This window comes from Paenibacillus naphthalenovorans (assembly GCF_900099895.1).
Taxonomy (GTDB): domain Bacteria; phylum Bacillota; class Bacilli; order Paenibacillales; family NBRC-103111; genus Paenibacillus_G; species Paenibacillus_G naphthalenovorans.
The window spans coordinates 400,997-501,793 of the sequence record NZ_FNDY01000001.1 but is presented as its reverse complement, the minus strand read 5'-3'; the positions used below and the strand labels follow the sequence as shown (position 1 = coordinate 501,793).

Below are 100,797 nucleotides of genomic sequence, written 5' to 3'. Positions count from 1 at the left end.
AGTGGATCATTCATGGTTCCTTTAAAATTCACCATCGGAGATGCGATTTCCTTTCTTTTTCTTCTTTTTCACAGAAGAACTATCACGGATTCAGGAGTATAGAAAATGAGCCGGACAATGTCATCGGTAATTAATGGCCGGTATTTTTGTCCCGGTATGACAGAGATGCGGGCCTGGTACGATAACAAAAAAAGCCTTCCCCTTCCAGGGGAGGCAAGTGAGAAAAAGGTTATGAGGAAAAGTCTATTATGGGAAATAGAATTGCGCAACAATTCTGATTTCCACAATTCAAGTATAACCCACCATATTTTGTGATGCAATGTAAAATAAAACCTATATATAGTACTTTTGGTTTCAGACGATCTTTTTGGGCTTATCATCAACTCCACATAATTTTTGTAAAAGCTGATCCTTTGACATAAACAAATAGGTCGGCACATGCTTTTTCAAGTTTTTAAACGGCTGCGATACCGATAGCAAGCAAATAGGCATCAAACTCATCCATTTTAAACATCTATATGCTGTGGAGGATATCGGGAATGCTTCAAATCCTAATTTCTCACAGCCCCGATTTAACATCGTAATGCCGGGATTTAGGATGGTTTTTAACATACAGGGCAAGATCGGGCAACGAACTATCAATAAACCTGTACAGAAATCTTGCCTTTTTGATTTCATTTCTTAAGGGAAGCATGTCTCTTAATAGAACGACATTATGTAAATGAATTTTTAGTAAGATATCCCCTTTTGAATCATCGTTCCGTCGGATAAAGTTAAACCCGTTTTATTTCCTGTATATTTCGCCGCAGCGAAAATCGGCCGGCAAATCCGCGTATGCCATAATGGCCCCAAATGCAATTGACACATTTATTAGGTTGTTTCGGTTTAAAAATCATACTGTACTCCTCTTTATATCTCATTGTACTGACTGGTTAATTATTCCACTTTAACCCGCTTCTTTTTGTTTTACAAAATTGAAAAAGGGGTATCCCCGTCACCTCGGTGAATTTTGGGACAGCCCCGTTTAACCTTACGACTTTTTAATACAACCACATATTCGCGGCTGCCCCGACCAGACCCAAGCCTATGGCCCACCATCCCAAATTGTTGGCTTGACTAAAGACGGTGATCAAACCAAGAATTATCGCAGCACAACCAAACAGAACCGGTGAAAAGAAAAAAGCGATAATTCCTGCGATAATCCCAATCCATCCCATCCATAAAGCCGATGAATCCGTGTTATCTCTTTCCTTTTCCTTGGCCACCATTTATTCCACCTCCTCTGTTTAGTATTTCTATGATGCATTAAAATTATTTACTTGCCGATCCCTTGGACCGCTCAAGCCAAAAATGATGCAATTTATCATGCAAATCTTCACACCGCAAAGCTAATGACAAAGTAGCTTTTATATATCCCCATTTGTCCCCGATATCATGGCGGTCTCCCTCCAGAAGACGCGCATGCATGCCCTGCTTGAGGCAGAGAATCTTGAGAGCGTCCGTCAACTGGATTTCACCGCCTCGTCCCGGCCCTGTTTCCTCCAAAATATCGAAAATCTCCGGTTGAATGATATACCTTCCGACGATGGCCAAATTCGATGGCGCTTTATCCGTATCGGGCTTTTCGACCAAATCCTCCAATTCATAGATATGGTTATCGATCGGCATGCCCGCAATCACGCCATACTTGGACACTTCTTCAGGCAAAACGGGCTGTACGCCCACCACCGTCTTCCCATGGGTCTCAAACTGTTCCATCATCTGCCGAAGCGCCGGTTTCGTAGGGTTATCGATAATATCGTCACCCAGAAGAATGGCGAATGGCTCATTTCCGACAAAATTGCGGGAGCATAAGACCGCATGCCCGAGTCCGCGCTGCTCTTTTTGCCGTATGAAATGGATATCCGCCATTTTCGCGATCTCCAGCACTTCTTCATATTGAGACCATTTCCCCTGTTCTTTAAGGAAATACTCCAACTCCACATTGTGGTCGAAGTGGTCTTCAATGGCGCGTTTGTTTCGTCCTGTCACAATCAGAATATCCTGAATCCCAGAAGCAATGGCCTCTTCCACGATATATTGAATTGCAGGCTTGTTAATCAAAGGCAGCATTTCTTTGGGCTGGGATTTGGTTGCGGGTAAAAATCGGGTGCCGAAGCCTGCAGCCGGAATAATCGCTTTACGTATTTTATACATGTGGAAACTCCCTCCAACCGATCATGATGACAAGCGTACAGATTACTGCGGCCGTCCGGCGTAAAGCTGCGGCTTGCCTTCTTCATCCGCCGACGACCGCCCCATTCTTATACCTTGGCACTACAACGTCACAACCACATGGTGGACTTGCCCATCGTCACATAATTCAACGTAGTAACCGTCTTTTGCATCGTGCTCCTTAAGGGACATTTCTTGACCGTCCATCTGTAAAGCAGTCACACCGCCGGATTTATGCAGCGGATTATTGACGGTAATGAGAAAGCGCGTCCTGCCGAACCGGTAATGAACGGAATACTCCGGCCATTCACTGGGAATGCACGGGCTGATGTACAGCCGCGTCCCCCGTCGGCGAAGTCCGAGAATCCATTCAATTCCCGCCTGATACATCCACCCCGCGGCGCCGGTGTACCAAGTCCAGCCTGCATGTCCTTTGTGCGGATTCGCCGTATAAACGTCTGCCGACATCACGTAGGGTTCACCGGCGTACCTCCGCACTTCGTTTGACGTGCGCGTGTGGTTTAGCGGATTTAACAGGTGAAACAGCTCAAACGCCTTGTCCCCTTTCCCAAGCTGGCACCAGGCGATAATGCTCCAAATGACACCATGCGTATACTGCGCCCCGTTCTCGCGAATTCCCGGCGGATAGCCCTGAATGTAACCGGGACTAGGCTGCGTACGGTCAAAAGGCGGTGTCAGGAGACGGGCGACGGAAAGCTCCCGATCCACAAGCTCACGATCGAATGACTGCATCGCTTGCAGAGCCTTGTTCCTTGGCGCGGCTCCTGAAATGACCGACCATGACTGGGCAATCGCATCGATTCGGCATTCCTGATTGTGGATAGAACCGAGCCATTGCCCGGCATCGGTGAAGGCGCGGCGATACCATTGTCCATCCCAGGCATGCTCGTCGAGTGAAGGAATGAGCCGATCCCTTACATCCCGGTAACGTTGCGACCGTTCTGCGTCACCTCGCTCCCTGCAAAGATCCGTGAACCGGCCGAGAATGTCATAGAGAAACCAACCGAGCCATACACTCTCGCCGCGGCCTTCCGCCCCAACAAAATTCATCCCGTCATTCCAATCTCCGATTCCGATCAGCGGAAGCCCATGTTCGCCAAAGCGCTGCAAGGCCCTGTCGATGGCCCGCAAGCAGTGATCGAACAGGGTTCCGCTTTGTTCTGAAACGCGTGTCGGCTCGTATCGTTCATGTTCCCCTTCCCGCAAAAGCTCACTGTGAAGAAACGGAACTGCCTCTTCAAACAGGCTGTCATCCCCCGTATGCTCCACGTATCGCGAAGCCGCATACGGCAGCCATAGTAAATCGTCGGAGAATAACGTACGGATGCCGCGCTCCGTTTCTTCATGCCACCAGTGCTGCACATCGCCCTCCTCATATTGATGCGCAGCGTGCAGCAAAATTTGTGCACGCGTAAGGTCGGGACGGGTGTGCAGAAGCGCCAATGAATCCTGCAGCTGATCGCGAAAGCCGTATGCGCCTCCCGCTTGATAAAAGGCGGATCTGGCCCACATTCTGCAGCCGAGCGTCTGATAAAGCAGCCATCCGTTCAGCAGGACATCCATCTCGGGGGATGGCGTAGATACCGAAATCTGGTCCAGCACATCATCCCAGAATTCCCCTACAAGCGCTAATGACTGCTCGCTGACACGCGCTTGACGGTAGGTTTGCGCCAATTTCATGGCGGCATCGCGCGACTGATCGCAACCGAGAAGTATGTAAACTGTCCGTTCGGCATCAGGCTCCAGCGTAAGCTTGGTCTGCACCGCGCCGCAGGTATCATAAAGAGCTCCCGTTGTCTTGGACAAGCGCTCGCGGCTGAGTGAAGCGGGATTTTCGTATGTGCCGTTGCGCCCGAGAAATTCATTGCGGTCTGCCGTCCAGGACAGATCAGCCGGTTCGACTGGAGCAGACTGCTGAACCTCTGATGCTGTATCCGGGGACTCCTCCGACGCTTCAGGCAGCAGATACATACCCAAAAAGGCCGTAGCATCGCGAAATGATTCCTGATATGCATTGCGAGCCAGGAGCATTTGGGCCGATTCGTCCCATTCCGAAACGATGAAGGAGGCGTTCGCCTGACGTTGTACACCCAGCACCCATTCAGCGTAATAGGTGACGGAAAGGCATCTTTTTTCGGAAGTTTTGTTTTGCAACCGCAATTTGATGATTTTGACAGGATCATGAAGCGGAACAAAAACGGTCATTTCCTGCATGATACCGTATCTCTCGTGATGAAACCGCGTGAATCCCCGACCGTGCGAAACCGTATAGGATTGGTCCGGATTTGCGGCAGACGAAGGAACAGACCATATTTCACCGCTTTCTTCATCCCGCAAATAACAAACTTCACCAGGCGGGTCGAGCACAGGATCATTGAACCACGGGGTCAATTTGCACTCCCGGCTATTTCTCCACCAGGTGTAACCCGTGCCAAGCTCCGAAACAAGGCAGCCGAAGCGAGGATTGGCGATGACATTGATCCATGGCGCCGGCAAATGATTACCGTTCTTGATCACGATCCGATACTCCCGCCCATCGGGTGAAAACCCGCCCCAGCCATTAAAGAACATCAAATCGCGCACGTCTTCCGTCGGCGGGCTGCCGAACCGGTTTAACGGCACTGTCGCTGCGAACGGGGCCGGCCAGGCTTTATCCTGACGCGGCAGCTTGATTTGCGCCTTCAGACTCGGACCGCCCGCACGCAGGATAAGACGGGCTGCGGCCAGCAGCAGCGTCCTGTCCACATCCGGCAGCTGGTCGGCATTAATAATGAACACTCCCCCATTCCCTGCGTTATACCGGTCCATCCCGTGTTCTACCGCACTGCGCAGCGCTTTCTGCAAATCCTGCTGGTATCCGCCTGCCGATTCATTCAGAATGACCAGGTCAAAAAATAACCCCAAGCGGCGCAAATACTCGTGTCCGATCAGAAGTTTGGCAATAAATTTCATATTGGCCCGATTCTCGATCCGTACAAGGATCATCGGACGGTCCCCGGACACGCCATGCGCCCAGAGGCCGGACTGCCCTTTGGCATTCGCCATGATTCTGTCCTTCCGTTCCTTCCTTAGCGGAGAAGTATACAGCACCTGTCCGGCAAAGGTTTGGAAGGCCGCCGCCTCGGCGGCCGTAATGTGCAGATGCCTAAGCTCGATTTGACTGCGATTCCACGCGAGCAGAAATGTTCGTTCCACCGCCTGGTTCTCCAGGAACCGGCGGACGATGCCGACCGCTTCCTCCTTGGAATCGGCAATCCCGGTAACAGCGAACAATTGAACCTGTTCACCGGGCTCGATGCTTACCTGACGCCGCATGATAAAGGCAGGGTCCGCCACAGAGCCCACCGTACCGCGAAGGCGGGAACGGATCCCCTGCGGCTGGGAGATGGAATGTCCGCGGCCGATAAAGCTGGCCCGGTCTGTCTCATATTCCGCCGGTCCGAGCGTTCGTCCTTCCGCCATGAGGGAATGCGCCGCCCATACAGCCTTCTCACTTTCCTGTCGGGGTCTTCTTCGGGCGAGAAGGCACTCGGAATCGCCCGCATATTCTGTTTCTATAAATAATTTGCTGAAAGCGGGATGCGCATCATCAGCTATAGGGGGGGCCAAGGCCAGCTCCGTAAACGTTGTGACCTCTATGATCTTGGCCTCATTCCCCGTGTTGGTCAGCGTCAATCGGCGAATTTCCGCATTCCATTCGGGCGATACGCAGACTTCAAGACGGGTCTGCACGTCTCCGTCTGTACGCATGAAGGTGGCCCGGTCAAGCGAGAATTGTATGCGTTGTTCGGATGACGGAACACGGCACGGTTGAAATGCCGGAGACCACACCGCATCACGGGCGACGTCACGGATATAGATATAGCTCCCCCAATCGTCCAATACCGGATCCTCCCGCCACCGCGAGACGGCCAGACCTTCATATCGGCTGAACCCGCCGCCACTGCCCGTCACGACGGTCATATAGGTTCCGTTGGACAGAACACACACCTCCGGCGTACGCGTATCTGCCGAGAGGTATTCCCGCTGCGCATCATTCTGCACCGGCCTTGTTTCAGGCATATATTCACGTGCCATTGCAGGGTGTCTAATGATTTTGGGATGCGCGGGTATCCGCTCCTGCAGCAGCAGCTCCGCCGCCTGCACGCGCTTGTCGCGGTGAAACCGCTCGTACATTTTTACCGGCAGCAGTATGTTCGCAAGGGCAAGCAAACTCATCCCTTGATGATGGGCCATAAAGCTGCGGATGACCATGCATGTCTCATTATTCGGCATCCGTTCGGACGTGAAATCGATCGCCTCATAATAGCCATATTTGCCGCGCGCGCCAAGCTCCTCCATTTTACGCAAATCTTTAAGCCCTTGACGTTTCGCAAAAGGCAGCGCCAGAATGGCGGCATACGGCGCCACGACCAAATCCTGTTCCAGGCCCCGCTTGAAGCCGAGACCGGGAACGCCGAACGCCCTGTATTGATAGTTCATCTGGTAATCAAAAGCGTAATAGCCGGATTCGGAAATGCCGAAGGGGACACCCCTTTCGTGCGCATAATCGATTTGCCGCTCCACGACGGCGCGGTAGGTGCTATCCCAGATGGTGTTCCGATAGGTGCGCATCATCAGCCAGGGCATCAAATATTCGAACATGGTTCCGGACCAGGAGAGCAGCGCGGTGCGCTTCCCGACTTTGGTCATGGTCCGTCCGAGCGCGCGCCAATGAGCTACAGACACCTGACCGAGGGCAATGGCAATAAAGCTGGCCTGTCTTGCCTCTGATGCCATCAGGTCATACAGAATCTTATCGCGTTCTTGGAGCGCGGCATGATACCCCAATGTCAATAGTTTGGTCTTGTGATCGTAAAGCGGACGAAAGTCTGTCTTCTCAATCAACAGCGCCATGCGTGAGATCAGATGTTGTCCGCGTGCCGGCCAATCCTCTGCCGATGCTTTGCGTCCGGAACCGTCTTTATTCCCCCCGACTCCCGCGTCTGCCGTTTCCGTGGTCTTGTCCGTCAGTTTACCCTGCAGTGAAGGCACCAAATCCTCGGCGAATGCCACATGGAACGCTTCTTCCGCTTGACCTTGACCCTTGGTATTCGACTCCGGCCTTTCGTTGAATGTAAAGTCATTTTTGAGCCACTCGGCCAACCCCTCTTTGACTGTCATTAAATAGCCGGCGAAGTTACCGGAATCCACCGTCGATACGTACAGAGGAGGCAGTGGTTCTAGAGTAGTCGTGTCGTACCAGTTATAAAGATGGCCGTTCCATTTATTCATGCGCTCCACCGTATCGATCGTACGCTCCAACCGCTCAATCAGCCCGGGCGTATCGATAAATCCGAAATCCCGTGCGGCGAGCGTGCAGGCAAGATAAAGCCCGATATTGGTGGGCGAAGTTCGATGTGCAATGCCATTGGGCGGCTCCAACTGCACGTTATCAGGCGGCAGCCAATGGTCCTTTGCGGTAACGTAGTCCTCGAAGAAGGTCCAAATCTGTTTGGCCAACGCCTTCAGTTCTTCCTCTTCTCCCGGTTCGAGCGTCAGCTCGGCCTGTTGGACGGGACGGTCCAACCAGTGGACGACAAGAGGAGCGAATAACCATACAGCACAGAGCGTCAAGCCTGTCCACCGTACCGCTGGAGCGCCGCTCGCCGCCGCTGCCAACGCAAAGACAAGCACCAATGCATATCCCGGGTACATCCCTAAAAGCACAATATGCCGCTTTCCGCGGTTGCGGCGTTCAATTTCCGCAGAGCTGACCCATTCAAGCAAACGACGCTTTGAAACGAATAGCCGGAACAAAGTTCTGCCGATCGCGTCTAGCAGCAGAACGCTTTGAAACGGCAGAGTCAACAGGGTAACCAAAACTTGCAAAGCCGTGGCAAGCAGGCTCCGGGGACGCCGAATAGTATGCCGCATTGCCACGAGTTGGCGGATCAGCGGCAAAAACAATGTAGCAAACCCAAAAACAAACCAGCGTTCCGGTGATCCGGGAAGGACGCCCGTACCTAACAGCAGAAGAGCGAACAGCGCCGGCGGAAATAGACTGCGTCGCAGGTTATCGATCATATGCCAGCGGGTAAGAGCGGATAGATCGACCGGCAAGCTCTTTCCCCGCCGGTCGGACGTGCGGGGAAAGAGCCATAAAAGCAATTGCCAATCCCCTCGCACCCATCGGTGCAGTCTTCTTTGATACGCGCTGAACGCGGCAGGCTGGTCATCGATCAATTCAATGTCCGACAGCAAGCCTGCCCGCAAAAAGCCGCCCTCCAACAAATCATGGCTAAGGACCCGGTTTTCAGGAATACGTTCGCATAGCACCTGCGCAAATGCACTGACATCGAATATCCCTTTACCCGTGAAAATCCCCTGCCCTAATCCGTCCTGATACGGATCGGAAACCGCAAACGCATAAGGATCGATTCCCGGATCGCCTGACCATAAATAAGCCAAGCGCGAACGCAAGGACGATTCGTGACTAATGCCGATTCGCGGCTGCAGTACGCCGTATCCCTCGACCACCCGTGTCCGCGAACGGTTCAGCCGCGGCTGGTTATATGGCAGATGCAGGGTACCGATCATCCGGTGGGCGCTGCCGATCGGAAGCTGTGTATCCGCGTCGAGTGTAATGATATAACGGATGCCCGGAAGAACCGAGGCATCCCCGACTACGAAGTCGTAGGTCGTATCTGTTCGCCCTTTTAGCAGTTCGACGAACTCTACCAGTTTGCCCCGCTTGCGCTCCCAGCCCATCCATACGCCCTCAGACGGGTTCCACAATCTGCGACGTTGAAAAAGGTGAAACGTACTGCTTTCTTCCGTTTGGGAGTACGTGCGGTTCAAACTCTCAATACTTGCGCGGGCAGCTTCAAGAATGGCGGAATCCTGCGGAAGACTCTCGGCGTCGGCATCGGCAAAATCACCCAGAAGGGCGAAATGAAGATTTGGATCGCGGTTCGCCAGATAATGAAGCTCCAGCCGATCCGCCATTTCCCGCACTTGTTCGACGTTTGACCAGATCACCGGAATGACAACCATTGTAGTCGCCTCACTCGGAATTTCATGCGAGAAATCATAGCGAAGCAGCGGCCGCGGCTGCCTTGCGCACTCAATCATCCAGTGTGTTGCCGTTACGGCCCACTCACTCACGGGTATTGACAGCAAAAGCAAAACCGCCGCCCACCCGGTCAGCGTCAAGCTGAAGCCTCCTGCAATCCACAAAGCGAATCCGAGAAGTGCAACCAGGAACAGCCCTGTAAGAACGGTGAAATAAACGCCGGTAGCCCGTTGCAGCAGCCCTATATGCGACAAACGCCGGGGACTGCTGCATTGTTTCAGCGCGCGCTGGAGCTCTTTGACGCCGCTCGGTTCGAGCAGGTAATAAGCGATATACGCCGGACGAGGCATCACATCCGGACGAACCGCACTACCCGCGGCACTCTCCTTCTCCGCTATATGGGTGTTGGCTTGTTCTCGTTCCGCGCACGCCAGGTTATACTCTTGTGCCGCCAGCTCCACAGCCTGCTTGGCGATCAGATTCTCCGGCACATTAAAGCGGCGGGCCAGCCGCTCAACGCGTCCCCGCAGTACGCTGCGGCTTGAATCATCCAGCAATACATAGTCACCGGAGTTTTCTTGCCTCATGGTTTGTTCCACAAGGCAAATTTGCTCGAATGGTTCGTGCCAGTCGCAGCGTTCGATTTTTCTCAGACTGCTGATGGCATTGCCTATCGTCACTTGATATGCCGCCTGAAGCTGATACTCATAGGAGACGATACGATCCAGGCTGTCAGGACCGTTTTCCAAGTTGCACAACAGCCATTCACGTACGTGTGCCGAATCGTCCGTCCATTCACGCAGATGACTGACCAAATGGACGATCATCGGACCGGAGAGCGGCATCTCTTGGCCTGCTTGTTCAAGCGCAGCCTTAAGCGCATCGGGACTTACCTTCGACGGCTCCATTCGCTCCAGCAGCCTTTCGACGAGTGAACACACCTCATGCCGTTCGCGAATGAATTCCATCACTTCGGCCAATCGCCGGATCAAGGCAATTCTTGCGATAAGCGGGATCGCCCACGTTTCAGCAATGGTCAAAACGGATACTTCCTGATAAGAATTGATATAGGAAACAAAAGTGTCCATGTCCAGGTTTCCGTCCACGTGTTTCAGATAATCGGCACAGATCGAAAGAATCCGTGGCTCGCCGGTCTTGCGTAGATGCGGCAAACGCCGCAAAAAGCTTCCGGTGAGCTGGCTTTTAATGACTAACCCCTGTTCCTCAATGAACTCCGCGTGATCAAGGAACCATTCTTCCGCCGGCTGCGAACAACTTGCGCGACGTCCATGCATGGAGCGTATGAACGCAGTCAAATTTTCCATATCCGTAGTAAAATTCCGCCATATGCGCATCGCTAGGCGCCGCGTGATGTATGGTTCATGGGTTAGCGCAAGTTCATGAGCTTTTTGTCGGAGTTGTTCCGTATGTAGATTCATACATCCTCCCAAAGAAAGTCAGAAATTAATGTTAAAGAAGTCATGTCTATAAGATCTGTTGACTCCGTAACGGTTAAGTTATAACAGTTAAAACATTCCCATTTATGCTGCAAATTATAAATTTCGCTTCGGAAGGATGTATATTTGGTATGTGTTGCCCTCTTCAATCCGGTCAATAATAAAACCTCCGGCACCATTATTTAAAAGTGGTTCCGGAGGTTCTTCATTCATTTCGGGGACAGCGTTTTACGCAAGCTTACCCTCATCATCACAGGAATCTGTCCTGCGTATCGGATGCGGGAAAATCGCGCATATTAAGTTGGAAAACGAGTTGTGCATATTCGAAGGAATCGAGGAGTAGTATCCCATGTCTAAACATATAGCTGATCATCTGTATGTTTCAAACATTCGGCAGCATGCCTTATATTGCCGTATCTGGATACCTGTTAACGCTAAAGCACTTATTATTTTTCTGCATGGGGCGGGACAGCACTCGGGACATTACTCCTGTATCGGCACGGAGTGTTTAAACCGGCGGGTCGCTCTCGCCGCGCCAGACCTGCGGGGTTTCGGACGTTCGGGGGGAAGACGGGGGCACATTCTTCGATTCCAGGAATATTTGGATGATCTGGAAGAACTGGTCTCCCGCTTGCAGAAGCAGTATTCGGGATTGCCGATCTATCTGTTCGGCCATAGTATGGGTGGTCTCATCGCCATACGTTATGTTCAACGGTTTCCCGGCAACATAGCCGGCGTTCTGTTGTCTTCCCCGGCCCTGGGAATTTATCCGCCTCCGTTCATCATCAGAAAATGCATTGAATTTTTTTCGGTCGTCGCTCCAACCCTGCCTCTTGACCTGATCAGGTGGAACGAAATCTTAAGAAGACTCAAATGCTTCCGGGCGAGTTTGCCCGATTGGACCTCCGATGCCATAAAAGAAGAACAGCTGCCGACCATCTGTTATACTCCGCGCTGGTGTACGGAAATGATGCATCACGGTAAAATGGCTATAACGGAAATCCAGAATTTTCATTTCCCGGCATTATGTCTGTACGATGTATACGATCCGGTAGTCAACGTCAAGCTTATTGAACATTTTTTTGAAATCATGCCCTCAAAAGATAAGACAAGTATCGTCTACCAGGACGGCGAGCATCAGCCTCTGCAAGGCAGCCGACAAAAAGAAGCGCTGGAGCAAATTTTTCAATGGTTAACTCCCCGTCTATAACCTCATAACATGGTTTGAATCGACTTGAATAATAAAGCCGACGCACTTAATGTCATCATGATCAGCACGGAATAACGAAACACTTGATCGGAGATTTTCTTTTGCAATGCAAAGGCTGCCGCAAGCGCCAACAGGGCCGGGACGATCGCCCCTATCGAATAATAAATGACCGGGCCATGGTAAAGCCCCAGTTTATAAACGGTCATAAGCTGTATAACATCAATCGTCACAAAAAAACTGTTGATCATAAACAAAAATTCGTCCCGGCTCATCTTCATCTGCAGCATATACATGCTGATGATCGGACCGCTGGCACCGGCGGCGCCCTGGGCGGTCCCAGCGATGAACCCTACCGTCGCATCCAGCCGTCTCCTCTGCTTGATCGCGGGAAAAACGGCGAAAAAAGAGGTGCCGACAAAAAGAAGAATGATGACACCCAGAACTGCCGACAGAATGGACGGATGGATGCGAACCAACGCATAGGAACCGACTGCGATGCCGCACATTCCAAACATCATCAAGGAAGCGGCGTTTTTGATCAAGCCCCAATTTTTCGGTGTTCTGATCAACATGATTATATCCGTTAGAAGTGTAGGCACGATGGTAATCGCAATGGCGGTTTGCAGATCAAACAAGAGCGTCAAAACCGGCGTGGCCACAACAGGAAGTCCCATGCCGCTGATGCCTTTGGCGAATCCTGCAACCAGCAGGGCCAACACCGCGATAAAAATTGCAATCGCTGATATCGTCAAAAAAATCACCCGGTTTTAGGCCGTATTTTTTCATTGCAGCTCAGGTGCTTCATGATATAACACTATATTCCACAGATAGGTCTCATGCTTGCGCTGGCGGCAGTCCCCGGATTCCTCCGCTCCTCCGATGCCGCTAACCGGTTATCGTGAATGGCTCCCGGCTTATCACGCAAAAATTGAGGAGAGCGCCGGTTTCTGACGGCCAATAATTCCGCCGCTATGCTGACCGCGACTTCTTCTGCCGTTTCTGCACCTAAATCCAAACCGATAGGACTGTATATGACATCACGTAAGGATTCTAATCGTGTTGAATCGATCTTTACGATTTCATGCAGGATGCGTTCGGTTCTGCTTTTGGGTCCAAGAAACCCGATGTAGGATACCTGTTGAGAACAATACAGGCGAGCCATTATTTCATTAAATCCGGAAGCCACATATATAATTGCGGGATATAACTGATAATCGCCAAAGACAATAAATACCAGACCCAGAACGGCTTCAAGCTGGCAACCACTTCGGCCATAGACTTTTTGAACACGCCCTGACTGACGAATAAATTCAAGCCGAACGGCGGAGTGAACATGCCAATGGCAAGATTGACGGTCATAATCAGCCCCATTTGAATCAGATCAATCCCCAAAGCATTACAGATGGGTACCAATAATGGGGTAATGACCAGAACAGCCGAGGTCGGATCAAAAAACATCCCGACAAGCAGCAAAAATAAATTGATAATTAATATAAACACAACCGGTGACAAATCCGACGTCAAAGCCGTCAGTTTTTGCGGCACTTGAGCAAAGGTCAGGGCTTGCGAAAACACGGTGCTTGAGGCGATGATAATAAAAATTTGTGTATTCAGCATCATTGCATCTTTTATCGCGCCGAAAAATGTACGCAGACCCATTTCCCTGTAGATAAAAATGGCTACAACCGTGGCATAAACAGCGGCTACGGACGCGGCTTCTGTCGGCGTGAACAGTCCCCCGTAGATACCGCCCAAAATCACTGCGGGCAAAATAAGGATCCAAAAAGCATTTTTGGTTCTCAGCATAAATTCTTTAAAAGAAAACCGCTCTGCCGTCTCCACCTTGTTCGAGCGCCAGATAATATAAAACGAAATCAGGCCTCCGATCAGTAAAGCCGGGACGATCCCCGTCAAGAAGAGGGCTCCTGTCGATATGGAAGCTGTGGCGCCATACAAAATCATCGTAATACTTGGCGGCATAACGACCGCGAGAGCCCCGCAGGAAGTCAAGAGTCCGAGTGCAAAGGATTCTCCTGACGCTTTTGAGATTTCCGGATACAGAATTTTACCGACCGTTGCTGTTGATGCAGCGGACGAGCCGGATATCGTAGCGAAAAATTCACTTGCCAATACCCCTGTTAACGGCGCACCGCCACGATACCTGCTGACCAGGTAGAATAACCAATTGACCATGCGCTTGGCCATGGAGCTGGTCTCCATTAATGCGCCCGCCAACAGGAAAAAAGGTACGGCCGCCAGCGTAAATTTAAACACACTATCGAATAAAACCAATACAATGGAAGACATGTCCATGTTCATTTCAAACACAAGGATATAGATCCCTGTGGTCAGCAAAGAAATATAAATCGGGAATCCCAGCGCCAAAAACACAATAAAAAGAATCGCACTAATGATCATGGGGGCCACCGTCTTCATCCGACATAAAGAGCTGTACAAGTTTGGTCAATGTTGTTAAAGCAAATCCGACAAATATAATCCCGAATAGTAAATATAAAGGAATGCCTAAAGATGCCGTTTTATTGCCTACATCCATGTTTCTTTGCACGACTTCCCAAGAAGCCGCCGTGAGGCAAATCGATACGGCCAATATTAAGAGATGATGCGATTTCCGGATCCAAAACTTAACTTTCTTCGGGAATAAGTCGAAAACAACGGACACATTCAACTGCTTGTTGGTCCATTCCACATAGGCTAACGGCAAAAAAACGAGGAGCACCAGCAGAATGCTGTCCATCTCTTCCGTGCCGATCCAAGGTTTATTCAATGCTTTACGCATGACCACATTGACAAAGGTGAGAAAAGTCCCTATTAAAAAGCATACGGCAATTACGGTTAGAACGACCTTCCAAGCTTGCTCCGTCACACTCTTCAGCCCACTATTTTTCAAGGATAACTCCCCCGATACTTAACGATTAGTTCGTTTTGAATTGTGCCTGGATTTTGGAGATAATTTCTTTCGATCCCGGAACTCTGGCTTCAAACTTAGAGATGATCGGCTTGGAAGCTTCCACCAATTGCTGATGGAATTCGGCGCCGGGCTCGATCACTGTCACGCCCTCTTTTTTCATTTCCTCGATCGACTGGAGATCTCTCTCTTTGGCATATTGATGGGCCTCATCCGTAATTTCCACGGCAGCCTCTTTAACCGCCTTCTGCAAATGCTCAGGCAGGGAGTTTAACCAATTCGTGTTGGCCATAAATATGGAGATCTCCGCGCCTTTAGGCTCCATCAATAAATATTTAGCGCTTTCATAATATTTTCCAGAATGAAAAAAGCTTGCGGCGCTTTCCAAACCGTCAATAGTCCCCTGCTGCAGCGCCGTGAACAGCTCGGGCACGCCCATGGCTACTCCTGCGCCGCCCCAGGCGTTAATCTGATCTACCAATACAGGCGCACCCATAACGCGAATCTTTTTGCCTTTCAGGTCTTCCATTTTTTCGACCTTGTCTTTAAGCAGAATCGTACGAGGGCCGTATTCGTAATAACGCAGAGCCGTGATGCCTTGCTTATCCAAGCTTGCTTCAAACAGCTTTCCGCCTTCCCCATTCAGAAATTCCGTCGCTTTCTGTACATCTGGCCATAAATAAGGAATGTCAACGATCGTCATCAGCTCATTAAACCCGCCTAAGAACGCCGTAGGCTGCACCATACCTTGTATGGAGCCCTGCGTAAGCATTTGAAGCATCTGGTCGTTGCTTCCCAACTGGCTGGCCGGATAGAGCTCCACTTTCAATTGACCGTTGCTTTTCGCTTCGGCAGCTTTTTTAAACAGTTCCATTTCATGAGTTTGCGGATCGTTCGTTGTAGCCGTGGCAAATCTCATCGTGTAGGTTTTGCCGTCCGTCTTGGATACGTCGGACCCTTGCTTGGCTGCCGGTTCTCCATCGCTGCCGACTGACGCTGCAGGCGCAGAAGATCCGCAGGCGCTAACGAGCATCACAGACATCAACCATAACAGGACCAGACCGTGCTTTACTTTCATTTTCACTGGAAACACCCCTTATAAATATGTATTTAGCTTTGCCGATACCTCAGCGGCCGGCATGACGTCCGCATACTTCATATCCAGATCCAGCAAAGTGGCCTTATGCGAAACCGATATTCGGTCTTTTACGCATTCTTCAGGAATAATCACATGGTAATTATATGAAGCGGCATCAACGACGGTGGCCCGCACACAGCCTGCGGTAACGAATCCCGTAACAATTAAGGTATCGATGCCCAATGAACGGAGAATCGTCTCGAACGGAGTAGCAAAGAAAACGCTTGCATATAACTTGTCAATGACGATTTCATGATCCAAAGGCTTCAGCGGTGCTACGATTTCGTTTCCGCTTTCATTCCGGTGAAGGCGCTGCGTTCCTTCCTTCTTCATCTTCCTTCTGAAGGAATCATATACGGCGTCTTTTTCCGCTGTAATCCACCGGGAATGGATCACCGGAATCCCCTTCTGTCTGGCCAGCTTCAGCAAGACTTCTGTCTTGTCCACCGCATCCCATGCTTCCTCGCCGATACTGGAAGGATACTTGGCAATGGATTGCTCAATGGGAAGACGTTCACCGACAAAATGAACCTGCGCATCGATAATTACCAAAGCCGGAGTCTTGCCAAAACCGCGCCTTCCTCCAAAAATGCTGTTCTTTACAACCCAGGCGTCTCTCTCGTTTAAAATATCATCCCATGATGACATACGGCTTCCCCTCCCCACAATGATTAACTCATAACCAACGCAACGGCCTTATTCTAAAAGTCTTTCCTTTTTAATCCCAGGCACAAGGCCCTTTTCCCGCATGACGGAATCCAACCAGGCAGGAAGAGCCTGCCCCCTTGCAATCTCCTCCTTCCGTTTGATCTCCCGCTGTTCTGATTGTTTCATCTTGTCAAGCACCGAAGACAGCCCTTCTCTCTGAATGATGACCACTCCATCGTCGTCCCCGACGACGAGATCCCCCGGGCGAACGACAACACCGCCGCAAGTCATCTCTCCATTAACAAAGCCTGGACCGTTTTTCTCTACGCTGACCGGAGCTGTGCCCCGGCAAAAAACGGGGAAATCGAGCCGCCGGATGGCGGCGCCGTCGCGAACGATCCCGTCTACGACCAGACCACCCAATGCCAGAGCCATCGCCGTATGCGTCATCAGCTCGCCCCAGACGGCCCTGCGCTGCCCGCCATTGGTATTGACGACCAGCACGTCTCCCGGCCGCGCCAGCTGCAGCGCTTTGTAGAGCATCAGATTGTCATTTGCAGGAAGATCGACCGTAACGGCACTGCCCCACACCCGTTTTCCGGAGCCGAGCGGCTTGATCCCAGGGTCCATAGCCCCTGTCCGATTTTGCGAATCCGTTACGTCCGTTGAGCTTGCATGCTGCAGTTGTTGGATTAAAGCGGCATCCGCCCTATCGAATGTTTCGATAAAGCCGAAACCGATCCCGCCAATGATGCTTGGTTCTTTCATTTAATGGGCTCCTTCCATTCTGTCCGCCTGAATCATCTGCGAGGCCGCCTGGATGGCTTGAATGATCTGCCCGTAGCTGGCACATCGGCATATATTTCCGGACATAAACTCTTTAATCTCATCCTCGGACGGATCGGGGTTTTCCTCCAGCAATTTTTTGGCCATCAGAATCATGCCGGGCGTACAATAACCGCATTGGAATGCCGTATGCTCCATAAAAGCTTCCTGCACCGGATGAAGCGCGTCCTCTGTTTCCAAGCCTTCAATCGTCACGATCTCTTCCCCGTCTGCGGCTGGCGCCATATAGAGGCAGCTGCTGACCGGATTTCCGGAAACGATGACGGTGCATACGCCGCACAGTCCGAGCGCGCAGGTTTCGCGGGCACCCCCCAAGTGAAACCGGCTGCGCAGAACATCAAGCAGGCTCTCACCCGGAGAAACTGACGCGGAAACCTGTCTTCCGTTTAACTTAAAGCTGATTTGCTTGTTCAAGTTGATCGCTCCTTACGTTTAGATTTGCTGCTGTAATTCCGAGGTTCTTTGTTGTTGAACTTCCCTGATGGCCCGCAAGACTTTCTCCGGAGTCAACGGCATACTTTTGACCCTGGCTCCTGTCGCCTGATAAAGAGCATTGGCGATCGCGGGCTGGACGCCGAAGGATGCCGTCTCGCCCACTCCCTTGGCACCGAACGGCCCCTCCGGATGGGGAACCTCCACGATGATCGTTTCTGATTTGCCCGGCAAATCTTTAAATGTAGGAACCTTGTAATCGGCCATGTTCGCATTGATCATTTGACCGTAATCGTATCGGCATTCTTCAAACAACGCTTGCCCGATCTGCATCACCGCCGCACCATATAACTGCTGATGGACCTGGAATGGATTGATGGCCTTGCCGACATCGCCGGCCGACACCATGTGCAGAATATCGATTTTGCCCGTTTCGGTATCCACCTCGATTTCAACCGCCGTTCCTCCCGGAAACCAGAAAATGGCCACATCCTCCGATTGACCCGTTTCAGGATCGGGGCTTTGATAATGACTTTCAAATACATATTTTCCGATGATACAGCCCGCCGGCATATGAAAGATGTCTTTGATCGCCTCTTTTAACGTCATCGCCAGTTCGGGGCGTCCTGCAACATGCACCTTTTCATCCGCAAGAGACAAAAGCTCCGCGGACACATCATATTTTCCGGAAACATGAGCAAAAATTTGATCCCTGATGTCCTCGGCCGCTTTCAAAATCGCATTGCCCATATAAAACGTCGAGCGGCTTGCGGCAGTTATGGTATCGTAAGGCGTGACATCGGTATCGGGGTGTACTACGGTGACCTTTTCGAGAGGTAATCCAAGCACCTCGGCGGCGATTTGTCCCATCATGGTGTCCGAACCCTGCCCCATATCTACTGTGCTGCAGAATACCGATGCGCTGCCGTCGGCGAACAGGTTGACGATCGAGCCAGAAATCGACGGAGTTAATACGGCTTTTAGTCCAATCGCCGTTCCTTTGGCACGGATTTTGCTTCCGCTGCGATGTATGGCACCAGCCTGTTTTTCTTTATAAAATGCCGTCCATTCAATGCTTCTGTCCAATTCCTCAATAATTTGATCAAGACCGACCGAAGTCATTTTTTGCCCTGTGGCGTGGATTTTCCCCTCGGTCAGCACCTGCTTGCGGCGGAAATCGAGCGGGTCCCATCCCATTTTGGCCGCAATAATATCCATTTGCGATTCATATGCCCACACCAGCTGCGGTACGCCGAAGCCCCGGAAAGCCCCGGCAGGAACATTATTCGTATATACGCAGTAGGAGTCGATGCTCACGTTCGGTATATCGTATGGGCCTGCTGCGGTAAAGCCTGATTTTTGCGTAATCCGCGGGCCGATATCGGCATAAGCGCCCGTATCCCAGTACACCTGACAATCGCGGGCGACAATGCGTCCGTCGTTCGTGACGCCGGTACGCATCTTAAAGACCGTTGCATGCTTGGTCAGCGTAATAAATACTTCCTCCATCGTCAGCGCCAGTTTCACCGGTTTTTTCACGATCAGCGCCAGCACCGCAACCAAGGCTTCGATTTTGACATAAAGCTTGGTTCCGAAGCCTCCGCCCAAATAAGGGACTCGAACGCGAATCTGGCTTTCCGGCTTTTTCAATACATAAGCGACCTCACTGCGGATAAATGAAGGGCTTTGATTGGCCGTCCAAATATTCATCCTGCCGTTGGAATCCAGTTGGGCAACCGCCACGTGCTGCTCCATGGGAAGATGAACCGCCGCAGGCGTCCGGAACGTATCCTCGAAGATATGATCCGCTTCCGCGAAGCCTTTCTCCAGATCCCCGTGACGCAGCTTATAATGCAAGCAGACATTGCTCCCTTCCTTAGGCAGCAGATTTTTCAAATCCGCAAAGCTGCCGGCGGGCCTGATCACTTCATGAACGATTGGCGCTCCTTCTTTGGCCGCCTCAAGCACATCGAATACAGGCTCCAGTTCTTCATAATCTGCATTGATATAGTTGACCGCATCGGCGGCAATGGCCGCAGTTTCGGCAATAACGGCAGCAACCGGATCACCTATGTAACATACCTTGTCGAATGCCAAAACCGGCTGATCGCGAAACGCAGGACCGTAATGCATATGGATGTCCATATTCTGCAAATCGGCGCCGGTTACGACCTTTACGACTCCGGGGATTTGCTCCGCTGCGCTGGTATCAATGCTTTTAATCCTTCCATGCGGCACCGTGCTTCGCAGCACCTTGATATGCAGCATGCCTGGAAGCTCCATGTTCATCACGTATTCGGCCTGGCCCGTAATCTTCCCTTTACTTTCGATCCGGCGATGAGATTGTCCTATAACCGGCATTCTGTTCACCCCTTCTGCCCTTCCGGCAATAATTGCTGTAACACCCTGCGGACATGGACCTTCAGCATTTCCTTCTTATACCAGGAACTTCCCCGTAAATCCTCGGAAGGCTCCACCGCATGAAAGGCCATTTCGGCTGCTTGCTCTATCCATGCTTCACTGCCTGGCTTGCCCAACAGCAACTGCTCGACCGCCTCCAGCTTCGCAGGCACATCCGTTACGGCGCTGACCGCCATACGCACATCGCAAAGGATTCCCTGCTCCTGCTGAATAAAAGCGGCGACCCCCAACGTAGGCCAGTCGTCGTTGGACAGTGTCGTATATTTGATGTAAGCCCCCTTCAACCCGGGGTCGGTCTTGGGTAAAAGCACTTCCGTGACCAGTTCGTCGGGGCGGACAGCCGTCACATAATAGCCTTGGAAAAAGTCAGCCAGCGGAATCCATCTGTCTCCCCTTACACTTTCCACTTTCACCTTGGCATCCAAGGCCAACAGGATCGGTGGCAAATCCAGATGGGCATCTCCGTGTGATAAATTGCCGCCAATACTGGCCACATAGCGGATTCTCGGGTTAGCCACATGATGAAGCGCTTTCGAAATGACCGGATAGTTTTGTTCGATGAATGGAGATGTCTCCATTTCCCGCAGCGTAGTCATCGCGCCGATCCGCAGGTTCCCATCATTATCCGGCCGAATGTAATTTAACTCACACCTCACCTTTTTCAAACTGATTAACCGTTCCGGTTGATAAATCCCCTGCTTGATGATCAACGAAAGCGCGGTTCCTCCACTAACCACACGGGTCAGATCATCTCCCGACGCCAGCGCATGCTTCACATCCTCCAGCGTTTCCGGTTCCACCCATTCAACATTCAGCATCCTGCCATCCTCCTCCCTCAATATCGGTTAATGTTGCACTTCCGTAGGCTCCAGCGCCTGCCGGATATTCTCAGCGAACTGCCCGCCCATCTCCGCCGCTTTTGAGCGAAATGCGGATTGTCCCAGCGAGCCCAGCTTACCGGCCATGCTCATATCCATGATGTAATGAACCTGAGTAGCTCCTTCAGCCGGTGCGGTCAGATTCATTTGGGCCTTCATTTTCAGCTGTCCGACCAGCGACATCGGTTTCCCGTCCACCTCGGACACAAGCTGCTGTGGAGGCGTCATTTCCGTAATCCGAACATTCAGATGAAAGCGGAGCTTCATAAAAGCGATTTGTACGGAAGCCACAGCCCGGTATATCCCGTTTCCCATATCCTTGACTTCCTCACAGCCTGGCAGGCATCGCGCCAGAGATTCGGTATCCATCAAAAAGTGCCATACCTTCTCCTGGTCCGCTTTAATTTCAAACTTGTCTTCAATGATCATTCCTTGAACCTCCCGTTTATGAATTCCAGGCCAGATCAAAAATAGCCGCTGCCCTTGTCGGGCCGGCAGTTCCGCCTCTAACCTTGAGCGGCAAGCCGATATAGATAAACCTTTTTCCTGCAACCGCTTTCAAATCACCTAAGTTTTCCGTATTAAGCAGCCCCCTTTCGCGGCAAACGGTATGTGCGGGCTTCCATTCTTCTCCCTGATGGGGGCTGACATCGATACTGACCGCATCGATTCCGATATGAATCGCTCCCTGATCGGCAAGCCACTCCGCCGCTTCCCGGTCCAAGCCCGGATTTTTCTGATGATAATCGGGCCTGGGAAAATGACGTTCGTATGTACCGGTATAAATCAGTACGGTACCGCCAGGCGGTATGGTCAAATCGGCTTTACGGCAAGCATCCTGCAATGCGTTCCTCGTAATAAAAGCAGAATCGGGGACATGGCTTACATCCAGACAAACCGCAGGTCCTATACATTTCTCCAGCGGGATTTGTTCAATCGATAGAGCATTCTTGTCCGGATCCATGTGTGTAAACGAATCCGTATGCGTTCCCGCATGCTCCGACATCAGCAGCGTATTGACGGCAAACGTCCATTTACCGTCCTCCTTCACGGTTAACTGTGTCATCGGAAAAATCACGGTGGGCTGGTGACCCGGATAAACAGGCTGGCCTCTAAAAACCTCTTGCGACAGATCAACAATTCGCGGCAATGGGAACACTCCTTTTCGAAAATAATATTTCTTCCTGAAACTTAGTTTACTATTCAGTCTAAAAAAATTTATATACATGGTTTCAGGGCATCGTTATCTTTCCCGATTTATTAGGGCTATAGCCCAGATCAAATGACCTGAGAAGCGATGCATCAAATAAATCGACTTCTTCCCTGCAGATATGGACAAGCTCCTCGATCCGGCTTGCCGTCATTTTAAAGTGAGGCGCGGCGGTCACCAGCATAGCGACGACTTGTTCATCCAAAGTGATCGGTACAGAAACGGCAATGACATCTTGATTGATTTCCTGATCTGCGATGGCATAGCCCTTGGAGCGAACCTCCGCCAAATTCTTAAGAAGGGTGTCCAGATCGGTGATCGTGTGCTCCGTATATGCTTTTAGACCATTTTGGCTGATAATCGAGGTCACTTCCTGATCGGTCAAGCTCGCTAACCAAACCTTGCCGACAGCCGTTGCATGATATGGGGCTTTCTGGCCTAACATGGAAGCAACTCTTAAGGGATTGGTTCCCTCCGCCTTCTCGATGAAAAAGATACCCTCCTTCTTCACCACCGCCAATTGAACCAGCTCGCCGGTTCGTTTGGCAATCCGTTCCAGCATCGGATAAAAAATATCATTGATCTCCAGAGCATTGATGTGGCGATAAGCCATGCTCAAGAAATAAAATGACAGCTTGTAGTAACGGGTTTTGCTGTCCCTTTCTACATACCCTCCCTCGAGCAGGGTGGTTAAAATCCGTGAAATGACACTTTTCGGAAGCTGTGTCCGGTTTTCCAATTCGGTCACGCTGACGCCGTTGACTTCACCCACCAAAATTTCCATGACTTGAAAAGTACGTTCCACTGCAGCCAAGGCGCTGTATGCGGTCATCCATGTTTCCTCCTGCCTAACCTAATGACTACTTCAGATGTAATCGATGTTCGTGGATACAATACCAAAACCCAATTACTTCCTGAAACTTAGTTTACTATGGTTTTTGCATTAATTCAATACATTTTTCATGTTTTTTTGCAGATTTATACAAATTGCTGACCTATGAATGAAACTATCAGCGCTGCTCCCGTATTGTTCGGCATAAACCTAAAGTTTTCGTTATGTAAACCGATGATTTCCATATAATTGTTATAAAAGACTCATATGCTCAGCGGGAGGAATGTATGCTTATGGCAATTCGGCCCCCAATATTAAAAAAAGGCGATACGATTGGAGTCGTGACATTGGGAAGTCCATTAGATGTAGAAGTCATTAATGCGCGGGTAGATACTCTGAAAAGTATGGGGTTTAATGTCGTACTGGGGGATTATGTCTATTCCCGGAACGGATTTCTTGCGGGCTCAGATCAGGAACGGGCCTCGGATTTGATGAAAATGTTTGAAAACCCGCAGGTCAATATGATTCTGCCGTCGCGAGGAGGAGTAGGAGTCGCCGGTATTCTTCCGTATCTTGATTATCATCTGATTCATAATAATCCAAAAATTATAACAGGCTACAGCGATATCACGATCTTGTTAAACGTGCTTTATCAACAAGCTAATTTAATCACCTTTCAAAGCCTTCTGCTGATTGATTTCAGACCCGATACGCCTGCATATAATTTCAACCAGTTTTTTTCCGCTACGTCTTCCTATTCTTCTTATCGGCTCATTCAAAATCCCCCGGGAATCCCCTTAATCAGCAAAGTGCAGGGCAATGTGACCGGTCCTCTCGTCGGAGGCAATCTGACATCGTTTGTCGGTACGTTGGGCACACCTTTTGAAATCGATACGAGGGGTAAAATTCTGCTCATAGAAGACACACACGAACCCACCAATACCATCTACAGATATTTGAACCATTTGAAACTGGCCGGAAAGTTCCGGGATTGCACCGGTATCGTTATGGGCGAATGTACCGGCTGTCAGTTCGCTTACGGCAAATCATACGAAGACCTGATCAACGAATTCATTGTCCCGCTGGGGAAACCCCTCATGACGAACCTTGCAACCGCGCATGGAACATATAAAGCGGCGCTCCCCATCGGCGCGATGGTGAATTTAAATACGTATAACCATACATTGGCCGTGCTTGAGCCTACGGTCAGCCTATAGACGCATCGGGCCTGCTTCCGTCGGGATGGCAGGCCAAATATCCGACGGGAATGGAGGCTCATCAATATCGGTAAAATTAAGGATCTTAAACGAACATCCCCTAGCTTCAAAAGCAAAGGGATGTTCGTCCAAGATCATTTATTCCTTCGGATGAATCATATCCTCCGGACGTACGATGGAGTCAAACTGCTCCGAGGTTAAATAACCGCTCCTTAAAGCTGCTTCCTTCAGAGTCAGGCCTTCCTTATGCGCAAGCTTGGCGATGGATGCGGCCTTCTCATACCCGATATGCGGGTTCAACGCGGTGACGAGCATCAGAGATTGCTCCAGATGACGGTCAATGACGGCGCGGTTAGGCTCAATACCAACAGCGCAATGGTCGTTGAATGAATTCATCGCATCCGACAGAAGCCGGACGGATTGCAAGAAATTGTGGATGATGACAGGCTTGAATACATTCAGTTCAAAATTCCCCTGACTTGCTGCAAATCCAATCACCGCATCATTGCCCATCACTTGGCAAACCACCATCGTGAGCGCCTCGCTCTGCGTAGGGTTCACCTTCCCGGGCATAATCGAGCTGCCCGGCTCGTTCTCGGGGATTTTGATCTCGCCGATTCCGCTTCGCGGACCGCTGGCCAGCCAGCGAACGTCGTTGGCGATTTTCATCAAATCCGCTGCCAGCGCCTTCAATGCTCCATGAGTGTATACGATTTGATCGTGGCTTGTCAGACCATGAAATTTATTGGCGGCGGAGACGAAGGTCCTGCCGGTCTCCCGTGATATTTCTGCCGCTACGGTTTCTCCGAATTTCGGATGCGCGTTCAAACCGGTACCTACGGCTGTCCCGCCAATAGCCAGCTCCTTCATGGATTCTACGCTTTGGCGAATCATCCTCCCGGTGGTATCCAGCATCGCCCACCAGCCGCTGATTTCCTGCCCTAAAGTAAGCGGCGTAGCATCCTGCAGATGAGTTCGTCCGATTTTGACGATATCGGCGAAGGCTTCCATCTTGCTTCGCAGCGTCTCCTTCAGCTTGTCCAGAGCCGGCAGCAGCTGCTCCTCCACCGCCAACACTCCAGCGATATGCATTGCGGTCGGGAAGGTATCGTTAGAGCTTTGCGACCGGTTCACATCGTCATTGGGATGAATACGGATGCTGCTCCCCTTCTCTGCGAGCAGCTGCGTGGCCCGAGCGGCGATGACTTCATTGGCGTTCATATTTGACTGCGTACCGCTTCCGGTCTGCCAAACGACCAGCGGGAATTGGTCGTCCCACTTCCCGTCGATCACTTCGGCTGCCGCCGCCGTGATCGCTTCAGCCTTCTCAGGTTCAAGCTTGCCCAGCTTAAGATTTGCCTGTGCGGCCGCTTTTTTCAGCAGCGCAAAAGCGCGTACCACTTCTACAGGCATTCGTTCCGTTCCGATGCGGAAATTTTCACTGCTTCGCTGCGTCTGCGCCCCCCAAAGCTTGTCTGCGGGAACCTTGATTTCCCCCATCGTATCTCGTTCAATTCTGTATTCCATGTGGGCTACCTCCTTTGTTTAATGTCATTTTACCATAGATTACCCATTATTATGAAATATACATTGATAAAGTTTCGACAAAGGCTGAACACACCGGGGGCTTAACGGCGCATGGAAGAGGCTTGCCTTCCGTCAGGAGAGTAAAACACATGAGCCGGGGATCGCAATGATCCCCGGCTCCGGATTTATCCTTTCATGGTTAAGACGATTCTTTGGAAGTCACATAGCCGCTGGCCGCTCCATAACCGGCAATCATCAGCATGACGGCAGAGGCCAACAAAAAGATCAACGGAAGGGTCCACCCATTCGTTACATCATGAAGCAAACCAAAAAGTGTCGGTCCCGTAGCCGCCATCAAGTACCCTACAGCTTGAGCCATGCCTGATAATTCGGCGGCTTGCTGCGAATCGCGCGTTCGAAGAACGAAGAACATCATAGCCAAACTAAATGCGGAACCTACTCCAATACCGAGCAGTATCATCCATAGTACGACCAAGGATAAATTGCCGCTAAGCAATCCGAGGCAGCCAATAATCAGTGAGATCCCGGTCATGATTACCAATTGGCGCTGATTCGAAAATCGGCTTGCCAGCACAGGAACGGCAAAGGTGAGCGGCAAAATGATAAATTGGAGCAGCGAAAGCATCCAACCTGCCGTTTCATTGCTCATTCCCCGTTGCTGAAGGATTTCCGGGAGCCACGCGACCATCATATAAAATACTAATGATTGCGATCCCATATAAATCGTCACGCTCCATGCCAGGCGTGAGCGCCATAACTGACCGCCCTTCTTGTTGACCTGGGCAATGGGGGTATGACGGCGATGACGCAGCTGCGGGAGCCAAATCAGAATCGCGGCAAAAGAAAGAAGCGCCCAGCATCCCAGTGCTGCGCCCCAACCCAATCCAAGTCCTCCGGTAATCGGTATGCTGATTCCTGAAGCGATGGCCCCGCATAAGTTCATGGAGACGGCATAAATGCCTGTCATGACTCCGATGCGTTCAGGGAACTCCCTTTTCACCAGGCTGGGTACAAGTACGTTGCATACCGAAATCGCAAGCCCCAACAATAAAGTACCCAGAAACAACATGCCAACTCCAGGAATCGATCGTATCAATATCCCTATGGTCAGAACAATCATCCCCGCAAGCAGGGTATGTTCAATGCCTATCTTGCGGGCAAATCGGGGTGCAAACGGAGAGAGCAGTGCAAAAGCAAGCAGCGGCAGGGTGGTCAAAGCCCCGGCCAATGTATTCGAAATTCCTGTTGCGTTCCGAATCTCTCCAATGATCGGGCCGACGGCCGTAATCGGCGCACGGAGATTTGCAGCAACCAATATGATTCCTGCCAAAAGCATGGAAAAGCCTGCACGTGTTTGCAGGCGTTGATTCACTAATTCCTGTTGCAGCATGAAGCAGTTACTCCTCTCTATTGTCGCTTTGCAGCATGTGTCGGGAAGCTTCTATATAATCGCGAACAGCTTGCGCCGCACCATCGGGATTACCGTCTATGATGGCCTGGATCAGCTCGCGGTGTATCCTGGTATGATGCTCTAAAAGAACAGAATGATCCAGCACGCTGCCGATCGTTTCTCTCACACCTTCCGTGATATGTTCATACAATTCTTTGAGCACGCTGTTGTGGGCCGCACCAATAATGATCTTGTGAAGGTCCAGGTCAGCCTTTAAATAGGCGTCCGTGTCTTTCATCGCTGCCGCTGCGTCATATTCGTTCAAGCATCTGCTTAAAACCTCAATGTCCTCATCGGTACGCCGTACGGCCGCTAAACGAGCGGCTTCCTGTTCCAGAGCGTACCGAACCTCCAGCGTCTCCACAATATTGGAACGGCGCAGGCGGCGCAGCAATACGGCGCCAAGACCGCTTGAAGAGCTTACATATGTACCGTCGCCTGGACGAACGATCAGAAGTCCTGTATGAACGAGCGCCTTCACAGCCTCCCGTACCGTATTCCTGCTTACTCCAAGCTGCTGAACAAGATCTGGCTCAGCCGGAATGCGTAATCCCACCGACCATTTACCCGTCTCAATAAGAAGCTCCATTTGAGCTACGACTTGTTCAACCAGTGTCGTTCGCGATGCCCGCTTGAGCCCCAATAGTCAACCCTCCAAACATCGGATGTTTAATTTTGATATTATAACGCTAATCCTGGAGTTTGAACAGTCCCCTTTCCTCATCCTGATAAGCAATAACAGAAGCAATGGCGTCTAAAAACAACCTTTTTTATCGAATCATGTAATAAGACTTAAAAATTTTGGAAGCTAAGAGGTATACCACCATGAGATTCGTGACCAAAACCAGGCTGGACTATCTTCAATCCATGATTCAAGCCATGGGAAATGATGATGAACATAAACTGGCATTGCATATCCTCGAATCCATTAAACGGGATATTGAAGAAAATTATGCGGAAATTAAAAAACCGATCCGGCTGCATGATAAGCTGAAGGATCGGTCCGAAAATACATATTGAAGGCAGGTTCGGTTCAATACATTTTGTTGCATTTATGTAAACTATGTTTACACCTTCGCCCGATTAAGTGTAAAATAAGGCAAAAACAAAATCGGGTGATCACCATGAGGATTGGCTTCCGCACGATTAAAACCGCGATTGGCGTCAGCATTTCCATCCTGCTGGCACAGGCCTTGCAGTTGGAATACTATACGGCTGCGGGGATATTAACCCTTCTGTGCATTCAGAAATCCCGCAAGCAGTCCACCCAAGCTGTGATCAGCCGTTTTTTCGCCTGCATAGCAGGTCTCTTGTTTTCGAGCCTATTATTTGAAGTGATCGGATACCGGCCCTATTCCTTTCTTGTACTTCTGCTGTTATTCATTCCTTTTTGCGTTCGCTTCCGGATTCAGGAAGGAATCGCGAGCAGCTCCGTTATCGTTATGCATGTCTACATGCACGGGAAAATAGAGCCTTCCTTCTACTGGAATGAAATTCAGGTCATGTTGGTGGGGCTGGGTGTGGGCTTGCTGATCAATTGGTATATGCCTAGTATCGACAAAGAGCTCAACCGTTACAAAGAAGAAGTGGATCAACTGATTTCAAAGATTTTGAACGAAATGGCCAGCTACTTGAAAGAAGGCTATACGCTTTGGGACGGGAAGGAGCTGCTTTTGCTGTCCGATACTCTCCAAAAGGCCAAGCGTCTGGCCATTCTGGATGCAGAGAACAATCTGCTGCGCAAGGAGAATTCATATCAAGCCTACTTTGAACACAAGCAGAGGCAGTATGATATTCTCGAACGGATGCTGCCCTCCATTTCAAGAATAACCGTGCAAATGGAACAAGGGATACGGATCGGGGACTTCGTTCAAGAATTGAGCCATCACCTGAATAACCGCAGTCAAACCGCCTATTTTCGCGAAAAGCTGCGCGATATCAGAGATTACCACAAGCATCTTCCCTTGCCTGAATCAAGGAACGAATTCGAGAATCGGGCCAGCCTGTATACGGTAGCTAACGAGCTCGAGCGTTTCATTAATACGATTTGAGCAAGAACCGGAGGGGCGTTCCATGGAACGCTCCTCTACCTTCGTTTTCTTTACAGTGCCAATTAACCCGGTCCCGATCAATAACACCGGCAGAGATTCAGATAGAAGATTCCGTAAACGATACTGAACTTCCGCATGGAGGAATGTTAACGTCCGGACGCCAATACAATAGGAATATCCACGCACGGGAAAGAGGTGTTAACCTGTGTACTTTACTCAACCCTGGCATCCGGCCTCAAGGATGAATCCCTCCGTTCACCATCACCGCCAAATCATCGAGGTATCGGGTGAAGGAACCGTGTCTGCCCCTCCCGACAGAGCCGTTATTGATTTAGGTGTCATCACGGAGAACCCGAGCCTCTCTGACGCCCAAAGAGACAATGCCGCCTCCATAGCCAACATCGTTCACTCCCTCGTACAGCTGGGCATTCCCAAAGAACAGATCCAAACGGTAACTTACAGAGTCGACATCCAATATAATTATGTAGAAGGAAAACAAATCCTCAGAGGTTATCAAGTGACGCATATGCTTCAAATCACCCTGGAACAGATAAATCAAACCGGACTTGTTGTCGATACGGCTGTGAACCATGGGGCGAACTCCGTTTCCGGCATCCGATTCAGCATAGCGAACCCCGACATGTATTATAACCGCTCCCTTGCCTTAGCCGTCAAAAATGCCGAAGCCAAGGCCATTACCATCGCCAGAACGATAGGTGCGACTCTGATTACACTTCCGGTGAAGGTTCAGGAAGAAGCCCGTTCACGGGAGCCCATACCTTATCAGGCCTCGCTGATGGCCCAAAGTGCGCCCGCCACACCGATCCTGCCGGGAGAATTGAAAATTACTGCTGCGATCAGGGCCGCATATACTTATGCTTAAACGTTTGTCCGCTCAGTCTTCTTTCCGTCCGGAAGGGAGGCATAACGATTAAAGCCTTAGCCTTTTTCGTTTTTTTACAGTTCCGACAATATACAGAACCAAGGGTATGCCTACAAAATTGATTGGGAAAATATACGGCATCCAAATAGTTTTGGGATAGTCGATGGAGGATTCAACGATATTGTTATAGCTCAATGCGAGAATGATTCCCGCCAGCGCCACAAACCAAATCATGATCTTCCATTGTCTAATATGCAGCCATTGTGCTGTTCCGTAGCTCATAATAAATATGTAAACGGATAATTTGATGCAAACACTTAAAAACCAGACAATGACAATGATGCTTTCAAGGTTTTGGATAAATTCCATGAAGGAAATATATCGAATCATCTCAAAAAACGGGTACCACATTTTTGCGCTCAAATGAGGTCCAAACGTCATTAAGCTGGCCAATACGGACAACGATAAAAAAAAGGAAGCGATGCCGACTCCCCACAGAGCTCTTGACACAACTTTTTTTTGATCATTGACAAAACAGGTTAACATCAACAATATGGTAGACGACTCCCCTAAAAAGGCAAGAGGCGGTATGGCACCTTTTAATATATTTATCCTTCCGGAGTCGGCATAAACGGGAAGCACCCGATTGACATCCATATTGATGACGCCCAGCAGCAAGACAAGTCCAAAAGCGAAAAATATAATCGGTCCCACGATTTCACTGCACCTTCCGATCCCTTGAATCCCGCCGTGGTACGTTACATAGATTACGGGGATAAGCACCAGCAGAAGAATAAGAAGAAGCGGTGTCCTCGTGAACATGATCATGTCGATAAAATCGGACGCCTGCCGGAGAATGATGGGAATGACGGAATACCATTGAATAAAATAAGGAATGACAATGATTTTGCCAAGCCATTTTCCCAAGATGCTCTGGCTGAATTCGATAAACGTCAGGCCGGGATAAAGCAGGCTCAATTTTACCGATACCACCGTAATGAAAATGGCCGCGGCACCTGCTAATAAAAACGAAATCCATGCATCTTGTTTCGCATCCATAATGGAGGGCGAGGCGGTCAGCAGGATTGACATTCCAAGTTCGAATGTGGCTAACAGCCAAAGAATTTGCCGGCTTGACAGTTTCATTATTTTATCGCCCCTCCCTTCTGATGCAGCGGCAGCCCCGTAAGTCCCGTATTTTTGATTTTCAGGTCAACTCTAATGGACAGCTCGGCTTTCCGAAACTTCTCGTTCCATGTCTCTTTCATTTTTTTCCAAGCGTACGGATGTTTTTTATGGATAGCTTTCCTAAAGCCGAAAACGTCTGTTCCATAATTTTTTTGTACCTTTTTGATCATGTTCAGCATATCCTTTTGAACCGTTTCCTCAAGTGTTTTTTCCAAAACTTTAAGATTATTGAGCTCCTTCAAATCCAAATTAGTATTATTTTCCAGTATTTTTCCGGTCCCTTCCAAGAAGATTTCAAAGGAGATTTTATCTCCGGTTATGACCGGTTTAATTGTACTTTTAAAATAGTCCCCATCATACGAAATATTGCCCTCGCCTTCAGGAATATGGGCTATAATCGTATTTTTTTTCAATCGATTCAAAAGCCACAATCGTTCAACCGCTTCTTTATAACTCAAATATCCGATCAAGTTTAGTTTTTCATCAAAAATAGCTCTGCCGCCAAGCCGAATGGCTGAGCTGTCTTTATTCCGGACAATTTCAACCGTCGGTACTGTCGGACTTTCCTCATCGCCACTTGCTGCCATAAGAAAATCCGCTAAGGTTGTGGTTGCGGAAACGGCTTCCAGACGAATTTTATGTGCAGCGATGGCAGGTACCTTCTCAAACGGGTAAGAAACGTTTAAAAAATGGTTAGCCGTCTCCCCTTTAACAACAAATATATCGCTTCTAAGTCTGACATCCGGATTTCTGCTGTATTCATCAATCAGTTTTGAGATCCCATGCCTGGCCAATTTTTCTCCGATAAAAATCGACCTTCGGTGACCGCCGAAGACGGTTCGGGAAAGCTTGTTTTGAATTCTTCGAGATACATCCATTAAATTTTTTCCCTTTGCCGTTTCAATAAAATAGGCTTTTTCCGGTCCGCTTTTTCCGTCACTGCTTAACTTAGAAGGCAAAATAAACTGAGCGCTTCCGAAATAAGTTCCATCTTCGGATAAATCCATGCCCCATCCAAGTAAAATGGCAAGATCGTTTAATTCCTTACGGTCCCAGCATCCTGTTATCACAATGGAAAGCAAGCTTAATAGAATCAACAGCTTCTTTTTCATTCTACTTATTCCTCTGTTCCTGAGCCTGGTTTTTGATTCTCTGGAATTCGTTTTTTGTTGCGTCCGCTCACTAAAGAAGGGCGATATTGCAGACTCCATCGCGGCGCACGTATTAATACATCCTTCATGTTTGCCGGGATCTGCGGAGCTAACGGACTCATATAAGGAACTCCAAACGAACTCAGACAAACTAGATGGATTAATATGCAAACCGCTCCAATCATTACGCCAAACAGTCCAAGGGTCCCCCCCAAGATGAGCATCGGAAAGCGAAGCAGCCGATAAGCTGTTCCAAGATTGTATCGCGGGATAGCAAACGATGCTATCCCTGTCGTTGCCACGACGATAACCATAGGTGCAGAAATAATCCCTGCTTCTACGGCAGCTTGTCCAATAACAAGCGCACCTACAATGCTTACAGCTGAACCTATCGGTTTGGGAAGTCGAATGCCCGCTTCGCGCAATCCTTCAAACATAAATTCCATCATCAGCGCTTCAACAGCAGCAGGAAATGGTACCCCATCTCTGGCAGCGGCAATGCTGATTAACAAATTGGTTGGAATGAGCTGTGGATGAAATGTAGTGGTTGCTACGTATAGCGAGGGAAAAAATAAAGCAATGTTTAACAATAAATAACGAAGCCAACGAACGAAGGTAGTATATATAAACCGCTCGTAATAATCCTCCGACGCTTGAAGTCCAGCCCAAAACGTCATGGGAACAAGCAATGTAAATGGAGTGTTATCTATGATGATGGCCACTTTTCCTTCGAGAAGTCCCGCGCATACAATATCAGGCCGCTCGGTATTTTGCACCTGAGGGAAGGGGGAATAAGGAAGATCTTCAATAAAATCCTCGATATAACCGGAATCCACTACCCCATCGATTTGTATGCGTTTGATTCTCTTGCGGACTTCCTCGAGCACGACATCCTGCACGATCCCCTCGATATAGGCAATGACAATATCCGTCTTTGAGAATTTTCCAACCGAATAGGTTTCCATCTTGAGTTTTGAACTTCGAATTCTCCTGCGTATAAGCATCGTATTGGTCCGAAGCGTTTCAGTAAAGCCGTCCCGCGGCCCACGAACAGTGCTTTCTGTAGTCGGCTCTTCAATACCCCGCTTATCGAATCCTTTCAAATCAGCTATAATGGCCTGGTTTTCTCCATCCACAAGAATAGCCGCATCGCCTTTTAAAACATGATCCACCAGATCGTTCAAACATGAAGCCATTTGAACTTGAGCAACGGCAATAAGCCTCTCATCGATGACAAACCTAACATCTTGAAGAATCCCTTCAAGGAGCGGTTTTAAAACAACTTCTTCCAGTGTTTTGGTATCACATAACCCATCGACATAAATCAGCAATAGATGTTTATTGTCGTTTAATCCTATCGGACGAAATATAACGTCAGTACAATTCCGAAATATTTCTTTCAAGCTTTTTTCATTGACGGACAGATCTTCGGACAACATCTGGCTTGGGATATCGGATTTCATTTCGACCACCTTGATTTGAACGCTTTTTTTTAAAAACAGGTGACACCAACCATGCTTTGTTTTCTTGCATAATTTACCCATTTATATGGCAATTATTCACCTGAAAGCGCCGGTGAGCATGAACCCGTATTCTCACAAAACATCCTCAAAAATGGCGGTTACCCTGCTCTCGGGCAAATACTTCAGCAGGAAGGGTTTCTTCTGCCGGAAGCTTTCGATCGTTTCTCTGCGGTAGTCCCGTCCTTGGGAACTGTTTGTCGACGCCTCCCAGAAAGAACGCCTCATCCACTCTTATATCCAATGATCTTCATCATCATCAATAAAGTCCGTCGGATAAATGCAGCCTGCCGGAAACCCGCGTTCAACCGCTTCTTTCACATCCGCCGGATTTCCGGATAAAAACAGCGAGGCATTAAATGCCTCCATATATTGAAACGGATTTCTTCCTGCAACAAATACGGCTCTGCTGATGGGAAGCTTGTAATGCTCTATCGACTTGAATACACGCAGCCCGGTATCCGGATCATTTCGCGATAGCAGCACGACTTCCACGGGCTGGTCTTCGGCAGTCGCACCATTCATGCTTAAAAGCCTTTTGATTAACGGGAATGCGACTCCTGTGTTTATAACATCCGTTTCGTGTTCTCTTTGATATTGTCTATATTCATCTTCGCCCCTGGTTCTAAATACGCTGTCCGATTCGGTTAAATCAAACAGCGCACTGGAAGCTACGGCGGTAACGAATTTATCTTCGATTTGATATGGCATAGGGTTCTCCTTTACTGGATTTAATCTTTCACTGATATTGCGTAGCCCGATCCGATATCCTTAAAATAATAAAAACATCAAGTTATTTAAACCTGATGTCTTAGAATCCATTGTTCTATGTCCTCTTCTTAATATACGCCTTCAGCTGTCTTTAGTCCCGGATATTTTGGAGTTCAATCATTGTGCTCTCACTTTTCCGATGTTTCGGTTTGTTCGGGTTTTACCCACTCCGGATATTCAACCTCCAATTTACGGAGGATTTCCTCAATTTCTTCCGCTGTGAGGATTTCCTCGATTTCTTTCCGTTGAAGAGTTTCCTCGAATTTTTCCGGTTTAAGAGTTTCTTTTTTTTCCATATTAAAGCCTCCCTGCAATTAATGATAGACTTGGATACCGAACCATAAAGACCGCAGATCGAGTAAGCGGCTGCTTTGAAAAAACAAGAAATTCTTTACTCTTATCCGATGGCAAAATCAAGGACCGCCGCCAGATCAATAATCAGAATGCTTCTTTGCCCTTCGTTCAATTTCGCAATTTCATGGATATACTTCTTTTTATTCCCGGCATCTAACGCTCCGGTACAATTTTCAAGAAGCTCCCTATGAACCATAATGACTTCTGTAACGGAATCGATAATGATACCTATACGTTCTTTTTGGTATTCAACAACCAAAAGCTTGGAACTCTTTCTTATTGAAGTTATCCCAAAAAATGTTCTCAAATTTAAAACAGGCATGATATCCCCTTTTCGGTTTACCATTCCGTCGATGAAGTCGGGAGCCCCGGGGAAGCTGTAAATTTCATCAATATTGATCACTTCACATACAAAATCGATGTTTATGCCATATTCTTCGTTATCTATTCTAAAAGCTACAATCTGCTCCTGATCCAAATATAAATTCCGCGGCCTTGCTTGGTTAGAAACGTTTCCGCTTTCTCCGCATACCTGATTCTCAAAGCGAAATGCTTTTAAATCGTTACAGGGTACTATCTTGTATGGGTCAAGAGCCATAACAACCTGTTTCCCATCATTGATATGGGCAAATTCACGTATAAACTGCATTTCGGCATATGGAATCACATGATGAGGTTGGTAAAAAAGATTATTGGGAACTCGCGCCACTTCCGACACTTTATCGACAATCATCCCATAGGAAATATCGCCGGCATCAACAACAATAATTCTGGTCGATTCATCAACCCCGCAATGCCCGGTCCCCAAGAGCTTGGCGAGATTAATTACCGCAAGAAGATGGTTCCTTACAGAAATAACGCCTTCCACATAGGACGGAGAATGGGGAACGTTTATAAGCTCAACATATCGCAGGATTTCTTTGACGTTTCTGACGTCGAGGGCATATTGCTCTCCGCCGATAAGGAAAATGACCAACTCTACTTCGTCTACATGATGTGAGCCCGGAGAAAAAGACTCCGCACGATCCAATGCGTTGCCGCTCATCAAATCTTTATTCAACTGTTCGAATTTCACAACGTTCTCCGCATCTAAAACCATAATGATGCTTTTTCCGTTATCTCCCAAGACAATTCCGCCAATTTCCCGGCTTTGATTATTCTTTAGGTTGGCCGGCGGCTCCAAAATAGATGAAGCCTTAAGGCTAATCACTTCGGAAATCCTATCGGTTACAACTCCTACATTTCTGCCATGAATGTCAGTAACGATAATCTTGCTGTCATCGTTGAATTCCTTCTCTGGCAAATATAAACACCTGCGAATGTCGACAACGGGCAGAATGCTGCCCCTTAGGCTACACAAGCCTGCGACATGCGCAGGGGCATGGGGAACCTTCCTTATGCCGTCAACCTTTATGATTTCTCTTACATGCTTCAGCCTGAACGCAAACTGTTCGGCTCCCACCCGGAAAACAACTAACTCAACATCGCCAACCTCTACGTTATGTAAGACTTCACCGCTTGCCTGATTTTGAAAATCCCCTTCAGCAAACGCCAAAAGCGCTTCTTCCGGACGGGATGGCAGCGTCCCCCCTATATCTTGTAGTTGCAGCATATCCGTCGGCTCGTCAATCCGAGCGGCGACTGGATCTTTATCCGCTTTTTCCGCCTTTTCCTTTTTTCTTCTCATTTCATTTTTCATCTTTTCCAAATTCGATTGGTCCTTTTTACTATGGCTCTTCCCGGGCATTTCTGCTTATCACCTTTTTAACGATGCTCAGAAACTGCTGTGCAGATTCATCATCATATTCAAAAACAGTTTTCCCCAGTTTCCCTGCCTCTGCGATCTTTACCCTGCGAGGGATGGGTTCGGTCAGCAAATGATCGTTCGAAACAAATTCCTTCAATAACGCTAAGTTTTCTTTGGAATCATTGGTTCTCTGATCAAACATGTTGGGCACAATAAGCTTTATCCTATCGGTGTTCAGCCTCATATCCGAAAGATATTCGTAAATGTTCCCGACAGCTCTCACAGATGCGGCTTGCAGTTGGACGGGGATGATGAGTCCGTCCGCATAACACAAGACTGCGTCATTCACCTTGCTTCGCTGGGGCCCGCAGTCCATGATCACGAAATCGTAGCCAAAACTTTCAACATCTTTCAATTTTTCTTCCAATACCAAATTTATACTCGGCAATCTGAACAACTCCGTATTGATCCTGTCAACATAACTGGAGGGCAATAAATCCAGATTGTCCCTGGCATGGATCAGGCATTCTTCAAGCAGCCTGGTCTTGTTTCTTCCAACAATAAGATCGTAAAATGTTTTTTTATAATCCTGCGATGTAAAACCAAGAAAAAGGCTCGCATCGTTCTGCCCGTCCATGTCAATCAACAATACCTTATATCCGTCAAGAGCCAGACCATGAGCAATATGTACAGCAATCGTACTCTTGCCTACTCCCCCTTTGTTGTTAAAGACAGCAAATTTGGTCATCTTTTTACTCATTTTTTCCTCCCGCAAAAGAATAGCGGATTTGTTTTATTCTAATGTTTTGCAAGCTGCATCATTTCGATCGGATTTACAATTAATACAACCTGTCCGTTGCCGAGCAAGGTCGAGCCGGAAATACCGGGTATGCCAGCCAGCTGCCCACCCAGCGTTTTCATGACAAATTCCTGTTCATTTTTTAGCTTATCCACGACAAAACCGAATTTTTCCATCCCATTGGAAATGATAACCGTATTGAACTCTTCATGATTCATGTCCCTTTCACCCAGCAAAAACAGCTTGCTCAGCCATTCAATTCCAATGACATCCCCTCTGAGGTGTACAAAATACTTGTCATTGAATTCATGGATATCATTGTTATGGATCTTTACGGTCTCGAAAATGTAATCGATGGGAATGATGTACGTTTCGTTTAATACATGGACCGTCAACCCTCTTGAAACAGCAAGGGTAAGCGGAAGCTGAATCACCATTTTTGTACCCTTATCAACTTCGCTGTCGATCATAATAGTTCCGTTGACTTTCTCGATATTGCTCTTCACAATATCCATGCCGACCCCACGGCCTGACACCTCGGTAATTTGACCGGCGGTACTGAACCCCGGCAGAAAGATCAGGTTGATCAGCTGGCCTTCCGTCATTTTTTCCGCGTCTTCTATTGCTATTAAGCCTTTATCAATAGCTTTCTGCTTCAGCAACCGGGGGTCCATTCCCTTCCCGTCATCCTCAATCTCAATATAGACATGCTTGTTTTTATTGTATGCCCTTAACGTAATCTTTCCTGCTTCGCTTTTCCCCTTCCTCCTTCTGTCCTCCGGATTCTCAATACCATGATCAGCCGCGTTTCTAATCAAATGAACAATCGGATCACTGATCTGCTCGACAATCATTTTATCAATCTCTGTACTTTCACCTTCCATGAACAATGCCATCTTCTTGCCGGTACTTTGTGAAATATCGCGAATGATTCTGGGCATTTTTTGAAATACCGTCTTTACTTCGATCATTCTCATAGACATGATGGCATTTTGTAATTCATCCGATATCCTGTTGATGGAAGCCCCTGCCCCTTTAACTTCCTTTGACATTTCCGGAAGGTTATACTCTGCATTTAATTTGGCGGCAATATGCATAAATGCGTTTTTCGCTATCAGCAGCTCAGATATCATATTCATCATCTTATCCAGTTTGTCCTGGCTTACTCTGATACTCTGCATGCTTTGCGCCAAAGCGGCTTTCTGCATTTGATCCTGACGAAGAACTTGTTTTACAGAATTGGCTCCCGAATCCATACCGACCTTCCGATCGGGCAGAGACTTTATGTAGGATAGGCAATTGTCAATTTTACTCCATATTTCTGCATGAGGTATGGAAACCCGATTGTCCAGCGCCATAGATTCCAATGAAGCTTTCAAATAGTCCACGGTCTCGTAACACAAGGATAATAAGTTTTCATCAAAATGGATTTCCCGATCTCGAATGAGTCCAAGCAGGTTTTCAAACGTATGCACAACATCGGAAAAATCCTTGACGACGGCAAATTGCGGACTCTCTTTCTGCCCCGCTGCGACAAACAGGCCTGTTCCGGCTTTTATGCTGTGAACAGCCCTAAACAGTTCGTTTATGGCGTCCCGGTTGTTTTCTTCTTTCTCCAACTTGATCAAACATTGATTTTCAATCCTGTCGATATGTTCATAGGCCTCGAACAGAAACTGTTCCTTTGCATCCCTGGATAATTTTCTCGTAAACTGTTGGGCTTGCAATATCTCCGTTTTTGCGGCTCCATACTCACCCGCTTCATTCGTTTCATTCACTGTTTGTTCTTGCTGCTTTTGTTTTTCAAATATTACATTTATTTTTTCTACAAATTCATCTATACTTTTTTCATCTTCAAAGTCTATAACCAGTTCAGCTTCTTCATTTGACGAATCATACGATTCGACTTTCCGGATCAACCGGGAAATGTGATTGCTTAATAAGTCAACGCCAGCCAGCAGATGATCAATAAGCTCGGAATCAACCTTAATGTTCTTCTCAAGGGCTGCATCAATTGCACGTTCAATTTCGTGGCTTAGCTTTGTTATGAATGCCAACCCTACAAAGGAGGAACCTCTTTTGATACAGTGAACCCTTTGAATGAGGTCATTTGCTAATTCAACGTCATCAGGAAACACCTCGAGCTTGAGAATCAGTTTTTGAAGATCTTCCTGGCATCCCTTCCATTCATCCAGAAGCATCTTCAAGAGACCGACATCCTCGGGACTAAAAGTATTGCCCATCATATACACTCCTCATTCGCCCCAAAAAGCCTCGCGCATCCTCAATTCCATAACGGCATCCTCTTTATTTCGGTTTTGAATAGACGATGGTGTCTCCAATCCTCTGCATGCGATATGCCGAGGATATCCTTCCGACAGACTCGGAATGACCCAAATAGATGATGCCTCCAGGGTTTAAGCTTCTGTAGAAATCGGATAAAACCGTCTTTCTCGATTCGTCATCAAAGTAAATGAGGCAGTTTCTGCAAAATATAAAATCACAGCCCGTTATATCGCTTACGGCGACCGAATCCATGAGATTGATTTTCATAAAGTGAACTAGCTTTTTAACACCGAGTTTCACTAAATACGATTCATGCTTTTTCGTAAAGTACTTTTCCAAATATTCAGGGGGCACATCTCGGACAGACCTGTATTCATACAAGCCGTTCTTTGCCGTGTGAAGCACATCTGTATTGATATCCGAGGCAACAATTCGCAAATTCCATTTTTCAGGTTCATCCAGCATTTCCTGAAGAATGATGGATAAGGTGTACGGCTCCTCTCCTGTCGAACATGCAGCGCTCCAGATTTTGATAGTTCTATCGTTGTTCATATTCTTTCTTCTTACAACCATAGGAAGCACTTCTTCAGCGAAATTCCTAAGCTGTGGATAATCCCGAAAAAAATAAGTTTCATTTACGGTAAGATCATTGATCAACTTGTCAAATTCGGTCGAATCTTTGGAAAACTTTAGTATGCGATAATAATCATGAATACTGTCTATTCCCAGCTTTTCGGCGCGTTTTTCGATCCGTTTCTGGACGTAATACTTTTTATTGTGCTCATAATAGATACCCGTTGCTTTATAAACCATTTTCACAAATTTAGCGTATAATTCATCGGACAGAACCATTTCATCACCAATTTCTTCAGGAGGCTGCAATCAACCCTTTAATCGCTTCTCTCCATCTTTCCAATTTTTTTATCGAATAATCGATTACTTCCCATACATAATCTTCGCTTTTGAAAGGTTTTAAAATATAATCATTCGCACCAAGCTCCAGACAAGTCAAGATCCTGTCCAAGGTAGAATGGCCAGTGATGATAATCACTTGCGCCAGGGGATCATATTCCCTAATGTTCTTCAGAAATTCTATGCCGTCGATCCCCGGTAACATAATATCCGCAAGAACGATGTGATATTTTCTCTTTTTAAACATTTCCAATGCAATTGCAGGCTCGGTGTAGATCTCGACTTGGTTATAGCCTGCCATTTCAAAGCCTCTTTTAAGAAGGTCCAGTATCGCCCTTTCATTATCCAGAATCATGATGCGGTATCCGCTCATTTCATAAAATCCTCCATACATCGCTTTTCATTGACCAAAACAGAAATGTGGTCACCCAGTGCCGCGTCCACTTCCGTATCGAACAACGCAAAATGTTCAATCGTCTGAATGGAATCGAAAATATTGATCAGTCTTTTTCGCAAGCGACTATCTATAACGACACTCATCACGATCCCCATGTCATGAAGACGCCTTTTCAGCTCGATCAAACTTTTGAGTTCATGCTCATGAATCATCTCAAGCCGACTTAAGTCTAATAACAATTTGCGCGTGCATGATTTATTCATTCGTTCAATAAAACCTTTGAGATGATCTATAAAATGGCTCCCTTTTACTTTGAAGATTTTATAGAAGAACTTCCCTTTAACATCAGCGTAAGCCATTTCGAACAGTTCAAGGTACTTTTGGCAGAGGAGCTCTATGGTCTCAACTTGTAAGGCCCTTTTCCCGCTCGTTGCATGCAGACACAGATCATAGAATGTTTCTATTTCCTGCTTCAGTTTTTTTTCCACTGCGCTTACCGGGATTTTATCGACTTTTTCCAGGATTTTTTGAAATGGCTCATGGATGAGTTCAGTATATTCAGCCTTACTCAAGTCCTTTCGGTTTTGAAACAAAACCGGATACAGTTTGGGGAACGCTAAAAAAAAATTTTCAAAGAACCTTCGGCTTTCCTGATCCAACGATGTCGCTTGCTTCAGCATTTGATGCTCCGAGATGTCAGCAATGGCTACCTTCTCGACATACAACACATCAAAATACGTATATAATTCGGCTTCCTCCCAATCCGATTCCACGATCATCACCAGAGAAGGAATCTGCGTGTTTGCAGAAGCTTCGTAAATATCCTCTTCGGATACATTGGTATATACAAGCGAACCAATGTCTTTGATATTGTTAAAAATCATAAAAAGAATGGGAGAAAGCATCGGAATATCATCGCTGAAAGAAATACAGATGCAGTAACGGTTTGTCCCCGTTCGCTCCATTCCCTTTAATGTACTGACAATGCTGTCACCCTGAAACGCAGCTTTCCTGTGGTTTTCCGTTTCGGAATTTGCTTTTAGGATTTTAACAATTTTTCCTTCCAAAATCTCAACAGCATGAGTAAACACTTCGTTGTTGCCATCGTCGTTCTGATTTTTTTTTGACTCAAACATGAGTTTGACATGATCCAACCCGCTGAAACACAATTGCAGGATTTGACCGTCCAGATCAATTCGGCCCTTTCTAACGATGTCCAGCATGTCTTCCAGCTTGTGCGTCAGATTGCCTATATCGTCATGTCCGATCATTTGCGAAGAACCCTTGATGGAATGAAATATTCTGAACAATGCGTTTATATCGTCGCTTGAGTAGTCTGTCTCCAGCCTGATCAGACATTCTTCCGCTTTCTGAAGCAATTCTTCCGTTTCCTCAAGATATGTAACATATAATTGATCCATCATTTTACCGCCCTCATGAAGCTGCCAATTGCAGTTTTGTGAATGTGCGCTGTATTCCTTAAATATGATTAACAGCCCTAACAATTTCGTCGGCTATCCGGTATGAAGGAACTACGATCTCGGCTCCGCCCCTTTCTATTGCCGCCCTTGGCATCCCAAAGACGATAGCCGTGGATTCATCTTCTGCAATAGTAACTCCTCCAGCCTCTCTGATTTTAACCATGGCGTCAGCCCCGTCATCCCCCATGCCTGTCATAAGGACACCTACTACATTTTTCCCGCCATATGCCCTCAACACGGATTCCATGGTAACATTCACACTGGGCATAAACTGTGTCACAGGGCTAGTCGATAGCCGCAACATTCGGCCGGCCTTGTGAACAAGCAACTGATACCCTCCGGGGGCAAGATAGCCTCTTCCGTTAGTCAACACATCGCCAGCTTCTGCTTCTTTAAATGGAAAAGGACAAACTTTCCCCAGCCTTTTGGCAAAAGAGGATGTAAATGACGGCGGCATATGCTGTACGACGATAAGTGCAGCCTTCAGATCGGATTGCAGCATGGGCAGAACTTCCGTCAAAGTTCCCGGCCCACCTGTGGACACGCCAATCACCACGACTTTGGACAATTCATTGTTCCGGGCCGCGACAGATTTTTCCCGGGATTCAGAAGCCTTTGTTTCTGAAAAAGAGCTTCTGGTTCTGACCCTTTTCTTCAGACTCTTTCGATTGGCGTGCTTGTGGGCAAGTTTTATCTTTTCAATAATCTCTCTTCCGACAATATATAGATTTGAAGATACAGTTCCGGAAGGCTTGGCCACAAAATCAAAGGCCCCCAGCGCCAAAGCCTCAAAGGTCGTAAGAGCTCCATCCTGCGTTAATGAACTGATGATAATCACCGGTATTTCAGGGTTATCGTCCAGTATATACTGCATCGAGGTTAATCCGTCCATTTCAGGCATATTGATGTCCATGGTGATCACATCCGGCTTTAATTCCTTGACTTTTTCAATGGCATCCTTCCCGTCCCTGGCCACACCAACGACATCAAAAGCCTCATCAGTCATGATCATTTCCCTCAATGCTTTTCTCATCAATGCAGAATCATCTACAATTAATACTTTTATCCTGTACTTCACAACAATCACCTGCACGAATACAAGAAACATAGGACTGCCCCCGGGACCAAAAACACTTTACCTAGGGCAACATCACATTATGCTGACATTTTCTCAAAATCCAGTACTTTATCAAGACGCAGGATCAAAACCATCCTTTTCCCGTCATCGAGTTTGCCGACACCCTCTACATAACTGCTGTCAATACCGTTACTGAATAGTTCCGGCGGCGACTCAATTAACGCCTTTTCAAATCTCAGTACTTCCGATACCGAATCCACAATGATTCCCGTTTTTACGCCGGCTGAATCCACAATGATGATCCTTGTGGCATCCGTCATTCCCTTTTCAGAAAGTCCGAAAAACTTTCTTAAATCCAGAACAGGGATGATGTTGCCCCGCAAGTTCACTATACCGTTAATGTAGTGAGGAGCCCGTGGAATTTGGGTTACTTCCGTCATTCGATTGATTTCTTGCACTTCCTTAATTTTTATCCCATATTCTTCATTATCCATTTTGAAAGCAACCAACTGTTCCTCATCCATAATCTGTCTTTCAATACTTTTAACCCCATCGCTCTCCATTGAAACGCCATTTAATTCGCTGATTTTCCTATATGTATCGGCAGATATGATTTTGGAAGGCTCAAGCATCATAATCAGGCGCTTGCCGTTGTCCAGCTTGGCCACCCCTTTAAGCTGCTCTCCGCTTTGCGCAGAAAACTTTGGAGGGGGCTGAATCATGCCGGCGGGAACCCTTAAAACCTCGGATACCTTGTCCACGATCATTCCAGCCGTAAAGCCTCCCATATCCACAACCAGAACTCTTGTATGGTCGGTTGTTTCCTTAGAGTCCAGGCCAAAATAACTTCTCAAATTAATAATGGGAAGAAGATGGTTTCGAATGGATACAACACCATCCACATAGGCTTCACAGTTCGGGACCTTCATCATTTCAGGTAAACGTATGATTTCTTTTACCTGCATGATCCCGATCGAATACTCCTCATTACCAAGTAAAAATGATACCAATTGCTCATCGCTGGCGGCATCCGACGTTGAATCATCCCTGGATTTCACAACGGGTTCTCCTTTGGTGTCCTTCTCATTCGTTTGAGTCTTTGCCTCCGCATCGCCATTGACCACAGGGACAATATCAAGAAGCATGATCAATCTGTTCCCGTTATCCAGCTTAACAATCCCATGCAAATATTCTGCATCCACATTTTTTACGATTTGCGGGGGTTCTTCAATATCCGAAGTACTGACACGAATGACTTCGGACACTCTATCCACAATGACTCCGGTTGCCTTGCCGTTTACATCAATGACCAATACCCTGCTGTTCTCATCCTTTTCTTTCCTCTCCATATTGAATCTGGCTCTTCCATCGATGACGGGCAAGACATTGCCTCTCAAGTTGCAGGCTCCCTCGATGTAATCCAGAGCATACGGCACTCTGGTGATTTCGGGAACTCTCACGATTTCTTTCACATGCATGATGTCCGCCCCGAATTCATCATCTCCGAGATGGAAGGTAACCAATTGGCGCTCGTTAAAGCTTGTTATTTTTCCGGAAGACGCCATAACTTCTCCTCCCGCCCGCTATATATTTTGAAGTTCATCCGCAAGTCCGGATATTTCCTCAATCGCTTCAGCCAGTTCTTGCATTCCTTTCGCCTGTTCGGATGCGGCATTTGCCGCCTCCTGCGTAGCCCTGCTGGCCTCCTGGGCGGCAATAGCAATCTGCTCTACAGCTTTTTTCGCCTGTTCCAAAGCAACCAGCGATTCTTCCGAGCCCTTTTCGATTTCTTTCGCACCCGTATTAATCTTCATCATGCTTTCTTCAATCACATTCAGGTTGTGGGTAATATTCTTTGCTTTCTCTGCTTCGGTAAACGAGGTCTTGCTGGAAACATCGATATCCGTTGCAACTCTTTGGATTTGACTCTGAATGCCTCTTACCAGATCCTTTATTTTATCCGTATTCTCGGCGGATTCATTGGCAAGGGCCCGTATGTCGCCAGCTACTACAGAAAATCCTCGTCCAAACTCTCCTGCCCTGGCCGCTTCAATAGACCCGTTTACTGCCAGCATATTGGTCTGAATGGTCACATTCACAATGGCATCCACAATCTTATCAATTTTACGGATGGTTTCTTCCAGATTTTTGATGTTTCTGGCAGCAACCAAGCTTGCATCAGCCGAGGCTGAAATTCCCGCGATCATATCGTCAACCGCGATCTTATTGCTTTCAATCAATTTTTGCATATCGGCCACCTTGACTGTAGAGGCAGATGCCCTTTCATTCATTTGTCTTGCTGCCACAACAAGCTTTTCACCAAACAGGGAGGACTTTTCTGTGAGTTCCGCTTGCATCTCGGCACCTGAAGAAATTTGCTCCATAGCCTTCATAATCTCACTGGATGTTGAATTCGCCTCCTCCACGTTGGCCGCTAATTCCTGTGCCGCAGCAGCAAGAGCCTCGGATGATTTTTGAGCGTCTGTAGATACCTTCAGATCTTCAGCCATCTGGGCTAATTCGGACGCAGCCGCATTCAACTCGTCAAAAGCTCTATTTTGCAATTGCAGGGATTTTTCTACTTCCTCGGTAGCGCTGCTTTGCTGTTCGGCTGCTGCCGCAATTTGTTCGACAATGTTAAGAAATTCAGAAGCACCCTTGTTGGCATCGATAGCATTTTGTGATATTTCAGCAATAGCTTTCTGTACAACCACGATTTCCTCGTTGATTTTCACAAGATCGGCAGTCGTTTTCTTTGCTTTCTCCGCTTCTGCATTAGCGGCTTTCCCGGCGTTTTCGATATCACTAACGACAATTTTCACATTGTTTTGAATTTCAGTAACCAATTCTCTGATGTTTCTTGCAGACTTCTCAGATATTTCGGCAAGATTTCTGACCTCATCGGCAACCACGGCAAATCCCCTGCCATGTTCGCCAGCTCTTGCAGCCTCAATCGCGGCATTTAAGGCCAACAGATTGGTCTGATCGGCGATTCTCACGACGGCCTGCACGATATTCCCGATCTCATCCGACTGCTTTTCCAAATCTCCCACCAGTTTGCCCGACTCAATATTGGCATCAGCGGCGGTCTGTATTCCTTTGATCATGGTTTCAATATCATTGGAAGTATTTTCTATGAGTTCTTTCGCAGCATCCACGCGATGGAGCGATTCCTTGGCGTTTGTGTCCGCAACAACAGACGACTTTTCGATCTGGTTAATGGCCGCCCTCGATTCTTCTGCCGCCGAGGAAGTTTCGCTGGCGCCCTTTGCAATTTGGCCTACGCTAGCGCTGAGCTCTTCTGCCGCACTGCTGGCTTCTTCTATCCCTGCGGCAAGCTGCTCGGTTGCAGTTGCGATCCTCTCAGCCAACTGCTGCTGCTTGGCCAATGTTCTTGCTCTCACCTTGTCCAGGGCCTGCTTTCTTGCAAATTCTCTCTTTTTTTCGAACTGATCAACCTGAACAGATAGTTGTGCGCCTCCTTTGCCTTGAGAGCCGGCGGGTTTTGCAAGTTTCTTTTCCATAACGGTGCCTCCTGGTTTTATATTTGCTGTTATGTAATATCCAAACCGTTCGTTAATCCAATCGCTGATAACCGTTCTTATCTGTTTTTCATTAGCTAAGCCTTCTGATTGCTACAAACATCATGGCTCCGGGCAATAAACGATGTAGTATACATGAACTCCATCTCCGGTCGGCTCATTTCCCAAATACCCATCACGAAATAATGAATAAACTCTTTTGCGCAGCTCGTGTATGGTCGTTTGGATATTGCTTTGGATTAATGTTTTATGAATTTCGGCTAATGTATACAATTCACTTTCACTGTTCTTTAATAACTTTAGTAATTCTTCATCGGTAATCTGCTGCATTCGTAGCCCTCGTTTATGATTTTATGAAAAAAAACTTCAAGCTATCTTGATACCCAAACGTACTTGCCGAAGCAAATCACCTCCAACAGGATATCATACCCGTGAAATTCTCCTCCTCTTAGATCACTTCCTTTACAAGTATTGTAAAACTCCTGGATCTTCTTGACAGGGGAAGCTACGGTATGATTTCTATAAAGTGACATCAATCATCTTTAGAAGGAGGATCAAATAGAATGTCATTTTTTGAGCTATGGTGCATATCTGGTACTGACGTAGATTTGAACATCCGCGTCGGTATACACAGATGCTCTGACATGATCGGATATTTCCGAGTCGAGAATCTATCATCCGAGAGATCGATCCTTTTGATCGAGCGGCAGGATGAAGGACGGTCACACACCGGTACTATCAAACGATAGGAATCGATTTTACTCCGTTTGACAGAACGCTATCTCCCTTTTGAATTTAACAAAAGTATCATTTTGTTATATTAAAATAAGTTCTCAAAAGAAATAAAAAACCGATAGTAAAGCCTATATTCCGTGCCTTCATGAAAAAAAAGGAATTTCAATCAAACTTATTGAATTTAACATTATATTAAATCATAATATTGGGGTGTTCGAAATAATGGCAACCAGATCTGGAGCAAATGCAGTTGAACCCATACGTGATTTGGAAAAAATTCAAGAAATAAAAAATTATTTACTGGCACGATCTTATCGTGATTATTTTCTATTTGTTTTCGGGATTAATTCCGGTCTTAGAATAAGTGACATACTCCCTTTAAAGGTATTGGATGTGAGATATACGAAACATTTGAAGGTAAGAGAGAAGAAGACCAAAAATGTTAGGAAAATCATCATTACGAATGCACTAAGAAAGGAAATAGAAAAATACACAAAAAATCTTGCCGATTCCGATTATTTGTTTCGATCCAGAAAAGGGGGGAAACCGATACATCGTGTACAGGCATGGCAAATCATCCATGAAGCTGCAAAAACGTGTAATGTTGAAGGGGCTATTGGAACTCATACACTACGTAAAACATTCGGTTATCATTTTTATCAACGCTTTAAAGACGTAGCGATGTTGCAATATATTTTTGGACATTCAAGCCCATCTGTTACATTAAGATATATAGGAATTAACGATGACATGGTAGACGAAGCCTTGGAGTCATTTTCTCTATAGTTCTTTTTATCTAATTTTGTTAAAATTCATTGATAAAATAACTGGAATTATTAGTCTCAATGGTCTATAATTATCGTGATGATACCGGTTCATTTTTCACAAAATATAACAAAATGATACTTTTGTTTTGTAGTTCGAAATCATTTTTCTTATCATAGGACAATTTTTTTATTTTTTTTATTATTAAGACTTCGTTTAAATGAAAAAAACAAACTTAGTTGTAAAAGTGTTTCGAGAAAAGTCTCAAAAACAAAAGCCAATCTTACAAAGCGTTTATTTTGTAAGATTGGCTTTATTTTTTAAGCAAGGGTGAGCGATGAATCGTTTTGCTTTAGAAAGGGCAGACGAATGATGGCATTCAACCTGCCCTTTTCTTATCATATGTATGACTTCAATTCCAGCAATGAATACTAATTCCGGCCCAAACGGATAATCTATCGCATAATTGTTGTATGGGCGATATGTATTTCATTTTCTGCTAAATCACGATAACTTAGGTTATATTTCAAATACCGTCTTACGGTTAGCAGAATCCGGGGAGCATCGTTTTTTAATCTCCGTACAAAATAAGCTTGCTCGAGTAATCATTTCTCGGAAGGAGAGCGAAAACAGTTTCTCCCTATCTTTGCTTCCAAGAAAGACCCCTACGGAGGCACTTACTTTAATATGTCCAATCCTTATTTCTTCGGATAAATTCTCCGCCAATAATAATGCCCTTTCTTCATCTCGAAGAGATACGACAACAAATTCATCTCCTGCATACCTGCATAGATAGTCGGTTTCTTCCAAGGTTTCCTTTAGCCTTCTGGCATAGTAAACCAGCAAATCGTCTCCGACGGGATGACCATACTGTTTATTGATATCTCCGAATCTATCCAAATCGATGAATAGTACCTGGAACGCCTGTTTGTTTTCAATGAAATGTTCAGCCACGGCATGTATGTATGCTTGACGGTACAAACCGGTTAATGGGTCGATAAGCTGACTTAAAGCGCTTTTGAGCGCTTCGCGTGTCACCATTCCGCAAACCTCACTTCCGTCTTTGACAACCAGACGTTCAATTCGATGTGTATCCATAAGCTGGATGGCATCCCAAATAAAACACGTTCGGGGAACTGTGATCAGTTCGGTGGACATGGCGTCTGCAACGATCCGGTTGGGATGCGCGGATCGGACATCAAGTGAAGTGATAATACCTACCGTAATCCCGTGATCGATGACAAGAAAAGAACCTACTCGATGCTCATTCATCCGTTCCGCAACGTAAGCAAGACTTTTGTCGGAAGAAATCGTCATGACTGAAACATTCATTATTTCCTCCACTCTCAATGAAGCTCCACCTCCCGTTGAACAGAAATAGCCACCTTGAGTTCCGAGCGAAGCACCATCGTTTCGTTAATGAGGCCTTCCGCTTCCTCCAAAACGATTGACATCAGAAGGTCTTTGTCCAACATTTCAAATAATGTCTTACGAACCAGTACCGCCTCAATTTTAGGGTGTTCAACCTTTATAATGACAAACTGATCCGGTGACAACGCTTCGGCCATACGGCGGACGGCTTCAGGCCCAACCGGAGCTTTTCTGCCGATAATCAGCAAGTCCTGCATGGGTGGCACTTCAAATTCAGTTATTTTCATGGACAGCGTTGCTTTCCGGGAATAGAGCGACCGATTCATCCTCATTTACCTCGTTACTTAAAAATTCAATAATTCTATTGTAACTTTAGACATCGCACTTGACAATGTATCTAGGTTTTGTTATACATCAGCATCCCAGCGCTTTTCACAAAAATGTAAATAGAGATTCAATAAAACGAATTGATCGATATATCCACCAAACACACATGCTGGAAATGCTGAATCTTTGTCGTATTTAGTAGAGCAACAAAAAATCCTGATTTCTCAGGATTTTCCAAAACATGGTAATTAATTCCGCCAAACCGTTTCCTACAACTACGCCTTCACCAGTTCCCGCAGCTCCTTCACCACATTCGAAGGAGAATCACTGGTCAGCGCCGACACCAGATTCTTCGCGGCCAGCATGGCCATGTCAAATCGAGTAACGGCTGTGGCCGAGCCGATATGCGGAAGCGTCACGACGTTAGGCATCTTCAGCAGAGGGTTATCCGGTGAAGGCGGCTCCGGATCGAATACATCAAGGCCGGCCCCGCGAATCCGGCCGGTTTGAAGCGCCTCGATCAATGCCTGTTCGTCCACGGTTTGGCCGCGGGAAGCATTGATAAAGAAGGCCGTCGGCTTCATCATTTCAAAATGCTCTTTACGAATATAATGAACCGTCTCCGGCGTCAATGGCGTCATCAATACGACGAAATCAGACTGCTTCAGCAGATCTTCCAGGCTGCTGTATTTTGCACCGTAAAGCTCCTCGGCCTCCGGACGGCGGCTGCGGTTGTAGTATAACAGCTCCATATCGAAGCCGTTGACAGCCCGCTTGGCGACGGCCTCGCCAATGCGGCCCATGCCGATGATTCCGAGCTTGCGGTGGTGGACGTCCATACCGAAGAAGATGTCATCGGTAAGTCCTTTGCCCCGCTGCCATTTTCCTTGCTTCACGAACGCATCCAGCTCAGGGACCCGGCGCGCGGCGGATAACATGAGCGCCAGCACGAGATCGGCAACCGTATCGTCAAGCACGGTCGGCGTGTGCATGCCGAGAACGCCCCGTGCTTTCATGGCCTCGATATCATAGTGGTTATATCCGACCGATATGCTGCTCACGGCTCTCAGCTTGGGAGCATGATCCAGCAGCTCCTGATTGATCGGAACGCCGGTGGCCAGAAGTCCTTCCACGTCCGAAAGCTCGGCCAGCAAGGCCTGGCGCGAAGCCGTGCCTTGCCCGTCCCACATTCTGCAATCGCAGTGCTGCTCCAGATATGCCAATACTTCCGGCTGCACCGGTTTAGCTATATATATTTTCGGTTTCCCCATGATCACTTAGCCTCCTATTGCGCCGCTGCTTGAACGGCTTGCTGCTCCTGCGGCAGCACTTCGTTCAGGCTGCCCGAGCGGTAGCCTTTCAAATCCAAGGTGACGTAAGCGTAGCCGATTTCCTTAAGCTTGGCATGCACCGTCTCCGCGACGGCCAGTACCTCAGCCAGCTCGGAGGCCGGCACTTCAATCCGTGCCAGCGTGTCATGCTGACGCACGCGTACTTGACGGAAGCCCAGCTGAATAAGAAAATCCTCCGCCTGATCGATCATGGAAAGCTTCTGAGCCGTAATCAGCTCGCCGTAAGGTATTCTCGAGGACAAGCAGGCGAAGGACGGCTTATCCCATGTTTTCAATCCGAATTTGCGGGACAAATGGCGGATCTCCGATTTCTTGATCCCCGCCTCAAGCAGCGGCGCGCGGACGCCTCGTTCATGTGCGGCCTGCAGTCCCGGGCGGTGTTCACCCAAGTCGTCCGCAATGGCGCCAAATACGACATGCTTGTAGCCGCGCGCCTCTGCAATCGGAATCAAATGATCGAACAGCGAGTTTTTGCAAAAATAACAGCGGTTTGTCGGATTCTCCGCATATCCGGGTATGTTCAGTTCACTTGTATGAATCACTTCATGCGACGCTCCCAGCTCGCTTGCCAGCGCGATCGCTTCATGCTTTTCCCGTTCGGGATACGTTTCGGAATCGGCCGTAATGGCAAGCACACGGTCTTTACCCAAAAATTCCAATGCCGCCTTCAACAAAAAAGCGCTATCAACACCGCCGGAAAATGCGACTACGACTTTGTCCATAGAACGGAGAATGTCCCCAAGTTTTTCATATTTTTGCTCTATTTGCTGCTCCATGACTGCCAGTTCCAGCCTCCTTTCATCATGCAGGGAAATCCATCGGATTCTCCCTGTCGCACACGTTTGCAGAGTATGAGCTGGTATATCCACTCTTGCTTATTATAGACCCTTTTGAAGCTGAGAAAAAGGTGTTTTTTAGATCTCCCTTCATCATTATGAAAAATGTGTTAAAAAACAGCCCGCCCTGCAATCGCAGCAAGACAGACTGTTCCTCCAGGAAGTAAATTTATTACTTGCTCAACAGCGCTTTAATGTCCTCTTCAAGCGCCTCAGGCTCGGTACGGGCCGAGAACTGCTTGACCGGCTCTCCGTCACGATTCACCAGAAACTTGACGAAATTCCACTCAATATCCCCGGTGCGGCTATCTGCAGGAACGTTATTTACCAAATAAGTGTAAAGCGGATGAGCGTTCTCCCCTTTGACGTCGATTTTGGCGAACATCGGGAACGTGACCTGATATTTCAACTCGCAAAACGATTTAATCTCTTCTTCCGTGCCTGGCTCCTGGCCGCCAAACTGGTTGCATGGAAACCCGAGAACAACAAGTCCCTGATCCTTGTACTTGTCATAAAGCGCCTGAAGCCCTTTATAATGGGGGGTTAATCCGCAAGCGCTGGCCGTATTGACGATCAATAGCACCTTGCCTTTGTAATCCGCGAGAGACTTTTCTGTTCCGTCAATAGTTTTGGCTGAGAAATCGTAGACTGACATGTTATCCTCTCCTTATCGGCATGGAATCTGACTTCTCTATTGTACCATGAACCCCATTGGAATAAAAATCCTTGGCCGATTAGAGAAAAATGGTCCGCTCTGATACAATAATGAAGAAATACCGGGTGACAAGGCCGAAGGAGGTACTACGCTGATTATGAATGAAATGCAGACGATTCAAAATAAATTGGAAGAAGCCATCGGCCAATTAGAGTCTCGTTTTCTCGAGCGGGAGGAGCTGATCCGTTTGCTGCTGCTGGGACTCATGGCCGGCGAGAACGCGCTCTTGGTCGGTCCGCCGGGTACAGCCAAATCCCAGCTGGCGCGAGCAGTTTCCCAGTTGTTCGGCAGCGGGCGGTGGTTCGAATATTTGCTCACCCGCTTTACGACGCCGGACGAGATATTTGGGCCGGTCTCCTTGAGACAGCTGAAGCAGGACCAATATATAAGGCAGACCGACGGGTATTTGCCTGCGGCGGATTTTGCCTTTTTGGATGAAATATTTAAAGCGAACAGCGCAATACTGAATGCGCTTCTGTCGATTTTGAACGAACGCATCTTTTTTAACGGCCAGACCAAAGAGCATGTGCCCCTGCTGTTCCTCATGGCGGCCTCCAACGAGCTTCCGGAGGAAAACGATCAGCTTGCGGCGCTGTACGACCGGTTCCTGATCCGGTATGAGGTCGGGTATTTAAAGCAAATGTCCAGTTACGAACGTATGTTCCAGATCCCGAATGATCCCCTGCCCCCGCTGCTTTCCCTGCGCGATATTGAAACCGTACGGAGAGCGGCAGCAGAAGTAACCATACCGGAACCGCTGATTTACATGCTGTATCAGTTGAAGAGCGGGATGGAAGAAAAGGAATTCGTACTGTCCGACCGGCGCTGGAGGAAAATAGGCCATGTCTGGAAAACGTCGGCCGCGCTGAACGGACGCACGGAGGTCGGCGTTTGGGATACGGTCTATACCCCTCATATGCTCTGGGACCTCCCGGAGGATTACGGGACATTGCGGGAGCTTTTTCAGAAGGTATTCCAGGACGCCTTGAAGCAGGAGACGGAGCGGGAGCTGCCGCTTAAGCGTTACGATCAGATTGCGAAGCATTGGCTCGCCAAAGAGGAAGAGCTCCATGCTTTCCAATTCAAGAAAGAAGTAGGCGGCCGTTTGAGTAAAGAGGATCAAGAGAAAGCGAATGCCAATCTGGAGGAATGCCGGTTGGAGCTGGAGGAAACGGCCCGCGAGCTTCGCGGCAAGCTGGTGCAGTGGCTGCAGCGGGAAAAGGATTTGCCGGGTTATATCCGAAACCGGAATTTCCTGCTGGTTCAAACAGCCCAATACGCCGTGAAATACACGCACCTCCGGATTCAGGGCGAGCGCACGCTGCAGACGCTGCAAGGACTCTACCGCACACTGTTCGACCGGGAGATTCCGGGCGTCGAATATGATTACACGCTGTAACTTTGTCGAGGTGGTGGCATCATGATCATACGCTGCGCGCGGATCGACCGCTTTGTGTTTGACGGATACGTTCACTCCTCCAGAACGGCGCAGGAGTGGATTCGTGAAGCCGAATCGCGGACGCCGTGGTTTACCATTGAGCTGTTCGCCGATTTCTTCTTATGCTTTTATCTGGCGAATCCGCAGGCCGACTACAGCGGCGAGGCTACCCCGTTTCACCGCTGGCTGGTCGGAGAGCTGCAGAAGCAATTTTTTTACCGGACTATCCATCCCCGGACGATTGGCGAAGTGAACGCTTCCTTCAAAACGGCGCTCAAATCGCTCATGTGGCTGACAGAAAGCTTCGAACAGGAAGTCAAGCGGAGAAAACACGAGGAACAGCAGCTCAGGACGATCGGAATGAATGAGCAAAAACGGCAGCAGGGCCAGGAGCAGTCGCAGGTTCAAGAGCACCTTACCGAGAAACAATTGGAGCAGCTTCGGCTTGTCGGGTACACCCTGCAGCGAGGCAAGCGGAATGTCGAGGAAAAGCAGGCGGCACTGGACAGCCGTCCTTTGGTCCATGCGGAAATCGACGCATTAAAGGAGCGGATCCGCTCACTTCAGAAGGAGATGAAGACCGACTTCATTCGCCGTGACAAGCTGCGGCAGAAGCTTGCAAAAGCGGAGGCCGAGCTTGGCGAGCGCGAAAAGCAGCTGGAGCGTATCAGCCGGCGGGAGCGGGAAACCGTCCGTCAGCTGGAAGAGCAGCTCGGAGGCTGGTTGAACCGGGCGCTGCAGGAATCGCTTGGACGCGAAGATGCCGAAAGCCTGGACGTGTTCGAGCTGCTGCAGGCCAGTCAACGGATTGCGAACCGCCGCTGGGGCAGCGATCTGGGGCGTCTGCATCGGCAGCAGTTTACGCATTACATGCAGTGGGTTGAAAGGCTGAAACGGCATCCGGAGCTGATCGCCTTCCTGCAGGAGGTCGGCCGGCAATTGCAGCATTTGAAGGCCCGGCGCCGCAAGCTGCGCTCCCCTCGCGTCCCTGAAAGCTATGACGACCTGCGGCAGTCCGGAGATATCTCGCATATGCTTGCCAGTGAGGCCAGTCTGCTGGCCGATGAAGATTACGAAGCGTATTTTATGGTCAAATGGCTGGAAAGCAAGCTGCTGACCTATAACATCTCCGGCTGGACCGAGGAGCCTCAGAGAGGTCCCGTCATCTGCATGCTGGACACCTCCCATTCCATGCGGGGCAGCAAACTCCGGCTTGCGCAGATTTTCATCGCCACCTTCGCGGCCTTCAGCATGCTGGAAAAACGCGATTTTCATCTGCTCCTGTTCGGCGCCCGCGGCGAGCTGATCGAGCATCCGCTCTATTGGCGGAAGCCTGACTGGCCGGCGTTCTACGCCTTGGCGCAGATGGCCTTCGGCGGCGGTACGCACTTCGACGCCCCGCTTCGCCGGGGCATCGAGCTGGTGCGCGCGGAGCCCCGCTATCATGACGCCGATTTCATCATGGTCACCGACGGTGTCGGCTCCGTCTCCCCGCCCGTGCGGGATGCGCTGGCCGAGCTGGGCAAGACAAAGCTCGTGCGCCTGCACTCGCTCATTATCGGCACGGCGCGGCAGCACCTCGCCCAGTGCTACGATATTTTGGGCGTTTCGCATCAAGTGCGCTTCGCCGCCTCCTGGGAGACACAGCGCAGCGGCGATCTGCTGCTCGACGTATTCAAGGGTCATTAATGGATGCCTTGCAGTCCATCCGGGAGGAGTGTCTCGTTGTCAATCGGTGTCGTTCGTGTTATGATATAGACAACAAAGACCAAGTGCTGGTAACACTTGGTCCGCACAATTGGCTTGGATGGGTTTTCCCTTCCCGGTCATAACGGAAAAGAACCCACCTGGGCGCTAACCTTAGGGTGGGTTCTCATTTTTTCTTGTAGTTATTACTAATGTATGTTAGCAGTGCAATGAGAAATGAGCCGAATAACAACATCATCGTTATGGCATCATTGATTTCCATGGCCTCACCTCCTCCCTGCTTCGGCTGTTACACCTTACAGTCGAGAAAGGACACCATGCCCACCCAAGATTCAATTGTAATTTCCATTTTATCACACGAGATCAATCCGAACAAGCGTTCTTCCAATCCCTAGTAAGGCAATGCCGCTGCCGCCAGCTCTTCGTCCCTAGCCTTGGCCTTGAGCCGGCCTACAAGCGAATCCAGGGGCTCCGGCATCAGCAGCTCCACCGGCGAGATCCCGCGGTCAAACTCCAGTCCGTCTCCTTCCAGCACAACGACGTATCGATCCCCCAGCTTGGCGATATGCAGCCGGTCGCCAAAATCGGCGAGCAGCGCCTTCACGATCATATTTCCCAGCTTCAGCTTCATCTCGAGGTCCGGCTTTTGCTCGACCATCATCGACGCGGCTTCGATCACCTGGCTTTGATCCCATTTTTCCTGAAGCTCCCGCTTCTCGCTATGAGCCCACAGCTCCATTTCTTCGAGCTCGCGCTCCTTTTCTTCCGGATGATCCTCGTATACCTGCTCAACGTACTGCTGCACGAAGCCGAGCACCTGATCGCTCATCAGCTCGGGCACCGATTTCTCGTATTCGACGAACTTCAAGAAGTCTTCAAAATATCGGGCATGCGAGGATTGGTGAATCTTAAGCTCCCATACCTCCATCATTCCCGGCTCCGGCATGTGCGGGTACATTATGGATTTCATATTTTTGGCGTTGATCGCCATCTCCACTTTATTCAATAGACTGCGCTCGTCCGTAATCCGGGCAATTTTTTGTTCGAAATCGCATTTGAACACGAACAGAAACGGCTCGTCAAAATATTGATTTGCCTTGGCCCGCACAATGAACATCGCGCCGCCCCGAATTGCACTCGCATTCATATAGGTGGTCACCAGCTCATCGGCATGGCCCATAAACGAATCGATCGTCTCCGCCGTGCGCAGCCGGGCAAACATATTATAGTTCGGGTTGCTGTCCAGATCATATCCGGGCTCAACAACGAATCGGCCGATCTTCGTCGGCACCTGTTCCGACTTCGGGTTGCGTTCGGCCTTGCGTTTGGCGGTTTTGGTGAACTCTCCGTCCAAAAACGCGCTGAGCTCGCTTGCGGAGTAGTCATCCCCGTCCATTGTCTGGTAATGCTTGCTTTGCTTGCCGCCTTGTCCGTCCTCTCCCTCCACCTGGATTACGAAAAAAGAAATATACTCGACGTCAAACTTCATCTAAGCGTCCCCTTCATCAGTACATTGTTAAGCCGCCGGTCAAAAGACCGACTACTAGTATACTACAAGGCGCCGATGGGTTCATAGAGACAAAAGTTCGAACATCCGATCGCGGCAGGGCCCGCGGTCGCCTTTTATTTCAACCATTCAAGCAATCGCTGCATAAGCATACCGCCAAGGTATATACCCACGATACCCAGTACTCCGGGCAGGACCGGCGGAGCGGGAAGCGGCAATTTTATCCATTTAAAAACAACCCCGACGATAAGCCCGGCGATGAATGCCAATACGGATTCTTTCATTTAGGCAACACTCCATGATCAAAGGTTTGGAATTTCGATATCTTAAATATCCTTATACGAATAAAGCGAATGAAAAAACTCCCTTTTAGGGGAGTCAATTCGATCGGCCATCACCAGGTAACAGACAAGCGATGTGATTATTCTTTGTTGAAACATGGATGCTTATGTATTCGTTTAATGCAAGCAATAATGGCCTGCCCATTAATAGAAGCTGATGTACGCCGGCTTCAACGCCGCTTGAGCAGCAGCTTTTTTGCCATCGGAAACACAAGTATGATGACTGTGAGGATCAGTAAAGAAAGCGAGATCGGACGGTCGATAAAGATCATTAGACTTCCGTTGGAAGCGGTCATCGATTGGCGGAACGATTGCTCCATCATTTCTCCCAAAATAAAAGACAGAATGAACGGAGCTGCAGGAAATGAGTATAAGTACATGAAATACCCGATCATCCCGAAGAGGACCAGCATATACAAATCAAATACATTGCTTCCGATCACATAGACCCCGATAAAGCAAAACGTAATAATGAGCGGAATCAGCATGGCTCTGGGTATATACATCAACCGTGAAATGTACGGGATTAAAGGGAGATTCAAGATCAGCAGGAAGATGTTTCCCACGTACATGCTTGCAATGACGCCCCAGAAAATATCGGGATGGTCCTGGAACAGCAATGGCCCCGGCTGGATGCCCATCACCAAAAAAGCTCCCAGCAGAACGGCCGTCGTCCCCGAACCGGGGATTCCAAGACTCAGTAAAGGGACGAAAGCGCCGCCAGACGCCGCGTTATTGGACGTTTCCGGTGCAGCTACGCCAACCAAGGAGCCTTTCCCGAATGCAGCCGGATTTTTGGACAAGCGTTTTTCGGTAATATAGGCGAGAAACGAGGAGATGGACGCCCCCGCACCGGGCAAAACACCGATCACAAAGCCAAAAAAGGACTGCCGCAGCGTGGGGCCGGTGATCTCCTTGATCTCTTTTTTGCTCAACAGCAGACTTCCGATGGCCTTTCTGTCATGGAGGGCTTCATTCCGGTGGATGATAAGGGAGCTCACTTCAGCTAACGCAAAAAGTCCCAGAGCAATGATCAAGAAATCAAATCCTTCCAACAGGAACACGGAATCAAAAGTAAACCGCGGTGTTCCGGTCTGGGCATCGATTCCGACGGTAGCAACCATAAATCCGGCGACGACGGAGATCATCGCCTTTATCTTGGAGCCGTCAAACAAACTGGACACCGTAATGAGCCCCAGGAAAACAAGCGAAAAATATTCAGGAGGACCAAACGACAAAGCGATTTCCGCCAAATATGGCGCAAATAACATGAGCAGAACGACACTGATCGTTCCGCCTGTGAACGAACCGATGGCCGCAACGGCAAGCGCCTTGCCGGCCTTCCCCTGTTTTGCAAGCTGGTAGCCGTCAAGCGTCGTCACGACGGAGGAGGATTCGCCCGGGGTGTTAATCAGGATCGATGTGGTGGAGCCGCCGTACATCGCTCCATAATAAACGCCGGCCATCATGATCAGTGCAAGCGTAGGATTCATCCCGTAGCTGACAGGAATCATCACGGATATCGCGGTGATCGGCCCGAGTCCCGGAAGCATGCCGATTAATGTGCCGACAGAAACGCCAATCCATACGTACAATAACGATTCCCAGCTCGTCGCAATTTGAAAGCCATGCAGCAGTTGTTGAAAAGTATCCACGGCTACCTCCTATAAGGGCAATATCCCGGCAGGCAATTCGATATCCAGCAAATAGTTAAAGCTGAAGTAAATGGCCAACGAATAAATAAGCGAGACGCTGATATTGACTTTCCAATTCTTATAGCCCAAAAATTTCGTGCAAACGATTAAAAACAAGGCGTTCACAATGACAAACCCCACGGCTTCAAGCAGCAAAATGTACAGAAGCGCCATACCCAGCACGGATAACAGCACGCGCAAATCGGCGGGGCTGTGCTTTTCTTTGGCTGCTTCATCCGTTTTATTGAAGTACAAAGCGATCGATAGAGCGAACAGCAAAAATCCCAGCAATTTGGGCACGACATCAGAATCTACGTTGACATAGGGGAATTTAGGCAATTTAAAGCTGTAATAAAGAAAGACAATGGACACGATCAGCAAAACGGAAGCGATTTTTTGATTGGCTGTCTTGAACAACAATCATTCACCATCCCTTTTTAAAACGAAGTCAATGTAAGGGTAGGTAACCCGAACATTGACTTCCACCAATTTATTTTTTTATCAGGCCAAGCTCATCCAGCAGTTGTTTAAGTGCTGCTTCTTCCTTCTCCAGGTATGCTTTATACTCTTCGCCGGTTAAGAACAGTTCGTTCCAGCCGTATTTCTGGCGTATTTCCACCCAGGCGGAGTTCGTGTTTAATTCCTTGAATTTCGCTTCATAGTATGCGAGTGCATTGGGGTCCATTCCGGGAGGACCGAAAAAACCGCGCCAATTTTCGAATGTCGCATCGATTCCCTGCTCCTTCGCTGTTTTAAATTCGGATATGCCATCACCCGAAAGCCTTTTCTCCGATGTAATTCCAAGCACTTTTACTTTTCCTGCCCGTACCTGCTCCACCGATTCCGCAATGCCGGTAGAGTAAATGTCAACGCTTCCATTCAAGAGAGCAGGCAGTGCACCCCCGTCTTGTATCGAAACATACTTGATTTTTCTAATATCCACACCGGCTGCTTTCGCTACCTTAATGAACTGCATATGGTCCATACTGCCGGGTGCCGATGCGCCGACAACGGTAATTTTAGCGGGGTCCTTCTTCATATCGTCAAACAATTCGTTTAAATTGTTCCACTTGGCGTCCGCTCTGGCGACAAATGAACCGTAATCGGTAATCAGGTTGGCAATCGGAGTGAAATCGCGAAAACTAAATTGCGATTGACCGTTCAGATGCACGAAAATAATCGGCGGGGATGTAACAAATAACGTATGATTATCTCCTTTTTTCGCATGCACGCCGGCCCAGGCCACCGCACCGCCGCCGCCGGCCTTGTTGACAGCGCCCATGCTTTGCCCGATGATGTTTTGTTCCTCCAGCACCTTCGCCGCCATACGCGCGGTCGTATCCCACCCTCCGCCTGCTCCGGCAGGCACGACAACCTCAATCGATTTGGCGGGAGACCAGGCAGCCGCCGTCCCCGTTGGATTGGCATTTGCATTGCCGTTAGCCTGCTTGTGATCGGCGGGATGATTCGAGGCTCCTCCATTCGTGCCCGATGTTTGCGTGGAGGAACTGCATGCGGCTATTGTAAAAGCCAGAACCGCAGCCAAACCAAGTGTGATCATTTTTTTCATCCTGTGTACCCCTTCTCGCTTAAAATGGTTAAACGTACGCGGGCCAGCCGGAAAGACTCCGCCTGAACCTTACCATATCCATATGCCGGATCCGGCTGCGCAATTCTTGAACCGCTTCAATTACCGAATTTTTTATACATAGGACAAAGCCACTCCGGCATATGCTTTTAAATAACCATTTACGGGGTGATCACATGAGTAAAGAATCAATGACGCTTGGACAGTTCATGGATAGACCGCATAAAAGCCGGCCTCATCGTTCCGTGCTGCTGATAAGGATACCTGGCGGAAAAAGAACGTCACGGATCATTCGCTCGATCTTCAACAGCAAAAAAGCTTAGTCGGACCGGGGAACGGTGTTCCGGCTAAGCTTTTTCAACAAATGTGAACCATAATATGCTACAATAGCACATAAAACCTATTTCATATCCCGGATGGTGTATTTATGCGCAATGTACTATTAATCGTGGCAATCCTCATTTTTGCCATAGGAAATCTGCTTTTTGCCGTTCCTAACTACATTATGAACGGTGGAATCACCGGTTTAAGCCAATTATCCTACTATATTTTTCATACAAATATCGGTTTAAGCCTACTGCTTTTCAATTTACCGCTTTTCATTTACGCCTTTTTTAAATACCGTGATTTATTTTACAAATCGGTGGCAAGCATGATCGTGTTTTCCCTGGCCGTCGGATTATTGCAGGATTTTATCATCCCTTTTGGAATCCAGAATATCTGGATCGGCAGTATCGTCGGCGGCTTTTGGATGGGAATTTCCCTGGGCATTCTCGCGAAGCTGAACGCCAGCTTGGGAGGCGGATCTTTGCTTGGCAAGATGCTCAATCTGCGTTACGGGTTCTCGCTTAGCAAATCCATTTTTTTCATCGATGCTTCAGTATATCCGTTGAGCCTTTTTATCATCGGAGGAAGAGAGACCTTATTTTCCTTGATCTTAACCGCTTTTAGCGCTTTTGGCGTTTACGTGGTCGGCTTGTTATCCAACAGGATACCTGCTAAGGATAACAAGCCGTCTTTTCAGTAAGAGGCTTTGATTTGACGAAACAAGCATTCCGATTCCTGCAGCCAGGTTCTCCGTAATCGGGAAAAGCTGCCCAAGAAGGGCAGCTTTGTGTTTATTTCGGCAGGCTTTGACGGACAGCACCATGGCCATGGCCGGTCAAGCGGGCCTGAGGGAATACCTGCCGCAGGGAAACGGTGATTGCGGTTGCGGCAAGGGCTTTAATTACATCGCCGATAAGATAAGGATAAAATCCTAACGCTATCGCTTTATTCATGGAAAACCCTGCGGCATGGGCAAGCCATGGAACCCCTGTCACATACAAGAGCAAAGAGCCGAAGCCTTCCATAATCAGAAAGACGAGCACATATCCGGGCCACCCGCTGCTGCGTACTTTACTGACCAAAAGCCCAATAAGAAGCGCAGCGAACGGCCACATGATCACGTAGCCTCCTGTAGGTCCGAGAATTGCCGGCAGGCCTCCTTTGCCTTGAAGCAAAGGAAACCCGAGCGCGGCCAGGACAACGACGATCATCATGCTGAAAAAGCCGTAGCGTGCACCAAGTAATCCTCCGGCCAGCATAACCGCCAATGTTTGCAGCGTGATCGGCACCGGGGTAAACCCGAGCGGAATGCTGACATAACCGAAAACAACGACTAGAGCTGCGAATAAGGCGCTGAAAGCAACGCCTCTTAAAGTTAACGTTTTTGCCAATTGTGTTACTTCCCTTCATTATGATAAAGTATTAGATAATTTGATTGTCAACCCCATCAACATAGGTTAGGTTAACAATATGCAATACGCATTATAGCATGCTGATAAAGGAATGGATAGACCGATGACTGCAATTTCTCAACCTGTGATTCAACTGGAGCGAGTGACCGTCGATTATCTCGGCGGCGCTTCAGAACGGCCGGCCCTGGACCAGATTTCCCTGGAGCTGGCTAAAGGCTCATGGACAGCCGTCATTGGAAACAACGGAAGCGGTAAAAGCACGCTTTCCAAAGTAATGGCCGGATTGAGCCCCATATCGGAAGGGCGGCTGATCGTCGCGCAAGGTCATTCGGTACATATGGTGCTGCAAAATCCGGAAACACAAATCCTGGGTGAAACCATTGATGAAGAAATGCATTTAAGTATGCGGGATACCCAAGATCGCACCCTTGCCGAACGGGAATCGAACATGCTCCGTCTGCTGAACGAGGTCGGTTTATCGTTACCGCCCGACGCTCCGGTCAAATCCCTCTCAGGCGGACAAAAGCAGCTTTTGAACATGGCCTGCTGTCTGGCCGCCGGCGCAGACGTCATTCTTTTTGATGAGGCTACCTCGATGCTGGACCCCAACTCCCGCGAGGCCGTGCTGGAGGCAACCGCCAAGCTCCAAAGGTCAGGGCATACGATCGTTTGGGTCACCCATCGCATGGAGGAGCTTTGCTTTGTGCAGAGGGTGCTGCTGCTCGATCAGGGGCGCATCGCTTTTGATGGAACATGTGAACAGTTTTTTTACGGGAAAGGCCTATCCGATGAACCGAGCCCATGCGAGCGGTTCGGCTTCGAGCCGCCTTATGTTGTGCAAGTTGCCCGCGCTTTGCACAGGCTCGGGCATGAGCTGCCTGTCAGGCCCTTATTCCCCCAGCAATTAAGTCAGGCCGTGGTGAGCTTATGCCGATAAAAGTAAGCGGACTTACGGTATTTACGGATCACGGGCGGACCGGCACTATTTTGAATAACATTCATTGTACCGTTCAAGACCGGACGATGACGCTTGTCATCGGCAAGGCGGGTTCAGGTAAATCGACTTTGCTGCGCTCGCTGGCCGGCTTGACGGAAAACATCGAAGGCAACGTATTTTATGATGATCTCCCTTTATGGAAGCAAGGACGGATTGATCGTCAGCTTTTGCTTCGCAGCGTCCTGGCTTTTCAGTTTCCCGAGCATCAGCTGTTCGCCCGTACCGTTCAAGGCGAGTTTGATTACTCTTTAAGAGCTTACCGTCTCCCGAAGCCGGAAAAGCTTCGCCGCACCGCCGCCGCCATGGAAGGACAACGGCTCCCCGCTTCATATCTGTCCCTCTCCCCTTTTATTCTTAGCGGAGGACAAAAACGGCGGGTGGCTCTCGCTACCATCATGGCGCCCGAAACCCCATGGCTGCTGCTGGACGAGCCGTCGGCAGGCTTGGACGGAAGCTCGCTGGCCCGGCTGAAGGAGGAGCTTGCTCAGTGGAAGCGGCGAAGGGGCATCGTGCTCGCTACTCACGATTTGGACGCATTTTTGCCGATCGCTGACCGGGTTCTCCTGATGGAGCACGGACAAGTAGTCGCAGACCTGACGCCCAAGGAGCTGTATACGAACCCGCAGCTGCTGGTTCAAACCGGTATCGGCCTTACCGACGCGATGAAGGTTGCCGAATCGCTGCGCGAGGCAGGGCTTCCCATTCCGTCCGGTGCCTTAACGCCGCAGCAAGTAGCGGGCACACTTGCCCGTGAGATATGCGGCATGCCGCAGCAGCCGCAGGTGCGTTCGACACAGAATCCCCCGCCGACAGGTTATCAGCCTGCCCAACCTCGGAGCCAGGCAGCGGACCGGCCGGTCAAAAGCTTTATATACAGCATGGATGCCAAGTTAAAGTGGATGATCTATATGCTGATCTCAGTGGGGATCATACTTCAGCAGCAGTGGAAAGGCTTATGGGTTGCCCTGCTGTTCGCCGCCTTATGCCTGTCGCTGCTCCTTCCGGAGGATCGCCGGAAGCTGAAGCGAATGTCCAAGCCTCTACTGTGGTTCATGGCCATAGCGGTTTTGACCTCAGGCATCCAGATCAGTTTTGGACAAGGAATTCCTTGGACGGACAGGCTCGGTTTTTCCGTTGAATCCGCCCGGGAAACCTTGCGCAGATTGTTCACCTTTTTTGAAATTACTTTAATCGGCCTTGTTTTCACGCTGTCCACCAGCACTTCCCATATGAAGCAAGGGCTCGAGATCGCGCTGCGCCCGCTGAAACGAATCAAGGCGCCCACCGAAATGCTGGCATTGGCCGCTTCTCTTGTGCTGCGCTTCATCCCTCTTATCATTGAAGAAACGGAGCGGTTTGCCATGATCGCCAAAGCGCGCGGCAAACGGACCTCCAGACGTGGACCGATCGGTATGAGAGAGATCCCGGTGTTCGTTATTCCGCTGCTGATCTCGTTATTTCAAGCCGTAGAAGAACTCATTCTGGCCATGGAGATGAAAGGATATATGACCGGATCTCCACAGCATGTGCCGGCGGCTAAAGCGGAAGGACGATGGGACAAGATGGCTGTGCTCATCAGCACGATCTTTTTCTTCATACTCATAGGGATACGTTTGTCAGGTTAAAAGGAGGATGACGAATGGTTCTTCGATTACGCGGCCATCATTTACTTTGCTTGCTGGGATTTCGGGGAATGGGATATTCTCCAGAATTCACAAGCAATATGACAAAAATCTACGAGAAGCTTCGAACAGAACCGGCAACGATGGTAACAATCATGCGCGGCAGCGACGATCTCTGCAGCTGCTATCCGGATGACAAGCCCAATCACTGTGAGACGACCAGTGTGCATGATCGGGATGACACGGTGTTAGAGCGGCTCGGATTAGCGCCGGGCGTAGAGATCGCGTGGCAGGATATCCTTCAGCTTCTGGAAAAGCGCATGATGCCCGGGGACATCCCGCGCATATGCGCATCATGCCCTTGGATGCCTTACGGAGTTTGCGAAGAAGGGGTCGCCCGTGTCGCTGCAGGAAGCGGCCTGGCTCCGTTGCCAAGCGTTGGATCGGGAGGCGCATCCCCGAAGGGATAAACCCCTGCTCAAAGTCCGGTCGAAGCGCCTTATTGATGTCCTCTTTCATAAGGACCCGCTCCTTGGAATACTTAAAAACTGGTAACACGAGCTATGTATTATATAATGTAGAATGATGAACGGTTATGTCTTTTCAGGAGGTATGGGATGGACGCAAAAGTGAAACAGGCGTTAGACGTTACTTTAAGAAACTGGAACGCCATGTCGGGGTCGAGGCATGAGGATGCCGAGGAAACCGCCAATGAATTTGAATCTTCTTTTTATCTTTTTATCGATGCCTTAAGCGACTGGACTTATGAATTGGATCCACAGCCGCAAACGCTGGAGGAATTTTTGGAGCTGCCCATGATCCAGGAGATTCTCGACCTGCTTCCCGCACCGCTGCATTTAAATTTTGAGACCGAAGCCGAACTCATTGTCGACCATAAAACCAGAATAGAAGATGCCAAGTACGATTAGGTTGTTGACACGATATCTTAGAATCAAAGGCAGTCCCTGGGCCCGATGAGCATAGGAGCCGCCTCTGATTCGCTTATAAAACCGATATAAAACAATTATTCGGCCTGCTTCAACTCCGCCGGCTTCTCCCGAAGGGACGGGAAATACCCATAGGTACCTGCACGCCATGCCCATTCCAGCGGCCCCATGCGGTAGCGGCGAAGCCAGGCCCGGCTCCACCAGGCTTGAAGCCAAAATAGAAGTACGGAGTAAATAAAACAAATCCACAGAGGCCATGAACCGTCCTGCCTCAAAAACACATAAAGAATAAGCATCGTTATAACGGACTGCGTCAGGTAATTCGTGAAAGCCATTCGGCCGACCGCGCCCAACCCTTTGAATCTTTGTTCGCCGGGATGACGAATCAGACGCATCAGCGTACAAAAATAAAATACGGCCATGGATTTGCCGGACAAGAACGTATAATGGTAAACATAGTTCGGATTATAAATGGATCCTGAAACATAGTAATATACCATCGGAATAAAGAAGAGGATCGATAAGGAGAGCGAGATCCACTGCATCCATTTCAGCCTGTCCGCCGAAAGCCCATTGCCCTCGAACCAGCCCTTCTTGCCGGCATATAGACCCAGCAGGAACAAGCCTGCGATCTCAGGGCCTTTCAGGAATATATTCAACGTGCTGTAGGTAAGCAAAAAGCCGATGCGCTGTGCCAGGTCCGGAACGGTCTGAAAAATAGGCTTGCTCAGCTCATCCGGAACAAATAAAATGGCGAGCAAGGTGGTTGCGACAGTGATGAGCCCGGAGAGAACAAGCAGACTCAGGCTCCAGATCAGAACGGTCTTCTCCTTCCTTCTATAGAAAAGCAGAAGGATGAACCCCAGTATGGCGTAGACATGCAGCACATCCCCGAACCATATCAAGACCCCATGGACAATACCGACGATAAGAAGGAGCAGCAGTCTCCTGGTCATCATTTTCTTGGCAGCGAAGCCCCGCCGCTCTGCACTGCGCATGAACAAATAAAAGCTCAACCCGAATAAAAAAGCAAATAGCGTATAAAACTTGGTCTGGATAAACATATCGTAGAGGAGCCGGAATAAGGCATTGGAGCCGGTATACTCCGATTCAAAAGCGACCCCATTGCCGAGCATCTCCGGTATATTGACCACGCAGATGCCCAATACGGCAAATCCGCGCACAATATCTACCTCCTTTAGTCTTTCTTTGCTGTCACCCTGCAGATTGTGCATATTCAAGTTCTCCCCATCGGTTTATAGAATGTGATCACTGTTTAGCAAGCACTATGAGATATAAGATAAGACACTTCCGCGGAAAAATAAATAAGGATATCCGACTGCCGCCGGGCGGCTTGGAGTATCCTTAATCCATTCTTGTAGTCCATATCATCGATCATGTCTGGTTAATTGAATTTTTCCGGCAGAGCTTTAATGATCTCTTCATATTGGAGAGCTACCGCCACTTCCAGAATATGAACAGGATTTTGATGGGCGTAGGCCAGCAGCAGTTCTTTATTAAACTCATCATCATTCATCTTCAAGCTTCGTTTGATTAATTCCATCATCGCTCTTTGATTACGAATATTAAGCTGCTCGATTTTTTCTACAGCCAATTGAATTTCATTCTCCATAGTGCCACTCCTAAGTTCGTTTTGCGTTATGTATGGAACATCAACAGCCATGTCCAGTTCATATCGTATCAAAAATTTTGAATGCAGCCCAGTTTTTTTCTCTGGGACTGCTGCTCTTGAAGCTATGTCATTTCCTGATCAGGCATCTCCGGCGCCCTGTTCTTTCTCCATCGTTGATGGACAGATAAAGTAACCGCAAGAAAAATACTATACACCGCAATCGTGACTACGATATTTTCGGGCTCCGTCATCAAGCTGTCTCCAATCCATGCAAATAACAGCATGGACGGTATTTTGCCTAATGACGAAGCTGTAGCATAAGCGGCAAACGATACACGGCTTAAAGCCGAATAGGCATTTACAATGATCGAGGGTATAAAAGGAATCAACCGGGTAAACAGGATCGTCACAAACGCATTTTTTTCAAAAAGCACTGTGATTTTGCCCAGGCTGTTATGGCGATGCAGCACCCTTTCCCCCCATTCCTGATATCCGTAGCGGATAAACAAGAACATCAGAATAGAAGCGGAAACAGAGCCTATCCACGTTACGACCCCTCCAAGAACAGGGCCAAAAGCAGCACCGATCACTCCTCCGACTATGGGATACGGAATAACGGGAAATAAAGCCATGATAGTGGCGATGAGCATTATCAATGCGATATTCGTAGAATGCTGAAACCATGCTAGAATGACTTCCCCGTAAATATAAATCAGATAAGCAATCCCCAGATAGAGAACCGCTAAGCCCAGTTTTTTAACCATTCACTTTCTCCCGGAGTGTTATAGCCTCTATCATACCACATCATGCCTCTTTTCGAAAATTCACCCTTTTTCTCCCCGCGGCAACAAAATAAGACGCCTGTGGCCAGACGTCTTGATTGTTTTTACGTGTATGCGAATGGATTACCGTTAGATCGCCTCTTTTAAATCGGCTATCAAAGCCTCGTTCTCTTCGTCAATATAACCGTACCGTCTCAGGTTCTCCAATTCTTGACGGATCGCTTCTTTATCATTCGCGGAGATGTCCATTAGCTCCTGCAGGGTTGCCCGCGGGTGATCCTGGAGGTAGAGCAGCAAGCCTTTTGCCGCCCATGACAACCGATTGTCGCCAAAATCCCCTACGATGTCCCGGAATACTTTATGCGGCAGCACCTTCTGCTCAGCTAACTGCTGCAGAGCGGTGGTCGCCTCCTTGGTGCTCATTCGCCCTTGAGCGGCAATCTCTTCAACCGAAGGAATGCCCGTGGCGGCCATATTGACATAAGTGCTTAATACCACACAGACCATCTGCTGATAAATATCCAGTCCGGGTACCTTCAAAATCTCTTGTATGGAAAAATGACGCGGCGGATGCGCTTGCTGCAGGGTTGTCATCAGTCGATGCCTCCTTTAAGTGTCATATGCTGCTCATTGTACACAAAAATTATGACAGGAGTATGACCCATCTGTTAAAATTTGTCCCTAAGCAAGCCGATCCCCTTATTCCCGGCAAAAGGAGGAATCGGACATGACCAGCCGTCCATTCCGGCTTTAATAGGTATCGAGCAGGCTCCGCTGTTCTTCATCCGCGATACTTTGAACATCTTCGGCGGTGATGCTCAAATAACGATACCCCTCTTCTTCCTGCTTTCTAAGCGCTTTTTGTTTGAAGTATTTCGGGCTTGCCTCTCCGGCGTCTTCATCATAGAAAAGAAGAATACCGTCCGATTTTCTGAGCAGCAGGTCGTCTCTGGCCTTTAACTGCCATACGCCATGATAAGGCTGCTTACTTACCGCGCCATAGTAATCAACGTCTTTTAGAATGTCACGGTAGTAATTTTGTTTATCCTCTTTCCACTTCTCCTCGGGATGAAGATACGCCGATACGATGGAAAGCTTTAAATGCGGATACCTTTTTTTCAGTCCGATGATGACTTCGCATGCCCACAAATCTACGCCGTACTGCCCCGGAGTAAGCACCCACTCCAATCCCTCTTCCACAAGAGGGACAATCCTGGCCTCAATCGCTTTTTTAATAAATACGATCCCTTTATGCTTCTGGTCGAAGATGCCGAGCTCATGCGCACGGTACCCCGTTACGAGAAGAGTTTTCATCCTTCCTCCACATAAGGGATCGTCAATGGACCTAAAGGCAGGACAGCCACCGTCATGTTTGGCCCGTATTTTTGCTTCAGCTCTTCAAGCGTTTGCTCAATATCAGCGGTCGGTTTAAACATCGCTTTTCGAACATCTTCATCCGGCAGCGTGGAATACACATATACATCGGCCCATACCTGGATTACAGCCTGTTTTTGGACTTGCCACTGGTCGAACATTTGGAAGCTGTCATCGTTAATCATCTCTAAAATTTCTTGCGGCGTTTTACGCATTTGCAGGATAGCCGCATAATTTCCGTGGTTTGGCAATCCGTCCCGGCATTCGGCGGCAGAGATGATCGTACCGCCCTTTTTAACGATTTTATGAGCCGCGCTCATCCCTTTGACAGCCTGGTATAAGTTCTGATCCAGAGGATATCCCGAATTCGAAGTGATGACCACATCAAATCGCTCATGACAACGAATCATCGCATGTTCTTTAGCGAAAGCGCATCCCTGATCATGGGCCTCGAAAAGTTCTCCAGCAAAGACATTGGTTATCTCTTTCTTTCCGTTCAGGGTAACATTGAGCATAAAATGAGGCTTGCACAACCGGTTCACTTCTCTGGTCATATCCTGCAGCGGGTTATTCTTCATATTCCCCCATGTGGCTAACGGGTCACCGATCATTCGGGCATTGTGAAAGGTTTGAATCGTTTCAATCCCGGCAATCCCCGGCATGATCCCTTTCGGCCCGCCCGAAAAACCGGCGAAAAAGTGGGGCTCGATAAAACCCGTCACGATGCGAAAATCGGCATCTACATAATCCTTGTTCAGGTATACATCGCACCCGAATTGGCTTCTTCCTACATTCACTAAGGCATCTTTATCATGACAGCGATTGTTCACAATGCGGATATTTTCTACGACCCACTCGCCTAACATCTGTACAAACTCTTCTCTCGTCTGATCCCTATGCGTACCTGTCCCGTTAATAATGACAAAATTTCGGTGAGGGACATGCGATAGCTCCTCTATCAGCCACGGAACCAGCTTGTGATTCGGTGTAGGTCTTGTGATGTCGCTGATGACAATCGCTACCGTATCGGTTTCTTTCACCATTTCCCGAAGGGGAGGTGTTCCGATCGGATGCCTCAATGCGTCCTGAACGGCCTTCTTTTCATCCTTCAATCCATCTAAATGCTTAGGCTCTACAATCACCGAATGATCCGGTACCTCAATCGTTAAGCCTTCCGTCCCATACAAAAGAGTTGTCTTCATCAAGTCGTCCTCGCTTTCGAACATCTGTCTATTTCATTTTAACAGGGATGGATGGAATAAAGAAACCCTTGGTTCGCCAAGGGACTCTGTAGATCTGCCTATTAAATATCGTCGAGACGTCCGTCGATTCCCCTGCTTTTTTGATATTTATCCCACAAAATGACCGCAAGCGGACACATTAAAGCCGTAGACAGCGTTGCTATTGAAATTTGAGCCGTAGCAATGGGAACAAGGTCGGCATAGGCTTTAGCCATTTCCGGAGCCATCGCCCCCGTGGATGCGGATACGGCTGCTGCGGCTGCGATTGCGGCTGGTGTTCCTGCAGCATTACCGGCCGTACTTGCTTCTGCCCAACCGGAGATAGTGCTTTTCTCCCGGAATAATTTCAACGCCAGAACCATTCCTGCACCTGTTAACACGGTTGTCATTATTCCCAAAAGCAGCCCCGCGCCAACAACTTCCGGATTAAAGAAGTTCGCTAAATTCATTCCTGCCCCTAACGCAAAAGCAAAAAACGGAACAGGGAGGGTTTCACCCGGCTTCAAGAATTCCCTGATGTCCGGATCGAGATTACCGAGAATCATACCGATCGCAATCGGCAGCAAAACCGCAATAAAAGCGATCACAGGGAAGTTCGCCCCCATTAACCCCAGGGCCATCAAAGTGAAGAACGGACCGTCGTTAAGGGAAAGAACAGATACCGCACCGACATCTGAACGATTCCCGTATTGCCCGGTCAAAGCGACATACATGCCCCCGTTTCCATTAGTCATGGCCCCGATAATCGCTACCGTTGAAAGCCCCAGCAATCCGGACATCGGATCAAACATGGAGCCTAATGCAAAACCGACAGCGACTCCGACCGCGTACTTCGTTAGCGTTAGAATGATTCCTTTTTTAAGAGATCTCCCGCCCACTTTCAGATTCATCTGGCTGCCTGCGCAAAATAAGAACAAAGCAATAAGCGTCAAAGCTCCAGTCGTGAACAGCGCTTCCGAAAATCCCCCGATTCTCATAAACTCGTAGTATCCTTTAGCATTGGGGGCCACCCCCAGTGCTTTAAGCGCATTCATAATCCATGGAATGTGCATTTGATCAATGGTATTTAACAAAGCGCCGAACAGCAGCGGGACAACCATCAGTCCGCCGGGTACCTTTTCAATTGTCTTTTTGATCTGCATATTGATCCCTCCGTTAAAAATAACCTGCTTAAATAAATGGGTTTGATGAACGCGCTTACAAATCGATGGGGAAAATTGACATCACACAAGCGATGCACCCGCACCGGTTTGTGCCATTTTAAACTCAACGATTGAAAGAAAGAGAGCCTTTCTATTCGGATTATACTACTAAATCAATAATAAATACTATTAAATGAATGAAATAGTTTAATTTTACAACACTCCGCTGATGAGGGAAGATCCAATAAAAAAGCCTGCCGCAGCAGTTTTTTGTCTAATCCACACGAAAAAAGACTGCTTTATGAGCAGCCCCTTTCAATCCGTATACCCGTTTACTCCAAGATTTCCCGTACCTTAGTCCGGATCCCGCTCCGCCTTCGTCATTGCCCCCGATTGTTCTGCCGGCGCTATCGGATAACGCCGCAAGCAATCCGGGCGCCTGCATTTCCAGCCGGTTCAGTCCTATTGTCGTCCGCCTTTTCATGAATGATCAAGGAAGTCCCTCCGGATTTCAGCAGCGAGTTCGGCTGATCCGGCACCAGCGTCAGCTGCTTTGCGACATATTCGAATTTCACCTTGCCTTCCGGATTCGCTTCCAGATTCGGAAGATCACCGGCATGCGAGCCTTGAGCGTTTCCCATACCGTGCTGGTGTCCTTGCGGGTTGAAATGACCTCCTGCCGATTTGAAATCCGGCGCCTCGCATTTGCCGTTCTCATGAACGTGAAAGCCGTGCTGGCCCGGTGTCAAATGCTCCGATTCCAGCTCAATACGAACCCCTTCGCTCACCTGAGTAAGCCTGGCTTGGCCAATCGGTTTGCCTTCAAGACCGATCAGCTGCACATGGACCTCATCCTTGGTTTCTTGAGCCATGACCGCCTCGCTGTCATTCATTTCGTGTTGTTGATCCTTTGGTTCGCCGCCTGCGCCGAACCATGCACGAGGATCTGCTTGACAGCCGACCAGCATCAATAGCAATGCTATGGCCGCTGCAGCAATATACGCTTTAAAATTCAAAAAAGCTCCCTCCTAACGGTTACTTGTACAATTGATCATTGTAACCAATTTGGGGAGCTCTAAACCTCATTATCCGCTCTGCTGTATAAACGGATTCCGCCATTCCATCAGCATCGCATAATTATGGGACTCTTCGTCTTCCAGATAGTTTTCCACCAGCTTGACCGGCGTACGGCCGCAGCGCAGCAGAAATGTCATCACCGGGTCCTTCAGCTTCCCGTCAAGCACATGGCGCACATACACCTCTGCCGGCATCGAATCCGCATACTTGTGATAGCCGGGAAGACGGCCGCCGCCAAGCAGCCGTACCAGCTTGAGCTGCACGACAACCTCGTACATCGACATCATCAACCATTTGCCAAGTCCCAGCTTCCTGTATGCAGGCCGGGCCGAAATATCGACGATATACAATGTGTTTCCATTGGGATCATGATTGCGGATATAACCGCCGTCCGTCATTTCCTCCCATGTATGGTCCGCGTGAGCGGGATCGAAATTCACCCGCAGCCCGGTTATCGAAGCGGCCAATTCCCCCTCGATTTCCACACAAAGCGCACCCTCGGGAAATAACCTCACGTGGTTGCTCAACTGTTCTTCGTTCCACCACAGCTCCGAAGGAAAAGGCGGCGGGAAGCTTTCCTGTTGAATCCGGATCAAGCCTTCAAAATCATTCTCCGTATAGGAGCGGATCGTTGCCTTGACGGAACGATCCTGTTCAAACACGTAAAGTTCCTTACGGTAAAAAGCCATCTTACCGCTCCTCCCTAGCCTTTAACTCCAATCCGTATACAAGTCCGTCCGGCGGTCTCTCCACGTCGTGACGGAACCTTTCTCCCGAACCTCGTACAATAATGTCAGATCGAGATCTCCGGTAATGACCATATCGGCATTGATTTCACCAGCCGTCATGATGCCGCCCGGCGGAAAAGGAACGTCGTTAGGCGTAATGATCGCCGCCTGTCCGTAATTGCCGCGCATAAAATCAACCGTCGGCAGCGACCCGACAGTACCCGTTGTGACAACGTACACCTGATTCTCAATCGTACGCGCATGACAAGTATACCGCACCCGGTGAAAGCCGTGCCGGTCATCCGTGCAGGAAGGACAGAACAGAACGTCCGCTCCGCGCGCTTTGGCCATCCGGACAATTTCCGGGAACTCCATATCATAGCAAATCAGCATCGCGATGCGGCCTTTATCGGTATCAAAAACGTGAATTCCGTCTCCGGCCTGCATATTCCATTCTTTCACTTCTGTAGGGGTAATATGCAGTTTCCGCTGCTCCCCTACCTTGCCATCGGGATAAAATAGAAACGCCGTATTGAACAGCTTGCCCTGCTCTTCGATGATATGCGTTCCCCCGATGATATGCATCCCGGTTTCCGCCGCTAAAGACTTGAACAATTCCATGTACTTCTCCGTATATGAAGGCAGCTCTTCGATCGAAAGCGCCTTTTTGCTTCCGTCTTTGCCGATCGACATCAATTGCGTTGTGAACAGCTCGGGGAACAATACGAAATCCGATTCGAATTCCTCTGCGGTTTTGACATAATGAGTCACTTGGGAGGCAAACTCCTCAAAGCTGTTAATGGTATGCAGGTGATATTGAACTGCCGATACTCTTAATTTCATGTTGTTCTCCTTTCCGTTATGTCCATTATGGACCCGTCTGAACCGGGCTCCTCTTCTGTTGTTCCTTCAAGGATATCCTGAATCGGGTCGAAAAACAATATGTGCGGTTTTTTCATGCACCAGACGGTCATGGATCGCTGCCCTTCCACCTGTACGGTCTTGATCGGATCCACGAACTGGCCGTGCAATTTCTCCGCCATGCGGTGAAGCGCTCCGGCGTCTACCAGATACCTTTCGCTGCCGTCGGGCAGCTCAAAGCGATTCCCACCGAGCGGACGGACCTGATTCTCCATTCCGATCGTGGAGGCCAGACGCGCAAAAAATAAACCGCCCGGTTTGAGCACACGCCACATCTCCGAGACCATCCGCTGGAAGTGACGTTCGTCTTCCGCAAAATGCAGCACGGCACAGGAAATCACGACATCAAACGTACCGTTGGCGAAACTCAGCTTCTCTACCGATTCCACACGAAACTGATCCGGCGGCAGCTCGTTATTCAGTTCCAGGGCCAGCTCGCGAACCTTGCGAATCGCCTGCTCCGACCGGTCCACGGCGAATACGTCATAGTCTTCCTGCAGGAAATAGACCAGATTGCGTCCCTCTCCGCAGCCCGCATCAAGAATGCGCATGCCCGGGACGATCCGGCCTTTGAGCAGCTGGTCGAACAAATGAATGTCCATATTTCCGAATAGTTCCTTCACATTCATGCAGCCGGATTCACTCACTTCCAGATGGTGGCGTTTGTTCGATCATTATACCATCATCAGCGGCAGAAAACTACGATGTGTCTTTCAAGTGAACTCTCATTTCCAGGGAGTACCGCCACAACTGGCCGAAAATCCAAGCGTCAGCTATTTCATCCATGGTTCATGAACAGTTTGACATGATCCGACGAAATTCCGCAGGCTTTATCGGAGGGAACAACTGTTGTATACTGAGGATTCGAGGAAGGCAGTTTTTTGTGAGCGGATAACGGAAAGGAGCATTTATGAAATCATTAGTTCTTGCGGAGAAGCCAAGCGTGGCCAAAGAAATCGCCCGTGTGCTCGGCTGTACACAGAAGCATAAGCACTATATAGAAGGTCCCTCCTATGTAGTCACTTGGGCATTGGGACATTTGGTCACGCTTGCCGAGCCGGAGGAATACGACCCAAAGTACAAAAGCTGGAACCTTGAAGATCTTCCGCTGCTTCCGAAGCGCATGAAGCTGAAGGTCATTCGGGAGACGGCGCCTCAATTCAAAGCCATCGCCCAATTGGCCGGCCGCAGCGATCTGAAAGAGCTGATCATTGCTACAGACGCAGGACGCGAGGGCGAATTGGTGGCCCGATGGATCATGGAGATGATCCGCTGGAGAAAACCGTTCAAGCGGCTCTGGATCTCGTCGCAGACGGATAAGGCTATCCGCGAAGGATTCGCTTCGCTCAAGCCGGGTCCCTCCTACGATCCGCTCTACCGTTCTGCGGTATGCCGCGCGGAAGCCGATTGGCTGATCGGACTCAATATTACGCGCGCATTAACCTGCAAGCATAACGCACAGCTGGCCGCCGGACGGGTGCAAACGCCTACGCTGGCGGCTCTGATGGATCGCGAACGGCAGATTAAAGCGTTCCAGGCCAAAGATTATTGGATGCTGCGCGCACAGTTCGGCTCATTCCAAGCCGTGTGGCGAAGCCAATCGCAGCCGGACGGGCGCCTGTTCGACAAATCGGCGGCCGACGCGCTGCTGAATCGTCTGAACACCGTTCGTTCCGCCAAAATATCCCGGTTGAAGGTAACGGAGAAAACCGAGCCCCATCCGCTCGCTTACGATTTGACGGAACTGCAGCGTGATGCGAACAAGAGATTCGGATTTACGGCCAAGCAGACATCGAATGTGCTTCAGCGGTTGTACGAGCAGCACAAGCTGGTCACCTACCCGAGAACCGATTCCCGGTACCTTTCATCGGATATGGTATCCACGCTGCCGGATCGGCTTAAGGCGCTGCAGCTACCGCCTTACGCTGCCTGGGTCAAACCGCTGGGGAACAAGCCGCTGCCGGTAACGAAGCGCATAGTAGACGACAGCAAAGTATCCGACCACCATGCGATCATCCCTACCGATGAGCGCCCGCAGCTGCAAAGCTTGACCGCAGATGAGCGAAAGCTTTATGACATGATCGTACGCCGGTTTATCGCGCTGTTTTACCCTGCCTTCCGGTATGACGAAACGTCCGTTACCGTTGATATCGGCGGTGAAAGCTTTCATGCCAAGGGCCGGATTACACGTGAAGCGGGCTGGAAAACGCTGTATGAAGCCGATTCAATGGCTGCTGACGATGAAGTGGAAGATGCTGCGGAGGATGACACTTCTTCCCGCCAATCGCTTCCACCGCTTCAAGAAGGCCTGGAACTGAAAGAGATCCGGCTGAGCTTACAGAAGCAGACGACCAAACCGCCAAGCCGTTATACGGAAGCAGCTTTGCTGTCGCACATGGAGAAGCACAACCTCGGGACACCGGCCACACGGGCGGACATTATAGAGAAGCTTCTGCAGACCGATACGATCGAACGGCGGATGAACACGCTGCAGCCTACCGGCAAAGGCGTTCAATTGATCGAGCTTGTCGTGCCCGAGCTTCGCTCCCATGAGCTTACTGCCGCATGGGAGCAGGAACTGGAGCGGATATCCAAAGGAAAAGGCGACGCCGATGCCTTCATGGAAAGCATCCGTAAACAAACGCAAGCCATCGTGAATCAGGTTAAAGCAAGCGCAGCGGAATACAAGCCTCACAATTTGACGAGCTCCCGCTGTCCTGATTGCGGCAACCCGCTCCAGGAGATCAAGGGCAAACGCGGAAAGATGCTGGTTTGCAGCAGCCGGGAATGCTCTTACAAGCGCGCAGCCGAGGTGCCGTTATCCAATAAACGCTGCCCTCAATGCCGCAAAAAGATGGAAATTCATATGGGGAAAGCGGGCAAATATGCCCAGTGCCGTCCATGCAACGTTATAGAGATGCTTGGCGAATCGGGCAGCAAAGGCGGGCGCGCGGCGAAGCGCCAGCAAGCGCAGTTAGCCAAGCAGTATAGTGACAATGTGGAGCTGACCTCCAGCCTCGAAGAAGCGTTCAGGGCCGCACTGCAGAAAAAACAGGAATAGCGGCGGAGCACAAATTTCTCTCCAATGCAGGATGAAAAAAAGGGTTGTCAGCTCAATGACAACCCTTTTTACTTGGTCCAAACGTTTTCATCCCCGATCCGCTTAACCGATCCGATGCCTTACCTCCCGCTCATAGAACGACCTAAGCTGCTGCTTCTCCGATTCCGTGAAGCGAAACTCGCAATCCCGCCCTTCGTCCTGCGGCACGATATCAAAGATCTCGCCGTCATGCGTACAAACGAGCAATGCGCTGAGCTCTTCAATTCCTTCCGGCGGCACTGCTCCGTCGGCCAACCGGAAGCGCACCTCGACATCGATCCATTGCTCATCTCTCGGTTCGATGCGGGCTTCCATCCGCTCAAATCGCAGCTCTTTCAGCTCTGTACCCCCATAAGCAATCATAATCCTTTACTTCACCGCCTTGATCTCTGGATCCAACAGATCCTTTAACGCCATCTCAAGCACCGGGAAATGAAATTGAAACCCTTGGTTAATCGCCACATCCGGAATAACCCTTTGTCCTTCCAGCAGCAGCATCGACATTTCTCCAAACATGAGCTTCAACACGAAGGAAGGAAGCGGAAATCCATACGGCTTATTCATGAATTTGGCCAGCTGTCTTCCGAACTCGTCATTGGTAACAGGCTGCGGCGCCGTGGCATTCACCGGTCCTTCGATGTCTTCCTTTTCAATACAGAATTCGATCAGTCGGACGAGATCACGAATATGAATCCAGGACAGCAGCTGCTTGCCGCTGCCGATACGGCCGCCTAAGCCGAACTTGAAAGGGAGGCTCATTTTCGGAAATGCCCCTCCGTCCTTGGCGAGCACCACTCCGATCCGCAGAAGAACAACGCGAATATCCGGAATCAACTCCGCCGCGGCTTCCCATTTATCCGCAACATTGGACAGGAAATCATTTACGTTAAGATCGCTTTCTTCCGTAAAGCTGGCATTTTCCGAGCTGCCATAGATCCCTACGGCCGAGGCATTGATCAGCACCGGTTTGTTTTCCATACGTTCGATGATGCTTCGTACCCGCTCGACGGAATCCAACCGCGATTGCAGGATGCGCTCCTTGGCCTTTGGCGTCCACCGTTGGTTAATGGTTTCACCCGCCAAATTGACGATCGCATCGACCCCTTCGAGAGGTTTTACGTTTTTTTCCAGTTCTTCCCATGTGATATTGCGGATTAGCGGATGCTCGGATTTGTGCTTTTGCCTGGAGATGAGTAAGACGGTTGTCTTTTTATCTAAAAAATATTGGGTCAGGTGTTTTCCTATAAAGCCTGTTCCCCCTGCAATGGCCACTTTCATGCTTTTCCTCCGCTCAATCGTAAAATTTGCTATGAGACTCATTATATATCAAAATGTAAGCTCGAACAAAGAAAAGTCAAGACGAATCGTTCTTGCTGCATGATTTCGTTTCGCCATATCATACAGATAAGGTGAAAAGATGGAATCCAAAGAAGCGCTCGAGCATTTTGTCATGTATTTGCAAACCATAAACCGCCATTTACGCTCCCAAACGTTCGATCAGCAGGAAACCTCCCTGACCCGTGTACAATGGCTGCTGATGCGAAATCTTTACCGGAACGGAGCCTAAACGATCGGGCAGTTGGCCGGTCATCTGGACGTTCGCTCCAGTACGATGTCGCAAATGGTGGACCGTCTCGAAAAAGCGGGTTTGGCCTACCGGGAAAGCAGCGAGCCGGATGCCCGTGTGAGATGGGTGAAGCTGACGGAGGAAGGCAAACGTGTGATTCGCCAAACCGAAACATTGTGGGCGCAAACCTTATCCGAACCGTTCGAGCAGTTCAGCGAAGCTGAAAGACAACAGTTCTTGGAGTTTATGCACCGTTTATCCGAAGCCCTCCCCGCCAAAAAAGCGTTAGTTTCTCAGGGCGGTATCCCGCCGGTTCTCCGATGGATCTCATCCCCTGGATCAAGAAGAACCCGAAGGGGCCTACCCGGTCCGGGAATCACACCTCGCTCAAAAAAACAAAAAAAGGCCCGCTTGCCTGGGAACCAGCCAGAGTTCCAGGCAGCGGGCTTTCTGTTTGAGGGTCAGGTTTGGGTTGAAGGAAAGCTTCGTTCGATGAAGCTCAGCGCTTCGGGCAAATGCCCTCCGAAATAGTCCCAATTGTGATCTCCCTCAAACTCCATATACTCATGCTCATATCCAAGCTGATCCAGCAGCGCCTTGTAAGCGGAGTTCAAAGGATATAAGTAATCGGAAAAGCCGCAGTTAAAATGCAGCGCCGGCCGATTTTTCTCCCGGACGCGCCGCGATGCAAGCACGTGCAGGTCAAGCTCCTTTACGTAGGACCCATGCACCGGACCGGTCATCCGGACAACCTCGGAACGAAGCATTTGCTCGGTCATCAAATTCGCAGACATGAGCGCCCCGGATATGCTGGCTGCCGCACCGAATACGTCCGGATTTCGCAGCGCGAGCACGAAAGCGCCGTAACCGCCCATGGATAATCCGCACACCGCTCTTTGCGTACGGTCAGCGATGGTCCGAAACTCCCGGTCGATGGCGGGAATCACGTCGTACAGTACATAATCCTCGAACCGTCCGCTGCCGTCATACCAGTTTACATAGAACGTTCCGTGCCCGTATCCACCGTCGCTAATCATCACTACGATGCTTTCCCGGAGCGCTCCGGAGGAGATCATATCATCAAGCGTAGCTTCCGCATTACCCTTGACGATCCAGCTGGTTTCATCGCCATTCAGCCCATGAAGCAAATAAATAACGGGATACCGCGTTTCCTCGGACTGCTCGTAGCTTGCAGGAAGGTAGACATGACAAACTTTTCTCGAGTACAACGCGCCTGAAAAAAACGAAAACGGCTTCACACTCATTCGATCCCTCTCCTTTGCTTGTTTCGGTGCGCATTAATTCAGAACGGCACTCATATGCTGCTTGGTGATAGACCAATGGGAGGTGTTCCAGACCGTTTCTTTATTTTTGATATATAAAATTTGCGGAGACGCATGCTTGATCCCCGTATCCTCAGCGATTTGATTGGATACCGGACGGGATTCAATCACTTTGACAAGGATGTAATCGACATCGGTATTCGGGTTTTTGCTCAGATAGCCTTCAAATTCCTCCAAAGCGTTGGCGCTGACCGGACAAGCCGTGCTATGCTTCAGCACCACAACCGGCTTCGAAGTGGTACCTTCAAAAATGGTGTTCCATTCCTCGTTCGTCGTAATCTCTTTCCAATGTGCCATGTGTTCCGCTTCCTTTCATTTCTTTATTTATGATCGTAATAATGATGTTCGGCTTCCACATCCGCGCCAAGGCGAAGAATGCCAAAGGAATAACGGGGCTGCCGGCGTTTATCGGTTGGCGAACCGGGATTGAACAGTAGTATTCCGTCTTTTCTTTCCAAATAGGGCGTATGCGAATGTCCGAACAGAATAATATCAACGGTCCCCTTACCATCCGAATCCCAAAAAGCTTGAAAAGCCGTATCCGGGGTTGAACGACCTCCATCGCCGTGAATCAAGCCAATCCGGTAACCCGCCAGCTCCAGCACCTTTCGGCGGCCGAATCTGCGGACGATTGCGGGTCCGTCATTGTTACCGGCAACGCCGTCTATCGGAGCCAGGTCGGCGAAGAGATCAACCACCTCTTCATCAATCCAGTCGCCCGTATGAAGGATCATGTCCACTCCCCGAAGACCTTCTACCAAATCTTGAGGCAGTGATTGGGACCTTCTGAACATGTGTGTGTCCGAGACGACGCCGATTCGCATCGAACCCCATCCTTCCTGATTTGTTTATCCCTTTATTTTACCATAATTGCTCTTAAAAGAAAAAGCTCTTTGCCGACGTCTCAACGAGAAAAGCCGCCTTTCTCGTTGATGCGCAAGGCGGCTCAGACAACTAAAACCCATAAGCCTATGCGCTCATGGGTTTATATAGTCCGGTAATGGTTTGTACGGGTGCTGCCGCAAACGGTCTGCGGACGGCATGAAGTACTTATGGCATGCCTGTCAAATTCAACGCTTGCGAGGAAATATCCTCTTTAAAACGTCCCATGCAGTTGCACAAATAATCTTTACGGCAAATCGGGCAAGGCTCTTTGAGCAGACGGTTAATATGAGTAACCTTCGCGCCTCCGGAAACGTCTTGTTCGTAAATAAGACGGCAAACCGTCCGGTCCTTGAGTTGAGCTACGATTTCGAATAACCCGTTCTTCGAATTGTGACTGACGATTTTGGCATCAACGACTTGAGGATTATATGCCATCTTCAGCACCTCTTTCCTTTATGTATTAAAGCGGCAATCCGTTTGCAATATGAATCATATCGTTTTTTAACACTCTCCGTCAAGCGACCTGCCCTGTCATTCACATGAAAAGGCCCTTCACTGGTATTCGATCCTCAGGCTCGATGCCGACTCCTTAGCCTGCTTCCGCGCCTGTTCAACGGTATCGGCCGAACTGAGCGCCACGGCCATACGGCGGCCTTTCTTTGTCTCCGGTTTCCCAAATATCCGCACTTGCGAATTCGGAACCGCCAGGGCTTCCTCAAGCCCTCCGATCCGGAATGTTTCCGTCTCCCTATCCGCCTTCAAAGTATAGGAGGCTCCTGGCGTCAGAAGACGAATCGTCGGAACAGGAAAACCGAGAATCGCCCGGACGTGCAGCGCAAACTCAGACAAATCCTGCGTTACCATGGTAACCATCCCTGTATCGTGAGGACGCGGACTAACTTCACTGAAATAGACACGATCCGGAGCCAGGAACAGCTCGACACCATAAATCCCTGCCCCGCCCAGCGCATCGGTAATCGATTTTGCTATATGCTGCGCTTCCCGGATCTGCGCTTCGCTCATGGCATGCGGCTGCCAGGATTCGATGTAATCGCCGTCCTTTTGAATGTGCCCTATAGGCGCACAGTACGTCGTACCGGACACCGAACGAACCGTGAGCAGGGTAATCTCCGAATCAAAATGGATAAATTCCTCCACGATGACACGCGTTTTTTTGGCGCGTCCCCCTTCCATCGCGGCATTCCATGAGGCTTCTACATCATCCGGAGTGCGGCAAATGCTTTGTCCTTTCCCCGAGGAGCTCATGATCGGTTTAATGACGCATGGAGTGCCAATTTGAGCGACTGCGGCTCGCAGCTGTTCCAAACTGTCGGCAAAGGCAAATTTGGCCGTAGGCAGGCCAAGCTGTTCCGCTGCAAGTCTGCGGATTCCTTCGCGGTCCATCGTGAGTCTGGCCGCCGTTGCCGTTGGCACAACCTTGTATCCTTCCCGCTCCAAATCCACCAGCGTCGGGGTCGCGATCGCCTCGATCTCTGGAACGATCAGATCCGGCTTCTCCTGCTCGATGACCCGCCGCAGCTCTTCGCCGTCCAGCATGTTTATAACATAAGACCGATGAGCCGCCTGCATCGCCGGAGCATTGGCATACCGGTCCACGGCAATCGTTTCTACACCAAGCCGCTGCGCTTCGATCACTACCTCTTTCCCCAGCTCGCCCGAACCGAGCAGCAGCATTTTTTTGGCTTGTCCAGATAGCGGTGCACCATACATGTAAACGTTCCTCCCAAAATCTTATCATTTTAATGCCTAACGCAGTTATACTGTACTTGAAATGATTTTTCAAGAAAATTTTAGAAAGCCGGCACATAAAAGCTTAAGATTATATTTTAACAACCTTACAATTGTCAAGTTAATTATGTTAAAATAGAACCAAGAAGAGGTGAAGACGATGACAGAAAACTCGCAACCTGTATGTGCCAGGCAGCAGCTTTGCCCTAAATTCGAAGCTGCTTTCGAAATACTCGGTAAGCGCTGGAGCGGTCTGATTATCCGCGCTCTGCTCGAAGGACCATGCCGTTTCAAGGATATCTCCGAGATGATCCCCGGCATGAGCGACCGGATGCTTGCAGAGCGGTTCAAGGAGCTGGAGGCGGCCGGCCTGATCAGCCGAAATGTTTATCCGGAGACACCGGTAAGAATCGAATATCAGCTGACGGAAAAGGGAAAAGCGTTGGAGCCGGTAATGGATGCCGTGCAGAAGTGGGGAGAAACGTGGGTCAAGTGACCCCGTTTCCATCCTGTTGATATTAAAAGTTTTTTATGTATGCCAATCACATATCGCCATTCGGATATTAAAAACTCCTGGTACCGGTTGGATTACCCGACACAGGAGTTTTTTGTCATTTCCTTGTATTCGTATCGTCTGGAAATACATATTGAACCATCGTATTAAACTCGTTCATATAATCCGTAAACGTGCCGCGCTCTTGCTCCTCCTTGGCGTATAGGCGGATCCGCTGCACGAAATTCGGATTGGCCGACACGTATACCTGATCAATATTTGTCGGGGCATGCTGCAGCACCAGCTTTCGGATTTCATCCGACAAGCTTGTCGATAAGCCGCCGTTCTCCGTCCAGGAATACTGGTTCGGACCTCGCTCTGAAGCAAATATGCCTACGCCGCCTGCAGGTGTAATCCGGTATTTCATCATGTCGGGCGAAGCTTCTGAATCCGGATTATGGCCTTCCATGACGACCGCTACATAACCGTTCACTTCGGTAAGCAGCACCTGCGCTTCCTGAATTCCGGGCAAGCTTTTCACCCTCTCCGCCAACTGCGGGTCGAAACCGGCCGTATTCGTCAAATGAGGGTTGGTCATATCGAGCTGCTCACGTCCGCTGTACTCCGTACCCTTACGATTCTGCTGCTCATCCACCCAGCGCTGCTTTACACCGAGGGACGGGTCCTCGTTGTTTCGCGAATCCCGGTCGAAGAGCGCCTGCTGGCGGTAATCCTCCATGCCTCCTCCAGGACGGCTGGCCTCGGGCTTGTTTCCTGCACACGCGCCGAGAAGCAGCAAACAGACTGCCGCGGAGAAAAGGAATAACGGGCGCTTCCGGTTTATGCTTATGTTCATCCTTCGATCGTCCCTCCTGTTGCTTGTCTTGATCGACTCACGCTTAGGATGAATCACTGTCCGGAAAATATGCGCATTATTCCTTTTTTTCTCCGTCATCCTTATTCAGCTTGTCCAGAAGCTTCCGCACGCTGTCCTCGGAAAGATCCCCCTCCGCCTTGAATTTGGCGAGCTGCTGCGCGATCTCCAGTCCCAGCGCCTCATGCTCCTCTTCTTCCGCGGCATAAGAGGGATCAAACCAAACATAATCGCCCTCCGGTCCATTCCTCAAAAAAGGTTTATCCCAATGGTTGGGATAATCGTACGGCTGCTCTCCAAACAACAGACCGAGCACATCATCGCTGGTGAGAGGCATCAATTGATGAAAAACTTCTTCCTGCCCCGAATCCGGCCCGACGGCTTTGAAATTCCGGTGCAGATAAGCATAGTGCAAATAATGCTCTCCGGTTTCTATATCTTTTGCAATTTCATACATTTCATGTTCAAGCTCTTTTAAGGAACGAACGGTCTTCAAGCGCTCTCCAAGCACTTGGGAAGGCACACGTTTCCACTCCGTCCAAGATCCGCCCAATGTCATATTGAATCCAAGCTCCTTTACGCTTTATGAAATCTTATCATCCCATCGTTCCGGCGAAAGCCGCAGCGAGCGCCGGGGCAGCCGCCATTTGAAAGTCACCGAAAGCATGCGTAAGGTGACAATGAGCGCGAACAAAAATAACAAAGGCCAGGAGCCTTGAAACCATCCCATACCAATGACAAGACCGGCAAGCATGCCCCATACGGCATAGATCTCATCGCGCAGCACCAGCGGCTTCCGGCCGGCCAGCACATCGCGAATGATGCCCCCTCCGATTCCGGTCAGCATCGCAGCCACAATGACGGCGCTGAGAGGCACATTCATCTGCGTCGCATACAAAGCGCCCTGAATGGAAAACGCAGCCAAGCCGATGGCATCGAAAAGCGACTCCCAGGTTTTCCATCGCCGGATCCAGCTTACAGGCACGATAAAAACGAGAAATGCGGCAAATAACGCGATTTTTAAAAAGAAGCCCTGGTTCCATAACGTCGTAACCGGAATTCCGATCAGCACATTGCGGACGACGCCGCCGCCAAAAGCCGTCACAAAAGCCAAAACGAATACGCCAAGCATGTCGTACTCCTCTTCCATGGCTACTACCGCGCCAGAAATGGCAAACGCAATCGTACCGATCAGGCTGAATAGTTGTAAATGAAGCTCCATCAGTTCACTCATGAGTCATTAATCCAGATTCCAGTCCAAAGTAATGACATTGCCCGTGCGCGACGATTCATAGATGGCTTCCAGCACCAGGCTGTTCGTTAACCCCGACATCGCTGAGGCGATCGGCTCGCGGTTATTGCGGATGGATTCAATAAAATGACGGCTCATCCTGACTCTTGGACCTTCGTCATCCTGCGGCGCCGTCAGTTCGACATCGGCGGTACGGTCAAAGAGCTCGCTATGCAGTACGCCCTTGCCGCCGCGCAGTGAGGCTCCGCCTTCCGAACCCATTAAATAAATGTACGGGCCGTTATCCTGGAAAGTCGTGTGCGCCGCCCAGCTTACGTCCAGTGTCAGCGTGCTGCCGTTGTCCAGCTTGATCAAGGCCGTAGCCAAGTCCTCCACATCATAGAAGCCGTCCCAGTCCGGCTTGCCCCAGGTGCCGATGCCTCTCTTCTTCGGTCCAAACTCCGCATAAGTCGTACCGAACACGGAGACCGGCTTCGGACTGCCCATGAAATGGAGCGACAGATCCAGCATATGAACGCCCAAATCGATCAGCGGTCCGCCGCCTGCTTTGTGCATCCGGGTAAACCATGTGCCCCAGCCTGGAATGCCTTTGCGGCGCATCCAGCCCGCTTTGACATTGTAGATGTTTCCCAATGCGCCCTTGTCAATTTGCTCTTTCACCTGCATATTTAACGAATCCCAACGCATTTGATGGGACATCATCAGCACTTTCCCGGACTTGAGGTACGTCTTCATGATTTCTTTAGCCGAAGCGGCGTTAATCGCCATAGGCTTCTCCAGCAGCACATGTTTGCCGGCTTGCAGGGCATCGATAGCTATCGGAGCATGAGACTCATTCGGTACGGCGATAATTACCGCATCGATGCTGGAATCCTGCAGCAGTTCCTGATATGTATTATAAATTTTCGGAATGTTGTATTGCTTGGCCCGTTCGATCGCCATAGGCTGGTAAGCGTCCGTGACCGCGACGATCTGCGCTTCGGAAACTTTACCGAATTCTTGAAGATGGACATTTCCGATTCCTCCGGCACCGATGATGCCGATTTGAATTTTATCATTTGTACTCATCACTTGCGTTTTCCTCCGTTTGCCGTGTTGTTGCATCCAAACTGTACCTACTATATCATATACCGGGCGGAAAAGGTAATTGAAAAAAACGGCTTCCTCCGGGCTCTTTTCCCCTCGTCAGCCGCTTCCTTGAGACGGGCTACAAAATGCCCATATCCTTGGCCTTTTGCGCCGCTTCTTTACTGCTTTTGCCCCCGAGCTTTTTAAGAATATTGCCGACATGAACCTTAACGGTTCGTATGGAGATCACAAATTTGTCGGCGATTTGCGTCTGGGTGTGCCCTTTATCGATCAAATCGAGCACCTGAATTTCAGTCGGTGTAAGCAAATTTTTCAGTTCTTTGGCCCGCATCTCCTTCTCCAACTGCTTGAGGCGCCGGAATTCTTCGCGCATTTGTGCGGCTACGCTGGGGTGAATAGCGCTTCGGTTGGCATAAGCGCTGCGAATGGCCTGCGGGATTTCGGTGAAATTGGATTTGACCATGTAATCCACGGCCCCGGCTTTGAACGCGTCGAAAATCAATTCCTTATCCTCCATGGAAGAAAGCATAATGACGCGCGCGCCGCTGCACTTGACGATTTCCGCAGCAGCCCAAATCCCTTCCGGGCTATCAGACATCATAATGTCCATTAAAACAACGTCCGCTTCCGTCTTCTCCAGCAGCTCCACCGCCGCTTTCCCGGAAGAAGCGTGACCGACCAGCCTGATATCCGGTTCCTTTTGCAGGTAGCTTTGCAGCCCGCGCAGCCAGTCAGGATCGTCCTCTACGATCACGACGCGAATCCCGCTCTGCTCCATTTAACCCAACTCCCTTTCCGCCGCAAGCGGTTTCCGTTTCGGAAACTGCATGAACACACTGGTTCCTTGACCCGGTTTGCTGTGAATGCTAATCGTTCCTTTGTGCTTTTGAACTATATTATAACAGTATGACAGACCTAATCCGAAGTTCATGTTTTTCCCTTTTTTGGTAGAGTAAAACGGATCGAACACCCGTTTTAGCTGATGTTTTTCCATGCCTGGTCCGGTATCCTTGATTTCCGCGACGATTTTTCGCTTTGTTTCCGTCAATCTGACCGTTAACCGTCCGCCGCCGGGCATCGCTTCCATCGCATTGGTCAGCACGTTCGTCCAAACCTCTGCAAGCAGCACCCGGTCAGCCGACATGGTGCCGTTATACGTATATTGTTCAATCACTTCAATGCCCGCAAGCTCCGGCGACAGCATGCGCAGGCACTGCCGCATGAGTTCCGCCGGACGAACTTCCTCAAGCTTAAGCTCTACTTCTTGGGTCTGTCCATGTATGCGATATATCATGTCATAAATATGCTGCGATGCCTGTAAAATGACTTCAACATCCTGAATGATCCGAGAAGAATCCGCCTGCCCGGACACGGCTTCCGATTTGATCTTATCGCCAAACAGCCTGATTTTGCCCACATCATTTTTGATCGCATGGTTCAGAATGGATGTTCCCGAGGTGATCGCACGAAGCGTATAATCGAGCTTTTGGTTTTGGATAGAGATCTGAAGTCCCATAAATCCGTAACGGAAGCTGGAGACGATGATGACGGCTAAAGTAAACGCAATGACCCAGGCATTGTAACGCCACCATTCGTACGTTTCAAAGAAATGCGGCAGCAAATAAAGCGTAAACAGCGCAAAAAACAATGCAGGCGCCGCTGCCGCCGTCGTCATCATCCGGCTGCGCCGTAGAAATGAATTGCGTTCCTTCAGCGTGGCTGCCACAAGCAGCCCAATGCCAGTTAAAATATACGGAGCTGCCCATAGGGTCACGTAACTATAAGGAATAGGCTCGTTCGGCTTCGGCTCGAAAGCCAAAGAGAGCAGAACCGGAACAAGAAGCAGCCAGGGGATATAGCGTCTTTTGGTCCACAACGAGTAACCCGGATAATAAACGACGGCAAACATCAGGAACGTGTAGGGCAAACCGTAGTAACAAATACGCGAACAAGCCGTCTCCACGATGGGAAGCAACTCCGCCAGCAGTTCCGTCATCCAGCCGCGGCCGGCCAAATAAGGTATAAGCTGATCCCCGATGACGGCGGCCATTCCGCCGGACCCTCCGGTAAATGCGATGCTGCTGATCCACCGTGTCGTCTGCCGCTTCGGGTCGGTTACGATCAGGAGCAGGCCGATCGACCATAGTCCGATGACTACAAACAGCATAGCTGACACACTTCCGTCCTAATTATATTCTCCTTTCAAAAGCTCCAATTCATGGAGGCAGCGCTCGGCCCAGCGAATCATCCGCCGCAGTTCTTCCTCCTGCCGCTGCAGGGCACTGTGCAGTGACTCTTTGTAATCCGGCACCGGGCCGCTATAAGGCCGAACCGTATTTAACGGCATCAGCGCGATTTCCTGATATGCAAGCGCACGCCTCTGATGAAAGAACGCCACGTCGGGGTCCATATTCGTGTGCAAATCGCCCTGTGTCGGATGTTTGACTACAGCTAAAATTTTCACCGCAGCTTTGGCGTTGGAGGTCTGCTCCACCACTTCACCGATATATTCGCCGGTTTTGTAGGAAGCTCTGACCCGCGTGCCCGGTTCATAAGCGAATGATTCCATATTTTAGGATCGTCTCCTTTTGAAGGATGATAGGTTGGATTGATCTTCAAATCTTCAAGACCGATCGGTTACTTTGCCGCTCTCGTCCAGCATCCACAGGCGAAGCTCTTGTACGCTTCCCAGGCGGTACAGAAGCGCGGCGGGATTTCCGTCCTCGATCCGGACGAGACAAGGGACACTCTCAATTTGCCAACCGTGAGCCAGTCCCGGGGCATAGTTGATATTGCAGAGGCCGACAGGAATGTCCGGGTGCATGGCCGCGATGACTTCAAGCATGCGCATGCCTACCTTGCAAGTCCCGCACAGTGGCGTATAAAAATAGATAAAGCGAATATCCTGCTTCGCCGCTTTACCGCCCGATCGTTTCAACAGTTGCTTCTCGGTCCATTCCGGCAGCATCGTCTGCTCCCCCATCTTTTTTACATGTTGCTTCCTTGTGTACTAATCTATTAGAATGTAGCTATATATGACAAGGGCAGGTGTGAAAGATGTCAGACTCCACGAACATAAACGAGCCGCGCAAGATCAGCTTGGCTGATGCCATTAAAAACAAGCTCGCGCAGAAAAAACAAGGGCAGCACGAAGCCAGGGCAAACGCCCAGCAGCGGGCAGGCAGCGATGCGGTCATGCGCAGCCAGAACAATAAAAAGCCAAACAACCAAAGGCGCCGTACCGGCGGGAGCTAGTCTTGCGCTCCGCAGCCGTATGGGAAAGAAGGATGAGCACCGCTTGATCGGCGGCAGCTCATCCTTTTTCCTGTTTCCGTTATGCGTACAGCGCTTCACGCTGCTTCTTGATCTCTTCATTCTCCAAGTATTCATCATATGTGATGCTCTTGTCGATCAAACCGTTCGGAGTAATTTCGATAATCCGGTTGGCAATGGTTTGCACGAATTGATGGTCATGAGAAACGAAAAGAATCGTTCCGTCGAAGTCGATTAATCCGTTGTTGAGCGCCGTGATAGATTCCAGATCCAAGTGGTTTGTCGGCTCATCCAGAATCAGCACATTGCCGCCGCTCATCATCATTTTGGAAAGCATGCAGCGCACCTTCTCGCCCCCGGACAGCACGCTCGCCTTCTTCAATGCTTCTTCGCCGGAGAACAGCATGCGTCCAAGGAACCCGCGGATGTACGATTCATCCTGCTCCTTGGAGTATTGGCGCAGCCAATCGACCAGGTTCAAGTCCGTATCGAAATAAGCGGAGTTGTCTTTCGGGAAATACGCTTGTGAAGTCGTTATGCCCCAGCTGAATTCGCCCGAATCCGCTTCAATTTCGCCCATCAGAATTTGGAAGAGCGTGGTCTTGGCAATGCCGTTCGGTCCAACGAAAGCGATCTTATCGCCTTTATTGACCGTAAAGCTGATATTGTTCAACACCTGCTGCCCGTCGATCGTTTTATTGATCCGATCAACGGTAAGCAGTTGCTTGCCCGCTTCACGCTCCGGCGTGAATTTGATGAACGGGTACTTCCTTGTGGACGGTTTAATATCCTCGAGCTGCAGCTTCTCAAGCATTTTCTTACGGGAGGTCGCCTGCTTCGATTTGGACGCGTTTGCGCTAAAACGACGAATGAACTCCTCCAGCTCCTTGCGCTTCTCTTCCGTCTTCTTGTTCTGCTCTCTGACAAGCTTCAAGGCAAGCTGACTCGATTCGTACCAGAAATCGTAGTTACCGACATAAAGCTGGATTTTACCGAAATCGATGTCGGCAATATGCGTACATACCTGATTCAAAAAATGGCGGTCATGGGATACAACAATGACCGTCCCTTCGAATTTGGCCAGGAAATTCTCCAGCCAATTGATGGATTCGATATCCAAATGGTTCGTCGGCTCGTCAAGCAGCAGGATGTTCGGATTTCCGAACAGGGCTTGAGCCAGCAAAACACGTACTTTCTGATTGCCGTCCAGCTCTTTCATTTTCAGATCATGCAGATCTTTGGGAATACCGAGCCCGATCAAAAGCTCGGCCGCATCGGATTCCGCTTGCCAGCCGTCCAGATCCTGAAACTCGCCTTCCAGCTCCGCGGCGCGCATCCCGTCCTCCTCGGAAAAATCGGGCTTGGCGTACAAAGCGTCCTTTTCCTCCATAATCTGAAACAACCGCGCATGGCCCATAATGACGGTTTTGAGCACTTCCACTTCTTCATATTCAAAATGGTTCTGCTTCAGCACGGCCAGCCGTTCGCCCGGAGTAATGCTTACTTCGCCTTTATTCGGCTCCAGCTCGCCGGACAAAATTTTTAAAAAGGTCGATTTACCGGCACCGTTAGCGCCGATTAAGCCATAGCAGTTTCCCGGTGTAAATTTGATGTTGACATCCTCGAATAAAGCTCGTTTTCCGTATCTCAAGGTGACGTTCGTAACGGTAATCATATGATAAAAAACCTACTTTCCAAATAGACTGAAGTATCCCTTAAAAAAGATGACAGCTTCCAAATTTATATTATAGCACAAGTTGCATACGGTTCCCAATACGTGTAAGTTTTTTTACGCTTCGGTCTATTTGTTCCGTGCAATCGTTTCTACAAGCTCGGACAGCTCCGCCCAGCGGTCCATGGTCTGCTCCAGCTTGACGGTAAGCTCCTGCTCCTCGCGGTACAGCTCCTGCACCTTGCCGTAATCGCTCCCGGCCTTTTCAATTTCCTGTCTAACGTACGCCAAACGCTCCTCCAGCCCGGCGATAATGCCTTCGATTTCGTCCCATTCTTTCTGTTCCTTGTAAGAAAGCTTCCGGGGACGGTTCGGCTCGCGCTTATCATTGGCGGCAGCTTCAGAAGCCTCGGCCGGCTTCGATTCCCGTTTCTCCGCTTCAGCTTGCTTCGTCAGCCGGACGGACTCCATGTACTCCGTGTAGTTTCCGTAAAACCTGGTAACCCGTCCTTCCCCTTCGAACACAAACAAGTGATCGGCCGTCCGGTCCAGAAAATACCGGTCATGGGATACGGTGATGACAACACCGGGAAAATCCTCCAGGTACTCCTCAAGAATCGTAAGCGTCTGAATATCGAGATCATTGGTCGGTTCGTCCAGCAGCAGCACGTTCGGCTCTCCCATCAATGTGCGAAGCAGGTAGAGCCTGCGCTTTTCTCCGCCCGACAGCTTCCCGATCGGCGTCCATTGCTGAGCAGGGGTAAACAGGAAGCGCTCAAGCATCTGCGCTGCGGTCACCGTGTCGCCGCTTGCCGTGCGTACGACCTCCGCCGCCTCCTTGATGTAGTCGATGGCGCGCTGCTTCTCATCCATTTCCACGCTCTCCTGCGTATAATACGCCAGCTTCACCGTCGTCCCTGTGACGATGGCGCCCTCATCAGGTTTCAGACGCCCGGCCAGCATATTCAAGAACGTCGACTTCCCGCTGCCATTCGGTCCGATAATGCCGATACGGTCTTCCGGAAGCACGATATAGCTGAAATCCCTGATTAATGTCCGGCTTCCGATTGATTTGGTGACGTTCTCCAGCTCCATTATTTTTTTGCCGAGACGGCTTGCGCCGAGCGAAATATCCAGGTTCGCCGCCGGTCCGTCCGTTTTGCGGTCGCGCAGCTCGATAACGCGATCCACACGCGCCTTTTGCTTCGTCGTTCTGGCCTTCGCTCCCCGGCGCAGCCAGGCCAACTCGCGGCGCAGCAGATTTTGACGCTTATCCTCTTCCGCCGCTTCCCGCTCAAGCCGGTCCGCTTTCTTCTCCAGGAACGATGCATAATTGCCTTCATAGCTGTAAAGCTTGCCCCGGTCGAGCTCAAAGATCCGGTTCGTCACGCGATCCAGAAAATATCTGTCATGCGTAACCAGCAGCAATGCTCCCTTCCATTTTGCCAGGAAATCCTCCAGCCATTCCACCGTTTCGTGGTCGATATGGTTGGTGGGCTCATCCAGAATAAGTAAATCCGCCGGTTGGATGAGCACTCGCGCCATTGCCACGCGCTTGCGCTGTCCTCCGGAAAGCGTACCGACCTTTTGGCCGAAGTCGCGGATACCGAGCTTGGTCAGCACGGTCTTCGCCGTTGTAGACGCATCCCATGCTCCTGTGGCATCCATTCGCTGCTGCGCGGCAAACAGCTTGGCCTGCCGCTTTTCATCCTCCGGAGCCAGCTGCAGCTCGGCAAGCGCCCGTTCATATTCCCGGAGCGCCTGCATGATCGGAGTGTCACCGAAAAACACTTGTTCGAGCACCGTAGAATCCGGATCGAATGAAGGATTTTGCGGCAGATACTCGACATGGAAATGATTGGCATGAATCAGCTTGCCCTGCTCCAATGGTTCCAGTCCGGCCATCACCTTGAGCAGCGTTGACTTGCCGGTGCCGTTCACGCCGACAAGACCGATCCGCTCCTTTTCATTGATCTGGAATGTCATATCGTCAAAAAGTACTTTTTCACCATAGCTTTTGGATAAATGTTCAACCGTCAATATGTTCACGAGGCTCCTCGCTCCTTCGCAATAGAATACGGTTCTGCGGGCTCCGTCACGTATGCGGCGAGCAGGGCCGTTGTCTGTACGATCGCTTCGACGTGCGTCCGTTCCATCGCGTGGGAGGCGTGCACCCCCGGTCCGATCAGCGCCGCCCGAATGTTGCCGCCAGCTCGAAGCGCTGCGGAAGCGTCCGATCCGTAATGCGGATAGATGTCTACGGCATGCTTCAGTCCATCGCGTTTTGCCAACTCGATCAGTCTGGTGGTCATCGCGTAATCGTATGGACCGGAGGAATCCTTGGCGCAGATCGACACATCGAACTCCGTACAGGTCAGGTCGTCGCCGATGGCCCCCATATCGACGGCAATCATTTCTTCGATATCCTGCGGAATCCAGGCCGCCCCGTGTCCGACTTCCTCATAGGTGCTGATCAATATCTTCAGCTTGCGTGCAGGTACGACCGACTCCCGCCTGATGAGCTCAAGCAGCCCGAACAGCGCAGCCACCCCCGCTTTATCGTCGAGATGCCTCGATTTAATAAATCCGTTGGTTTTAAACTGCGTTCTCGGATCAAATGAAATAAAGTCACCGGGGGCGATGCCGAGCGCCTTTACCTCGTCCGCACTGCTTACAGGTTCATCCAGACGCACTTCCATGACGGCTTCTTCCCGTTTCAGGTCACGGGCATCCGAAAAGACGTGAACCGACGGCTTATGGGTCAGGATCGTACCATCGTAGGTCCTTCCGTCACGGGTATGCACCCGGCAGTATTCATTCTCAATGGCCCCCATCATGTATCCTCCGATCAAGGTCAAACGCAGAGCGCCGTTCCCTTTGATCGATCGCACCATGGCACCGAGCGTATCGACGTGCCCGGACAGGCCGATGACCGGGTCCTCACGGCGTCCCTGCACCTCGATAATGCCGCAGCCTTTGGGGGTAAAGTCCATCGCATACCCAAGTTTATCGGCTTCCCGGGCAAGCTTGTCCATGATCTCCCCGCAGAAGCCGCTTGGACTCGGCGTTTTGAGCAGCATGTCCAGCACCTGAAGCACATAGTCTTGATTGACGTTCCATTTCAAGGTCTTCGCCCCTTTCTTGCTTCTATTTTCATTTTCGTGTAAGCTACGTTTGGACACAATGAAGGAGGTTTAATTTTACATGTCAGAAACAGCATTGCCGCCCAAAACTTGCAGCATCGACCAACTGGTGACCAAGGAAAACGACGTAGAAAAGGTGCTAAGCGGCGAAAAAACGGCGACTCGCCGAAACGGACGCTACGCCGATGTCGGCGAGATCATGGAGCTGAAAGGCCGTAAATTCGAAATCACGAAAGTATACCAGCAGTCCTTGGGCGAGTTAACGGACGAAGCCGTTCAAACCGAAGGATACCCTAATGTGGAAGCATACAAAAATTACATATTGTCCATGCATGCCGGAATGCCTTGGCTGCCTCACATGAAGGTGTGGGTTCACGAGTTCCGCGCGGTATGATATGCAAAAACAGTGTAGCCGCCTTTTCGACGGCAACCCAAGGTGCGGTCTCTCCGCACCCCGCCCGTCAACAGGCGCCTGCTACACTGTTTTTGTACTCCCTAACGATGGAGGCCTTATTTCATGTATCCTTGGCTTGTATTCATTCATTCCCTTAGCGCGATGGTGTCGATCGGACCTTACATCGTGCTTATTCCTATGCTCCGGAAGCTGAAAAGCTCCGAGGGAGCCGTGACGGATTCCTATCTGGATTCGTTCCAATTCACCGTTCGCCTGACCAAGCATGCCGGACATGTCCTCGTCGGTTCCGGGCTGCTCCTTATGTGGCTGGGCGACTGGCCTTGGACCACGTCATGGATCGCAGGCACGTTTATCGTACTGTTCGCCTCGCTGTTCTTCCTGGCGCGCGCCTTTTCTCCAACCATCCGCAAGCTGCGCGAACCGGTTCATGACCGCATCGCCCTGGTCCGAAAGCTGGGACGGGCGCTGTACATCTATTTATTCGTTCTTTTCCTGATGTTGTGGCTGATGGTGATGAAGCCTCAGCTTTGGTAACCGCTGCTCATACCGGAATCAGCTCTCGAAATCGACGCAAATGCTGGTTCCGTCGAGCACTTGCTTCATGTGCGCTTTCACCTCAAGATGGACCGGGTGATTGTCGTACACCTGCAGGTCTTCAAGCGAATCGAACTTCGTAATCAGCACGATGTCATAGGAACGTTCCAGATGAAGCACGTCGGTACCCACTTCAATATGGCGAAGCACCGGAATTTTCCCCTCCATATTTTTGAGCACATCGTAAGTCGCCTTTACGGACTCCGGGCTCCGGTCTTTCAGCTTAAACATCACTACATGGGTTATCATCTCATTCTCTCCCCTTTATATCCCATATCTTTTTTTGCTGCATCTCATAGCGTCGATATGCTGCTGTATATGGATAATCTGCCATTTGCAGAATTTTTCCGAAGTTAGCGGCGCAATTCGTCAGCCATTGGATTTTACTGCCTATAAAAGAAAATTTCTTTATCAAGAATTCATTATAACATTGAAAGTGTCCCGTAATCTACTGAAATCCTGACTTCCAATTGCGGAGAATAACAGAAAATACGCCAAGCATTCTTTTCAGGAAAAGAATGCTTAGCTGAAAATGGACGTTCACACGTCTCCTGACAGAAACAGGCGCCGTTCCTGACGGCTCCAGCAGCAGCAGACTGATGTTGTCCTCCGATTTCTTACTCAAAGCCCTGGAGAGCAGCTCATCGCACATCTCCTGAGCGTCCATTCCACTTTGCCGCAGCTTGCGAAGCATGGAAGCAACGGATGGATCGGAATAAAGATTATGAAATCCGTCGCTTGTTACGAGAAACAACGTATGAGCCGAATACAAGCCGGAACGTATGTAAATATCGGGATCCTTACGCATGCCAAGCGACTGCAGCAGGACATGGCGCTTCGGATGCGTGCGGGCGCGCTTCGCGGACATCCGTCCCCTGCGCACCTGCTCGGCAGCCCATGAATGGTCACGGGTCAACCGGCCGCATTGGCCGTTCGGCTTTAAGCGGTAAATCCGGCAGTCTCCCACATGGACAATGGTATATACAGGTTCAACAAGAAGGAGCAGCGTGAGCGTTGTGCCGAGCGCATCGTTTCTTTGGATCGCCGCATCACGAATTTCCCTGTTTATAGAACGAAAAAGCGCTTCGCCCTCCTGCGCCAACGCCGTTAAAGCGTCTGCCGAAACAAGCTGGGGCAAGCGATTGTCGAGCCATGCTTTTACCCTTTGTACGGCAAGCTCGCTGGCCCAACCGCCGTCGGCCGTCCCTCCCATCCCGTCGGCAATGGCTGCGGCGGCATAAGGCTTTCCTTCCCGGCTCGTCCCCATCCGGAGCAGCGAGCGGTCTTCATTCCATGTGCGAAACCACCCGGAGTGCGTGGCCGCTCCGTACCGCCAATGCACGGCAATCGTTTTTTTCACCCGTCAAGACCCCATTTTAAACGTAAATTCGGTCGTTACGATCTTTACTATATCACCTTCTTTCAAAGGCTGCACCTGGTATGGTACCAGAGCTTCCCCATTCAGGGTCGTACCGTTGAGCGAACCCAGGTCGCGAATTCCATATCCTTCCTGATCCTGTAAGATTTCCGCATGAAGACGGGACACCCCCTCTTCGGCATGGATCAAATCCGCTTCATCAGCAGCGCGTCCTATAACGAAGCCGGGCTTTTGAATGCAAGCCTGCTGCCGAACGCCATCCCTGAAGAATTCCAGGAAAGGCGCAGCGCGCTTTTCCTTTCGGGCAGGCCTTCCAAGGAATACGGTGGCGTCGGGAGGACTGAGCAGCATCGTTCGCATCGCCAGATCAGGCGCAGGGGTTAAGGAAGGAAACGGTTCCACCGGTTGGATCTCCTCTTTTAACGGCTCCTTCCGCTGCACCGGTTCCGCAAGGCCGATTCTCGAGAAAAATCCGCCGTCGCCTCCGGCATCCCCGTAATCAGGAGCCCAATCTTCTACAGACGGCTCATCCTCAGCTTCGGTGCCTGCAGCATGACGAATCCGGCGCAGGAAGACAAGGGCGGCCGCACCGAACAGCACAGTCAGTCCGGCACAGACATACAGCATAAGTTCTTGGGGCTGATCGGCATAAAGCTTCCAAATCAATCCCCACATCAGCACAGTCAAGAGTACGATCCAGAGCTGCTTCTTCTTGTGCCGGTTCTCTTCCCTGCCTCGGGCTTCGTATACCTCATCTGTCGACAAGATTGGCGAAACGGCCTGCGCGTGCTGCATATCATCGAATTCTCGGCGCTCCTGCGGCTTTTCCATTATTTTTCGATCAACGGCAGACGGTTTCTCCGGCAGCTCCAAGGACGATGGAATCCCGGACGGAACTGCTGCGGGAGTTTCCTCAAGAAGGTTCAACTGGTTGTGCAGCAGCTGCTTCAGCTCGGGCAAGTTGAAGGAATCCTCCTGCAAATAGCGCATCAGTTCCTGAAAGCCGTTGCCATGAAGCTCGGTAACGCGGTGGATCCAACGGGAAGCCAACTGCTGAATATCCGAGGACACCGGATGTTTGCCTGTCAAATTGTTTTTGGGCACGTAAGTCAAATACAGGTCCTGCAATCCGCTGCCGCAGTAGATGTACTCTTCCTTAAGCACATATCGTCCGGGCTGCAGCATATAAACTTTACTGTCATCGAGGATTTCAACGATCCTTAGCAGCAAACTATAATAACTGCGAAGCGTCAACTGCTCCATGCGGAGCCAATAGGCAAGCATTCTCTTGCCAGTGATGTTGTAGTGAAGCCGTATTTGGCCATCCTTCGCTTCTACCTGCAGCTCAAGCAGTCTGGGAATCCGGTTGGCCGAGAGCATATTGACCTGAAAGGAGGATAGCTCTTCCTGCTCTCCATGAGGAAAAGTGAGAACCATATAATGCCCATGCTCGCTTACGTAATTCACTTGCAGACCATAAAGCTGCTGATCCACTCCGTTGTCCTCCTCTCAGCCTAAAATAAGGGTGTACGCCGCCCCCGGCGCTACAGCCCACATAAAAGGAAAGCGCAGACGGCTTCCCGGATCCCCTGCCCATTCAGACGGGTGCAGATCGCGGAAAATGACGATGCGGAGCAGTGACACAGCCGTATCTTTCAGCCTTTGAACTCCGTCGCTGCGCCATAACAAAATTACTACGGCGATACATCCGGCCGCCAGAAGGGAAGCT

Annotated in this window: 99 protein-coding genes and 3 pseudogenes (1 of these 102 running past the window's edge); 20 read left to right on the top strand and 82 right to left on the bottom strand. The window is 49.5% G+C overall.

Features of this window, described 5'->3' with window-relative positions:
- Positions 1-354 precede the first annotated feature (354 nt).
- The 4 genes and pseudogenes from BLT35_RS28025 to BLT35_RS02515 all read right to left on the bottom strand — a co-directional run bounded on the left by BLT35_RS28025 (position 355) and on the right by BLT35_RS02515 (position 10,728).
- A pseudogene (locus BLT35_RS28025) lies at positions 355-739 on the bottom strand (YkoP family protein).
- 301 nt (positions 740-1,040) lie between these two features.
- The gene (locus tag BLT35_RS02525) at positions 1,041-1,268 is read right to left on the bottom strand and encodes a hypothetical protein (RefSeq protein ID WP_062408650.1); all 228 of its coding nucleotides are present in this window, start codon (positions 1,266-1,268) and stop codon (positions 1,041-1,043) included.
- A 43-nt stretch (positions 1,269-1,311) separates the two neighbouring features.
- The gene (galU, locus tag BLT35_RS02520; protein WP_054818392.1) at positions 1,312-2,196 is read right to left on the bottom strand and encodes a UTP--glucose-1-phosphate uridylyltransferase GalU; all 885 of its coding nucleotides are present in this window, start codon (positions 2,194-2,196) and stop codon (positions 1,312-1,314) included.
- A 120-nt stretch (positions 2,197-2,316) separates the two neighbouring features.
- Positions 2,317-10,728, bottom strand: coding sequence for a glycoside hydrolase family 94 protein (locus tag BLT35_RS02515; protein WP_074726920.1), 8,412 nt, complete (start codon positions 10,726-10,728; stop codon positions 2,317-2,319).
- A gap of 367 nt (positions 10,729-11,095) precedes the next feature.
- Between BLT35_RS02515 and BLT35_RS02510 the strand changes: the two genes are divergently transcribed.
- Positions 11,096-11,956, top strand: coding sequence for an alpha/beta fold hydrolase (locus BLT35_RS02510; RefSeq protein ID WP_062408652.1), 861 nt, complete (start codon positions 11,096-11,098; stop codon positions 11,954-11,956).
- 2 nt (positions 11,957-11,958) lie between these two features.
- Here the strand turns inward: BLT35_RS02510 and BLT35_RS02505 are convergent, their stop codons facing one another.
- The 13 genes from BLT35_RS02505 to BLT35_RS02445 all read right to left on the bottom strand — a co-directional run bounded on the left by BLT35_RS02505 (position 11,959) and on the right by BLT35_RS02445 (position 23,287).
- Positions 11,959-12,708, bottom strand: a complete 750-nt coding sequence (locus BLT35_RS02505) for a sulfite exporter TauE/SafE family protein (protein ID WP_062408653.1) — start codon at positions 12,706-12,708, stop codon at positions 11,959-11,961.
- Positions 12,709-12,770: 62 nt separating this feature from the next.
- Positions 12,771-13,118, bottom strand: a complete 348-nt coding sequence (locus BLT35_RS02500; RefSeq protein WP_074726919.1) for an XdhC family protein — start codon at positions 13,116-13,118, stop codon at positions 12,771-12,773.
- Entirely contained in the window at positions 13,118-14,392 is a 1,275-nt protein-coding gene (locus tag BLT35_RS02495; protein ID WP_217634693.1) for a TRAP transporter large permease, read from the bottom strand. The genes BLT35_RS02500 and BLT35_RS02495 overlap by 1 nt, the downstream gene beginning before the upstream one ends.
- Complete coding sequence (locus BLT35_RS02490) at positions 14,364-14,864, bottom strand: TRAP transporter small permease (protein WP_074726918.1); 501 nt, start codon at positions 14,862-14,864, stop codon at positions 14,364-14,366. Before BLT35_RS02490 ends, BLT35_RS02495 begins: the two co-directional genes overlap by 29 nt.
- 25 nt (positions 14,865-14,889) lie before the next feature.
- Entirely contained in the window at positions 14,890-15,960 is a 1,071-nt protein-coding gene (locus BLT35_RS02485) for a TRAP transporter substrate-binding protein (protein ID WP_235594339.1), read from the bottom strand.
- An 18-nt stretch (positions 15,961-15,978) separates the two neighbouring features.
- A complete protein-coding gene (locus tag BLT35_RS02480; RefSeq protein WP_054818384.1) occupies positions 15,979-16,668 on the bottom strand; it encodes an isochorismatase family protein in 690 nt (229 codons plus the stop codon).
- A gap of 48 nt (positions 16,669-16,716) precedes the next feature.
- Positions 16,717-17,436, bottom strand: coding sequence for an RraA family protein (locus BLT35_RS02475; protein ID WP_074726917.1), 720 nt, complete (start codon positions 17,434-17,436; stop codon positions 16,717-16,719).
- Entirely contained in the window at positions 17,437-17,928 is a 492-nt protein-coding gene (locus BLT35_RS02470) for a (2Fe-2S)-binding protein (protein ID WP_074726916.1), read from the bottom strand.
- A gap of 18 nt (positions 17,929-17,946) precedes the next feature.
- On the bottom strand, positions 17,947-20,307 hold the full coding sequence (locus BLT35_RS02465; protein WP_074726915.1) for a xanthine dehydrogenase family protein molybdopterin-binding subunit: 2,361 nt from the start codon (positions 20,305-20,307) through the stop codon (positions 17,947-17,949).
- Between the two features lie 5 nt (positions 20,308-20,312).
- Entirely contained in the window at positions 20,313-21,185 is an 873-nt protein-coding gene (locus BLT35_RS02460) for an FAD binding domain-containing protein (protein ID WP_054818375.1), read from the bottom strand.
- 27 nt (positions 21,186-21,212) lie between these two features.
- Positions 21,213-21,674 (bottom strand): SRPBCC family protein, encoded by a 462-nt coding sequence (locus tag BLT35_RS02455; RefSeq protein ID WP_062408658.1) that lies wholly within the window; start codon positions 21,672-21,674, stop codon positions 21,213-21,215.
- Between the two features lie 16 nt (positions 21,675-21,690).
- Positions 21,691-22,395 carry a cyclase family protein gene (locus tag BLT35_RS02450; RefSeq protein WP_062408659.1) on the bottom strand — a complete coding sequence of 235 codons (705 nt, stop codon included), beginning with the start codon at positions 22,393-22,395 and terminating at the stop codon, positions 21,691-21,693.
- Between the two features lie 82 nt (positions 22,396-22,477).
- Positions 22,478-23,287 (bottom strand): IclR family transcriptional regulator, encoded by an 810-nt coding sequence (locus BLT35_RS02445; RefSeq protein WP_074726914.1) that lies wholly within the window; start codon positions 23,285-23,287, stop codon positions 22,478-22,480.
- 293 nt (positions 23,288-23,580) lie between these two features.
- On the opposite strand from BLT35_RS02445, the gene BLT35_RS02440 reads away from it, so the two are divergent.
- On the top strand, positions 23,581-24,504 hold the full coding sequence (locus BLT35_RS02440; RefSeq protein ID WP_074726952.1) for a S66 peptidase family protein: 924 nt from the start codon (positions 23,581-23,583) through the stop codon (positions 24,502-24,504).
- A gap of 138 nt (positions 24,505-24,642) precedes the next feature.
- Here BLT35_RS02440 and fumC read toward each other — a convergent pair whose 3' ends face one another.
- The 3 genes from fumC to BLT35_RS02425 form a co-directional block, all read right to left on the bottom strand.
- Positions 24,643-26,031, bottom strand: coding sequence for a class II fumarate hydratase (gene fumC, locus BLT35_RS02435; protein ID WP_062408661.1), 1,389 nt, complete (start codon positions 26,029-26,031; stop codon positions 24,643-24,645).
- Between the two features lie 199 nt (positions 26,032-26,230).
- Positions 26,231-27,442 (bottom strand): CynX/NimT family MFS transporter, encoded by a 1,212-nt coding sequence (locus BLT35_RS02430; protein WP_074726913.1) that lies wholly within the window; start codon positions 27,440-27,442, stop codon positions 26,231-26,233.
- A 7-nt stretch (positions 27,443-27,449) separates the two neighbouring features.
- Positions 27,450-28,145, bottom strand: coding sequence for a FadR/GntR family transcriptional regulator (locus tag BLT35_RS02425; RefSeq protein ID WP_054818372.1), 696 nt, complete (start codon positions 28,143-28,145; stop codon positions 27,450-27,452).
- A gap of 182 nt (positions 28,146-28,327) precedes the next feature.
- Here BLT35_RS02425 and BLT35_RS02420 point away from each other — a divergent pair, with 182 nt between their 5' ends.
- The 3 genes from BLT35_RS02420 to BLT35_RS02410 all read left to right on the top strand — a co-directional run bounded on the left by BLT35_RS02420 (position 28,328) and on the right by BLT35_RS02410 (position 30,436).
- Positions 28,328-28,522, top strand: coding sequence for a hypothetical protein (locus BLT35_RS02420; protein ID WP_054818371.1), 195 nt, complete (start codon positions 28,328-28,330; stop codon positions 28,520-28,522).
- A 104-nt stretch (positions 28,523-28,626) separates the two neighbouring features.
- Entirely contained in the window at positions 28,627-29,553 is a 927-nt protein-coding gene (locus BLT35_RS02415; protein ID WP_074726912.1) for an aromatic acid exporter family protein, read from the top strand.
- Between the two features lie 205 nt (positions 29,554-29,758).
- The gene (locus tag BLT35_RS02410; RefSeq protein ID WP_074726911.1) at positions 29,759-30,436 is read left to right on the top strand and encodes an SIMPL domain-containing protein; all 678 of its coding nucleotides are present in this window, start codon (positions 29,759-29,761) and stop codon (positions 30,434-30,436) included.
- A gap of 48 nt (positions 30,437-30,484) precedes the next feature.
- On the opposite strand, the gene BLT35_RS02405 is transcribed toward BLT35_RS02410, so the two are convergent.
- The 16 genes and pseudogenes from BLT35_RS02405 to BLT35_RS02340 form a co-directional block, all read right to left on the bottom strand.
- Complete coding sequence (locus tag BLT35_RS02405) at positions 30,485-31,582, bottom strand: GerAB/ArcD/ProY family transporter (protein WP_074726910.1); 1,098 nt, start codon at positions 31,580-31,582, stop codon at positions 30,485-30,487.
- The gene (locus BLT35_RS27460) at positions 31,582-32,736 is read right to left on the bottom strand and encodes a Ger(x)C family spore germination protein (protein WP_074726909.1); all 1,155 of its coding nucleotides are present in this window, start codon (positions 32,734-32,736) and stop codon (positions 31,582-31,584) included. Before BLT35_RS27460 ends, BLT35_RS02405 begins: the two co-directional genes overlap by 1 nt.
- 5 nt (positions 32,737-32,741) lie before the next feature.
- The gene (locus tag BLT35_RS02395; RefSeq protein ID WP_074726908.1) at positions 32,742-34,319 is read right to left on the bottom strand and encodes a spore germination protein; all 1,578 of its coding nucleotides are present in this window, start codon (positions 34,317-34,319) and stop codon (positions 32,742-32,744) included.
- A 51-nt stretch (positions 34,320-34,370) separates the two neighbouring features.
- Entirely contained in the window at positions 34,371-34,523 is a 153-nt protein-coding gene (locus BLT35_RS26725; RefSeq protein WP_175471907.1) for a hypothetical protein, read from the bottom strand.
- 18 nt (positions 34,524-34,541) lie between these two features.
- Positions 34,542-35,006: pseudogene (locus tag BLT35_RS02390) on the bottom strand (5'-nucleotidase); the annotation flags it as partial.
- A gap of 188 nt (positions 35,007-35,194) precedes the next feature.
- On the bottom strand, positions 35,195-35,362 hold the full coding sequence (locus tag BLT35_RS26720) for a hypothetical protein (RefSeq protein WP_171005802.1): 168 nt from the start codon (positions 35,360-35,362) through the stop codon (positions 35,195-35,197).
- A gap of 101 nt (positions 35,363-35,463) precedes the next feature.
- Positions 35,464-37,119, bottom strand: coding sequence for a chemotaxis protein CheW (locus BLT35_RS02385; protein WP_217634691.1), 1,656 nt, complete (start codon positions 37,117-37,119; stop codon positions 35,464-35,466).
- A gap of 28 nt (positions 37,120-37,147) precedes the next feature.
- Entirely contained in the window at positions 37,148-37,927 is a 780-nt protein-coding gene (locus BLT35_RS02380; protein WP_201023610.1) for a ParA family protein, read from the bottom strand.
- A gap of 38 nt (positions 37,928-37,965) precedes the next feature.
- A complete protein-coding gene (locus BLT35_RS02375) occupies positions 37,966-40,212 on the bottom strand; it encodes a chemotaxis protein CheA (RefSeq protein WP_083351148.1) in 2,247 nt (748 codons plus the stop codon).
- 61 nt (positions 40,213-40,273) lie between these two features.
- Positions 40,274-41,071, bottom strand: coding sequence for a CheR family methyltransferase (locus BLT35_RS02370; protein WP_302848181.1), 798 nt, complete (start codon positions 41,069-41,071; stop codon positions 40,274-40,276).
- Between the two features lie 49 nt (positions 41,072-41,120).
- The gene (locus tag BLT35_RS02365; RefSeq protein ID WP_160327372.1) at positions 41,121-41,519 is read right to left on the bottom strand and encodes a response regulator; all 399 of its coding nucleotides are present in this window, start codon (positions 41,517-41,519) and stop codon (positions 41,121-41,123) included.
- Between the two features lie 14 nt (positions 41,520-41,533).
- Entirely contained in the window at positions 41,534-42,985 is a 1,452-nt protein-coding gene (locus BLT35_RS02360; protein WP_074726906.1) for an Hpt domain-containing protein, read from the bottom strand.
- Between the two features lie 55 nt (positions 42,986-43,040).
- Positions 43,041-44,150, bottom strand: a complete 1,110-nt coding sequence (locus tag BLT35_RS02355; protein WP_082660759.1) for a protein-glutamate methylesterase/protein-glutamine glutaminase — start codon at positions 44,148-44,150, stop codon at positions 43,041-43,043.
- A gap of 47 nt (positions 44,151-44,197) precedes the next feature.
- Complete coding sequence (locus BLT35_RS02350) at positions 44,198-45,685, bottom strand: chemotaxis protein CheW (protein WP_074726905.1); 1,488 nt, start codon at positions 45,683-45,685, stop codon at positions 44,198-44,200.
- An 18-nt stretch (positions 45,686-45,703) separates the two neighbouring features.
- The gene (locus BLT35_RS02345; RefSeq protein ID WP_054819426.1) at positions 45,704-47,644 is read right to left on the bottom strand and encodes a methyl-accepting chemotaxis protein; all 1,941 of its coding nucleotides are present in this window, start codon (positions 47,642-47,644) and stop codon (positions 45,704-45,706) included.
- A 120-nt stretch (positions 47,645-47,764) separates the two neighbouring features.
- A complete protein-coding gene (locus tag BLT35_RS02340; RefSeq protein WP_054819425.1) occupies positions 47,765-47,992 on the bottom strand; it encodes a hypothetical protein in 228 nt (75 codons plus the stop codon).
- 627 nt (positions 47,993-48,619) lie between these two features.
- Between BLT35_RS02340 and BLT35_RS02330 the strand changes: the two genes are divergently transcribed.
- A complete protein-coding gene (locus BLT35_RS02330) occupies positions 48,620-49,183 on the top strand; it encodes a site-specific integrase (RefSeq protein ID WP_062408675.1) in 564 nt (187 codons plus the stop codon).
- Positions 49,184-49,620: 437 nt separating this feature from the next.
- Here the strand turns inward: BLT35_RS02330 and BLT35_RS26380 are convergent.
- The 6 genes and pseudogenes from BLT35_RS26380 to BLT35_RS02305 form a co-directional block, all read right to left on the bottom strand.
- Positions 49,621-49,716, bottom strand: a pseudogene (locus BLT35_RS26380) (IS6 family transposase); the annotation flags it as partial.
- Positions 49,682-50,494, bottom strand: a complete 813-nt coding sequence (locus BLT35_RS02325) for a diguanylate cyclase (RefSeq protein WP_137669695.1) — start codon at positions 50,492-50,494, stop codon at positions 49,682-49,684. The pseudogene BLT35_RS26380 and the gene BLT35_RS02325, both read right to left, overlap by 35 nt.
- Positions 50,495-50,508: 14 nt before the next feature.
- Complete coding sequence (locus BLT35_RS02320; RefSeq protein WP_235594294.1) at positions 50,509-50,859, bottom strand: hypothetical protein; 351 nt, start codon at positions 50,857-50,859, stop codon at positions 50,509-50,511.
- A gap of 276 nt (positions 50,860-51,135) precedes the next feature.
- The gene (locus BLT35_RS02315; RefSeq protein ID WP_054819421.1) at positions 51,136-52,131 is read right to left on the bottom strand and encodes a 2-hydroxyacid dehydrogenase; all 996 of its coding nucleotides are present in this window, start codon (positions 52,129-52,131) and stop codon (positions 51,136-51,138) included.
- 14 nt (positions 52,132-52,145) lie between these two features.
- A complete protein-coding gene (gene larE / locus BLT35_RS02310; protein ID WP_062408677.1) occupies positions 52,146-52,988 on the bottom strand; it encodes an ATP-dependent sacrificial sulfur transferase LarE in 843 nt (280 codons plus the stop codon).
- Positions 52,989-53,220: 232 nt separating this feature from the next.
- Positions 53,221-53,703 (bottom strand): glutathione peroxidase, encoded by a 483-nt coding sequence (locus BLT35_RS02305; protein WP_054819420.1) that lies wholly within the window; start codon positions 53,701-53,703, stop codon positions 53,221-53,223.
- A 157-nt stretch (positions 53,704-53,860) separates the two neighbouring features.
- Between BLT35_RS02305 and BLT35_RS02300 the strand changes: the two genes are divergently transcribed.
- Together BLT35_RS02300 and BLT35_RS02295 are read left to right on the top strand one after the other, a co-directional pair.
- A complete protein-coding gene (locus BLT35_RS02300) occupies positions 53,861-55,162 on the top strand; it encodes an AAA family ATPase (RefSeq protein ID WP_074726904.1) in 1,302 nt (433 codons plus the stop codon).
- A 21-nt stretch (positions 55,163-55,183) separates the two neighbouring features.
- A complete protein-coding gene (locus BLT35_RS02295) occupies positions 55,184-56,890 on the top strand; it encodes a vWA domain-containing protein (RefSeq protein WP_074726903.1) in 1,707 nt (568 codons plus the stop codon).
- 184 nt (positions 56,891-57,074) lie between these two features.
- Here BLT35_RS02295 and BLT35_RS27455 read toward each other — a convergent pair whose 3' ends face one another.
- From BLT35_RS27455 to BLT35_RS02270, 6 genes are all read right to left on the bottom strand, one after another.
- A complete protein-coding gene (locus BLT35_RS27455) occupies positions 57,075-57,143 on the bottom strand; it encodes a putative holin-like toxin (protein ID WP_245247189.1) in 69 nt (22 codons plus the stop codon).
- 156 nt (positions 57,144-57,299) lie between these two features.
- The gene (locus BLT35_RS02290; RefSeq protein WP_074726902.1) at positions 57,300-58,397 is read right to left on the bottom strand and encodes a DUF3900 domain-containing protein; all 1,098 of its coding nucleotides are present in this window, start codon (positions 58,395-58,397) and stop codon (positions 57,300-57,302) included.
- 134 nt (positions 58,398-58,531) lie between these two features.
- On the bottom strand, positions 58,532-58,699 hold the full coding sequence (locus tag BLT35_RS02285) for a XapX domain-containing protein (protein WP_062408682.1): 168 nt from the start codon (positions 58,697-58,699) through the stop codon (positions 58,532-58,534).
- 227 nt (positions 58,700-58,926) lie between these two features.
- A complete protein-coding gene (locus BLT35_RS02280) occupies positions 58,927-60,411 on the bottom strand; it encodes a tripartite tricarboxylate transporter permease (protein WP_062408683.1) in 1,485 nt (494 codons plus the stop codon).
- 9 nt (positions 60,412-60,420) lie between these two features.
- Positions 60,421-60,870, bottom strand: coding sequence for a tripartite tricarboxylate transporter TctB family protein (locus BLT35_RS02275; RefSeq protein ID WP_062408684.1), 450 nt, complete (start codon positions 60,868-60,870; stop codon positions 60,421-60,423).
- A gap of 70 nt (positions 60,871-60,940) precedes the next feature.
- Positions 60,941-62,020, bottom strand: coding sequence for a Bug family tripartite tricarboxylate transporter substrate binding protein (locus tag BLT35_RS02270; RefSeq protein ID WP_074726901.1), 1,080 nt, complete (start codon positions 62,018-62,020; stop codon positions 60,941-60,943).
- A 466-nt stretch (positions 62,021-62,486) separates the two neighbouring features.
- On the opposite strand from BLT35_RS02270, the gene BLT35_RS02265 reads away from it, so the two are divergent.
- Entirely contained in the window at positions 62,487-63,065 is a 579-nt protein-coding gene (locus tag BLT35_RS02265) for a YitT family protein (RefSeq protein ID WP_175471906.1), read from the top strand.
- A 91-nt stretch (positions 63,066-63,156) separates the two neighbouring features.
- Here BLT35_RS02265 and BLT35_RS02260 read toward each other — a convergent pair whose 3' ends face one another.
- Positions 63,157-63,756: a biotin transporter BioY gene (locus BLT35_RS02260; protein WP_074726900.1), complete on the bottom strand. Its 600-nt coding sequence runs from the start codon at positions 63,754-63,756 to the stop codon at positions 63,157-63,159.
- A gap of 124 nt (positions 63,757-63,880) precedes the next feature.
- Between BLT35_RS02260 and BLT35_RS02255 the strand changes: the two genes are divergently transcribed.
- The 4 genes from BLT35_RS02255 (at position 63,881) to BLT35_RS02240 (ending at position 67,325) form a co-directional block, all read left to right on the top strand.
- Complete coding sequence (locus BLT35_RS02255) at positions 63,881-64,714, top strand: energy-coupling factor ABC transporter ATP-binding protein (protein WP_062408688.1); 834 nt, start codon at positions 63,881-63,883, stop codon at positions 64,712-64,714.
- The gene (locus BLT35_RS02250; RefSeq protein ID WP_074726899.1) at positions 64,705-66,399 is read left to right on the top strand and encodes an ATP-binding cassette domain-containing protein; all 1,695 of its coding nucleotides are present in this window, start codon (positions 64,705-64,707) and stop codon (positions 66,397-66,399) included. The genes BLT35_RS02255 and BLT35_RS02250 overlap by 10 nt, the downstream gene beginning before the upstream one ends.
- Positions 66,400-66,413: 14 nt before the next feature.
- Entirely contained in the window at positions 66,414-66,866 is a 453-nt protein-coding gene (locus tag BLT35_RS02245; protein ID WP_062408690.1) for a DUF1284 domain-containing protein, read from the top strand.
- Between the two features lie 147 nt (positions 66,867-67,013).
- Complete coding sequence (locus BLT35_RS02240; RefSeq protein ID WP_074726898.1) at positions 67,014-67,325, top strand: hypothetical protein; 312 nt, start codon at positions 67,014-67,016, stop codon at positions 67,323-67,325.
- Positions 67,326-67,420: 95 nt separating this feature from the next.
- Here the strand turns inward: BLT35_RS02240 and BLT35_RS02235 are convergent, their stop codons facing one another.
- The 11 genes from BLT35_RS02235 to BLT35_RS02185 form a co-directional block, all read right to left on the bottom strand.
- Entirely contained in the window at positions 67,421-68,578 is a 1,158-nt protein-coding gene (locus BLT35_RS02235) for a DUF418 domain-containing protein (RefSeq protein ID WP_074726897.1), read from the bottom strand.
- A 170-nt stretch (positions 68,579-68,748) separates the two neighbouring features.
- Positions 68,749-68,976 (bottom strand): hypothetical protein, encoded by a 228-nt coding sequence (locus BLT35_RS02230; protein WP_062408693.1) that lies wholly within the window; start codon positions 68,974-68,976, stop codon positions 68,749-68,751.
- A 122-nt stretch (positions 68,977-69,098) separates the two neighbouring features.
- Positions 69,099-69,740, bottom strand: a complete 642-nt coding sequence (locus BLT35_RS02225; RefSeq protein WP_062408694.1) for a TVP38/TMEM64 family protein — start codon at positions 69,738-69,740, stop codon at positions 69,099-69,101.
- Between the two features lie 147 nt (positions 69,741-69,887).
- Positions 69,888-70,352 (bottom strand): hypothetical protein, encoded by a 465-nt coding sequence (locus tag BLT35_RS02220; protein WP_054818254.1) that lies wholly within the window; start codon positions 70,350-70,352, stop codon positions 69,888-69,890.
- 156 nt (positions 70,353-70,508) lie between these two features.
- Positions 70,509-71,072, bottom strand: coding sequence for an SLOG family protein (locus BLT35_RS02215; protein WP_074726896.1), 564 nt, complete (start codon positions 71,070-71,072; stop codon positions 70,509-70,511).
- Positions 71,069-72,334, bottom strand: coding sequence for a nickel-dependent lactate racemase (gene larA / locus BLT35_RS02210; RefSeq protein WP_054818262.1), 1,266 nt, complete (start codon positions 72,332-72,334; stop codon positions 71,069-71,071). The genes BLT35_RS02215 and larA overlap by 4 nt, the downstream gene beginning before the upstream one ends.
- Before the next feature lie 101 nt (positions 72,335-72,435).
- Positions 72,436-73,515 carry a 2-keto-3-deoxygluconate permease gene (locus BLT35_RS02205; RefSeq protein WP_062408697.1) on the bottom strand — a complete coding sequence of 360 codons (1,080 nt, stop codon included), beginning with the start codon at positions 73,513-73,515 and terminating at the stop codon, positions 72,436-72,438.
- 407 nt (positions 73,516-73,922) lie between these two features.
- Entirely contained in the window at positions 73,923-74,531 is a 609-nt protein-coding gene (locus BLT35_RS02200; RefSeq protein ID WP_254611211.1) for a superoxide dismutase family protein, read from the bottom strand.
- A gap of 69 nt (positions 74,532-74,600) precedes the next feature.
- Positions 74,601-75,281 carry a GNAT family N-acetyltransferase gene (locus tag BLT35_RS02195; RefSeq protein WP_054818252.1) on the bottom strand — a complete coding sequence of 227 codons (681 nt, stop codon included), beginning with the start codon at positions 75,279-75,281 and terminating at the stop codon, positions 74,601-74,603.
- Between the two features lie 21 nt (positions 75,282-75,302).
- Complete coding sequence (locus tag BLT35_RS02190; protein WP_062408699.1) at positions 75,303-76,163, bottom strand: carbon-nitrogen hydrolase family protein; 861 nt, start codon at positions 76,161-76,163, stop codon at positions 75,303-75,305.
- Entirely contained in the window at positions 76,160-76,870 is a 711-nt protein-coding gene (locus BLT35_RS02185) for a class I SAM-dependent methyltransferase (protein ID WP_074726895.1), read from the bottom strand. The genes BLT35_RS02190 and BLT35_RS02185 overlap by 4 nt, the downstream gene beginning before the upstream one ends.
- Positions 76,871-77,151: 281 nt before the next feature.
- On the opposite strand from BLT35_RS02185, the gene BLT35_RS02180 reads away from it, so the two are divergent.
- Entirely contained in the window at positions 77,152-79,302 is a 2,151-nt protein-coding gene (locus BLT35_RS02180; RefSeq protein WP_062408701.1) for a DNA topoisomerase III, read from the top strand.
- Positions 79,303-79,404: 102 nt separating this feature from the next.
- On the opposite strand, the gene BLT35_RS02175 is transcribed toward BLT35_RS02180, so the two are convergent.
- On the bottom strand, positions 79,405-79,704 hold the full coding sequence (locus tag BLT35_RS02175; RefSeq protein WP_054818251.1) for a hypothetical protein: 300 nt from the start codon (positions 79,702-79,704) through the stop codon (positions 79,405-79,407).
- A gap of 6 nt (positions 79,705-79,710) precedes the next feature.
- Entirely contained in the window at positions 79,711-80,619 is a 909-nt protein-coding gene (locus BLT35_RS02170) for a TIGR01777 family oxidoreductase (protein ID WP_074726894.1), read from the bottom strand.
- A 139-nt stretch (positions 80,620-80,758) separates the two neighbouring features.
- Here BLT35_RS02170 and BLT35_RS27450 point away from each other — a divergent pair, with 139 nt between their 5' ends.
- Together BLT35_RS27450 and BLT35_RS02165 are read left to right on the top strand one after the other, a co-directional pair.
- Positions 80,759-80,908, top strand: a complete 150-nt coding sequence (locus BLT35_RS27450; protein ID WP_249929437.1) for a hypothetical protein — start codon at positions 80,759-80,761, stop codon at positions 80,906-80,908.
- Between the two features lie 12 nt (positions 80,909-80,920).
- Positions 80,921-81,439 carry a MarR family winged helix-turn-helix transcriptional regulator gene (locus tag BLT35_RS02165; RefSeq protein WP_074726893.1) on the top strand — a complete coding sequence of 173 codons (519 nt, stop codon included), beginning with the start codon at positions 80,921-80,923 and terminating at the stop codon, positions 81,437-81,439.
- On the opposite strand, the gene BLT35_RS02160 is transcribed toward BLT35_RS02165, so the two are convergent.
- The 5 genes from BLT35_RS02160 to purT all read right to left on the bottom strand — a co-directional run bounded on the left by BLT35_RS02160 (position 81,370) and on the right by purT (position 84,867).
- On the bottom strand, positions 81,370-82,173 hold the full coding sequence (locus BLT35_RS02160; protein WP_054818249.1) for an alpha/beta hydrolase: 804 nt from the start codon (positions 82,171-82,173) through the stop codon (positions 81,370-81,372). The genes BLT35_RS02165 and BLT35_RS02160 overlap by 70 nt on opposite strands.
- A 33-nt stretch (positions 82,174-82,206) precedes the next feature.
- Entirely contained in the window at positions 82,207-82,548 is a 342-nt protein-coding gene (ytxJ, locus tag BLT35_RS02155) for a bacillithiol system redox-active protein YtxJ (protein WP_074726892.1), read from the bottom strand.
- A gap of 23 nt (positions 82,549-82,571) precedes the next feature.
- The gene (locus BLT35_RS02150) at positions 82,572-83,075 is read right to left on the bottom strand and encodes a metallophosphoesterase family protein (RefSeq protein WP_062408705.1); all 504 of its coding nucleotides are present in this window, start codon (positions 83,073-83,075) and stop codon (positions 82,572-82,574) included.
- A gap of 226 nt (positions 83,076-83,301) precedes the next feature.
- Positions 83,302-83,571: a hypothetical protein gene (locus tag BLT35_RS02145; RefSeq protein ID WP_054818248.1), complete on the bottom strand. Its 270-nt coding sequence runs from the start codon at positions 83,569-83,571 to the stop codon at positions 83,302-83,304.
- A gap of 117 nt (positions 83,572-83,688) precedes the next feature.
- Positions 83,689-84,867, bottom strand: coding sequence for a formate-dependent phosphoribosylglycinamide formyltransferase (gene purT, locus BLT35_RS02140; RefSeq protein ID WP_074726891.1), 1,179 nt, complete (start codon positions 84,865-84,867; stop codon positions 83,689-83,691).
- Positions 84,868-85,045: 178 nt separating this feature from the next.
- Here purT and BLT35_RS02135 point away from each other — a divergent pair, with 178 nt between their 5' ends.
- A complete protein-coding gene (locus tag BLT35_RS02135) occupies positions 85,046-85,381 on the top strand; it encodes a winged helix-turn-helix transcriptional regulator (protein WP_054818247.1) in 336 nt (111 codons plus the stop codon).
- Between the two features lie 115 nt (positions 85,382-85,496).
- Here the strand turns inward: BLT35_RS02135 and BLT35_RS02130 are convergent, their stop codons facing one another.
- The 8 genes from BLT35_RS02130 to BLT35_RS02095 form a co-directional block, all read right to left on the bottom strand.
- A complete protein-coding gene (locus tag BLT35_RS02130; RefSeq protein ID WP_054818246.1) occupies positions 85,497-86,234 on the bottom strand; it encodes a YhcN/YlaJ family sporulation lipoprotein in 738 nt (245 codons plus the stop codon).
- A gap of 76 nt (positions 86,235-86,310) precedes the next feature.
- A complete protein-coding gene (locus tag BLT35_RS02125) occupies positions 86,311-86,811 on the bottom strand; it encodes a hypothetical protein (RefSeq protein WP_062408707.1) in 501 nt (166 codons plus the stop codon).
- A gap of 24 nt (positions 86,812-86,835) precedes the next feature.
- Complete coding sequence (locus BLT35_RS02120) at positions 86,836-87,486, bottom strand: trimeric intracellular cation channel family protein (protein ID WP_062408708.1); 651 nt, start codon at positions 87,484-87,486, stop codon at positions 86,836-86,838.
- A 6-nt stretch (positions 87,487-87,492) separates the two neighbouring features.
- On the bottom strand, positions 87,493-88,572 hold the full coding sequence (locus BLT35_RS02115; protein ID WP_054818243.1) for a Gfo/Idh/MocA family protein: 1,080 nt from the start codon (positions 88,570-88,572) through the stop codon (positions 87,493-87,495).
- A gap of 139 nt (positions 88,573-88,711) precedes the next feature.
- The gene (locus tag BLT35_RS02110; RefSeq protein ID WP_062408710.1) at positions 88,712-89,371 is read right to left on the bottom strand and encodes a response regulator; all 660 of its coding nucleotides are present in this window, start codon (positions 89,369-89,371) and stop codon (positions 88,712-88,714) included.
- Entirely contained in the window at positions 89,372-90,760 is a 1,389-nt protein-coding gene (locus tag BLT35_RS02105) for a sensor histidine kinase (RefSeq protein ID WP_074726890.1), read from the bottom strand.
- 18 nt (positions 90,761-90,778) lie between these two features.
- The gene (gene kapB / locus BLT35_RS02100; protein ID WP_074726889.1) at positions 90,779-91,162 is read right to left on the bottom strand and encodes a kinase-associated lipoprotein KapB; all 384 of its coding nucleotides are present in this window, start codon (positions 91,160-91,162) and stop codon (positions 90,779-90,781) included.
- Between the two features lie 54 nt (positions 91,163-91,216).
- Positions 91,217-91,561: a thioredoxin family protein gene (locus tag BLT35_RS02095; protein ID WP_254611212.1), complete on the bottom strand. Its 345-nt coding sequence runs from the start codon at positions 91,559-91,561 to the stop codon at positions 91,217-91,219.
- 89 nt (positions 91,562-91,650) lie between these two features.
- On the opposite strand from BLT35_RS02095, the gene BLT35_RS27445 reads away from it, so the two are divergent.
- Complete coding sequence (locus BLT35_RS27445; RefSeq protein WP_074726888.1) at positions 91,651-91,848, top strand: hypothetical protein; 198 nt, start codon at positions 91,651-91,653, stop codon at positions 91,846-91,848.
- 79 nt (positions 91,849-91,927) lie between these two features.
- On the opposite strand, the gene BLT35_RS02085 is transcribed toward BLT35_RS27445, so the two are convergent.
- The 3 genes from BLT35_RS02085 to BLT35_RS02075 all read right to left on the bottom strand — a co-directional run bounded on the left by BLT35_RS02085 (position 91,928) and on the right by BLT35_RS02075 (position 96,618).
- Complete coding sequence (locus BLT35_RS02085; protein ID WP_062408714.1) at positions 91,928-93,541, bottom strand: ABC-F family ATP-binding cassette domain-containing protein; 1,614 nt, start codon at positions 93,539-93,541, stop codon at positions 91,928-91,930.
- A gap of 126 nt (positions 93,542-93,667) precedes the next feature.
- Entirely contained in the window at positions 93,668-95,587 is a 1,920-nt protein-coding gene (locus BLT35_RS02080) for an ABC-F family ATP-binding cassette domain-containing protein (protein WP_074726887.1), read from the bottom strand.
- Positions 95,584-96,618: a M42 family metallopeptidase gene (locus BLT35_RS02075; protein ID WP_062410934.1), complete on the bottom strand. Its 1,035-nt coding sequence runs from the start codon at positions 96,616-96,618 to the stop codon at positions 95,584-95,586. The genes BLT35_RS02080 and BLT35_RS02075 overlap by 4 nt, the downstream gene beginning before the upstream one ends.
- 124 nt (positions 96,619-96,742) lie before the next feature.
- Between BLT35_RS02075 and BLT35_RS02070 the strand changes: the two genes are divergently transcribed.
- Positions 96,743-97,075 (top strand): ASCH domain-containing protein, encoded by a 333-nt coding sequence (locus tag BLT35_RS02070; RefSeq protein ID WP_062408716.1) that lies wholly within the window; start codon positions 96,743-96,745, stop codon positions 97,073-97,075.
- A gap of 123 nt (positions 97,076-97,198) precedes the next feature.
- Positions 97,199-97,630: a DUF2269 family protein gene (locus BLT35_RS02065; protein ID WP_054818239.1), complete on the top strand. Its 432-nt coding sequence runs from the start codon at positions 97,199-97,201 to the stop codon at positions 97,628-97,630.
- Between the two features lie 18 nt (positions 97,631-97,648).
- Here BLT35_RS02065 and BLT35_RS02060 read toward each other — a convergent pair whose 3' ends face one another.
- The 4 genes from BLT35_RS02060 to BLT35_RS02045 form a co-directional block, all read right to left on the bottom strand.
- Positions 97,649-97,939, bottom strand: coding sequence for a Dabb family protein (locus BLT35_RS02060; RefSeq protein ID WP_054818238.1), 291 nt, complete (start codon positions 97,937-97,939; stop codon positions 97,649-97,651).
- 199 nt (positions 97,940-98,138) lie between these two features.
- Positions 98,139-99,050 carry a PP2C family protein-serine/threonine phosphatase gene (locus BLT35_RS02055; protein ID WP_074726886.1) on the bottom strand — a complete coding sequence of 304 codons (912 nt, stop codon included), beginning with the start codon at positions 99,048-99,050 and terminating at the stop codon, positions 98,139-98,141.
- A 3-nt stretch (positions 99,051-99,053) separates the two neighbouring features.
- A complete protein-coding gene (locus BLT35_RS02050; protein ID WP_054818236.1) occupies positions 99,054-100,562 on the bottom strand; it encodes a DUF6382 domain-containing protein in 1,509 nt (502 codons plus the stop codon).
- A gap of 15 nt (positions 100,563-100,577) precedes the next feature.
- Positions 100,578-100,797, bottom strand: the 3' portion of a protein-coding gene (locus tag BLT35_RS02045; RefSeq protein ID WP_235594297.1) for an A24 family peptidase. 290 nt of this gene lie beyond the right edge of the window; only the last 220 of its 510 coding nucleotides appear in the window; the start codon falls outside the window, past its right edge — the gene reads right to left on this strand; the stop codon is at positions 100,578-100,580.

What these genes read in the sequence shown, in the direction of transcription:
- BLT35_RS02525 (WP_062408650.1), bottom strand. Translation starts at nt 1,268, where the DNA reads ATGGTGGCCAAGGAAAAGGAAAGAGATAACACGGATTCATCGGCTTTA.
- galU (WP_054818392.1), bottom strand. Translation starts at nt 2,196, where the DNA reads ATGTATAAAATACGTAAAGCGATTATTCCGGCTGCAGGCTTCGGCACC.
- BLT35_RS02515 (WP_074726920.1), bottom strand. Translation starts at nt 10,728, where the DNA reads ATGAATCTACATACGGAACAACTCCGACAAAAAGCTCATGAACTTGCG.
- BLT35_RS02510 (WP_062408652.1), top strand. Translation starts at nt 11,096, where the DNA reads ATGTCTAAACATATAGCTGATCATCTGTATGTTTCAAACATTCGGCAG.
- BLT35_RS02500 (WP_074726919.1), bottom strand. Translation starts at nt 13,118, where the DNA reads ATGGCTCGCCTGTATTGTTCTCAACAGGTATCCTACATCGGGTTTCTT.
- BLT35_RS02495 (WP_217634693.1), bottom strand. Translation starts at nt 14,392, where the DNA reads ATGAAGACGGTGGCCCCCATGATCATTAGTGCGATTCTTTTTATTGTG.
- BLT35_RS02485 (WP_235594339.1), bottom strand. Translation starts at nt 15,960, where the DNA reads ATGAAAGTAAAGCACGGTCTGGTCCTGTTATGGTTGATGTCTGTGATG.
- BLT35_RS02480 (WP_054818384.1), bottom strand. Translation starts at nt 16,668, where the DNA reads ATGTCATCATGGGATGATATTTTAAACGAGAGAGACGCCTGGGTTGTA.
- BLT35_RS02475 (WP_074726917.1), bottom strand. Translation starts at nt 17,436, where the DNA reads ATGAAAGAACCAAGCATCATTGGCGGGATCGGTTTCGGCTTTATCGAA.
- BLT35_RS02465 (WP_074726915.1), bottom strand. Translation starts at nt 20,307, where the DNA reads ATGCCGGTTATAGGACAATCTCATCGCCGGATCGAAAGTAAAGGGAAG.
- BLT35_RS02460 (WP_054818375.1), bottom strand. Translation starts at nt 21,185, where the DNA reads ATGCTGAATGTTGAATGGGTGGAACCGGAAACGCTGGAGGATGTGAAG.
- BLT35_RS02455 (WP_062408658.1), bottom strand. Translation starts at nt 21,674, where the DNA reads ATGATCATTGAAGACAAGTTTGAAATTAAAGCGGACCAGGAGAAGGTA.
- BLT35_RS02445 (WP_074726914.1), bottom strand. Translation starts at nt 23,287, where the DNA reads ATGACCGCATACAGCGCCTTGGCTGCAGTGGAACGTACTTTTCAAGTC.
- BLT35_RS02440 (WP_074726952.1), top strand. Translation starts at nt 23,581, where the DNA reads ATGGCAATTCGGCCCCCAATATTAAAAAAAGGCGATACGATTGGAGTC.
- fumC (WP_062408661.1), bottom strand. Translation starts at nt 26,031, where the DNA reads ATGGAATACAGAATTGAACGAGATACGATGGGGGAAATCAAGGTTCCC.
- BLT35_RS02430 (WP_074726913.1), bottom strand. Translation starts at nt 27,442, where the DNA reads ATGCTGCAACAGGAATTAGTGAATCAACGCCTGCAAACACGTGCAGGC.
- BLT35_RS02420 (WP_054818371.1), top strand. Translation starts at nt 28,328, where the DNA reads ATGAGATTCGTGACCAAAACCAGGCTGGACTATCTTCAATCCATGATT.
- BLT35_RS02415 (WP_074726912.1), top strand. Translation starts at nt 28,627, where the DNA reads ATGAGGATTGGCTTCCGCACGATTAAAACCGCGATTGGCGTCAGCATT.
- BLT35_RS02405 (WP_074726910.1), bottom strand. Translation starts at nt 31,582, where the DNA reads ATGAAACTGTCAAGCCGGCAAATTCTTTGGCTGTTAGCCACATTCGAA.
- BLT35_RS27460 (WP_074726909.1), bottom strand. Translation starts at nt 32,736, where the DNA reads ATGAAAAAGAAGCTGTTGATTCTATTAAGCTTGCTTTCCATTGTGATA.
- BLT35_RS02395 (WP_074726908.1), bottom strand. Translation starts at nt 34,319, where the DNA reads ATGGGTAAATTATGCAAGAAAACAAAGCATGGTTGGTGTCACCTGTTT.
- BLT35_RS26725 (WP_175471907.1), bottom strand. Translation starts at nt 34,523, where the DNA reads ATGAGGCGTTCTTTCTGGGAGGCGTCGACAAACAGTTCCCAAGGACGG.
- BLT35_RS26720 (WP_171005802.1), bottom strand. Translation starts at nt 35,362, where the DNA reads ATGGAAAAAAAAGAAACTCTTAAACCGGAAAAATTCGAGGAAACTCTT.
- BLT35_RS02385 (WP_217634691.1), bottom strand. Translation starts at nt 37,119, where the DNA reads ATGAAAAATGAAATGAGAAGAAAAAAGGAAAAGGCGGAAAAAGCGGAT.
- BLT35_RS02380 (WP_201023610.1), bottom strand. Translation starts at nt 37,927, where the DNA reads ATGAGTAAAAAGATGACCAAATTTGCTGTCTTTAACAACAAAGGGGGA.
- BLT35_RS02375 (WP_083351148.1), bottom strand. Translation starts at nt 40,212, where the DNA reads ATGATGGGCAATACTTTTAGTCCCGAGGATGTCGGTCTCTTGAAGATG.
- BLT35_RS02365 (WP_160327372.1), bottom strand. Translation starts at nt 41,519, where the DNA reads ATGATTCTGGATAATGAAAGGGCGATACTGGACCTTCTTAAAAGAGGC.
- BLT35_RS02360 (WP_074726906.1), bottom strand. Translation starts at nt 42,985, where the DNA reads ATGATGGATCAATTATATGTTACATATCTTGAGGAAACGGAAGAATTG.
- BLT35_RS02355 (WP_082660759.1), bottom strand. Translation starts at nt 44,150, where the DNA reads ATGTTTCTTGTATTCGTGCAGGTGATTGTTGTGAAGTACAGGATAAAA.
- BLT35_RS02350 (WP_074726905.1), bottom strand. Translation starts at nt 45,685, where the DNA reads ATGGCGTCTTCCGGAAAAATAACAAGCTTTAACGAGCGCCAATTGGTT.
- BLT35_RS02345 (WP_054819426.1), bottom strand. Translation starts at nt 47,644, where the DNA reads ATGGAAAAGAAACTTGCAAAACCCGCCGGCTCTCAAGGCAAAGGAGGC.
- BLT35_RS02340 (WP_054819425.1), bottom strand. Translation starts at nt 47,992, where the DNA reads ATGCAGCAGATTACCGATGAAGAATTACTAAAGTTATTAAAGAACAGT.
- BLT35_RS02330 (WP_062408675.1), top strand. Translation starts at nt 48,620, where the DNA reads ATGGCAACCAGATCTGGAGCAAATGCAGTTGAACCCATACGTGATTTG.
- BLT35_RS02325 (WP_137669695.1), bottom strand. Translation starts at nt 50,494, where the DNA reads ATGAATGTTTCAGTCATGACGATTTCTTCCGACAAAAGTCTTGCTTAC.
- BLT35_RS02320 (WP_235594294.1), bottom strand. Translation starts at nt 50,859, where the DNA reads ATGAATCGGTCGCTCTATTCCCGGAAAGCAACGCTGTCCATGAAAATA.
- BLT35_RS02315 (WP_054819421.1), bottom strand. Translation starts at nt 52,131, where the DNA reads ATGGGGAAACCGAAAATATATATAGCTAAACCGGTGCAGCCGGAAGTA.
- larE (WP_062408677.1), bottom strand. Translation starts at nt 52,988, where the DNA reads ATGGAGCAGCAAATAGAGCAAAAATATGAAAAACTTGGGGACATTCTC.
- BLT35_RS02305 (WP_054819420.1), bottom strand. Translation starts at nt 53,703, where the DNA reads ATGTCAGTCTACGATTTCTCAGCCAAAACTATTGACGGAACAGAAAAG.
- BLT35_RS02300 (WP_074726904.1), top strand. Translation starts at nt 53,861, where the DNA reads ATGAATGAAATGCAGACGATTCAAAATAAATTGGAAGAAGCCATCGGC.
- BLT35_RS02295 (WP_074726903.1), top strand. Translation starts at nt 55,184, where the DNA reads ATGATCATACGCTGCGCGCGGATCGACCGCTTTGTGTTTGACGGATAC.
- BLT35_RS02290 (WP_074726902.1), bottom strand. Translation starts at nt 58,397, where the DNA reads ATGAAGTTTGACGTCGAGTATATTTCTTTTTTCGTAATCCAGGTGGAG.
- BLT35_RS02285 (WP_062408682.1), bottom strand. Translation starts at nt 58,699, where the DNA reads ATGAAAGAATCCGTATTGGCATTCATCGCCGGGCTTATCGTCGGGGTT.
- BLT35_RS02270 (WP_074726901.1), bottom strand. Translation starts at nt 62,020, where the DNA reads ATGAAAAAAATGATCACACTTGGTTTGGCTGCGGTTCTGGCTTTTACA.
- BLT35_RS02255 (WP_062408688.1), top strand. Translation starts at nt 63,881, where the DNA reads ATGACTGCAATTTCTCAACCTGTGATTCAACTGGAGCGAGTGACCGTC.
- BLT35_RS02250 (WP_074726899.1), top strand. Translation starts at nt 64,705, where the DNA reads ATGCCGATAAAAGTAAGCGGACTTACGGTATTTACGGATCACGGGCGG.
- BLT35_RS02245 (WP_062408690.1), top strand. Translation starts at nt 66,414, where the DNA reads ATGGTTCTTCGATTACGCGGCCATCATTTACTTTGCTTGCTGGGATTT.
- BLT35_RS02240 (WP_074726898.1), top strand. Translation starts at nt 67,014, where the DNA reads ATGGACGCAAAAGTGAAACAGGCGTTAGACGTTACTTTAAGAAACTGG.
- BLT35_RS02235 (WP_074726897.1), bottom strand. Translation starts at nt 68,578, where the DNA reads ATGCACAATCTGCAGGGTGACAGCAAAGAAAGACTAAAGGAGGTAGAT.
- BLT35_RS02230 (WP_062408693.1), bottom strand. Translation starts at nt 68,976, where the DNA reads ATGGAGAATGAAATTCAATTGGCTGTAGAAAAAATCGAGCAGCTTAAT.
- BLT35_RS02225 (WP_062408694.1), bottom strand. Translation starts at nt 69,740, where the DNA reads ATGGTTAAAAAACTGGGCTTAGCGGTTCTCTATCTGGGGATTGCTTAT.
- BLT35_RS02220 (WP_054818254.1), bottom strand. Translation starts at nt 70,352, where the DNA reads ATGACAACCCTGCAGCAAGCGCATCCGCCGCGTCATTTTTCCATACAA.
- BLT35_RS02215 (WP_074726896.1), bottom strand. Translation starts at nt 71,072, where the DNA reads ATGAAAACTCTTCTCGTAACGGGGTACCGTGCGCATGAGCTCGGCATC.
- larA (WP_054818262.1), bottom strand. Translation starts at nt 72,334, where the DNA reads ATGAAGACAACTCTTTTGTATGGGACGGAAGGCTTAACGATTGAGGTA.
- BLT35_RS02205 (WP_062408697.1), bottom strand. Translation starts at nt 73,515, where the DNA reads ATGCAGATCAAAAAGACAATTGAAAAGGTACCCGGCGGACTGATGGTT.
- BLT35_RS02195 (WP_054818252.1), bottom strand. Translation starts at nt 75,281, where the DNA reads ATGGCTTTTTACCGTAAGGAACTTTACGTGTTTGAACAGGATCGTTCC.
- BLT35_RS02190 (WP_062408699.1), bottom strand. Translation starts at nt 76,163, where the DNA reads ATGAAATTAAGAGTATCGGCAGTTCAATATCACCTGCATACCATTAAC.
- BLT35_RS02185 (WP_074726895.1), bottom strand. Translation starts at nt 76,870, where the DNA reads ATGAATGTGAAGGAACTATTCGGAAATATGGACATTCATTTGTTCGAC.
- BLT35_RS02180 (WP_062408701.1), top strand. Translation starts at nt 77,152, where the DNA reads ATGAAATCATTAGTTCTTGCGGAGAAGCCAAGCGTGGCCAAAGAAATC.
- BLT35_RS02175 (WP_054818251.1), bottom strand. Translation starts at nt 79,704, where the DNA reads ATGATTGCTTATGGGGGTACAGAGCTGAAAGAGCTGCGATTTGAGCGG.
- BLT35_RS02170 (WP_074726894.1), bottom strand. Translation starts at nt 80,619, where the DNA reads ATGAAAGTGGCCATTGCAGGGGGAACAGGCTTTATAGGAAAACACCTG.
- BLT35_RS27450 (WP_249929437.1), top strand. Translation starts at nt 80,759, where the DNA reads ATGGAATCCAAAGAAGCGCTCGAGCATTTTGTCATGTATTTGCAAACC.
- BLT35_RS02160 (WP_054818249.1), bottom strand. Translation starts at nt 82,173, where the DNA reads ATGAGTGTGAAGCCGTTTTCGTTTTTTTCAGGCGCGTTGTACTCGAGA.
- ytxJ (WP_074726892.1), bottom strand. Translation starts at nt 82,548, where the DNA reads ATGGCACATTGGAAAGAGATTACGACGAACGAGGAATGGAACACCATT.
- BLT35_RS02150 (WP_062408705.1), bottom strand. Translation starts at nt 83,075, where the DNA reads ATGCGAATCGGCGTCGTCTCGGACACACACATGTTCAGAAGGTCCCAA.
- BLT35_RS02145 (WP_054818248.1), bottom strand. Translation starts at nt 83,571, where the DNA reads ATGGCATATAATCCTCAAGTCGTTGATGCCAAAATCGTCAGTCACAAT.
- purT (WP_074726891.1), bottom strand. Translation starts at nt 84,867, where the DNA reads ATGTATGGTGCACCGCTATCTGGACAAGCCAAAAAAATGCTGCTGCTC.
- BLT35_RS02135 (WP_054818247.1), top strand. Translation starts at nt 85,046, where the DNA reads ATGACAGAAAACTCGCAACCTGTATGTGCCAGGCAGCAGCTTTGCCCT.
- BLT35_RS02130 (WP_054818246.1), bottom strand. Translation starts at nt 86,234, where the DNA reads ATGAACATAAGCATAAACCGGAAGCGCCCGTTATTCCTTTTCTCCGCG.
- BLT35_RS02125 (WP_062408707.1), bottom strand. Translation starts at nt 86,811, where the DNA reads ATGACATTGGGCGGATCTTGGACGGAGTGGAAACGTGTGCCTTCCCAA.
- BLT35_RS02120 (WP_062408708.1), bottom strand. Translation starts at nt 87,486, where the DNA reads ATGAGTGAACTGATGGAGCTTCATTTACAACTATTCAGCCTGATCGGT.
- BLT35_RS02115 (WP_054818243.1), bottom strand. Translation starts at nt 88,572, where the DNA reads ATGAGTACAAATGATAAAATTCAAATCGGCATCATCGGTGCCGGAGGA.
- BLT35_RS02110 (WP_062408710.1), bottom strand. Translation starts at nt 89,371, where the DNA reads ATGGAGCAGAGCGGGATTCGCGTCGTGATCGTAGAGGACGATCCTGAC.
- BLT35_RS02105 (WP_074726890.1), bottom strand. Translation starts at nt 90,760, where the DNA reads ATGCTGTTTGTAGTCATCGGACTATGGTCGATCGGCCTGCTCCTGATC.
- kapB (WP_074726889.1), bottom strand. Translation starts at nt 91,162, where the DNA reads ATGGAATCATTCGCTTATGAACCGGGCACGCGGGTCAGAGCTTCCTAC.
- BLT35_RS02095 (WP_254611212.1), bottom strand. Translation starts at nt 91,561, where the DNA reads ATGCTGCCGGAATGGACCGAGAAGCAACTGTTGAAACGATCGGGCGGT.
- BLT35_RS27445 (WP_074726888.1), top strand. Translation starts at nt 91,651, where the DNA reads ATGTCAGACTCCACGAACATAAACGAGCCGCGCAAGATCAGCTTGGCT.
- BLT35_RS02085 (WP_062408714.1), bottom strand. Translation starts at nt 93,541, where the DNA reads ATGATTACCGTTACGAACGTCACCTTGAGATACGGAAAACGAGCTTTA.
- BLT35_RS02075 (WP_062410934.1), bottom strand. Translation starts at nt 96,618, where the DNA reads ATGCTGCTCAAAACGCCGAGTCCAAGCGGCTTCTGCGGGGAGATCATG.
- BLT35_RS02070 (WP_062408716.1), top strand. Translation starts at nt 96,743, where the DNA reads ATGTCAGAAACAGCATTGCCGCCCAAAACTTGCAGCATCGACCAACTG.
- BLT35_RS02065 (WP_054818239.1), top strand. Translation starts at nt 97,199, where the DNA reads ATGTATCCTTGGCTTGTATTCATTCATTCCCTTAGCGCGATGGTGTCG.
- BLT35_RS02060 (WP_054818238.1), bottom strand. Translation starts at nt 97,939, where the DNA reads ATGATAACCCATGTAGTGATGTTTAAGCTGAAAGACCGGAGCCCGGAG.